Annotated in this window: 104 protein-coding genes and 6 pseudogenes (2 of these 110 only partly in view); 70 read left to right on the forward strand and 40 right to left on the reverse strand. The window is 61.8% G+C overall.

The genetic code is table 11. The features are described 5' to 3' along the window. Positions 1–422: the 3' portion of a hypothetical protein gene (locus VRB54_RS14360; RefSeq protein ID WP_338477731.1), read on the forward strand. Its footprint begins 19 nt before the window's first position; 422 of the gene's 441 nt are visible here — the last part of the coding sequence; the start codon falls outside the window, past its left edge; the stop codon is at positions 420–422. After that, positions 419–820 (forward strand): META domain-containing protein, encoded by a 402-nt coding sequence (locus VRB54_RS14365; protein WP_057007490.1) that lies wholly within the window; start codon positions 419–421, stop codon positions 818–820. The genes VRB54_RS14360 and VRB54_RS14365 overlap by 4 nt, the downstream gene beginning before the upstream one ends. Positions 821–953: 133 nt before the next feature. Here the strand turns inward: VRB54_RS14365 and VRB54_RS14370 are convergent, their stop codons facing one another. Then, positions 954–1,415, reverse strand: coding sequence for a TlpA disulfide reductase family protein (locus VRB54_RS14370; RefSeq protein WP_338477732.1), 462 nt, complete (start codon positions 1,413–1,415; stop codon positions 954–956). Between the two features lie 115 nt (positions 1,416–1,530). Between VRB54_RS14370 and arsC the strand changes: the two genes are divergently transcribed. Next, complete coding sequence (gene arsC, locus VRB54_RS14375; protein WP_209982789.1) at positions 1,531–1,884, forward strand: arsenate reductase (glutaredoxin); 354 nt, start codon at positions 1,531–1,533, stop codon at positions 1,882–1,884. Then, a complete protein-coding gene (wrbA, locus tag VRB54_RS14380) occupies positions 1,881–2,486 on the forward strand; it encodes an NAD(P)H:quinone oxidoreductase (protein ID WP_057007493.1) in 606 nt (201 codons plus the stop codon). Before arsC ends, wrbA begins: the two co-directional genes overlap by 4 nt. Before the next feature lie 81 nt (positions 2,487–2,567). Here wrbA and VRB54_RS14385 read toward each other — a convergent pair whose 3' ends face one another. Together VRB54_RS14385 and ttcA are read right to left on the reverse strand one after the other, a co-directional pair. Further along, positions 2,568–3,239: a DNA-3-methyladenine glycosylase I gene (locus tag VRB54_RS14385; RefSeq protein ID WP_057007494.1), complete on the reverse strand. Its 672-nt coding sequence runs from the start codon at positions 3,237–3,239 to the stop codon at positions 2,568–2,570. Between the two features lie 67 nt (positions 3,240–3,306). Next, entirely contained in the window at positions 3,307–4,131 is an 825-nt protein-coding gene (gene ttcA, locus VRB54_RS14390) for a tRNA 2-thiocytidine(32) synthetase TtcA (RefSeq protein WP_338477733.1), read from the reverse strand. Between the two features lie 178 nt (positions 4,132–4,309). Here ttcA and VRB54_RS14395 point away from each other — a divergent pair, with 178 nt between their 5' ends. From VRB54_RS14395 to VRB54_RS14425, 7 genes are all read left to right on the forward strand, one after another. Further along, a complete protein-coding gene (locus VRB54_RS14395; protein ID WP_057007496.1) occupies positions 4,310–4,804 on the forward strand; it encodes a SprT family zinc-dependent metalloprotease in 495 nt (164 codons plus the stop codon). A gap of 173 nt (positions 4,805–4,977) precedes the next feature. After that, positions 4,978–5,370, forward strand: coding sequence for a sulfurtransferase complex subunit TusD (gene tusD, locus VRB54_RS14400; protein WP_338477734.1), 393 nt, complete (start codon positions 4,978–4,980; stop codon positions 5,368–5,370). 1 nt (position 5,371) lies between these two features. Beyond that, complete coding sequence (gene tusC, locus VRB54_RS14405) at positions 5,372–5,722, forward strand: sulfurtransferase complex subunit TusC (RefSeq protein WP_338477735.1); 351 nt, start codon at positions 5,372–5,374, stop codon at positions 5,720–5,722. Beyond that, positions 5,722–6,000 carry a sulfurtransferase complex subunit TusB gene (gene tusB, locus VRB54_RS14410; RefSeq protein WP_338477736.1) on the forward strand — a complete coding sequence of 93 codons (279 nt, stop codon included), beginning with the start codon at positions 5,722–5,724 and terminating at the stop codon, positions 5,998–6,000. The genes tusC and tusB overlap by 1 nt, the downstream gene beginning before the upstream one ends. Further along, positions 5,997–6,332: a TusE/DsrC/DsvC family sulfur relay protein gene (locus VRB54_RS14415; RefSeq protein ID WP_338477737.1), complete on the forward strand. Its 336-nt coding sequence runs from the start codon at positions 5,997–5,999 to the stop codon at positions 6,330–6,332. Before tusB ends, VRB54_RS14415 begins: the two co-directional genes overlap by 4 nt. Further along, complete coding sequence (locus VRB54_RS14420) at positions 6,329–7,330, forward strand: glycosyl transferase family protein (RefSeq protein ID WP_338477738.1); 1,002 nt, start codon at positions 6,329–6,331, stop codon at positions 7,328–7,330. The genes VRB54_RS14415 and VRB54_RS14420 overlap by 4 nt, the downstream gene beginning before the upstream one ends. 88 nt (positions 7,331–7,418) lie before the next feature. Further along, positions 7,419–8,414 (forward strand): glutathione S-transferase family protein, encoded by a 996-nt coding sequence (locus VRB54_RS14425; protein ID WP_338477739.1) that lies wholly within the window; start codon positions 7,419–7,421, stop codon positions 8,412–8,414. 248 nt (positions 8,415–8,662) lie between these two features. Here the strand turns inward: VRB54_RS14425 and cysG are convergent, their stop codons facing one another. From cysG to VRB54_RS14455, 6 genes are read right to left on the reverse strand one after another with little or no spacing between them, the layout of a single operon-like run. Beyond that, entirely contained in the window at positions 8,663–10,057 is a 1,395-nt protein-coding gene (gene cysG / locus VRB54_RS14430; protein WP_338477740.1) for a siroheme synthase CysG, read from the reverse strand. Continuing rightward, positions 10,058–11,338, reverse strand: coding sequence for a serine--tRNA ligase (gene serS / locus VRB54_RS14435; protein WP_338477741.1), 1,281 nt, complete (start codon positions 11,336–11,338; stop codon positions 10,058–10,060). Positions 11,339–11,354: 16 nt separating this feature from the next. Further along, positions 11,355–11,729, reverse strand: a complete 375-nt coding sequence (crcB, locus tag VRB54_RS14440; RefSeq protein ID WP_135291974.1) for a fluoride efflux transporter CrcB — start codon at positions 11,727–11,729, stop codon at positions 11,355–11,357. Then, positions 11,729–13,051 carry a replication-associated recombination protein A gene (locus VRB54_RS14445; RefSeq protein ID WP_338477742.1) on the reverse strand — a complete coding sequence of 441 codons (1,323 nt, stop codon included), beginning with the start codon at positions 13,049–13,051 and terminating at the stop codon, positions 11,729–11,731. Before VRB54_RS14445 ends, crcB begins: the two co-directional genes overlap by 1 nt. A gap of 27 nt (positions 13,052–13,078) precedes the next feature. Then, positions 13,079–13,702: an outer membrane lipoprotein chaperone LolA gene (gene lolA / locus VRB54_RS14450; protein ID WP_057007506.1), complete on the reverse strand. Its 624-nt coding sequence runs from the start codon at positions 13,700–13,702 to the stop codon at positions 13,079–13,081. 54 nt (positions 13,703–13,756) lie between these two features. Beyond that, positions 13,757–16,162, reverse strand: coding sequence for a DNA translocase FtsK (locus VRB54_RS14455; protein WP_338477743.1), 2,406 nt, complete (start codon positions 16,160–16,162; stop codon positions 13,757–13,759). A 498-nt stretch (positions 16,163–16,660) separates the two neighbouring features. Between VRB54_RS14455 and aat the strand changes: the two genes are divergently transcribed. The 3 genes from aat (at position 16,661) to infA (ending at position 18,423) form a co-directional block, all read left to right on the forward strand. Further along, positions 16,661–17,341 carry a leucyl/phenylalanyl-tRNA--protein transferase gene (aat, locus tag VRB54_RS14460; protein ID WP_338477745.1) on the forward strand — a complete coding sequence of 227 codons (681 nt, stop codon included), beginning with the start codon at positions 16,661–16,663 and terminating at the stop codon, positions 17,339–17,341. Between the two features lie 55 nt (positions 17,342–17,396). Continuing rightward, complete coding sequence (locus tag VRB54_RS14465; protein WP_338477746.1) at positions 17,397–18,104, forward strand: arginyltransferase; 708 nt, start codon at positions 17,397–17,399, stop codon at positions 18,102–18,104. Between the two features lie 100 nt (positions 18,105–18,204). Then, a complete protein-coding gene (infA, locus tag VRB54_RS14470; RefSeq protein ID WP_002553999.1) occupies positions 18,205–18,423 on the forward strand; it encodes a translation initiation factor IF-1 in 219 nt (72 codons plus the stop codon). Between the two features lie 260 nt (positions 18,424–18,683). Here infA and clpA read toward each other — a convergent pair whose 3' ends face one another. Together clpA and clpS are read right to left on the reverse strand one after the other, a co-directional pair. Further along, complete coding sequence (gene clpA / locus VRB54_RS14475) at positions 18,684–20,954, reverse strand: ATP-dependent Clp protease ATP-binding subunit ClpA (RefSeq protein WP_057007510.1); 2,271 nt, start codon at positions 20,952–20,954, stop codon at positions 18,684–18,686. A gap of 29 nt (positions 20,955–20,983) precedes the next feature. Continuing rightward, complete coding sequence (gene clpS / locus VRB54_RS14480) at positions 20,984–21,352, reverse strand: ATP-dependent Clp protease adapter ClpS (protein WP_057007511.1); 369 nt, start codon at positions 21,350–21,352, stop codon at positions 20,984–20,986. Positions 21,353–21,653: 301 nt separating this feature from the next. Between clpS and VRB54_RS24650 the strand changes: the two genes are divergently transcribed. From VRB54_RS24650 to cspD, 3 genes are read left to right on the forward strand one after another with little or no spacing between them, the layout of a single operon-like run. Beyond that, complete coding sequence (locus VRB54_RS24650; RefSeq protein WP_422396060.1) at positions 21,654–21,956, forward strand: transposase; 303 nt, start codon at positions 21,654–21,656, stop codon at positions 21,954–21,956. 8 nt (positions 21,957–21,964) lie between these two features. Then, positions 21,965–22,789 carry an IS3 family transposase gene (locus VRB54_RS14485; RefSeq protein ID WP_422396109.1) on the forward strand — a complete coding sequence of 275 codons (825 nt, stop codon included), beginning with the start codon at positions 21,965–21,967 and terminating at the stop codon, positions 22,787–22,789. A gap of 47 nt (positions 22,790–22,836) precedes the next feature. Then, positions 22,837–23,127: a cold shock domain-containing protein CspD gene (cspD, locus tag VRB54_RS14490; RefSeq protein ID WP_338481112.1), complete on the forward strand. Its 291-nt coding sequence runs from the start codon at positions 22,837–22,839 to the stop codon at positions 23,125–23,127. A gap of 82 nt (positions 23,128–23,209) precedes the next feature. On the opposite strand, the gene icd is transcribed toward cspD, so the two are convergent. After that, positions 23,210–24,466 carry an NADP-dependent isocitrate dehydrogenase gene (gene icd, locus VRB54_RS14495; RefSeq protein WP_338477747.1) on the reverse strand — a complete coding sequence of 419 codons (1,257 nt, stop codon included), beginning with the start codon at positions 24,464–24,466 and terminating at the stop codon, positions 23,210–23,212. Between the two features lie 497 nt (positions 24,467–24,963). Between icd and VRB54_RS14500 the strand changes: the two genes are divergently transcribed. From VRB54_RS14500 to VRB54_RS14615, 24 genes are all read left to right on the forward strand, one after another. Beyond that, the gene (locus VRB54_RS14500) at positions 24,964–27,189 is read left to right on the forward strand and encodes an NADP-dependent isocitrate dehydrogenase (protein ID WP_338477748.1); all 2,226 of its coding nucleotides are present in this window, start codon (positions 24,964–24,966) and stop codon (positions 27,187–27,189) included. A 227-nt stretch (positions 27,190–27,416) separates the two neighbouring features. Further along, the gene (locus tag VRB54_RS14505; RefSeq protein ID WP_338477749.1) at positions 27,417–27,863 is read left to right on the forward strand and encodes an NUDIX hydrolase; all 447 of its coding nucleotides are present in this window, start codon (positions 27,417–27,419) and stop codon (positions 27,861–27,863) included. A 59-nt stretch (positions 27,864–27,922) separates the two neighbouring features. Continuing rightward, on the forward strand, positions 27,923–29,047 hold the full coding sequence (gene mnmA, locus VRB54_RS14510; RefSeq protein ID WP_322213950.1) for a tRNA 2-thiouridine(34) synthase MnmA: 1,125 nt from the start codon (positions 27,923–27,925) through the stop codon (positions 29,045–29,047). Continuing rightward, a complete protein-coding gene (hflD, locus tag VRB54_RS14515; RefSeq protein WP_338477750.1) occupies positions 29,044–29,667 on the forward strand; it encodes a high frequency lysogenization protein HflD in 624 nt (207 codons plus the stop codon). The genes mnmA and hflD overlap by 4 nt, the downstream gene beginning before the upstream one ends. A gap of 125 nt (positions 29,668–29,792) precedes the next feature. Next, positions 29,793–31,163 carry an adenylosuccinate lyase gene (gene purB, locus VRB54_RS14520; protein ID WP_057007517.1) on the forward strand — a complete coding sequence of 457 codons (1,371 nt, stop codon included), beginning with the start codon at positions 29,793–29,795 and terminating at the stop codon, positions 31,161–31,163. Between the two features lie 83 nt (positions 31,164–31,246). Beyond that, complete coding sequence (locus VRB54_RS14525; RefSeq protein ID WP_322213951.1) at positions 31,247–32,413, forward strand: cupin domain-containing protein; 1,167 nt, start codon at positions 31,247–31,249, stop codon at positions 32,411–32,413. Continuing rightward, positions 32,406–32,828 carry a GNAT family N-acetyltransferase gene (locus tag VRB54_RS14530; protein WP_338477751.1) on the forward strand — a complete coding sequence of 141 codons (423 nt, stop codon included), beginning with the start codon at positions 32,406–32,408 and terminating at the stop codon, positions 32,826–32,828. The genes VRB54_RS14525 and VRB54_RS14530 overlap by 8 nt, the downstream gene beginning before the upstream one ends. 221 nt (positions 32,829–33,049) lie before the next feature. Continuing rightward, positions 33,050–33,775 carry a secretin N-terminal domain-containing protein gene (locus VRB54_RS14535; protein ID WP_338477752.1) on the forward strand — a complete coding sequence of 242 codons (726 nt, stop codon included), beginning with the start codon at positions 33,050–33,052 and terminating at the stop codon, positions 33,773–33,775. A gap of 179 nt (positions 33,776–33,954) precedes the next feature. Beyond that, on the forward strand, positions 33,955–35,280 hold the full coding sequence (gene aceA, locus VRB54_RS14540; protein ID WP_338477753.1) for an isocitrate lyase: 1,326 nt from the start codon (positions 33,955–33,957) through the stop codon (positions 35,278–35,280). A gap of 537 nt (positions 35,281–35,817) precedes the next feature. Next, the gene (locus VRB54_RS14545; protein WP_015372409.1) at positions 35,818–36,231 is read left to right on the forward strand and encodes an NADH-quinone oxidoreductase subunit A; all 414 of its coding nucleotides are present in this window, start codon (positions 35,818–35,820) and stop codon (positions 36,229–36,231) included. Positions 36,232–36,241: 10 nt separating this feature from the next. Further along, positions 36,242–36,916 carry a NuoB/complex I 20 kDa subunit family protein gene (locus tag VRB54_RS14550; RefSeq protein WP_012724951.1) on the forward strand — a complete coding sequence of 225 codons (675 nt, stop codon included), beginning with the start codon at positions 36,242–36,244 and terminating at the stop codon, positions 36,914–36,916. 71 nt (positions 36,917–36,987) lie between these two features. Then, the gene (gene nuoC, locus VRB54_RS14555) at positions 36,988–38,772 is read left to right on the forward strand and encodes an NADH-quinone oxidoreductase subunit C/D (RefSeq protein ID WP_338477754.1); all 1,785 of its coding nucleotides are present in this window, start codon (positions 36,988–36,990) and stop codon (positions 38,770–38,772) included. 2 nt (positions 38,773–38,774) lie between these two features. Next, on the forward strand, positions 38,775–39,272 hold the full coding sequence (gene nuoE, locus VRB54_RS14560; RefSeq protein ID WP_003232080.1) for an NADH-quinone oxidoreductase subunit NuoE: 498 nt from the start codon (positions 38,775–38,777) through the stop codon (positions 39,270–39,272). Continuing rightward, the gene (nuoF, locus tag VRB54_RS14565; protein ID WP_003232078.1) at positions 39,269–40,627 is read left to right on the forward strand and encodes an NADH-quinone oxidoreductase subunit NuoF; all 1,359 of its coding nucleotides are present in this window, start codon (positions 39,269–39,271) and stop codon (positions 40,625–40,627) included. Before nuoE ends, nuoF begins: the two co-directional genes overlap by 4 nt. A gap of 135 nt (positions 40,628–40,762) precedes the next feature. After that, on the forward strand, positions 40,763–43,477 hold the full coding sequence (gene nuoG, locus VRB54_RS14570; protein ID WP_338477755.1) for an NADH-quinone oxidoreductase subunit NuoG: 2,715 nt from the start codon (positions 40,763–40,765) through the stop codon (positions 43,475–43,477). Beyond that, positions 43,474–44,481: an NADH-quinone oxidoreductase subunit NuoH gene (gene nuoH, locus VRB54_RS14575; RefSeq protein WP_012724954.1), complete on the forward strand. Its 1,008-nt coding sequence runs from the start codon at positions 43,474–43,476 to the stop codon at positions 44,479–44,481. Before nuoG ends, nuoH begins: the two co-directional genes overlap by 4 nt. Positions 44,482–44,492: 11 nt before the next feature. Continuing rightward, positions 44,493–45,041: an NADH-quinone oxidoreductase subunit NuoI gene (gene nuoI, locus VRB54_RS14580; RefSeq protein WP_003174725.1), complete on the forward strand. Its 549-nt coding sequence runs from the start codon at positions 44,493–44,495 to the stop codon at positions 45,039–45,041. 9 nt (positions 45,042–45,050) lie between these two features. Further along, positions 45,051–45,554: an NADH-quinone oxidoreductase subunit J gene (nuoJ, locus tag VRB54_RS14585; RefSeq protein ID WP_016974946.1), complete on the forward strand. Its 504-nt coding sequence runs from the start codon at positions 45,051–45,053 to the stop codon at positions 45,552–45,554. 2 nt (positions 45,555–45,556) lie between these two features. Next, positions 45,557–45,865, forward strand: coding sequence for an NADH-quinone oxidoreductase subunit NuoK (nuoK, locus tag VRB54_RS14590; RefSeq protein WP_003174727.1), 309 nt, complete (start codon positions 45,557–45,559; stop codon positions 45,863–45,865). Continuing rightward, positions 45,862–47,715, forward strand: coding sequence for an NADH-quinone oxidoreductase subunit L (nuoL, locus tag VRB54_RS14595; protein ID WP_338477756.1), 1,854 nt, complete (start codon positions 45,862–45,864; stop codon positions 47,713–47,715). The genes nuoK and nuoL overlap by 4 nt, the downstream gene beginning before the upstream one ends. A 48-nt stretch (positions 47,716–47,763) precedes the next feature. Beyond that, a complete protein-coding gene (gene nuoM / locus VRB54_RS14600) occupies positions 47,764–49,296 on the forward strand; it encodes an NADH-quinone oxidoreductase subunit M (protein ID WP_003232072.1) in 1,533 nt (510 codons plus the stop codon). Positions 49,297–49,303: 7 nt separating this feature from the next. Beyond that, on the forward strand, positions 49,304–50,767 hold the full coding sequence (nuoN, locus tag VRB54_RS14605) for an NADH-quinone oxidoreductase subunit NuoN (RefSeq protein ID WP_322213956.1): 1,464 nt from the start codon (positions 49,304–49,306) through the stop codon (positions 50,765–50,767). Between the two features lie 186 nt (positions 50,768–50,953). Beyond that, positions 50,954–51,268 (forward strand): transcriptional regulator, encoded by a 315-nt coding sequence (locus VRB54_RS14610; protein WP_338477757.1) that lies wholly within the window; start codon positions 50,954–50,956, stop codon positions 51,266–51,268. Between the two features lie 109 nt (positions 51,269–51,377). Continuing rightward, a complete protein-coding gene (locus VRB54_RS14615) occupies positions 51,378–51,614 on the forward strand; it encodes a DUF6555 family protein (RefSeq protein WP_209982862.1) in 237 nt (78 codons plus the stop codon). A 31-nt stretch (positions 51,615–51,645) separates the two neighbouring features. On the opposite strand, the gene VRB54_RS14620 is transcribed toward VRB54_RS14615, so the two are convergent. From VRB54_RS14620 to VRB54_RS14635, 4 genes are all read right to left on the reverse strand, one after another. Continuing rightward, entirely contained in the window at positions 51,646–51,840 is a 195-nt protein-coding gene (locus VRB54_RS14620; protein WP_338477758.1) for a DUF6021 family protein, read from the reverse strand. Positions 51,841–51,854: 14 nt separating this feature from the next. Then, positions 51,855–52,031 (reverse strand): hypothetical protein, encoded by a 177-nt coding sequence (locus VRB54_RS14625; RefSeq protein WP_209982864.1) that lies wholly within the window; start codon positions 52,029–52,031, stop codon positions 51,855–51,857. Positions 52,032–52,087: 56 nt separating this feature from the next. Next, a complete protein-coding gene (locus VRB54_RS14630) occupies positions 52,088–53,227 on the reverse strand; it encodes an MFS transporter (RefSeq protein ID WP_338477759.1) in 1,140 nt (379 codons plus the stop codon). Between the two features lie 246 nt (positions 53,228–53,473). Beyond that, positions 53,474–54,838, reverse strand: a complete 1,365-nt coding sequence (locus VRB54_RS14635) for an MFS transporter (RefSeq protein ID WP_338477760.1) — start codon at positions 54,836–54,838, stop codon at positions 53,474–53,476. Between the two features lie 299 nt (positions 54,839–55,137). Here VRB54_RS14635 and VRB54_RS14640 point away from each other — a divergent pair, with 299 nt between their 5' ends. Next, complete coding sequence (locus VRB54_RS14640; RefSeq protein ID WP_338477761.1) at positions 55,138–56,754, forward strand: NADP-dependent glyceraldehyde-3-phosphate dehydrogenase; 1,617 nt, start codon at positions 55,138–55,140, stop codon at positions 56,752–56,754. Between the two features lie 102 nt (positions 56,755–56,856). After that, on the forward strand, positions 56,857–57,918 hold the full coding sequence (locus VRB54_RS14645; protein WP_338477762.1) for an FUSC family protein: 1,062 nt from the start codon (positions 56,857–56,859) through the stop codon (positions 57,916–57,918). Between the two features lie 168 nt (positions 57,919–58,086). Here VRB54_RS14645 and VRB54_RS14650 read toward each other — a convergent pair whose 3' ends face one another. Beyond that, positions 58,087–58,839: a TetR/AcrR family transcriptional regulator gene (locus VRB54_RS14650; RefSeq protein WP_338477763.1), complete on the reverse strand. Its 753-nt coding sequence runs from the start codon at positions 58,837–58,839 to the stop codon at positions 58,087–58,089. A gap of 360 nt (positions 58,840–59,199) precedes the next feature. Here VRB54_RS14650 and VRB54_RS14655 point away from each other — a divergent pair, with 360 nt between their 5' ends. The 4 genes from VRB54_RS14655 to VRB54_RS14670 are packed head-to-tail and all read left to right on the forward strand — an operon-like array spanning position 59,200 to position 63,805. Next, positions 59,200–59,901 carry an ABC transporter ATP-binding protein gene (locus tag VRB54_RS14655; RefSeq protein WP_338477764.1) on the forward strand — a complete coding sequence of 234 codons (702 nt, stop codon included), beginning with the start codon at positions 59,200–59,202 and terminating at the stop codon, positions 59,899–59,901. Continuing rightward, on the forward strand, positions 59,898–61,097 hold the full coding sequence (locus VRB54_RS14660; protein ID WP_338477765.1) for an ABC transporter permease: 1,200 nt from the start codon (positions 59,898–59,900) through the stop codon (positions 61,095–61,097). The genes VRB54_RS14655 and VRB54_RS14660 overlap by 4 nt, the downstream gene beginning before the upstream one ends. Further along, a complete protein-coding gene (locus tag VRB54_RS14665; RefSeq protein WP_338477766.1) occupies positions 61,090–62,568 on the forward strand; it encodes a TolC family protein in 1,479 nt (492 codons plus the stop codon). Before VRB54_RS14660 ends, VRB54_RS14665 begins: the two co-directional genes overlap by 8 nt. Next, positions 62,558–63,805, forward strand: a complete 1,248-nt coding sequence (locus tag VRB54_RS14670; protein ID WP_338477767.1) for an efflux RND transporter periplasmic adaptor subunit — start codon at positions 62,558–62,560, stop codon at positions 63,803–63,805. Before VRB54_RS14665 ends, VRB54_RS14670 begins: the two co-directional genes overlap by 11 nt. A 245-nt stretch (positions 63,806–64,050) precedes the next feature. On the opposite strand, the gene VRB54_RS14675 is transcribed toward VRB54_RS14670, so the two are convergent. From VRB54_RS14675 to VRB54_RS14700, 6 genes are all read right to left on the reverse strand, one after another. Continuing rightward, positions 64,051–65,445, reverse strand: coding sequence for an FAD/NAD(P)-binding protein (locus VRB54_RS14675; RefSeq protein WP_338477769.1), 1,395 nt, complete (start codon positions 65,443–65,445; stop codon positions 64,051–64,053). Positions 65,446–65,457: 12 nt separating this feature from the next. Next, entirely contained in the window at positions 65,458–66,225 is a 768-nt protein-coding gene (locus VRB54_RS14680) for an ABC transporter ATP-binding protein (protein ID WP_338477770.1), read from the reverse strand. Between the two features lie 209 nt (positions 66,226–66,434). Next, positions 66,435–67,814, reverse strand: coding sequence for an LLM class flavin-dependent oxidoreductase (locus VRB54_RS14685; RefSeq protein WP_338477771.1), 1,380 nt, complete (start codon positions 67,812–67,814; stop codon positions 66,435–66,437). Then, positions 67,814–68,140 (reverse strand): acyl-CoA dehydrogenase, encoded by a 327-nt coding sequence (locus VRB54_RS14690; protein WP_338477772.1) that lies wholly within the window; start codon positions 68,138–68,140, stop codon positions 67,814–67,816. The genes VRB54_RS14685 and VRB54_RS14690 overlap by 1 nt, the downstream gene beginning before the upstream one ends. A gap of 12 nt (positions 68,141–68,152) precedes the next feature. Continuing rightward, the gene (locus VRB54_RS14695; RefSeq protein WP_338477773.1) at positions 68,153–69,349 is read right to left on the reverse strand and encodes an SfnB family sulfur acquisition oxidoreductase; all 1,197 of its coding nucleotides are present in this window, start codon (positions 69,347–69,349) and stop codon (positions 68,153–68,155) included. A 153-nt stretch (positions 69,350–69,502) separates the two neighbouring features. Continuing rightward, positions 69,503–70,066, reverse strand: a complete 564-nt coding sequence (locus VRB54_RS14700; RefSeq protein WP_338477774.1) for an XRE family transcriptional regulator — start codon at positions 70,064–70,066, stop codon at positions 69,503–69,505. A gap of 92 nt (positions 70,067–70,158) precedes the next feature. Here VRB54_RS14700 and VRB54_RS14705 point away from each other — a divergent pair, with 92 nt between their 5' ends. From VRB54_RS14705 to VRB54_RS14735, 7 genes are all read left to right on the forward strand, one after another. Then, positions 70,159–71,088, forward strand: a complete 930-nt coding sequence (locus tag VRB54_RS14705; RefSeq protein ID WP_338477775.1) for a DMT family transporter — start codon at positions 70,159–70,161, stop codon at positions 71,086–71,088. A 151-nt stretch (positions 71,089–71,239) separates the two neighbouring features. Then, the gene (locus VRB54_RS14710; protein WP_338477776.1) at positions 71,240–74,161 is read left to right on the forward strand and encodes a monovalent cation/H+ antiporter subunit A; all 2,922 of its coding nucleotides are present in this window, start codon (positions 71,240–71,242) and stop codon (positions 74,159–74,161) included. Continuing rightward, positions 74,161–74,505, forward strand: a complete 345-nt coding sequence (locus VRB54_RS14715) for a Na+/H+ antiporter subunit C (RefSeq protein ID WP_003192163.1) — start codon at positions 74,161–74,163, stop codon at positions 74,503–74,505. Before VRB54_RS14710 ends, VRB54_RS14715 begins: the two co-directional genes overlap by 1 nt. After that, positions 74,502–76,184: a monovalent cation/H+ antiporter subunit D gene (locus VRB54_RS14720; RefSeq protein WP_338477777.1), complete on the forward strand. Its 1,683-nt coding sequence runs from the start codon at positions 74,502–74,504 to the stop codon at positions 76,182–76,184. Before VRB54_RS14715 ends, VRB54_RS14720 begins: the two co-directional genes overlap by 4 nt. Beyond that, complete coding sequence (locus tag VRB54_RS14725) at positions 76,181–76,669, forward strand: Na+/H+ antiporter subunit E (RefSeq protein WP_338477778.1); 489 nt, start codon at positions 76,181–76,183, stop codon at positions 76,667–76,669. The genes VRB54_RS14720 and VRB54_RS14725 overlap by 4 nt, the downstream gene beginning before the upstream one ends. Next, positions 76,666–76,944, forward strand: a complete 279-nt coding sequence (locus VRB54_RS14730; RefSeq protein WP_010209507.1) for a K+/H+ antiporter subunit F — start codon at positions 76,666–76,668, stop codon at positions 76,942–76,944. The genes VRB54_RS14725 and VRB54_RS14730 overlap by 4 nt, the downstream gene beginning before the upstream one ends. After that, positions 76,941–77,279, forward strand: a complete 339-nt coding sequence (locus VRB54_RS14735; protein ID WP_338477779.1) for a Na+/H+ antiporter subunit G — start codon at positions 76,941–76,943, stop codon at positions 77,277–77,279. The genes VRB54_RS14730 and VRB54_RS14735 overlap by 4 nt, the downstream gene beginning before the upstream one ends. Positions 77,280–77,471: 192 nt before the next feature. Here VRB54_RS14735 and VRB54_RS14740 read toward each other — a convergent pair whose 3' ends face one another. From VRB54_RS14740 to VRB54_RS14750, 3 genes are all read right to left on the reverse strand, one after another. Continuing rightward, positions 77,472–78,527: a hypothetical protein gene (locus VRB54_RS14740; RefSeq protein WP_338477780.1), complete on the reverse strand. Its 1,056-nt coding sequence runs from the start codon at positions 78,525–78,527 to the stop codon at positions 77,472–77,474. Between the two features lie 301 nt (positions 78,528–78,828). Further along, the gene (gene cysS / locus VRB54_RS14745) at positions 78,829–80,211 is read right to left on the reverse strand and encodes a cysteine--tRNA ligase (protein WP_338477781.1); all 1,383 of its coding nucleotides are present in this window, start codon (positions 80,209–80,211) and stop codon (positions 78,829–78,831) included. An 18-nt stretch (positions 80,212–80,229) separates the two neighbouring features. After that, a complete protein-coding gene (locus tag VRB54_RS14750) occupies positions 80,230–81,930 on the reverse strand; it encodes a glutamine--tRNA ligase/YqeY domain fusion protein (protein ID WP_338477782.1) in 1,701 nt (566 codons plus the stop codon). Positions 81,931–82,190: 260 nt separating this feature from the next. Between VRB54_RS14750 and VRB54_RS14755 the strand changes: the two genes are divergently transcribed. Both VRB54_RS14755 and lpxH read left to right on the forward strand, forming a co-directional pair. Continuing rightward, a complete protein-coding gene (locus VRB54_RS14755; protein WP_003174772.1) occupies positions 82,191–82,694 on the forward strand; it encodes a peptidylprolyl isomerase in 504 nt (167 codons plus the stop codon). After that, complete coding sequence (lpxH, locus tag VRB54_RS14760) at positions 82,691–83,440, forward strand: UDP-2,3-diacylglucosamine diphosphatase (protein ID WP_338477783.1); 750 nt, start codon at positions 82,691–82,693, stop codon at positions 83,438–83,440. The genes VRB54_RS14755 and lpxH overlap by 4 nt, the downstream gene beginning before the upstream one ends. Before the next feature lie 134 nt (positions 83,441–83,574). Here lpxH and VRB54_RS14765 read toward each other — a convergent pair whose 3' ends face one another. The 11 genes and pseudogenes from VRB54_RS14765 to VRB54_RS14815 form a co-directional block, all read right to left on the reverse strand. Further along, the gene (locus tag VRB54_RS14765) at positions 83,575–83,706 is read right to left on the reverse strand and encodes a hypothetical protein (protein WP_338477784.1); all 132 of its coding nucleotides are present in this window, start codon (positions 83,704–83,706) and stop codon (positions 83,575–83,577) included. 163 nt (positions 83,707–83,869) lie between these two features. Continuing rightward, a pseudogene (locus tag VRB54_RS14770) lies at positions 83,870–83,965 on the reverse strand (hypothetical protein); the annotation flags it as partial. A gap of 199 nt (positions 83,966–84,164) precedes the next feature. Continuing rightward, a pseudogene (locus tag VRB54_RS14775) lies at positions 84,165–84,260 on the reverse strand (hypothetical protein); the annotation flags it as partial. A gap of 198 nt (positions 84,261–84,458) precedes the next feature. Then, positions 84,459–84,590, reverse strand: a complete 132-nt coding sequence (locus VRB54_RS14780; protein WP_338477785.1) for a hypothetical protein — start codon at positions 84,588–84,590, stop codon at positions 84,459–84,461. A gap of 163 nt (positions 84,591–84,753) precedes the next feature. After that, positions 84,754–86,283, reverse strand: a complete 1,530-nt coding sequence (locus VRB54_RS14785) for a DHA2 family efflux MFS transporter permease subunit (RefSeq protein WP_338477786.1) — start codon at positions 86,281–86,283, stop codon at positions 84,754–84,756. Then, positions 86,283–87,485 carry an efflux RND transporter periplasmic adaptor subunit gene (locus tag VRB54_RS14790; RefSeq protein WP_338477787.1) on the reverse strand — a complete coding sequence of 401 codons (1,203 nt, stop codon included), beginning with the start codon at positions 87,483–87,485 and terminating at the stop codon, positions 86,283–86,285. Before VRB54_RS14790 ends, VRB54_RS14785 begins: the two co-directional genes overlap by 1 nt. A 15-nt stretch (positions 87,486–87,500) precedes the next feature. Beyond that, positions 87,501–88,952, reverse strand: a complete 1,452-nt coding sequence (locus VRB54_RS14795; protein WP_338477788.1) for an efflux transporter outer membrane subunit — start codon at positions 88,950–88,952, stop codon at positions 87,501–87,503. Then, the gene (locus VRB54_RS14800; protein ID WP_338477789.1) at positions 88,949–89,422 is read right to left on the reverse strand and encodes a MarR family winged helix-turn-helix transcriptional regulator; all 474 of its coding nucleotides are present in this window, start codon (positions 89,420–89,422) and stop codon (positions 88,949–88,951) included. The genes VRB54_RS14795 and VRB54_RS14800 overlap by 4 nt, the downstream gene beginning before the upstream one ends. Before the next feature lie 237 nt (positions 89,423–89,659). After that, complete coding sequence (locus VRB54_RS14805; RefSeq protein ID WP_338477790.1) at positions 89,660–93,343, reverse strand: translocation/assembly module TamB domain-containing protein; 3,684 nt, start codon at positions 93,341–93,343, stop codon at positions 89,660–89,662. Continuing rightward, on the reverse strand, positions 93,343–95,070 hold the full coding sequence (locus VRB54_RS14810; protein WP_338477791.1) for an autotransporter assembly complex family protein: 1,728 nt from the start codon (positions 95,068–95,070) through the stop codon (positions 93,343–93,345). The genes VRB54_RS14805 and VRB54_RS14810 overlap by 1 nt, the downstream gene beginning before the upstream one ends. Positions 95,071–95,134: 64 nt before the next feature. Next, entirely contained in the window at positions 95,135–95,785 is a 651-nt protein-coding gene (locus VRB54_RS14815) for a GNAT family N-acetyltransferase (RefSeq protein WP_338477792.1), read from the reverse strand. A gap of 170 nt (positions 95,786–95,955) precedes the next feature. Here VRB54_RS14815 and xthA point away from each other — a divergent pair, with 170 nt between their 5' ends. The 5 genes and pseudogenes from xthA to VRB54_RS14840 all read left to right on the forward strand — a co-directional run bounded on the left by xthA (position 95,956) and on the right by VRB54_RS14840 (position 99,541). Beyond that, on the forward strand, positions 95,956–96,768 hold the full coding sequence (xthA, locus tag VRB54_RS14820) for an exodeoxyribonuclease III (protein WP_338477793.1): 813 nt from the start codon (positions 95,956–95,958) through the stop codon (positions 96,766–96,768). 214 nt (positions 96,769–96,982) lie between these two features. Beyond that, positions 96,983–97,138: pseudogene (locus tag VRB54_RS14825) on the forward strand (exodeoxyribonuclease III); the annotation flags it as partial. 213 nt (positions 97,139–97,351) lie between these two features. After that, positions 97,352–97,507: pseudogene (locus VRB54_RS14830) on the forward strand (exodeoxyribonuclease III); the annotation flags it as partial. Between the two features lie 213 nt (positions 97,508–97,720). Further along, positions 97,721–97,876 (forward strand): annotated as a pseudogene (locus VRB54_RS14835) (exodeoxyribonuclease III); the annotation flags it as partial. Positions 97,877–98,209: 333 nt separating this feature from the next. After that, positions 98,210–99,541 (forward strand): phosphate ABC transporter substrate-binding/OmpA family protein, encoded by a 1,332-nt coding sequence (locus VRB54_RS14840; protein ID WP_338477794.1) that lies wholly within the window; start codon positions 98,210–98,212, stop codon positions 99,539–99,541. A 121-nt stretch (positions 99,542–99,662) separates the two neighbouring features. Here the strand turns inward: VRB54_RS14840 and VRB54_RS14845 are convergent, their stop codons facing one another. Next, complete coding sequence (locus tag VRB54_RS14845; RefSeq protein ID WP_338477795.1) at positions 99,663–100,892, reverse strand: acyl-CoA dehydrogenase; 1,230 nt, start codon at positions 100,890–100,892, stop codon at positions 99,663–99,665. 151 nt (positions 100,893–101,043) lie between these two features. Here VRB54_RS14845 and VRB54_RS14850 point away from each other — a divergent pair, with 151 nt between their 5' ends. The 3 genes from VRB54_RS14850 to VRB54_RS14860 all read left to right on the forward strand — a co-directional run bounded on the left by VRB54_RS14850 (position 101,044) and on the right by VRB54_RS14860 (position 103,434). Continuing rightward, entirely contained in the window at positions 101,044–101,979 is a 936-nt protein-coding gene (locus VRB54_RS14850; protein ID WP_003238359.1) for a LysR family transcriptional regulator, read from the forward strand. Positions 101,980–102,125: 146 nt separating this feature from the next. Further along, complete coding sequence (locus tag VRB54_RS14855; protein WP_338477796.1) at positions 102,126–102,518, forward strand: MerR family DNA-binding transcriptional regulator; 393 nt, start codon at positions 102,126–102,128, stop codon at positions 102,516–102,518. Positions 102,519–102,534: 16 nt separating this feature from the next. After that, entirely contained in the window at positions 102,535–103,434 is a 900-nt protein-coding gene (locus VRB54_RS14860) for a hydroxymethylglutaryl-CoA lyase (RefSeq protein ID WP_338477797.1), read from the forward strand. Between the two features lie 659 nt (positions 103,435–104,093). Here VRB54_RS14860 and VRB54_RS14865 read toward each other — a convergent pair. Beyond that, positions 104,094–105,725: an AMP-binding protein gene (locus VRB54_RS14865; protein WP_338477798.1), complete on the reverse strand. Its 1,632-nt coding sequence runs from the start codon at positions 105,723–105,725 to the stop codon at positions 104,094–104,096. Positions 105,726–105,875: 150 nt separating this feature from the next. On the opposite strand from VRB54_RS14865, the gene VRB54_RS14870 reads away from it, so the two are divergent. Genes VRB54_RS14870 through VRB54_RS14885 form a run of 4 tightly spaced genes read left to right on the forward strand, consistent with a single transcriptional unit; the run spans position 105,876 to position 111,406 of the window. Next, positions 105,876–107,039 carry an isovaleryl-CoA dehydrogenase gene (locus VRB54_RS14870; protein ID WP_338477799.1) on the forward strand — a complete coding sequence of 388 codons (1,164 nt, stop codon included), beginning with the start codon at positions 105,876–105,878 and terminating at the stop codon, positions 107,037–107,039. An 11-nt stretch (positions 107,040–107,050) separates the two neighbouring features. Next, positions 107,051–108,658 (forward strand): carboxyl transferase domain-containing protein, encoded by a 1,608-nt coding sequence (locus VRB54_RS14875; protein ID WP_338477800.1) that lies wholly within the window; start codon positions 107,051–107,053, stop codon positions 108,656–108,658. 16 nt (positions 108,659–108,674) lie between these two features. After that, complete coding sequence (locus VRB54_RS14880) at positions 108,675–109,481, forward strand: gamma-carboxygeranoyl-CoA hydratase (protein ID WP_338477801.1); 807 nt, start codon at positions 108,675–108,677, stop codon at positions 109,479–109,481. Further along, entirely contained in the window at positions 109,478–111,406 is a 1,929-nt protein-coding gene (locus VRB54_RS14885) for an acetyl/propionyl/methylcrotonyl-CoA carboxylase subunit alpha (RefSeq protein ID WP_338477802.1), read from the forward strand. The genes VRB54_RS14880 and VRB54_RS14885 overlap by 4 nt, the downstream gene beginning before the upstream one ends. Here the strand turns inward: VRB54_RS14885 and VRB54_RS14890 are convergent. Next, complete coding sequence (locus VRB54_RS14890; RefSeq protein ID WP_338477803.1) at positions 111,403–112,038, reverse strand: XRE family transcriptional regulator; 636 nt, start codon at positions 112,036–112,038, stop codon at positions 111,403–111,405. The genes VRB54_RS14885 and VRB54_RS14890 overlap by 4 nt on opposite strands. 130 nt (positions 112,039–112,168) lie before the next feature. On the opposite strand from VRB54_RS14890, the gene VRB54_RS14895 reads away from it, so the two are divergent. Continuing rightward, a complete protein-coding gene (locus VRB54_RS14895; RefSeq protein ID WP_338477804.1) occupies positions 112,169–112,519 on the forward strand; it encodes a DUF6124 family protein in 351 nt (116 codons plus the stop codon). Between the two features lie 460 nt (positions 112,520–112,979). Beyond that, a pseudogene (locus VRB54_RS14900) lies at positions 112,980–113,694 on the forward strand (M14 family metallopeptidase) (it continues 436 nt past the right edge of the window).

Below are 113,694 nucleotides of genomic sequence, written 5' to 3' on the forward strand. Positions count from 1 at the left end.
GCTTCAGCTTGCTGAGCCCGCAACACACCCTGATCGAATGCCGCGCCCTGGTGCCGGGCCGTTACCAAGTGACCGGCAACGGCGGTTCGATCAAGCATGGCGACGTGCTGATCGTCACCCTGCGCGGCAGTAAAACCCTGTCGATGCGCCTGACTGTCGAAGGGGACGCACGCTACTCCATCCGCCCCGCCGGCCAGTGGGTCGCCATGGCCCACGGGCCGCAATTCGGCGAGCTGGAGATTCACACCTGGAAGGTCAATTGCGACAGCTGCGACAACGTGCTGGAGTTTGAATTTGCGGTGGAAACCAAGCTGACCAAAGCACCGCTGCAGCCAGCGGCCAACGCGCGCATAAAGGAGTTGGGCTGGGCCAGCAATGGCGACAAGCATCGCTGCCCGAAATGCCAGCAGGCCGCGCAATGAGAGGCTTGTTGCTCATCGCCCTGGCGGCCGGCCTGAGCGGTTGCGCCGGTCACGCAGTCAAGCTCAAGCAGGATCACAGCTATGTGGTGGAATGGATCGGTGAACGGCCGCTGATGGATGACGCAAACCTGACCGTCACCCTCGGCGCAGATGGTCGCGCCTACGGTAACGGTGGCTGCAACCACTGGTTTGCGCCCTACACCGTCAACGGCGACACCCTCAGCTTCGGCAAGATCGGCAGCACCCGCAAGCTCTGCGCCGAGGCCTTGATGGAGCAGGAACAGCGCTTCTTCCAGGCCCTGCAAAGCGTGCAACGCTGGGATATCTCGCCTACCGAACAGACCCGCTTCTGGCCGGCCGAAGGCAAACCGATTCGCCTGTGGCTCGAAGAAGGCTGACCGCAGAGTTGATGCAAACCCAATGTGGGAGGGGGCTTGCTCCCGATAGCGGTGTATCAGTCAACCGATGTATGGACTGACACTCTGCAATCGGGAGCAAGCCTCCTCCCCCAGTTGTTTTGGGGTATACCCTTTAGCCGCGTAAGGCCTTGAGCTTGGCCAGCACCCCTGCCGCCGTTTGCTCGCCCATTAACTGCTCGCGCACCTTGCCCTTGTCGTCAATGATGTAGGTCACCGGCAACGCCTCGCTGCGCGGGATATCAAAGAGCTCTTCGGGGTTCTGCGCCAATACGGTGAACTTGATCCCCAGTTTCTCGCTGGCGGCCTTGAGTTCCTCGCCCTGCACATTGTCGAAATTGACCCCGAACACGCCGATATTCTGGGCTTTCAACTGTTCGGATAACGCATTGAGCTCGGGGATTTCCGTGCGGCACGGGCCACACCATTCCGCCCAGTAGTTGACCACCAGCCACTGCTTGTCGAGGCGCTCCGCCGCCACCTTCTGGCCGTACTGGTCGACGCCATAGTCGTTGCCGCAGCCGCTGAGCAGCAGGGTTGTGATGATCGCCAATGCACCGATCAGTCGCCTTGTCATGGAGTAATCCTTCGCAAAAATGAACGTGGGCTGCGACCGGTTGCCTCTTACGGTTTAAGGACGGGCCGCCACGCGGGTAGAATACCCGCCACCTTACGCAAGATGCGACCCGCACATGACCGATCTGACGCTTTATCACAACCCGCGCTGCTCGAAATCCCGCGGTGCGCTCGAACTGCTTGAAGCCCGTGGTCTCGCTCCGACCGTGGTGCGCTACCTCGAAACCCCGCTGAACGCCGCGCAACTGACGGCGTTGCTCGGCAAGCTCGGTATCACTGCGCGCCAGCTGCTGCGCACCGGTGAAGACGAATACAAAACCCTCGACCTGGCCGACGCCACCTTGAGCGAAGCCCAGGTGATCGCTGCCATCGCCGCGCATCCAAAGTTGATGGAACGCCCGATCCTGGAAACCGCCGACAAGGCCGTCATTGGTCGCCCGCCCGAGAAGATACTGGAGATTTTGCCGTGAGTACGCCGTATGTGCTGGTGCTGTATTACAGCCGTAACGGCTCGGTAAGCGAGATGGCCCGGCAGATAGCCCGTGGCATCGAGCAAGGCGGGCTGGAAGCGCGCCTGCGCACGGTGCCGGCGATTTCCGCCGAGTGCGAAGCCGTGGCGCCGGGCATTCCGGAAGAAGGCGCGCTGTATGCGAGCCTGGATGACCTGAAGAACTGCTCGGCCCTGGCCCTGGGCAGCCCGACGCGCTTTGGCAACATGGCCGCGCCGCTCAAGTATTTTCTTGATGGCACCAGCAACCTGTGGCTTACCGGCGCCCTCGTCGGCAAGCCGGCCGGGGTGTTCACCTCCACCGCCAGCCTGCATGGCGGCCAGGAAACCACGTTGATGTCGATGCTGCTGCCGTTGCTGCACCACGGCATGCTGATCACCGGCCTGCCCTACAGCGAGCAGGCGCTGCTCGACACCCAGGGCGGCGGCACGCCCTATGGCGCCAGCCACCATGCTGGAGCGGACGGCAAGCGCCTGCTCGATCAACATGAAACTGCGCTGTGCCGCGCCCTGGGCCAGCGCCTGGCAAAAACCGCACGGCTGTTGGAAGGCCAACCAGGCTAAGGTCCTGCCACCCCGCTCCCACATTTTGCAATGCATGCCAAAAGTGGGAGCGGGCTTGCCCGCGAAGGGCTCACCTGAGTCTCAATGATTGACGGTGTAAGCCAGCATCATCGACAACTGACACATCGGCCGCCCGCTCTCGGCGTGCCACTGGTTGAACGCGCCCTGCACCGCCGCCAGATCCCGCAGGCTGGTGGGCGCCCTGTCGACGATTTTCTGCGCATTCAGCGCCGCCACCACATCATCACTGGGCACAAACGTGTCCTTGCCCACCATGCGCAAAAAGCGCGGCGCCGACAGCCCGCCCAACTGGTGGCCGTGCTTGCTCAGGTATTTCCATAACCCGACGATGTCGGTCACCGGCCAGTCGGCGACAAATGCGCCGAAGCTGCCCTTTTCCTGCTCGATGTCGAGGATCATCTGCGCGTTGCGCGGCACGCTCTTGAGTTTGCCCAGGTGGCGGATGATGCGCGTGTCCTGCATCAGCCGTTCCAGATGCTCGGCGCCCATCAACACGACTTTCTCCGGGTCGAAGCCGAAGAATACCTGCTCGAATGCCGGCCACTTGGCGTCCACCACGCTGTGCTTCAAGCCTGCGCGAAACACCCGTAACGCCAGGGTCGACAGGTAGCGGTCATCGCTGATCTTGCGCAACTGCGCGGCCGTTTTGGGCGTTGGCAGGTGGGCTTCCAGCTTGGCCGCCGAGCCGAAGCGGTTCAGACAATATTCGTTCAGCCACTTGTAATCGCGCATGCCCTCTCCCGGGGATTGAAATGAAAACGGCGCCCGTGAGCGCCGTCCTTCAGAGCGTTGCAGGGCCTCAGAGGTTCACTACATTGACGAAGCGCGAGGCGGCGCTCTCGTCGATACGCAGGCTGGTGAAGTCGAACAGGTTGCGGTCGGCCAACTGCGACGGGATCACGTTCTGCAGGCTGCGGAAGATACTCTCGGTACGCCCGGGGGTCTTGCGCTCCCAGTCCAGCAGCATCTCCTTGACCACCTGGCGCTGCAGGTTTTCCTGGGAGCCGCACAGGTTGCACGGGATGATCGGGAACTGCTTGAGGTCGGAGTAGGCCTGGATATCCTTCTCGTTGCAATACGCCAGCGGGCGGATCACCACGTTGCGCCCGTCATCGGCGCGCAGCTTGGGCGGCATGGCCTTGAGCGAGCCATTGAAGAACATATTGAGAAAGAAGGTTTCGACGATATCGTCGCGATGATGCCCCAGGGCCATCTTGGTCGCGCCAATCTCGTCGGCAAAGGTGTAGAGCGTGCCCCGGCGCAGGCGCGAGCACAGCGAGCAGGTGGTCTTGCCTTCGGGAATCAGTTCCTTGACCACCGAATAGGTGTCTTTCTCGACGATGTGGTACTCCACGCCCAATGCCTTGAGGTAGGCCGGCAGCACATATTCGGGAAACCCCGGCTGCTTCTGGTCCATGTTGACGGCAACGATGTCGAACTTGATCGGCGCGACCTTTTGCAGGTGCAGCAACACATCGAGCATCGTATAGCTGTCTTTGCCGCCGGAGAGGCAGACCATGACCTTGTCGCCGTCCTCGATCATGTTGAAATCGGCAACCGCCTCACCGGCCAGGCGACGCAGGCGTTTTTGCAGTTTGTTCTGGTTGACCGTAAGAGTGCCCATGGCGCTTGGATCCGCTGGAGGTGTGTGACGAAAAGCGCAGCATTTTACCGATAAGACCGGTGAAGTTCCAATGCGCCCGCTGAGCCTTCAACCCCTGGGCAATGACCATTCGGCGCCTGACAGATTCGGAAACACCCCGCTTTGCGGCATACTGGACCGCTCTGGAGATAGATACAGCATGTCCGAGCCACTCAATACCCGCGTCGAAGATTGTTTCCTGCAAGCCGAGTCCTTTTTCAAACGAAGCTTCAAACGCCCCCAGATCAGCCTCAAGCTGCGGGGCCAGAAAGCCGGTGTCGCGCATTTGCACGAAAACCTGCTGCGCTTCAATCCACAGCTGTACCGCGAAAACAGCCAGCACTTCCTGAAACAGACCGTGGCCCATGAGGTGGCGCATCTGATTGCCCACCAATTGTTTGGCGAGCGCATCCAGCCCCATGGCGAGGAATGGCAACTGATCATGCGCGGCGTTTATGAACTGCCGCCGGATCGCTGTCACACCTATGCGGTGAAGCGCCGCCAGGTCACTCGCTACATCTACCGATGCCCGTGTGCGGACAGCGACTTTGCGTTTTCCGCGCAACGCCATGGCATGGTGGCCCAGGGGCGCAGGTATCTGTGCCGGCGGTGTCGGCAGACGTTGGTGTTCAGCGGGGAAACCCGCGTGGAATAAGGGCCTCACCGAAAGCAAGCCCCCTCCCACATTTGGCTCGATGAACGCCGTTACATGTGGGAGCTGGCTTGCCTGCGATAGCGCTCGATCAATCACCGCACCGTTTTGATCACGGCGGGCTTTTTCGCAGCCGCCGCTTTATCATGAGCCCACGTTTGTTTACCGAGTGTTCCATGAAGTTCGCGATTGCACTGTATAGCGCCGCCCATGCGCCCTCCTCGCGCCGCGCCTTGCTGTTCGCCCAGGCGGTATTGGCCGGCGGGCACGACATTGTGCGGCTGTTCTTCTATCAGGATGGTGTGTACAGCGCGTCCAACAACATCGTTGCGCCGCAGGATGAGCAAGACATTGCGCGCCAGTGGCGTGAGTTTGTCAGCCTGCATCAGCTCGACGGCGTGGTGTGCATCGCCGCCGCCCTGCGCCGTGGCGTGCTTGACCGCGAAGAAGCCACCCGTTATCAGCGCAGCGCGGTGAATCTGGATGCGCCCTGGGCGCTGTCGGGCCTGGGGCAACTGCATGACGCCATCCAGGACGCCGACCGCCTGATCTGTTTTGGAGGGCCGTGACATGTCCAAATCCTTGTTGGTGATCAGCCGCCAGGCGCCGTGGTCCGGCCCGAGCGCGCGGGAGGCCCTGGATATCGTGCTGACCGGTGGCGCGTTCGACCTGCCGATCGGCCTGCTGTTCATGGACGACGGCGTGTTTCAGCTGGCCTCGGACCAGAACGCCAGGGCCGTGCAACAAAAGGATCTGAGCGCCAACCTGCAGGCGCTGGAGCTGTTCGGCATCGACGATGTTTTCGCCTGCAACCACAGCCTGGAAGTACGCGGACTGAATGCGCCAGCCAGCGCCCAAGGCCTGGGCAGCGACGCCATTGCCCAATTGATCGACCGTTACGACCAGGTGATAACCCTCTGATGTCGACTCTCCATGTGCTCTCCCACTCTCCGTTCACCGACAGCCGTCTCGACAGCTGCCTGCGCATCTGTGGCGCCGAGGACGCGATCCTGCTCTGCGGCGACGGCGCCTATGGCCTGCAAAACGCCGCCCTGCAAGGCAAGGGCGTGAAAGTCTTCGTGCTGGCCGAAGACAGCCAGGCGCGCAACCTGCCACTGCCCGACTGGGCCGACAGCGTTGACTACCCCGGCTTCGTGCAGCTATCCGTCGACTACGACAAGGTCAACACCTGGCTATGAACACCCTCACCGTAGGCGCGCGCCGCCTCGAACTGGACAAGGACGGCTACCTCGTCGACCTCAACGACTGGTGCGAGGACGTCGCCAGCGCCCTCGCCGCTGCCGAAGGCCTGGCATTGACCCCCGCGCACTGGGAAATCCTCGAGTTGCTGCGCGGCTTTTATGCCGAGTTTCAGTTGTCTCCGGCCACGCGCCCGCTGATCAAGTACACCGCCTTGAAGCTGGGCCCGGAAAAGGGCAATAGCCTGCACCTCAACAAACTGTTCAACGGCACTCCCGCCAAACTCGCCGCCAAGCTGGCGGGCCTGCCCAGGCCGACGAATTGCTTATGACCGACTTTGCCCCACTGACCCTCGCTACGCCCGAAGAGCACCCGTTTGCGCCGTTCGTGCGCATCCTCGGCAAAGGCAAGCGCGGTGCGCGCAACCTGACCCGCGCCGAAGCCCGCGAAGCCATGGGCATGCTGATCGACGAAAAGGTCGAGGACACCCAGCTCGGCGCTTTCCTGATGCTGCTGCGCCACAAGGAAGAAAGCCCGGAAGAACTCGCCGGCTTCACCGAAGCCGTGCGCGAGCGCCTGAACGCGCCAGCGTTGAACGTGGACATCGACTGGCCTACCTATGCCGGCAAAAAGCGCCACCTGCCGTGGTTCCTGCTGGCGGCCAAATGCCTGGCGCAGAACGGCGTGCGCATTCTGATGCACGGCGGCGGCGCACACACCGCCGGCCGGCTGTACACCGAGCAATTGCTTGAAACCCTGCAAATCCCCCTGTGCCGCACCTGGCAACAGGTCGAGGCGGCCTATGAACACGGCAACCTGGCGTTTATCCCGCTGGGCGATTGGGCGCCGCAGTTGCAACGCATGATCGACCTGCGCAACACCCTGGGCCTGCGTTCGCCGATCCACTCGCTGGCGCGCCTGCTCAACCCGCTGAAGGCCCGTTGCGGCCTGCAAAGCATTTTCCATCCGGGCTACCAGGGCGTGCACCGCGACGCCAGCGGCCTGCTGGGCGATAACGTGATCGTGGTGAAAGGCGACGGCGGCGAAATCGAGATCAACCCCGACACCCTCAGCCATTTGTACGGCACCACGGGTGGCCAGAGCTGGGACGAAGAGTGGCCTGCCCTCTCCGCCCAGCGCCACGTCAAACCGGCGAGCCTGGAGCCCGAGCATTTAAAGGCGCTGTGGCGTGGTGAGGTCGAGGACAGCTATCCGCAACTGGCGCTGATCGCAACCATGGCGCTGGCCCTGCGCGGCCTTGGCCAGCCACGGGAGCAGGCGTTCGAACTGGCCAGGCAATACTGGTTAGCACGGGACAAATCGATTTAATCGATCATTGTCGCCGGGTATTTGCGCTTTTAGTTCGAACTCACGCCTTTAGACTGGGCTCCAACGCTTATTAGCCAAGGAGCCAATCATGGGTTTGCTGATCGAGGGACACTGGAAAGACCAGTGGTACGAAAGTAGCGCAGATGGCGCGTTCCAACGCGAACAGGCACAACGTCGTAACTGGGTGACCGCCGACGGCGCGCCCGGCCCGAGCGGCGAAGGTGGCTTCAAGGCCGAAGCGGGTCGCTATCACCTCTACGTGTCACTGGCGTGCCCGTGGGCGCACCGCACCTTGATTCTGCGCACACTCAAGGGGCTGGAAAGCCTGATTGACGTGTCGGTGGTCAGTTGGTTGATGCTGGAAAACGGCTGGACCTTCGACAAGGCCCACGGCTCCACTGGCGACGCTCTGGATGATTTCCAGTTCATGCACCAGCGCTATACCGCCGACACCGCCGACTACACCGGGCGCGTCACCGTGCCGGTGCTGTGGGACAAAAAACTCAAGCGCATCGTGAGCAACGAATCGGCGGAGATCATCCGCATGTTCAACAGCGCGTTCAACGTGTTGACCGGCAACACCCTGGACTTCTACCCCGAGCCCCTGCGCCCGACCATCGACGCACTGAACGAGCGCATCTACCCGGCCGTCAACAACGGCGTGTATCGCGCAGGCTTTGCCACGTCGCAGCAGGCGTATGAAAATGCATTTGATGATGTGTTTGCCGAGCTGGACCAGCTGGAACAGCACCTGGGCACGCATCGCTACCTGGCCGGTGAGTACCTGACCGAGGCGGATGTGCGCTTGTTCACCACGCTGATTCGCTTTGATGCGGTGTATTACAGCCACTTCAAGTGCAACCTGCGCCGGATCGCCGATTATGCGAATTTGTCGAACTGGCTACGGGAGATGTATCAGTGGCCGAGGGTGGCCGAGACGGTGGATTTTGCGCATATCAAAGGGCATTACTATGCGAGCCACCGCACGATCAATCCGACCGGGATCGTGCCGAAGGGGCCGTTGCTGGAGTTTGATGGCGAGCATGACCGCAACAGGCTGACTGGCCAGGGCGTCCACGGCTGACTGCACAACTCTGGGAAGCGGGCCTGCCTTCAGTTAAGCGCAGACTCCCTGTGGCGAGCAGGCTTGTCCTGCGCTGGGCTGCGCAGCAGCCCCAAAACCAGGCGCTGAGCCGTATCAGGTACACCGCGTTTTGCAGGATGGGGGGCGCTTCGCACCCCAACGCGGGGCAAGCCCGCTCGCCACAATAAGCCCGCTCGCCACAATAGGCGGGTTTGCCACAAAAACGGGGTTGCCACAAGGAGGCGATGTCAGACCTGGGATTGGGCGCCTTCGAACCATTTGAGTTTTTCACGCAACACCACCACCTCACCCACGATCACCAGCGTCGGCGCATGTACTTCATGCTCCGCCACCATGCGCGGCAGGTCGGCCAGGGTGCCGGTGAATACACGCTGGTTGGCGGTCGTCCCCTGCTGGATCAACGCAGCCGGGGTGTCCGGCGCGCGGCCATGCTGGATCAGCTGCTCGCAGATGATCGGCAAACCAATCAAACCCATGTAAAACACCAGGGTCTGCGACGGGCCGACCAGGTCCCGCCAGGGCAGGTCCGAGGTGCCATTTTTCAAATGCCCGGTGATGAAACGCACCGATTGCGCATAGTCGCGGTGGGTCAGCGGAATCCCGGCATAGGCCGCGCAACCGCTGGCCGCGGTGATCCCCGGTACTACCTGGAACGGGATGCCATGGGCCGCCAGCTCTTCGATTTCTTCACCGCCACGTCCAAAGATGAACGGATCGCCACCCTTGAGGCGCAGCACGCGCTTGCCCTGCTTGGCCAGACTGACCAATTGCTGGTTGATCTGCTCCTGCGGCACGGCGTGTTCGGCGCGACGCTTGCCAACGTAGACACGCTCGGCATCGCGACGACACAGATCAAGAATCGCCGGTGCCACGAGGCGGTCATACAGCACCACATCGGCCTGCTGCATCAGGCGCAGCGCGCGGAAGGTCAGCAGGTCCGGATCGCCCGGGCCGGCGCCTACCAGATACACCTCGCCCGGCGCATAGGGCGGCGCACCGTTGACCTTTTCGATCAACAGGCGCTCGGCTTCAGCACCCTGCCCGGCCAACTGACGGTCGGCAATCGGGCCTTGAAACACCTCTTCCCAGAACGCGCGGCGTTGCTGCACATCCGGGTACAAACCTTTGACCTGAGCGCGAAAGCGTGCCGCCAGGCCGGCCAGTTGACCGTAAGTCGATGGAATCCAAGTTTCCAGCTTGGCGCGAATCAACCGCGCCAGCACCGGCGCATCGCCGCCGCTGGACACTGCGATCACCAGCGGCGAGCGGTCGACAATCGCCGGAAAAATCACGCTGCACAAGGCTGGCGCATCCACCACATTGACCGGCACGCAACGGCGCTTGGCATCACTGGACACCTGCGCGTTCAAAGGCTCGTCGTCGGTTGCCGCGATCACCAGCACGCAACCATCGAGGTCGGCCTCCTGATAACCGCGCAGCACTACCTCCCCGCCACTGCCCAGCACCAGTTCACACAACTGACCTTCGACCTGGGGAGCAACCACCTGCAGCAACGCACCGGCCTCGGCCAGCAGGCGGGATTTGCGCAAGGCAATTTCCCCACCGCCAACCACCAGTACACGGCTGCCGCGCAGGTTATGAAACAGCGGCAGAAATTCCATTTAACCGATGACCTCGACGCCCGCCATGTAAGGCTTGAGCACCTCGGGCACGCGGATCGAGCCGTCTGCCTGCTGGTAGTTTTCCAGCACGGCCACCAGGGTACGGCCAACGGCCAGGCCCGACCCGTTGAGGGTGTGTACCAGTTCCGGTTTGCCGGTTTCCGGGTTACGGAAACGCGCCTGCATGCGCCGCGCCTGGAAATCGCCGCAGTTGGAACACGACGAAATCTCGCGGTATTTGTCCTGGCTCGGCACCCACACTTCCAGGTCGTAGGTCTTCACGGCGCTGAAGCCCATGTCGCCGGTGCACAGCGCCAGCACGCGATAAGGCAACTCCAGCAGCTGCAGCACGCGTTCGGCGTTGGCGGTCAGGCCTTCAAGGGCTTCCATCGATTTGGCGGGTTCGACCACCTGCACCATTTCGACCTTGTCGAACTGGTGCTGGCGGATCATGCCGCGGGTATCACGACCCGAGGCACCGGCTTCGCTGCGAAAACACGGGCTGTGGGCGACGAATTTGAGCGGCAGCTGCCTGGCGTCGAGGATCTCGCCGGCGACGATGTTGGTCAGCGAGACCTCGGCGGTCGGGATCAGGTACAGGTCGGCTTCGCCATCGCGGCTGATCTTGAACAGGTCTTCTTCGAACTTGGGCAACTGGCTGGTGCCCATCAGCGCCGGCGCCTGCACCAGGTAAGGCGTGTAGGCTTCCTCGTAACCGTGCTCGGCGGTGTGCAGGTTGATCATGAACTGCGCCAGGGCGCGATGCATGCGCGCAATCGGGCCGCGCAGCAAGGCAAAGCGCGCGCCGGACATTTTGGCAGCGGTTTCGAAATCCAGGCCGCCGGTCAATTCGCCCAGAGCGACGTGGTCCTTGATCTGGAAATCAAACGCTTTGGGCGCGCCCCATCGGCGCACTTCGACGTTGCCGTCTTCGTCGGCGCCAATCGGCACTGACTCATGGGGAATGTTGGGGATGCCGAGCAGGATCGAATCCAGCTCGGACTGGATCCTGTCCAGCTCGACCTTGCCCTCGGACAGCTCGCTGCCCATGCGCTCGACGTCCGCCATCAACGGCGCGATGTCTTCGCCGCGCTGCTTGGCCTGGCCAATGGATTTGGAGCGCGCATTACGGTCAGCCTGCAGTGCTTCGGTGCGGGTCTGGACGGTCTTGCGCTGTTCTTCCAGCGCTTCGATGCGCGCAACATCCAAGGCAAAGCCACGGGATGCCAGGCGGTCCGCTACGTCCTGAAGGTTGCTACGTAACAGTTTGGAATCGAGCATGTCGGTCTCTCGTTTATCAAAGTTTGGTCAAGGACAGGCCGGCCCAGGTGGCGAGCAGCCCGCCGAACACGCTGATGCCCAGGTACCCGAAGGCGACCAGGGCCTGGCCGCTTTCCAGCAGGCGCAGCGTGTCCAGTGAAAAGGATGAAAAGGTCGTCAGACCGCCTACAAAGCCGACAATCAAGCCGGCGCGAATCTCAATCGGCACTTCCGGGCGCAACAGGAACCAGCCATACAACAGCCCGATAATCAGGCACCCCACCAGATTGACCGCCAGGGTCGCCGCGTAAAAATGCTTTGGCCAGTTGGCGCTCACCCACGTCCCGGTGGCGAAACGCAATAATGTACCAGCGATGCCGGCAGTGGACACGGCAAGAATCGTCTTGAGCACTACTTTCTCCGCTGCCTGGGACTGAGATGGTCGAGTTGAGCGAGGTGATTGAGCTTTTCGCCGATCTTCAGCTCCAGGTCACGGGGCACCGGCTGGTAGAGCGGCAACGGCTCAAGCTCATCGGGGAAATAATCTTCGCCGGCGGCGTAGGCGTCCGGCTCATCGTGGGCGTAGCGGTATTCATCGCCGTAGCCCAGCTGCTTCATCAGCTTGGTCGGCGCATTGCGCAGGTGCATCGGCACTTCGAGGGAGCCGTGTTCGGCCGCCGCGCGCAATGCCGATTTGAAGCCCATGTACACCGCATTGCTTTTTGGCGCGCAGGCGAGATAAGTGATGGCCTGGGCCACCGCCAGCTCGCCTTCCGGGCTGCCGAGGCGCTCCTGCACGTCCCAGGCGGCGAGGCACAGGCTCAGGGCGCGCGGGTCGGCGTTGCCGATGTCTTCGCTGGCCATGCGCACCACACGGCGCGCCAGGTACAACGGGTCGCAACCGCCATCGATCATGCGCGCAAACCAGTACAACGCGCCGTCCGGGTTGGAGCCGCGCACCGATTTGTGCAGCGCCGAAATCTGGTCGTAGAAGGCTTCGCCGCCCTTGTCGAAACGTCGACGCGTATCGCCCAACAGGCTTTGCAGGAGATCGACGCCAATCTCGCTGCCGTCTTCGGCCAGGTCCGAGGCGTTTTCCAGCAGGTTGAGAAAACGCCGGCCATCGCCATCGGCGGCGGTGAGCAGAATCTGAAAGCCTTCGTCGCTGACGCTCAACTGGCGCTTGCCCAGGCCCTTGTCTTCGCCCAGGGCGCGCTGCAGCAGCTTTTGCATGGCGGCGGCGTCCAGGCTCTTGAGCACATAGACCCGCGCCCGCGAGAGCAAGGCGTTGTTGAGTTCGAAAGAGGGGTTTTCGGTGGTGGCGCCGATAAAGATCAGCGTGCCGTCCTCGACGTAGGGCAGGAACGCATCCTGCTGCGACTTGTTGAAGCGATGCACTTCGTCGACGAACAGGATGGTGCGCTTGCCGTACTGGCCGGCCTGCTGCTTGGCGACTTCCACCGCCTGGCGGATTTCCTTGACCCCGGCGAGTACCGCCGAGACCGTTTCAAAGTGGGCGTCCGAGACTTTGGCCAGCAGCCGCGCCAGGGTGGTCTTGCCCACGCCGGGCGGGCCCCAGAAAATCATCGAGTGCAGTGCACCCTGCTCCAGGGCTTCGCGCAGGGGCTTGCCGCGCGCGAGCAGGTGTTCCTGACCGACATACTCATCCAGGTTGGTCGAGCGCAGGCGCGCGGCCAGGGGCTGGGCAATCGGATCACTTCGAAACAGGTCCATGGGCAGCGTTTGTAACCTCTGGGCAGTTTATTCCTGGATCACGTCGGCACCCTTGGGGATGTCGAACTTGAACCGGGACGCGGGCACCGGCGTATTGGCCTTGACCCCGGTGAACAGGATATCGGTGCGCTGGCCGACGCTGTCGATCAGGCGCATGTTGTTGATCACGCCATTGCCGAACGACAGTTGCAGGCTGTCAAACAACGTGTCTTTGGATTTGGGCTTGAGGGTGAACTCGATCACGTTGCTGGTTTGCTTGGAGGTGATGTCGAAGCTGTCGTTGATTTTCGACACATCACCGGACAGCAGCAGCGCCGGAGTCTGATTCAGGCGTGGGTCGAGCTTCTTGATGGTCGCCTGCTCCAAATCCGGGTCCCACAGCGTAACCTTCTGGCCGTCGGAGACGATGGTCTGCTCGGACTTGCCTTCGGTGTGCCAGTAGAACAGGCCGGGGCGCTGCACGGCCATCTCGCCGGCGGTTTCCTGCAAGCGGGTGCCGCCAGCGTCCAGGGTCAACTGGGAGAAGCGCGCGGTGAGGGTCTGGGATTTGTCCAGCAGGTTTTTCAGGCTGGCGACGGAGGCCGGGTCGGCGTGGGCCGAAACAGCAGTCAGGGCCAGGGCCGGCAACAACAGCATGCGGATAAGGCGCATGGGAGTCCTCATTGAGTAATCAGGGCGCGCCGCGTGCTGCCACGCGGCGCGAGGTCAGTCGCGCGCCTGCCCGGGGGCAATGACTTCGCGCGAGCCGTTGGTGTTCATTGCAGTGACGACGCCGGCGTTTTCCATCGATTCGATCATGCGCGCGGCGCGGTTGTAGCCGATCTTCAGCTTGCGCTGCACGGCGGAGATCGAGGCGCGACGGCTTTCCAGCACGAAGGCCACGGCCTCGTCGTAGAGCGCATCGGTTTCGGCATCATCGTCGCCGCCGCTGCCGCCGTCGAAGCCGCTGCCGGCCTCTTCCACACCGGCGAGGATGTCGTCGTTGTATTCCGGCGCACCGCGCAGTTTCCACGCCTCAACCACGCGGTGCACTTCGTCATCGGACACGAAGGCGCCGTGCACGCGGATCGGCAGGCTGGTGCCGGGCGGCATGTAGAGCATGTCGCCGTGGCCCAGCAACTGCTCGGCGCCGCCCTGGTCGATGATGGTCCGTGAGTCGATCTTGCTCGACACCTGGAACGCCATGCGCGTCGGAATGTTGGCCTTGATCAGGCCGGTGATCACGTCCACCGACGGGCGCTGGGTGGCGAGGATCAGGTGGATACCGGCGGCACGCGCCTTCTGCGCGATCCGCGCAATCAGTTCTTCGACCTTCTTGCCGACGATCATCATCATGTCGGCAAATTCGTCGACCACTACCACAATGGTCGGCAGCTTGGTCAACAGCGGCGCTTCGTCGTGAATGCTTTCGCGCTTGTACAGCGGATCGGCCAGCGGGGTGCCGGCGTCCTGGGCTTCCTTGACCTTGGCATTGAAGCCCGACAGGTTACGCACGCCCATCTTGGCCATCAGCTTGTAGCGCCGCTCCATCTCGGCCACGCTCCAGCGCAGGGCGTTGGCGGCGTCCTTCATGTCGGTGACCACCGGGCACAGCAGGTGCGGAATGCCTTCGTAGATCGACAGCTCGAGCATCTTCGGGTCGATCATGATCAGCTTGGCGTCGTCCGGGCCGGACTTGAACAGGATCGACAGAATCATCGCGTTCACGCCCACCGACTTACCGGAACCGGTGGTACCGGCCACCAGCAGGTGAGGCATTTTCGCCAGGTCCGTGATCACCGGCTTGCCACCGATGTCATGACCCAGGGCCAGGGTGACCGGCGATTTGAAGTTGTCGTATTCCGGGGTCGACAGCACCTCGGAGAAGCGCACGATCTGGCGGTCCTCGTTGGGAATCTCGATACCCACGGTGGTCTTGCCGGGGATCACTTCCACCACCCGCACGCTGGTCACGGCCAGGGAACGCGCCAGGTCTTTGGCCAGGTTGGAAATACGGCTGACCTTTACACCGGCGGCCGGCTGGATTTCGTAACGCGTGATCACCGGGCCCGGGTGGATCGAGTCCACCGAGACTTCGACGCCGAATTCCTTGAGCTTGATTTCCAGCAGGTGGCCGACCGCCGCCAGGGATTCCGGGGAATAGTTGAGTTGTTTCTTTTCGGCCGGGTCGAGAATCGAGATCGGCGGCAAGGTGCCTTCCACGGCGCTGTCGATGAACAACGGCGCCTGTTTCTCTTTCTGCACGCGATTGCTCGGCTCGGGAGCCTTTGTCGGTGCCGGGGCGATCACCGGCGGCACCTGCTTCTCGCGGTCCGACATGTGCTTGCTCAGGGCCTGCTCGCGCTCGATCAGGCGCTCCTTGACCTTGGCCTGCTCACGGCGGTCCGGCGTGGTCGGCGCGACCACCTCGTTGACGCGGGTGTCCACCTCGCGCAACTGCGCCACCATGCGCTTGCGCTCAACACGGGCCGACCACCAGCGGTTGGCGGCGCCCTGGAACAGCTCCAGCAGGTCGAGGGTGATCTTGCCGGTCACGTCCATCACCTTGAACCACGACAGGTCGGTGAACACCGTGAGGCCGAACAGGAACAGCGCGATGAACATCAGCGTGCTGCCCTGGATATTCAGGCTCTTGCGTGCCAGGTCGCCGAGGCTTTCGCCCAGCGCGCCGCCCGCGCCCGCTGGCAGGCCGGTGGGCGCATGAAAGTGAATATGCGCCAGCGCGGCGCCGGACAGCACGAGGAATACCAGACCGATCAGGCGCCAGGAGAACAGCCAGCCGCTCCACTGCCACGGCTCGTGACGCTGGCGGAAGATCTGCCAGGTCTTGATCGCCAGCAGCAACGGGAAGATATAGGCGAAGTAACCCAACACCATGAACAGGATATCGGCGCTATAGGAACCGGCAGGCCCGCCGAAGTTCTGCACGTCTTCGATCTTGCTGTTGTGGCTCCAGCCCGGATCGTCCTTGCCATAGGTAAGCAAGGCCATCATCAGGAACAGGCACAGGGCACCGATGGCGATCAGCGCACCTTCCTTGAGTCGGTAGTGCAGGTGCTGGCGCCAGGCCGGCACGACTGCTGCTTTGGGTGTTGCGGCGGATTTCTTCAAAACGGGTCTTTTCCTGCGCCTTTGGCGCGTCCATCTGTTGAATGACTGCACATGCTGCCCAATCCGAGCAGCTGAAAAATGAACGAATGTCGGTAAATCTACTGTTAACACAGGGCGTTGGACAGGCGAAACGACGATAACGCCACGATGGCCGCATTGTACGGGTTTGCGTGCGTGATGCCACACACTTGCCCCTCACCCGCCAGCCTGGACAATTGGCGTGTCATGGCCTGTTCAATTTGAGCATGCATTGCCTTAGCTGACAAAGGCTTATGCGTGGTTTTTATCATTCAAGGCAAGCTTGGCAAAGGGCCTGCACTGGCACGACCCGATTACGACCCCACCCCTTGCGCAGAGTTGCAGAAACACCCGTTTACGCTAATACCCGACAATGTGCCCTTGGCACTGGCCGTGCGCTGCCACGTCGACAATAATCATCGCTCAAGCGGCAGGCGTCATATCTGCCACTCCCCTCCCCTTCTGCAAAGCCTGGATGCCATGCTGACCTGGTTACAACGCGACAACCTGACTTTTCCGCCGCTGGCCAAAGCCATGCGTGAACCCAATGGTTTGCTGGCCGCCGGTGGCGACCTGTCGGCCGAACGGCTGATCCAGGCTTACCGCCACGGCTGTTTTCCCTGGTTCTCCGAGGGGCAGCCGATTCTCTGGTGGTCCCCGGACCCGCGCACGGTGATATTCCCCGACGAACTGCACGTGTCACGCAGCCTGGGCAAGTTGCTGCGCCAGCAGCGCTACAGTGTGACGTTCGATCAGGACTTCGCTGCGGTGATCCAGGCCTGCGCCGCGCCGCGCAGCTATGCCGACGGCACCTGGATCACCGAAGGCATCCAGAGCGCGTACCTGGCGCTGCATCAGAGAGGTTATGCGCATTCGGTAGAGGTATGGGACGAGGGTGAACTGGTAGGCGGACTTTACGGCCTGGCGATGGGCCAGTTGTTCTTTGGCGAATCCATGTTCAGCCGTGCCGACAATGCCTCGAAATTCGGCTTTGCCACTCTTACAAGGCAATTACAGGCCTGGGGGTTCGTGCTGATCGACTGCCAGATGCCCAACGATCACCTGCACAGCCTCGGCGCACGCGCCATCCCACGCAGTGAGTTTGCCGATTTCCTGTACAAACATCTGGATCAGCCCAACGCAGGCCCGTGGGTTTCCTAGGCGACATCCGCGCACCTGGCTTACACTTATTTCAAAGCTTATCCGAGGGTTGATCATGACCGAGCTGGCGCGCTTGAAGTTTTATGCCACTCAAGCCCACTCCTGCAGCTATCTGCCCGATGAGCAGGCCACCACGCTGTTCCTCGACCCCAGCCAGCCCATGGACGTGCATGTGTACGCCGACCTCTCGGAGATGGGGTTTCGGCGCAGCGGCGATCACCTGTACCGACCGCACTGCCAGCACTGCAATGCCTGTGTGCCGGCACGCATCCCGGTGGCGCAGTTTGTGCCGGACCGTAACCAGAAGCGCATTCTCAAGCGCAACGCCGACCTGACGGTGACGCCGGCCCTGCCCAGGTTCACCGAGGAATACTTCGACCTCTATCAGCGCTATATCGAACAGCGGCATGCCGACGGCGATATGTTCCCGCCCAGCCGCGACCAGTTTTCCACCTTTCTGGTGCGCGACCTGCCTTTTTCACGTTTTTACGAGTTTCGCCTGGAAGGTCGTCTGGTGGCCATCGCCGTCACCGACTTGCTGCCCAACGGCCTGTCGGCGGTCTACACCTTCTATGAGCCCAGGGAAGAGCGTCGCAGCCTCGGACGCTTTGCAATCCTGTGGCAGATTGGCGAGACGCTGCGCCAGGAACTGGAGGCGGTGTACCTTGGTTACTGGATCAAAAACTGCCAAAAGATGAACTACAAGACCCAATATCGGCCCATTGAGCTACTGATTAATCAAAGATGGGTCACGCTTAACTAGAACCCCTTGGCTTGAACACCCTTTTTCGGGCACAATGCACGCCGCTTTTGCCTGGCGCAGTTGCACCGGGCCATTCACTGGATACCGAGGGCTTTACTGCATGTCGAAAGAAGACAGCTTCGAAATGGAAGGCACTGTCGTCGACACCCTGCCCAACACCATGTTTCGTGTGGAGTTGGAAAATGGGCACGTCGTAACCGCGCATATCTCCGGCAAGATGCGCAAGAACTACATCCGTATTCTTACCGGTGACAAAGTGCGCGTCGAGCTGACGCCCTATGACTTGAGCAAAGGGCGCATCACTTACCGCGCTCGCTAAGCAAGTCAATACAAAACGCCCGGTTATGCCGGGCGTTTTTGTGTGTGCGTATTATTTATTTACCAACACCGCACATCGAATGTGGGAGGGGGCTTGCTCCCGATGGCGGTGTGTCAGCCACGTATCAAGTGACTGACACACCGCCATCGGGAGCAAGCCCCCTCCTACATTTTGATCTCCGCTGTCTTGAAAGTGGATTGTAGACAGCAAAAAGGCGCCTTTCGGCGCCTTTCGGCGCCTTTTGTATTGCTGTGGAGCGATCAGGCCATTTCTGCGGTGGTCTCGAACTCGAAGGTCAACTCGCCATCCTTCAAATCGATATGCACCACGCCGCCATGGTCGGCGAGTTCACCGAACAGGATCTCTTCGGCCAATGGCCGCTTGATCTTGTCCTGAATCAGACGCGCCATCGGGCGAGCGCCCATTGCCGCGTCGTAACCACCCTCGGCGATCCAGCTGCGCGCCGCTTCCGTTACGTCCAACTGCACGCGCTTGTCTTCCAGCTGCGCCTGAAGTTCGGTAAGGAACTTGTCCACCACGCTCTTGATAACCTCATGGCTAAGGCGACCAAACTGGATGATGGTGTCCAGACGGTTACGGAACTCCGGCGTAAAGCTCTTCTTGATCACTTCCATCGCATCGGAAGAGTGATCCTGATGACTGAAGCCAATCGAAGCCCGCGCGGCGGTTTCGGCACCGGCGTTGGTGGTCATGATCACGATCACATTGCGGAAGTCCGCCTTGCGCCCGTTGTTGTCGGTCAGGGTACCGTGGTCCATCACCTGCAACAGCAGGTTGAAGACTTCCGGGTGGGCCTTCTCGATTTCATCGAGCAGCAGAACGCAATGCGGTTGCTTGGTAATGGCCTCGGTCAACAGACCGCCCTGGTCGAAACCGACATAGCCCGGCGGTGCACCGATCAGGCGCGACACGGTGTGGCGCTCCATGTATTCGGACATGTCGAAGCGCACCAACTCGATACCCATGGCCTTGGCCAGTTGCCGCGCAGCTTCGGTCTTGCCGACGCCGGTAGGGCCTGCGAACAGGAACGAACCGACCGGCTTGTCCGGCGACTTGAGGCCCGCACGCGACAGCTTGATGGCCGTGGACAGCGAATCGATCGCCGCATCCTGGCCGAACACGGTGAGCTTGAGGTCACGCTCCAGGTTACGCAGCAGCTCCTTGTCGGAACTGGTGACGTGTTTTGGCGGAATCCGCGCGATCTTCGCCACGATGTCCTCGACCTGAGGCACATCGATGCGCTTCACACGTTTTTCGACCGGCTGCAGGCGCTGGTAGGCACCCGCCTCGTCGATCACATCGATGGCCTTGTCCGGCATATGGCGGTCATTGATGTAGCGTGATGCCAGCTCGGCCGCCGCGCGCAACGCCTCATCGGTGTACTCGATGCCATGGTGCGCTTCGAAGCGCCCCTTGAGCCCGCGCAGAATGCCGATGGTGTCTTCAACCGAAGGCTCGGAGACATCGACTTTCTGGAAGCGCCGTGCCAGAGCACGGTCTTTCTCGAAGATGCCGCGAAATTCCTGGAATGTCGTCGAACCGATGCAACGAATATCACCCGACGACAGTAATGGCTTGAGCAGGTTGGAAGCATCCATCACACCGCCGGACGCCGCACCGGCACCGATGATGGTGTGGATTTCGTCGATGAACAGAATGGCTTGCGGGCGTTTTTTCAGCTCGCCGAGCAGCGCCTTGAAACGCTTCTCGAAGTCACCACGGTACTTGGTGCCGGCAAGCAACGCGCCGAGATCAAGAGAGTAGACGACGCTGTTGGCCAGTAGATCCGGTACCTGGTTGTCGACGATGCGCTTGGCGAGGCCTTCGGCAATCGCCGTCTTGCCAACGCCGGCCTCACCCACCAGCAGCGGGTTGTTCTTGCGCCGACGTGCAAGGATCTGCGCCACGCGCTCGACTTCAAGCTCACGTCCTACCAGCGGATCGATCCGCCCCTGGCGCGCCAGCTCGTTGAGGTTGCTGGCGTAGGCATCCAGCGGGTTGCTTGAAGAAGAAGACTCACCGCCCTCGTCGTCCTGCATATCCTGCTCACCCTCGGAATGATCGCCATGCCCGGGCACCTTGGAGATACCGTGGGCGATGTAATTGACCACATCGATACGGGCCACGCTCTGCTGCTTGAGCAGGAACACGGCCTGGCTTTCCTGTTCACTGAAGATGGCCACAAGCACATTGGCGCCTGTGACTTCACGCTTGCCGGAGCTCTGAACGTGGAACACAGCACGCTGCAATACCCGCTGAAAGCCCAGGGTTGGCTGGGTTTCGCGGTCCTCGTCATGCACGGGGATCAGCGGCGTGGTGGAGTCGATAAACTCCTGCAGGTCATGCTTGAGTTTGTCGAGGTTGGCGCCGCACGCACGTAGAACGGTGGCGGCAGCTTCGTTATCCAAAAGTGCCAGCAGCAGGTGTTCGACGGTCATGAATTCATGACGCTTCGAACGAGCCTCCTTGAAGGCAAGATTGAGGGTGACTTCGAGCTCGCGGTTTAACATAGCTTCACCTCATACCCAAGTGGTCGGCGTTAACCGTCCTTCTCGATTTCACAGAGTAGCGGATGCTGGCTTTCCCTGGCGTACTGGTTGACCTGCATGGCCTTTGTCTCGGCGATGTCGCGGGTAAACACTCCACATACTGCCCGTCCTTCTGTGTGAACGGCCAGCATTACCTTGGTCGCCAACTCGCGGTTCAGGTTAAAAAACACCTCGAGCACTTCGACCACGAAATCCATCGGTGTGTAGTCATCATTGAACAAAACCACCTTGTACATCGGCGGCGCCTGTAAAGCAGGCTTGGCCTCCTGAACAGCAATGCCTGCAGAACCGTCGTCATCGTGTTGGTGATCCGGGCGATCCTGATTGAAGGTTAGTCGAATCTGGCTGATTGCATGCATGGAAAGAAAGGTTCGTCAGTGGTTCAATAACAGTGGTGGGGGCGGGCTGTCAGAATTTCAACTCCCGACGGCGGGTCGCCTTGACTATCGGCAAATCGGTGTTACAACCAATAGAACCCACAGTGGGTAAAAAAGGTCCGCGCAGTCAACCTTATTTATTCGGGTTAGGACGGATAAACTGGATGATACTCCAGTGATGGAGTCTGGTGCAGAGGGATATGGTATGTCTGTGAACTGGCCTAATGATTTTGGACACTTCAATCGGGCGCTATGATAGCGCCCAAATCTGAGGTGTTTGGATATGCGTAAATCTTATTCGAGTGAGTTCAAGCTCAAGGCTGCCAGCATGGTGTTGGATGAAGGTCAGCCGGTTACCGAAGTCTGTGCCAGCCTGAATATCGGCCCCACAGCCCTACGCCGCTGGATCGATCAAGTGCAAAAAGAACGCTTGGGCTCGACTCCGGTAGGGGCCAAGGCGATTACCGCTGATCAACGAGAAATCCAGAGGCTCAAAGCTCTGCTTAGAGAGAAAGACCTGGATATCGAAATCCTAAAAAAGGCCAGTGCTCTCCTGCTTTTGGACGCCAAAGATCATTCACGCTGATCGATGAGCTGGACGAGCAGTACGGCGTTAAAAGGTGTTGCCGGGTGTTTGGGGTCAACCGCAGTAGCTTCTACGCCTGGCGCCAGCGCCAAGGCAGAGCAAATCCCGAACGGGACAAGCTCAAAGCCGCGCTGGTCAGGCACCACAAGGCGTCCAGAGAGTCGGCCGGCGCACGTACTTTGTCCAAGGAGCTACAAGCCAAAGGGCATCGTATCGGACGTTACATGGCTCGCAGTTTGATGCGCGAAGCTGGCATCGCTAGTCGTCAGCGCAGGCGCCATAAGTACAAGTCGCCGGGCGTGGAGGCCTTGGTAGCGCCGCACATGCTCAAGCGGAAATTTGACGTGACGGCGGTTAATCAGGTGTGGTGTGGCGACGTGACTTACATCAAGGTCGGCAAGCGGTGGATGTACTTCGCAGCCATTTTGGATCTGTACGCTCGCAGGATCGTAGGCTGGTCGTTCTCGATGATTTCCGATGCCAACCTGACCTGCGAAGCACTAGGCATGGCAGTGGAGCTACGGGGCCATCCTCAGGATGTGTTGTTTCATTCTGACCAAGGTTGTCAGTACACCAGTCATAAATTCAGAAATTTGCTGCTGAAACATGGATTTAGGCAAAGCATGAGCCGTAAAGGCGAGTGCTGGGACAACGCTCCAATGGAGCGTTTCTTTGGCAGTTTGAAGTCGGAGTGGGTGCCTGAAACGGGTTACAAACTCGAACATGAGGCCCGAGCAGACGTGCAGCGCTATGTCTCGCGCTACAACATCAGCAGACCTCATAGCTACAACGACTACCGGTCGCCGGTCTCCAAGGAAAGGTTGGCGGCGTGAACCTTAATCAGTGTCCAAGATTACTTGACCAGTTCACTGGCGTCAAGATCAATGGCAAGGTCAAATGGTTCAACAATGCCAAAGGGTATGGATTCATTGTTCAAGATGGCAAGTCCGAGGACCTTTTTGCGCATTACTCGGCAATTAGCATGGAGGGGTACAAAACGCTGAAAGCGGGCCAACCGGTGTCTTTTGAGATCATTCAGGGACCCAAGGGTCTGCACGCCATCGCTATTTGTGCTGTTTGCGAACAAAGCCCGGAAAAAACCCATGACGAAACACACGAGAAAAAACACAACGCGCAGATTGCTCCGCAGGAAATAAAAGAACCGGCCTAGCCAGGTACTGAGCCGAGCGCTCTGCAAAATAAAACCGGCCACCCTGGATTGATCAGGATGGCCGGTTTTTTTCAACCTCGTTTTACATATGCGAAATCAACGCATCGCCAAAACCCGACGACGACACCAGCGTCGCCCCGTCCATCAGGCGCTCGAAGTCATACGTCACGGTCTTGGCCGAAATAGCCCCGTTAGTGCCTTTAATGATCAGGTCTGCTGCCTCTGTCCAGCCCATATGGCGCAGCATCATTTCTGCCGACAGAATCAGCGAGCCCGGGTTGACCTGGTCCTTGCCCGCGTACTTGGGCGCCGTTCCATGGGTAGCCTCGAACATGGCCACGGTATCGGAAAGGTTGGCGCCAGGCGCAATGCCGATACCTCCCACTTCCGCCGCCAGCGCATCGGACAGGTAGTCGCCGTTGAGGTTTAGCGTGGCGATCACGTCATATTCAGCCGGGCGCAGCAGGATCTGCTGGAGCATGGCGTCGGCAATGGCGTCCTTGACCACTACCTTCTTGCCGGTCTTGGGATTCTTGAACTGCATCCATGGGCCGCCGTCGAGCAGGGTCGCGCCAAATTCCTTCTCGGCAATGCCGTAGGCCCATTCCTTGAAGGCACCCTCGGTGAACTTCATGATGTTGCCTTTGTGCACGATGGTCAGCGATTCACGGTCATTGTCCACCACATACTGCAGGGCCTTGCGCGCCAGACGCTCGGTGCCCTCTTTAGATACGGGTTTGACGCCAATCCCGCAGTCCTGGTCGAAGCGGATCTTGGTGACGCCCATTTCCTCCTTGAGAAACTTGATCACCTTGATCGCTTCCGGCGAGCCGGCCTTCCATTCGATGCCGGCGTAAATGTCCTCGGAGTTTTCGCGGAAGATGGTCATGTCCACATCCCCTGGCTTTTTCACCGGGCTGGGTACACCTTCAAACCAACGTACCGGGCGCAGGCACACGTAGAGGTCCAGTTGCTGACGCAGGGCCACGTTCAGCGAACGGATCCCGCCACCCACTGGCGTGGTCAGCGGGCCCTTGATGGACACCACGTAATCCTTGACCGCATCGAGGGTTTCCTGGGGCAGCCAGGTGTCCTGATCGTAGACCTGAGTTGCCTTCTCGCCGGCATACACCTCCATCCAGGAGATTTTGCGCTTGCCACCGTAGGCCTTTTCAACCGCTGCATCGACCACCTTGATCATTACCGGGCTGATGTCGACGCCGATGCCATCACCTTCAATGTAAGGGATGATCGGGTGGTCAGGCACATTGAGCGAATGGTCTGCATTGACGGTGATTTTGTCGCCGACGGCCGGAACCTGAATCTTCTGGTATCCCATGCTGAACTCCATCTATGGATTAAACATCTGGCTGCGTTCGAGCCTACTCCAGATAAATGACACCTGACACCTGGCGCCCTGCTCATTTGCGTCGAAAACAGCATCATTTGTGGCCTACAAGCTTTATACCCATGGCAAAATCGCCAATCCTGAGCACATCGCGCAACCTCTGGCGCGCCCCGCCCGCCTGCGACCTTTAGACCAATGGACGACACACCTTTTGTGTGAAGGCTCTACGTCAGCATAGCGACCTATGTATAATGCCGCCGCTGACCCAAGAGTCACGACGGCTGACCGCTCTGGAACAGGTGCCTTCAGCTGCCGAGCCGGACTACTACAATAGTCCACCCGCTTGACGCTCGACTGATGCAACTCAACATCACCGCGAAGAAACCTCGACATTTCGCTCATGGATGACTTTGAACGAACGCGCTCAACCCAGGCGCATCTCGAGTTTCTGCGCACGCTTTCAGCAAATGAAGAGAGTTAATCCGAATATGCCCACCCGCTCGAAGATCATCTATACCTTCACCGACGAAGCCCCGGCCCTCGCCACCTATTCATTGCTGCCTATCGTAGAGGCCTTCACCGCTTCCGCTGATATTGCCGTGGAAACCCGCGATATTTCCCTCGCCGGGCGCATCCTCGCAAGCTTCCCCGAGCAACTGGGCGCCAAGGCTGTAGCGGACCACCTCGCCGAACTGGGCGACCTGGCCGTAACCCCTGAAGCCAACATCATCAAGCTGCCTAACATCAGCGCCTCGACCCCGCAGCTGCAAGCCGCGATCAAGGAACTGCAGGCCCAGGGCCATGCCCTGCCGGACTACCCGGAAACCGTAACCACCGACGCGGAAAAAGAAACCCGTGCGCGTTACGACAAGGTCAAGGGCAGCGCCGTGAACCCGGTACTGCGCGAAGGCAACTCCGACCGCCGCGCACCGCTGTCGGTCAAAAACTACGCGCGCAAGCACCCGCATAAAATGGGCGCCTGGGCAGCTGACTCCAAGTCCCACATCGCGCACATGAGCAATGGCGACTTCTACGGCAGCGAAAAATCCGTACAGATCGACGCCGCTGACGCAGTCAAGATCGAACTGGTCGCTCAGGACGGCACTTCCAGCGTCCTCAAAGAGAAGACCTCGGTACAGGCCGGCGAAATCATCGACACCGCCGTGCTGAGCAAAAACGCACTGCGCAGCTTCATCGCCGCGGAAATCGAAGACGCCAAGAAACAAGGCGTGCTGCTGTCGGTTCACCTCAAGGCCACCATGATGAAGGTCTCCGACCCGATCATGTTCGGCCAGATCGTTGCCGAGTTCTATAAGGACGCCCTGACCAAGCACGCCGCCGTGCTTGAGCAGATCGGCTTCAACCTGAACAACGGCATCGGCGACCTGTACGCACGCATCAAGGCCCTGCCGGCCGAGCAGCAAGCGCAGATCGAAGCGGATATCCAGGCGGTCTACGCCGCTCGCCCATCCCTGGCGATGGTCAACTCCGACAAGGGCATCACCAACCTGCACGTGCCGAGCGACGTGATCGTCGACGCCTCGATGCCGGCAATGATCCGTGACTCCGGCAAGATGTGGGGCACCGACGGCCAGTTGCACGACACCAAGGCCGTGATCCCGGATCGCTGCTACGCGACCATCTACCAGGCGGTCATCGAAGACTGCAAGGCTCATGGCGCCTTCGACCCGACTACCATGGGCAGCGTGCCGAACGTGGGCCTGATGGCCAAGAAAGCCGAAGAGTACGGCTCCCACGACAAGACGTTCCAGATCAAGGCTGACGGCGTTGTGCGCGTCACCGACAGCAAGGGCAACCTGCTGATGGAACAGACCGTCGAAGCCGGCGACATCTTCCGCATGTGCCAGACCAAGGACGCGCCGATTCAGGACTGGGTCAAGCTTGCCGTCAACCGTGCCCGCGCCAGCGACACCCCGGCCATCTTCTGGCTCGACCCACAGCGCGCACACGATAGCGTCGTGGTCGAGAAAGTTCAGGCCTACCTGAAAGACCACAACACTGAAGGCCTGGACATCCGCATCATGTCGCCGGTCGACGCGATGAAGTTCACCCTGGAACGCACCCGCAAGGGTCTGGACACCATCTCGGTGACCGGCAACGTCCTGCGCGACTACCTGACCGACCTGTTCCCGATCATGGAACTGGGCACCAGTGCCAAGATGCTGTCGATCGTGCCACTGATGAACGGCGGCGGCCTGTTCGAAACCGGCGCCGGCGGTTCGGCGCCCAAGCACGTGCAGCAACTGCTGGAAGAAAACTTCCTGCGCTGGGACTCCCTGGGCGAGTTCCTGGCCCTGGCCGCGTCCCTTGAACATCTGGGTGTGACGTACAACAACCCGAAAGCCCTGGTACTGTCCAAAACCCTGGACCAGGCCACCGGCCAGTTCCTGGACAACAACAAGTCGCCTTCGCGCAAAGTCGGCAACATCGACAACCGCGGCAGCCACTTCTACCTGGCGCTGTACTGGGCCCAGGCCCTGGCCGCCCAGACTGAAGATACCGCGCTGCAGGCGCAGTTCGGCGAACTGGCCAACACCCTGGCCGCGAACGAAGCAACCATCGTTGCCGAGCTCAACGCCGTACAGGGCAAGCCTGTGGACATCGGTGGCTACTACGCGCCGAACCCTGAGCTGACCAGCAAGGCCATGCGCCCGAGCAATACGCTCAATGCGGCGATTGCCAAGTTGAAGTAAGGCTGTAACGCAGCACCACGAACCCCGGCCGAGTGCCGGGGTTTGTGCTTCCACCGCTCAGCCACTGAAGAAACCCGATCAAACTGTGGGAGGGGGCTTGCTCCCGATGGCGGTGTGTCAGACTCTGACAGGTCGCTGAACCACCGCCATCGGGAGCAAGCCCCCTCCCACACTGGCTATGATTCTATCCAGGATCGCGCTGTATTCTGCAATAGAGAGATTTGCCCATGACCTGGCAACCCCACATCACCGTCGCCACCCTCGTCGAAGACAATGGCCGCTTCCTGATGGTCGAAGAACTCAAGGGCGGCCGCGCTGTGCTCAATCAGCCCGCCGGCCACCTAGACCCGAACGAAACCCTCACCGAAGCCGCCGTGCGCGAAACCCTCGAAGAAACCGGCTGGGATGTCGAAGCCACCGGCATCGTCGGCATTTACCTCTACACCGCACCGAGCAATGGCGTGACCTACCAGCGTGTATGCTTTATCGCCAAAGCGCTTAAGCACCACCCCGACTATCAACTCGACGACGGCATCCTGCGCGCCCGCTGGCTGTCCCGTGACGAATTGATCACCCTGCGCGCCGACTGGCGCAGCGAGCTGATCATCCGCTGTATCGATGATTATCTGGCCGGCCAGAGGCACAGTCTGGAATTGATCCGCCCTTCTCTTTAGCCTTAGCGGCTGCGGCCTGCTAGAATCGCGTCCTTTTTCAAGACACCCGTTGAAACCCTATGCGTGATCCAGCCCCTTCTGACACACAAAAGAAGCGCGTCATCGTCGGCATGTCCGGCGGCGTGGATTCTTCCGTTTCCGCCGTTCTGCTCATGGAGCAGGGTTATGAGGTGGAAGGCCTGTTCATGAAGAACTGGGAAGAAGACGATGGAACCGAATACTGCACCGCCATGGACGACCTGGCGGATGCCCAGGCTGTGTGCGACAAGATCGGCATCAAGCTGCACACCGCCAACTTCGCCGCCGAGTACTGGGACAATGTGTTCGAGCACTTCCTGGCCGAATACAAGGCCGGCCGCACGCCGAACCCGGACATCCTGTGCAACCGCGAAATCAAGTTCAAGGCGTTCCTCGACTACGCCCTGATGCTCGGCGCCGACCTGATCGCCACCGGGCACTACGTGCGCCGCCGCGATATCGATGGCCGCACCGAATTGCTCAAGGGCCTGGACCCGAACAAGGACCAGAGCTACTTCCTGCACGCCGTCGGCGGCGAACAGATCGCCAAGACACTGTTCCCGGTGGGCGAGCTGGAAAAACCCGAAGTGCGCAGAATCGCCGAGCAACACGGCCTGGCCACCGCCAAGAAGAAAGACTCCACCGGCATCTGCTTTATCGGTGAGCGCCGTTTCAGCGATTTTCTCAAGCAGTACCTGCCGGCGCAGCCGGGCGAGATCAAGACCCCTTCAGGCGAAGTGATCGGCCGCCACCACGGCCTGATGTACCACACCATCGGCCAGCGCCAGGGCCTGGGCATCGGCGGTTTGAAAGACGCCGGCGAAGAGCCGTGGTACGTGCTGGTCAAGGACCTGGAACACAACGTGCTGGTCGTCGGCCAGGGCAACGAGCACCCGCTGCTGTTCTCCGGCGCGCTGCTCGCTTCCGAGATCTACTGGGTCAACCCTGTAGACCTCAGCACGCCGCGCCGCCTGACCGCCAAGGTGCGCTATCGCCAGGGCGACCAGCCCTGCACCCTGGAAAAAACCGCCAACGGCTACCGCGCCACCTTCGACGACCCGCAACGCGCGGTCACGCCAGGCCAGTCCGTGGTGTTCTACGACGGCGAAATCTGCCTGGGCGGCGGCGTGATTGAAGTCGCGCAAGCCTGGAGCCACCCGGCATGAGCCCGACCCAAGAGCAATTGACGGCGCTCGGCGGCGTGTTCCTCGCGGCGGTGCTGGTGGACAAGATCGCCAGAACCGGCCAGGTCACCGAAGCCGGCCTGACCTGCATGCTCGGCAGCCTGCTGATCCGCGACCCCAAGGACACCCTGGAAGTCTACGGTGGCGACGATCTGGCGCTGCGTGAAGGCTACCGCGCACTGATCGGCGCCCTGGAGCGCGACCCCAGCACCCTGCAGCGCGAGCCGTTGCGTTACGCCCTGTCGATGCTCGGCCTGGAGCGTCAACTGGCCAAGCGCGACGACATGCTCGACACCATCGGCAAACGCCTGCCGCAGATCCAGTCCCAGGTTGAACACTTCGGCCCGGCCCACGAAAACGTGGTCGCAGCCTGCGGCGCGCTGTACCAGGACACCCTGAGCACCCTGCGCCAGCGCATCCAGGTGCACGGCGACATGCGCAACCTGCAGCAACCGAACAACGCTTCGAAGATCCGCGCCCTGCTGCTGGCCGGTATTCGTTCGGCGCGGTTGTGGCGTCAGTTGGGCGGCCATCGCTGGCAGTTGGTGATCAGCCGACGCAAATTGCTCAAAGAGCTTTACCCGTTGATGCGCAACGAATAAGTCGCCGCAACAGACTGTTTTCACGACGTTACGCGTAATACGCCGGTCAGTTGGCAACGGACCGGCGGATCTTTTCATGTATGATACGCGCCCCATTTCGTTGCCCGACTGTCCGAGAGCACCCCATGCAGCTTTCTTCGCTCACTGCGGTTTCCCCTGTTGACGGCCGCTACGCCGGCAAAACCCAGGCCCTGCGCCCTATTTTCAGCGAGTACGGCCTGATCCGTGCGCGCGTGCTGGTTGAAGTGCGCTGGCTCCAGCGCCTGGCCGCACACCCTGGCATCAGCGAAGTGCCGGCGTTCTCCGCCGAAGCCAACGCAGTGCTCAACACCCTGGCGGACAACTTCGCCCTGGAGCACGCCGAGCGTGTGAAAGAGATCGAGCGCACCACCAACCACGACGTCAAAGCCATCGAGTACCTGCTCAAGGAGCAGGCGGCCAAGCTGCCGGAACTGGCCCAGGTCAGCGAGTTCATCCACTTTGCCTGCACCAGCGAGGACATCAACAACCTGTCCCACGCCCTGATGCTGCGCGAAGGCCGCGATGACGTGATGCTGCCGCTGATGCGCCAGACTGCCGAGGCCATCCGTGAACTGGCCGTGCGTTTCGCTGCCGTGCCGATGCTGTCGCGCACCCACGGTCAGCCGGCGTCGCCGACCACCCTGGGTAAAGAGCTGGCCAACGTGGTGTACCGCCTGGAGCGCCAGATCGCTCAGGTGGCGGCCGTGCCGCTGCTGGGCAAGATCAACGGTGCCGTGGGCAACTACAACGCGCACCTGTCGGCCTACCCGGAAATCGACTGGGAAGAAAACGCCCGCGCCTTCATCGAAGACGAGCTGGGCCTGGGCTTCAACCCCTACACCACGCAGATCGAACCTCACGACTACATCGCCGAGCTGTTCGACGCCATTGCGCGCTTCAACACTATCCTGATCGACTTCGACCGTGATATCTGGGGCTACATCTCCCTGGGCTACTTCAAGCAGCGCACCATTGCCGGCGAAATCGGCTCCTCGACCATGCCGCACAAGGTCAACCCGATCGATTTCGAAAACTCCGAAGGCAACCTCGGCATCGCCAACGCACTGTTCCAGCACCTGGCCAGCAAGTTGCCGATCTCCCGCTGGCAGCGCGACCTGACCGACTCCACCGTACTGCGCAACCTCGGCGTGGGCTTTGCCCATAGCGTGATCGCGTACGAAGCCAGCCTCAAAGGCATCAGCAAGCTTGAGCTCAACGAGCAGAAAATCGCCGCTGACCTGGACGCCTGCTGGGAAGTGCTGGCCGAGCCGATCCAGACCGTGATGCGCCGCTACAACATCGAAAACCCCTACGAAAAGCTGAAAGAATTGACGCGCGGCAAGGGCATTAGCCCTGAAGCGCTGCAAACTTTCATCGACGGCCTGGACATGCCAGCCGCGGCCAAGGCCGAGCTGAAACTGCTGACGCCGGCCAACTACATCGGCAACGCTGTCGAGCAAGCCAAACGCATCTGACCATCGCAAGACCCTTGAGACGCCCGGCCGCGCCGGGCGTTTTCATTTCAGTCTTAAAAGTGCTTTTTTTCAATAGGTTACACATGAATCCTGATATCCCTCTTCAACTACTGGGCGGCATCACGGCACGGGAGTTCCTGCGCGACTACTGGCAGAAGAAACCCTTGTTGATCCGCCAGGCCATCCCTGATTTCGAAAGCCCGATCGACGCCGACGAACTGGCAGGCCTGGCGCTGGAAGAAGAAGTCGAATCGCGCCTGGTGATCGAGCATGGCGAGCGTCCGTGGGAACTGCGTCGCGGGCCGTTCGCCGAAGACGCTTTCAGCACCCTGCCCGAGCGCGAGTGGACGCTGCTGGTGCAGGCGGTCGACCAGTTCGTGCCGGAAGTGGCCGAGCTGCTGCAACAGTTCCGCTTCCTGCCGAGCTGGCGCATTGACGACGTGATGATCAGCTTCGCCGCACCGGGCGGCAGCGTGGGCCCGCACTTCGACAATTACGACGTGTTCCTGCTGCAGGCCCAGGGCAAGCGCAACTGGAAGATCGGCCAGATGTGCAACTCCGAGAGCCCGCTGCTGCAGCATGCCGACCTGCGCATCCTCGCCGACTTCGAAGAAAGCGCCGAATGGGTGCTGGAGCCGGGTGACATGCTCTACCTGCCGCCGCGCCTGGCCCATTTTGGCATCGCCGAAGACGACTGCATGACCTACTCGGTGGGTTTCCGCGCCCCAAGCGCCGCCGAAGTGCTGACCCACTTCACCGACTTCCTCAGCCAGTACCTGACCGACGAAGAGCGCTACACCGACGCCGATGCGCAGCCGGTCAGCGACCCACATCAGATCCAGAGCGACGCCCTCGACCGCCTCAAGAGCCTGCTGGCCGAGCACATGAGCGACGAGCGCATGCTGCTCACCTGGTTCGGCCAGTTCATGACCGAACCGCGCTACCCGGAACTGGTGGCCGGCGAAGAGCTGGGCGAAGACGACTTCATCGCCAGCCTGCAGGACGGCGCGATCCTGGTGCGCAACCCGAGCGCGCGCCTGGCATGGTCGGAAGTCGACGACGACGTGCTGCTGTTCGCCAGCGGCCAGAGCCGCTACCTGCCAGGCAAGCTGCGCGAGCTGTTGAAGCTGGTGTGCTCGGCCGATGCGCTGCACAGCGATAACCTCGGCCCATGGCTGGCCGACGAAGATGGCCGTGACCTGCTGTGCGAACTGGTCAAGCAGGGCAGCCTGGGGTTCGCCGATGAATAGGATTCACGTAAGTGTCGCGGACTGGCGAAAGGATATCGACGAGATTCGGCGCATTCGTGAAGCGGTATTTATCGCGGAACAATCGGTTCCACCAGAGCTGGAGTGGGATGCGGACGACGCGAGTGCCATGCACTTTCTGGCGTTTGAAGGCGACTTTCCCATAGGCACCGCGCGTCTGCTGCCCAGCGGCGAGATCGGCCGCGTGTCGGTACTCAAGGACTGGCGCGGGCTGAAAGTGGGCGACAAGCTGATGGAAACGGTGATCGGCGTGGCCGAGCAACGTGGGCAGACCCGGCAGTTCTTGAGTGCGCAGGTGTACGCAGCGCCGTTTTACGAGCGGTTGGGCTTCAAGATTGTCAGCGATGAGTTTCTGGAGGTCGGGATTCCGCACGTGGATATGGTGCGCGGGGACTGATCCAGGACCGCGTCGCGGCTATCGGGGGCAAGCCCCCTCCCACATTTTGACCGAGTACATCTTCAAGTGTGGGAGGGGGCCTGCCCCCGATGGCTGTTTCAGCAACACCACAAAATGCCCTGCCTTGTCAGGGCATTTTGCTGTCCGGGATTCAACTTGCGACCCGCCAGGCCGACAAACTGGCACTATCCAAGCTTGAACCAATCGCAGAGATCACGGACATGTCCCTACGCACCCTGCTCACCGCCCTCCTCCTGACCACGAGCGTGTCGGCCATGGCCGACACGGCCGTGGTCGACCTGAGCAACCGCACCAGCGCCGACCTGCTGCCCGTGGCGCAAAATTTCATTGGCAAGGACGGCACCGTCAGCGCCTATGGCAATCAGCTGATCGTCAATGCGCAACCGGACAAAATCGAGGGTTTGCGCGCCCTGCTCGCGCAGTTGGACACACCCGCCAAGCGCCTGCTGATCACCGTCGACACCAATGAAAACAACCAGCAAACCAATGGTCAGGTGATCAGCTACAGCACCGAGAGCCGTGAAGGCGGCATCCAGCAGATCCAGGCCAGCGAAGGCGTGCCCGCACTGATCCAGGTGGGTCAGAGCGTGCCGCTGACCAGCACTCAGCAGGACAGTTACGGTCGCCTGCAAAATCAGACCCAGTACCGCAATGTCACCCAGGGTTTCTATGTCACGGCCAGCGTCACCGGCGAGACCGTTCACCTGGCGATCAGTACCAACCGTGACCGCATGAGCCAGGAACGTCCCGATGTAGTGAACGTACAAAGTACTGACACAACCGTCAGCGGCCGCCTGGGCGAGTGGATTTCCCTGGCCGGCATCAACCGCGCGACTCAAGCCGACAAAGCCTCTACAACCCGCAGCTACTCTACTCAGGGCCGCGATGACCTGACTGTACGGGTCAAAGTCGACAGCCTGAACTGAGGCACCAAAAACTGACTGACAAGTCGCACAAAGGCAAATATGTAGTGCCTTTAAAAAAGCACTACAAAACATTTGACGCCCCAAAAAAGGCTGTGCATGATGGCCTCGCTCCCGCTAATACAGGGCCCTGGCAAGGGGCCCTTGAACCCTAACAAGACGCGACGACGAGGTTTATCTCCATGGCACTGACACGCGAACAGCAAATTGCAGCCCTCGAAAAAGACTGGGCTGAAAACCCACGCTGGAAAGGCGTGACCCGCGCTTATTCGGCTGCTGACGTCGTCCGCCTGCGCGGCTCGGTTCAACCTGAGCACACCTTTGCCAAACTCGGCGCCGAGAAGCTGTGGAACCTGGTCACCCAGGGCGCCAAGCCGTCCTTCCGCCCCGACAAGGATTTCGTCAACTGCATGGGCGCCCTCACCGGCGGCCAGGCTGTGCAGCAGGTAAAAGCCGGTATCCAGGCGATCTACCTGTCCGGCTGGCAAGTGGCGGCGGACAACAACTCCGCCGAATCCATGTACCCCGACCAGTCGCTGTACCCGGTGGACTCGGTGCCGACCGTGGTCAAGCGCATCAACAACTCGTTCCGCCGTGCCGACCAGATCCAGTGGAAAGCCGGCAAAGGCCCGGGCGACGAAGGTTACATCGACTACTTCGCCCCCATCGTGGCCGATGCCGAAGCCGGTTTCGGCGGCGTACTCAACGCCTACGAACTGATGAAAAGCATGATCGAGGCAGGCGCTGCCGGCGTGCACTTCGAAGACCAATTGGCCTCGGTGAAAAAATGCGGCCACATGGGCGGCAAGGTGCTGGTTCCGACCCAGGAGGCGGTACAGAAGCTGACCGCTGCGCGCCTGGTCGCCGACGTGGCCGGCACCCCGACCATTATCCTTGCCCGTACCGACGCCAACGCGGCTGACCTCTTGACGTCCGATTGCGATCCGTACGACCAGCCGTTCGTGACCGGCGAACGCACTCAGGAAGGTTTCTACAAGGTGCGCGCCGGCCTCGACCAGGCCATCGCCCGTGGCCTGGCCTATGCGCCGTACGCCGACCTGATCTGGTGCGAAACCGCCAAGCCGGATCTGGACGAAGCGCGTCGTTTCGCCGAAGCGATCAAGAAGGAATACCCGGACCAACTGCTGTCCTACAACTGCTCGCCGTCCTTCAACTGGAAGAAGAACCTGGACGACGCGACCATCGCCAAGTTCCAGCGCGAACTGTCGGCCATGGGCTACAAGCATCAGTTCATCACCCTGGCCGGCATTCACAACATGTGGCACAGCATGTTCAACCTGGCGCACGACTACGCCCGCAATGACATGACCGCCTACGTGAAGCTGCAGGAGCAGGAGTTCGCCGACGCTTCCAAGGGCTACACCTTCGTGGCGCACCAGCAGGAAGTGGGCACCGGCTACTTCGATGACATGACCACCGTGATCCAGGGCGGCACTTCGTCGGTGACTGCGCTGAAGGGTTCGACTGAAGAAGAGCAGTTCCACTAAGACCACAACGCCGCACAGCAAAAAGCCCCGACTGGTTCGGGGCTTTTTGCTGTGCGGCGTGGGGCTCAACTGTGGGAGGGAGCAAGCCCCCTCCCACACTGAATCCTGTGTCGATTGCGCAGGTTTTGCACAAAACATTGATCCAGAGCGGTATCTGCGCACACCGGATCGGTTAAAAAATCCGTTCCAGCAACTAACAGCATTCAACCAAGTAACAACAACTTCCCGCGCCACACGAGAACCATTCCCTTAAACCCCTCACAAACAATAGTCATTATCATTTGGCGCATAAAAACTTGGTTGTCGCGTCAACCGGGCGTAATTGATTCAAAGCCCGCTAATGCCCGCAGAGCAAGGGCTACAGCCCCACAAAGGTGCACTATGTGCTTCATCCACCGAATAATTTCGCCGCAGGAATTTTACTTGCCCGGTGTTTAGCCATAAAATCACCGAGATTGATTGCAGTGCGACATATCGTCACTGCATCGTTACTTTTTCGAGCTCAGAGACCTTTGCTCTCTGTTAAGGATTTCCAGCATGACCGAAGCGACAGGACTCATCGCCCACAACTGGGGCTTTGCCATTTTCCTCCTCGGTGTTGTGGGGCTTTGCGCCTTCATGCTCGGCGTCTCCAGCCTCCTCGGGTCAAAAGCCTGGGGGCGCAGCAAGAATGAACCGTTCGAATCCGGCATGCTGCCTACAGGTGGCGCCCGCTTGCGGCTCTCAGCCAAATTCTATCTGGTCGCGATGCTCTTCGTGATCTTCGATATCGAAGCCCTTTTTCTCTTTGCCTGGTCTGTGTCCGTCCGCGAAAGCGGCTGGACCGGATTCGTCGAAGCCCTCGTTTTCATAGCAATTCTGTTGGCAGGCCTTGTCTACCTATTTCGAGTGGGCGCCCTTGACTGGGCTCCGGAAGCTCGTCGCAAGCGGCAAGCGAAGCTGAAACAATGAGGCTTTGGCGATGCAATACAATCTCACCAGGATCGACCCGGATGCTCCTAACGATCAGTACCCCATCGGCGAACGGGAAACCGTCTCCGATCCGTTAGAAGATCAAGTCCACAAAAACATCTACATGGGCAAGCTCGAAGACGTGCTGAGTGGCGCGGTCAACTGGGGGCGTAAAAACTCCCTGTGGCCGTACAACTTCGGCCTTTCGTGCTGCTACGTGGAAATGACCACCGCCTTCACGGCGCCCCACGACATCGCGCGCTTTGGCGCCGAAGTTATTCGGGCATCGCCGCGCCAGGCGGACTTCATGGTTATCGCCGGTACCTGCTTTATCAAGATGGCGCCGATCATTCAGCGCCTCTACGAGCAAATGCTCGAGCCAAAGTGGGTTATCTCCATGGGTTCGTGCGCCAACTCCGGTGGCATGTACGACATCTACTCCGTGGTTCAGGGGGTGGACAAGTTCCTGCCCGTGGACGTCTACGTGCCTGGCTGCCCGCCCCGCCCTGAAGCTTTTCTGCAAGGCTTGATGCTGCTGCAGGAATCGATTGGCAAGGAGCGTCGCCCGCTTTCCTGGGTCGTCGGCGATCAAGGCGTGTACCGCGCCGAGATGCCGTCACAAAAGGAACAGCGCCGCGAACAGCGAATCGCAGTCACCAACCTGCGCAGCCCCGACGAAGTCTGATCCAGCCCGCTTCTTTTATAGAACGAACACCTGGCCTCATTCTTTACGTTGACCGAAAGCGATAAAAAACCATGACTACAGGCAGTGCTCTGTATATCCCGCCTTACAAGGCAGACGACCAGGATGTGGTCGTCGAACTCAATAACCGTTTTGGCCCTGACGCCTTCACCGCCCAGGCCACACGCACCGGCATGCCGGTGTTGTGGGTGGCGCGTGCACGGCTCGTCGAAGTCCTGAGCTTCCTGCGCAACCTGCCCAAGCCGTACGTCATGCTCTATGACCTGCATGGCGTGGACGAGCGTCTGCGTACCAAGCGCCAGGGGCTGCCCAGCGGCGCCGATTTCACCGTGTTCTACCACCTGATGTCGCTGGAACGTAACAGCGATGTGATGATCAAGGTTGCCCTCAGCGAAGGCGACCTGAGCGTGCCGACCGTCACCGGTATCTGGCCCAACGCAAGCTGGTACGAGCGCGAAGTCTGGGACATGTTCGGTATCGACTTCCCGGGCCACCCGCACCTCACGCGCATCATGATGCCGCCGACGTGGGAAGGTCACCCGCTGCGCAAGGACTACCCTGCGCGCGCCACCGAATTCGACCCGTTCAGCCTGACCCTGGCCAAGCAACAGCTCGAAGAAGAAGCTGCGCGCTTCCGCCCGGAAGACTGGGGCATGAAACGCTCCGGCACCAACGAGGACTACATGTTCCTCAACCTGGGCCCTAACCACCCTTCGGCTCACGGTGCCTTCCGCATCATCCTGCAACTGGACGGCGAAGAAATCGTCGACTGCGTGCCCGACATCGGCTACCACCACCGTGGTGCCGAAAAAATGGCCGAGCGTCAGTCCTGGCACAGCTTCATTCCGTACACCGACCGTATCGACTACCTCGGCGGCGTGATGAACAACCTGCCGTACGTGCTCTCGGTCGAGAAGCTCGCCGGTATCAAGGTGCCGGATCGCGTCGACACCATCCGCATCATGATGGCCGAGTTCTTCCGCATCACCAGCCACCTGCTGTTCCTGGGTACCTACATCCAGGACGTGGGCGCCATGACCCCGGTTTTCTTTACCTTCACCGACCGTCAACGCGCCTACAAGGTCATCGAAGCCGTCACCGGTTTCCGCCTGCACCCGGCCTGGTACCGCATCGGCGGCGTGGCGCATGACCTGCCCAACGGCTGGGAGCGTCTGGTCAAGGAATTCATCGACTGGATGCCCAAGCGTCTGGACGAGTACCAAAAGGCCGCGCTGGACAACAGCATCCTCAAGGGCCGCACCATCGGCGTTGCGCAGTACAACACCAAGGAAGCCCTGGAATGGGGCGTCACCGGTGCCGGCCTGCGTTCCACCGGCTGCGATTTCGACCTGCGCAAGGCGCGCCCGTATTCGGGCTACGAGAACTTCGAGTTCGAAGTGCCGCTGGCCGCCAATGGCGATGCCTACGACCGCTGCATCGTGCGCGTCGAAGAAATGCGTCAGAGCCTCAAGATCATCGAGCAATGCATGCGCAACATGCCGGCCGGCCCATACAAGGCGGATCACCCGCTGACGACGCCGCCGCCCAAAGAGCGCACGCTGCAGCACATCGAAACCCTGATCACGCACTTCCTGCAGGTTTCGTGGGGCCCGGTGATGCCGGCCAACGAATCCTTCCAGATGATCGAAGCGACCAAGGGTATCAACAGTTATTACCTGACGAGCGATGGCGGCACCATGAGCTACCGCACCCGGATTCGTACTCCAAGCTTCCCGCACTTGCAGCAGATCCCTTCGGTGATCAAAGGCGAGATGGTCGCGGACTTGATTGCGTACCTGGGTAGTATCGATTTCGTTATGGCCGACGTGGACCGCTAAGCATGAACAGCACGCTTATCCAGACAGACCGTTTCACCTTGAGTGAAACCGAGCGCTCGGCCATCGAGCACGAGCTGCATCACTACGAAGACCCGCGCGCGGCGTCGATCGAAGCCCTGAAGATCGTGCAGAAGGAACGTGGCTGGGTGCCGGACGGCGCCCTCTACGCCATCGGCGAGATCCTCGGCATCCCGGCCAGCGACGTTGAAGGCGTGGCCACGTTCTACAGCCAGATCTTCCGCCAGCCGGTGGGTCGCCACATCATTCGCGTGTGCGACAGCATGGTCTGCTACATCGGTGGCCACGAATCGGTGGTCAGCGAAATCCAGGCCAAACTGGGCATCGGCCTCGGCCAGACCACCGCAGACGGCCGCTTCACGCTGCTGCCGGTGTGCTGCCTGGGCAACTGCGACAAGGCGCCGGCGTTGATGATCGACGACGACACATTCGGTGACGTACAGCCTGCTGGCGTGACCCAATTGCTCGAGGGCTACCCATGACCCTGACCTCTTTCGGCCCGGCCAACCTGATCAAGCGCTCGGCCGAGACCCACCCGCTCACCTGGCGCCTGCGGGACGACGGCGAGCCGGTCTGGCTCGACGAGTACCAGACCAAGAACGGCTACGCTGCTGCACGCAAGGCCTTCGCCGACATGGCCCAGGACGACATCGTCCAGACCGTGAAAGACGCCGGCCTCAAGGGTCGCGGCGGCGCGGGCTTCCCCACGGGCGTGAAGTGGGGCCTGATGCCCAAGGACGAATCCATCAACATCCGTTACCTTTTGTGTAACGCGGATGAAATGGAGCCGAACACCTGGAAAGACCGCATGCTGATGGAGCAACTGCCCCATCTGCTGATCGAAGGCATGCTGATCAGCGCACGCGCGCTCAAGACCTACCGTGGCTACATCTTCCTGCGTGGCGAATACACCACCGCCGCCAAGCACCTCAACCGCGCCGTGGCAGAAGCCAAGGCAGCAGGCCTGCTGGGCAAGAACATCCTGGGTTCGGGTTTTGACTTCGAACTGTTCGTGCACACCGGCGCCGGGCGTTATATCTGCGGTGAAGAAACCGCACTGATCAACTCCCTCGAAGGGCGCCGCGCCAACCCGCGCTCCAAGCCGCCCTTTCCTGCCGCCGTGGGCGTGTGGGGCAAGCCGACCTGCGTGAACAACGTCGAAACCCTGTGCAACGTGCCGGCGATCATCGCCGACGGCGTGGACTGGTACAAATCGTTGGCCCGCGAAGGCAGCGAAGACATGGGCACCAAGCTCATGGGCTTCTCCGGCAAGGTCAAGAACCCTGGCCTGTGGGAGCTGCCATTTGGCGTCACCGCACGCGAGCTGTTCGAGGACTACGCCGGTGGCATGCGCGACGGCTACACCTTGAAAGCCTGGCAACCAGGTGGCGCGGGTACCGGCTTCCTGCTTCCTGAACACCTCGACGCACAAATGTATGCCGGCGGTATCGGCAAAGTCGGCACCCGGATGGGTACCGGCCTGGCGATGGCGGTGGACAACACCGTGAACATGGTTTCGTTGCTGCGCAACATGGAGCAGTTCTTTGCCCGTGAATCGTGCGGTTTCTGCACCCCATGCCGCGACGGTTTGCCGTGGAGCGTGAAGCTGCTGATGGCTCTGGAAAACGGTGAAGGCCGCGAGGGGGATATCGAAACCCTGCTCGGCCTGGTCGGCTTCCTCGGCCCAGGCAAGACCTTCTGTGCTCACGCACCGGGCGCCGTGGAGCCATTGGGCAGCGCAATCAAATACTTCCGCCCTGAATTCGAGGCCGGCATCGCGCCAACCCGCGCGGGCGAGCTGACTCAGGTGGTATCGCCGACCATGGTCGGCGCGTAACGCTTTAAAAGGCGAAGGGCCCGTGCCCTTCGCTTTCTCATGTGCTGACGCCTTGATGGCTGTGTAGATGCACATGAATAACAAGATTCCATTAGCCACGCCCGCTGACAACGGGCCAACGAAGAACTTTGAACCATGGCCACTATCCACGTAGACGGCAAAGCGCTCGAAGTCGATGGGGCGGACAACCTGTTACAGGCATGTCTGTCACTCGGCCTCGACATCCCGTATTTCTGCTGGCACCCCGCGCTCGGTAGCGTCGGTGCCTGTCGCCAGTGCGCGGTCAAGCAGTACACCGACGAGAACGACACCCGTGGTCGTATCGTCATGTCGTGCATGACCCCAGCCACCGACAACACCTGGATCTCCATCGAAGATGAAGAATCCAAGGCGTTCCGCGCCAGTGTCGTCGAATGGCTGATGACCAACCACCCCCACGACTGCCCGGTCTGTGAGGAAGGCGGTCACTGCCATCTGCAAGACATGACAGTGATGACCGGCCACAACGAGCGCCGTTATCGCTTCACCAAGCGCACCCACCAGAACCAGCAACTGGGCCCGTTCATCTCCCACGAAATGAACCGCTGCATCGCCTGCTATCGCTGCGTGCGTTTCTACAAAGACTACGCCGGCGGCACCGACCTGGGCGTATTCGGCGCCCACGACAACGTGTACTTCGGTCGCGTTGAAGACGGCGTTCTGGAAAGCGAGTTCTCCGGCAACCTCACCGAGGTCTGCCCGACCGGTGTGTTCACCGACAAGACCCACTCCGAGCGCTACAACCGCAAGTGGGACATGCAATTCGCGCCGAGCATCTGCCATGGCTGCTCCAGCGGTTGCAACATTTCCCCGGGCGAGCGCTACGGTGAACTGCGTCGCATCGAAAACCGCTTCAACGGTTCGGTCAACCAGTACTTCCTCTGCGACCGTGGCCGTTTTGGCTACGGCTATGTCAACCGCAAGGATCGCCCGCGCCAGCCATTGCTGGCCGATGGCACCCAACTGAGCCTGGACAGCGCGCTGGATAAAGCCGCCGACCTGCTGCGCGGCCGCAACATTGTCGGTATCGGTTCGCCACGCGCCAGCCTCGAAAGCAACTTTGCGTTGCGCGAACTGGTCGGCGCCGAGCACTTCTACAGCGGTATCGAAGCCGGCGAGCTGGAGCGCATCCGTCTGGTCCTGCAAGTGCTCAACGACAGCCCGCTGCCAGTGCCGAACATGCGCGACATCGAAGACCACGATGCGATCTTCGTGCTCGGTGAAGACCTGACCCAGACCGCTGCGCGCGTGGCCCTGTCCCTGCGCCAGTCGGTCAAGGGCAAGGCCGAAGACATGGCCGACGCCATGCGCGTGCAGCCGTGGCTCGACGCCGCCGTGAAAAACATCGGCCAGCACGCGCTGAACCCGCTGTTTATCGCCTCCCTGGCTGAAACCAAGCTCGACGACATCGCCGAAGAATGCGTGCACGCAGCACCGGACGACCTGGCCCGCATCGGTTTCGCCGTGGCCCACGCCCTCGACGCCAGCGCACCGGCCGTCGAAGGCCTGGACACTGAAGCCCTCGAGCTGGCCCAGCGCATCGCCGACGCCCTGCTGGCGGCCAAGCGTCCGTTGATCATTGCCGGTACCTCATTGGGTTCCAAGGCACTGATCGAGGCGGCTGCCAACATCGCCAAGGCCTTGAAGCTGCGCGACAAGAACGGCTCCATCAGCCTGGTAGTGCCGGAAGCCAACAGCCTTGGCCTGGCCATGCTCGGTGGCGAGTCCCTGGACGCCGGCCTGCAAGCGGTGATCGACGGCAACGCCGACGCCATCGTGGTGCTGGAAAACGACCTGTACACCCGTACCGACGCTGCCAAAGTTGACGCCGCGCTCAACGCCGCCAAGGTGCTGATCGTCGCCGACCACCAGCAGACCGCCACCAGCGAACGCGCGCATCTGGTACTGCCGGCCGCCACCTTCGCCGAAGGCGACGGTACGCTGGTCAGTCAGGAAGGCCGCGCACAGCGCTTCTTCCAGGTGTTCGATCCGAAGTACATGGACGCCAGCATCCTGGTTCACGAAGGCTGGCGCTGGCTGCATGCCCTGCGCGCGACCCTGCTGAACCAGCCGATCGACTGGACTCAGCTCGATCACGTCACCGCCGCCACCGCCGCCAGCGCGCCGCAGCTTGCGCGGATTGTCGATGCCGCACCGTCCGCCGCGTTCCGCATCAAGGGCATGAAACTGGCCCGCGAACCGCTGCGTTACTCCGGTCGTACCGCCATGCGCGCCGACATCAGCGTGCACGAACCGCGCACCCCGCAAGACCACGACACCGCGTTCGCCTTCTCCATGGAAGGCTACTCGGGTTCGGCCGAACCGCGTCAGCAGGTGCCGTTTGCCTGGTCGCCGGGCTGGAACTCGCCACAGGCCTGGAACAAGTTCCAGGACGAAGTGGGTGGTCACATCCGCGCGGGCGACCCGGGCACCCGCCTGATCGAAAGCACGGGTGATTCGCTGAACTGGTTCGCCGCCGTACCGCGTCCGTTCAACCCGGCGCCGGGCACCTGGCAGGTTGTGCCGTTTTTCCACCTGTTCGGCAGTGAAGAAAACTCTTCCAAGGCCGCTCCGGTGCAAGAGCGCATTCCAGACGCCTACGTGTCGCTGGCCAAGTCCGAAGCGGATCGCCTGGGCGTCAATGACGGTGCCCTGCTCAACCTGAACGTGGCCGGCCAGACCCTGCGTCTGCCGCTGCGCATCAACGATGAGTTGGGTGCCGGCCTGGTTGCATTGCCCAAAGGCCTTGCGGGTATCCCGCCGGCCATTTTCGGCAAAACCGTTGACGGTCTGCAGGAGGCAGCGCAATGACCTGGTTCACCCCTGAAGTGATCGACGTGATCATCTCGGTCGTCAAGGCCATCGTGATCCTGTTGGCCGTGGTCGTCGCGGGCGCCCTGCTCAGCTTCGTCGAACGTCGTCTGCTGGGCTGGTGGCAGGACCGTTACGGTCCGAACCGCGTTGGTCCGTTCGGCATGTTCCAGATCGCTGCCGACATGCTGAAGATGTTCTTCAAGGAAGACTGGACCCCGCCGTTCGCCGACAAGGTGATCTTCACCCTGGCGCCGGTAGTGGCCATGAGCGCCTTGCTGATCGCCTTCGCGGTCATCCCGATCACCCCGACCTGGGGCGTGGCGGACCTGAACATCGGCCTGCTGTTCTTCTTCGCCATGGCCGGTCTGTCGGTGTATGCGGTGCTGTTCGCCGGTTGGTCGAGCAACAACAAGTTCGCCCTGCTGGGCAGCTTGCGCGCCTCGGCCCAGACCGTGTCCTACGAAGTGTTCATGGGCCTGGCGCTGATGGGCATCGTGGTGCAGGTCGGCTCGTTCAACATGCGTGACATTGTCGAGTACCAGGCGCAGAACCTGTGGTTCATCATTCCGCAGTTCTTTGGCTTCTGTACCTTCTTCATTGCTGGCGTGGCCGTGACTCACCGTCACCCCTTCGACCAGCCGGAAGCGGAACAGGAACTGGCCGACGGTTACCACATTGAATATGCCGGCATGAAGTGGGGCATGTTCTTCGTCGGTGAGTACATCGGCATCATCCTGATCTCGGCCCTGCTGGTGACGCTGTTCTTCGGCGGCTGGCACGGTCCGTTCGGCATCCTGCCGCAGTTGGCGTTCTTCTGGTTCTTCCTCAAGACCGCGTTCTTCATCATGTTGTTTATCCTGCTGCGCGCTTCCATTCCGCGTCCACGATACGACCAGGTGATGGATTTCAGCTGGCGCTTCTGCCTGCCACTGACCCTGATCAATTTGCTGGTGACTGCTGCCGTTGTGTTGTTGAACACGCCAGCGGCCGCGGTTCAGTGAGGATTTGACCCATGTTCAAATATATTGGCGACATCGTTAAGGGTACCGGTACCCAGTTGCGAAGCCTGGTGATGGTGTTCGGTCACGGCTTTCGCAAACGCGACACCCTGCAATACCCGGAAGAAGCGGTGTACCTGCCGCCGCGCTATCGCGGCCGCATCGTGCTCACCCGCGACCCCGATGGCGAAGAGCGTTGCGTAGCCTGCAACCTGTGCGCCGTGGCGTGCCCGGTGGGTTGCATCTCCCTGCAGAAAGCTGAAACCGAAGACGGTCGCTGGTACCCGGACTTCTTCCGCATCAACTTCTCGCGCTGCATTTTCTGCGGCCTCTGCGAGGAAGCTTGCCCGACCACCGCGATCCAGCTCACGCCGGATTTCGAGATGGCCGAGTTCAAACGTCAGGACCTGGTGTACGAGAAAGAAGATCTGCTGATCTCTGGTCCCGGTAAAAACCCTGATTACAACTTCTATCGTGTTGCAGGTATGGCCGTTGCCGGTAAGCCCAAGGGCGCCGCACAAAACGAAGCCGAGCCGATCAACGTGAAGAGCTTGCTGCCTTAAGGAAGAAAGATGGAATTCGCTTTCTATTTCGCATCGGGTATCGCAGTTGTGTCCACGCTTCGCGTGATCACCAACACCAACCCTGTGCACGCCCTGCTCTACCTGATCATTTCGCTGATCGCCGTGGCCATGACCTTCTTCGCCCTCGGCGCGCCGTTTGCCGGTGTGCTGGAAGTGATCGCCTACGCCGGCGCCATCATGGTGCTGTTCGTGTTTGTGGTGATGATGCTCAACCTGGGGCCGGCCTCGGTCGCCCAGGAGCGCGTCTGGCTCAAGCCCGGCATCTGGCTCGGTCCGGTCATCCTCGCAGCCCTGCTGCTGGGTGAACTGCTGTATGTGCTGTTCGCTCACCAGAGCGGCCAGGCCATCGGCCACACCACCGTAGACGCCAAGGCCGTGGGCATCAGCCTGTTCGGCCCGTACCTGCTGGTGGTCGAACTGGCTTCGATGCTGCTGCTCGCCGCAGCCATCACGGCCTTCCACTTGGGCCGCAACGAAGCCAAGGAGCAATGACGATGCCTGCTATCCCTTTGGAGCATGGTCTGGCGGTCGCCGGCATCCTGTTCTGCCTTGGCCTGGTCGGCCTGATGGTGCGCCGTAACATTCTGTTCGTGTTGATGAGCCTGGAAATCATGATGAACGCTGCGGCACTGGCGTTCATCGTGGCGGGCGCACGTTGGGGCCAGCCGGATGGACAAGTCATGTTCATCCTGGTGATCAGCCTGGCAGCCGCCGAGGCCAGTATCGGCCTGGCGATCCTGCTGCAGCTGTACCGTCGCTTCCACACGCTTGATATCGACGCTGCCAGTGAGATGCGCGGATGAACATGATCTTTCTGACTTTCGTATTTCCCCTGATCGGTTTCCTGCTGCTGTCGTTCTCTCGCGGGCGCTGGTCGGAAAACCTCTCGGCCCTGATCGGCGTGGGCTCCATTGGCCTGTCGGCCATTGTGGCCGCCTACGTCATCTGGCAATTCAACGTGGCACCGCCGGAAGGCGGCCACTACACCCTCGTGCTGTGGCAGTGGATGTCGGTGGAGGGCTTCAAGCCCAATTTCGCCCTCTACGTCGACGGCCTGTCGATCACCATGCTCGGCGTGGTGGTGGGTGTGGGCTTTCTGATCCACCTGTTCGCGTCCTGGTACATGCGCGGTGAAGTGGGCTACTCGCGCTTCTTTGCCTACACCAACCTGTTTATCGCCAGCATGCTGTTCCTGGTATTGGGCGATAACCTGTTGTTCCTGTACTTCGGCTGGGAAGGCGTGGGCCTATGCTCGTACCTGTTGATCGGTTTCTACTACAGCAACCGCAACAACGGTAACGCGGCCCTCAAGGCGTTTATCGTCACCCGTATCGGCGACGTGTTCATGGCCATCGGTCTGTTCATCCTGTTCCAACAGGTGGGCACGCTGAATATCCAGGAATTGCTGGTGCTGGCACCGCAGAAATTCCAGGTCGGCGACTTCTGGATCACCCTGGCGACCCTGATGCTGCTGGGCGGCGCCGTGGGTAAATCCGCGCAACTGCCGTTGCAAACCTGGCTGGCGGATGCGATGGCCGGTCCTACCCCGGTTTCCGCACTGATTCACGCGGCAACCATGGTAACCGCCGGTGTCTACCTGATCGCGCGGACCCACGGTCTGTTCACCCTGGCGCCGGATATCCTGCATCTTGTGGGCATCGTCGGTGGCGTGACCCTGGTACTGGCCGGCTTCGCCGCGCTGGTGCAGACCGACATCAAGCGCATCCTCGCCTACTCGACCATGAGCCAGATCGGCTACATGTTCCTGGCCCTGGGCGTTGGCGCCTGGGACGCGGCGATCTTCCACCTGATGACCCACGCCTTCTTCAAGGCCCTGCTGTTCCTTGCCTCCGGTGCGGTGATCGTGGCCTGCCACCACGAGCAGAACATCTTCAAGATGGGCGGCCTGTGGAAGAAACTGCCGCTGGCCTATGCCAGCTTCATCGTCGGTGGTGCCGCACTCGCAGCCCTGCCGCTGGTGACTGCCGGTTTCTACTCCAAGGACGAAATCCTCTGGGAAGCCTTTGCCAGCGGTAACCAGAACTTGCTCTACGCAGGCCTGGTCGGTGCGTTCATGACCTCGCTGTACACCTTCCGCCTGATCTTCATCACCTTCCACGGTGAAGCCAAGACCGAAGCGCACGCGGGCCACGGCATCTCCCACTGGCTGCCATTGTCGGTGCTGATCATCCTGTCGACCTTCATCGGCGCCATGATCACCCCGCCACTGGCCGGTGTACTGCCGGAAAGCGCCGGCCATGCCGGTGGCGCCGCCAAGCACAGCCTGGAAATCGCCTCGGGCGCCATCGCCCTGGCCGGTATCCTGCTGGCGGCCCTGCTGTTCCTCGGCAAGCGCCGCTTCGTCACGGGCGTTGCCAACAGTGGCATCGGGCGCTTTCTGTCGGCCTGGTGGTTCGCCGCCTGGGGCTTCGACTGGATCTACGACAAACTGTTCGTCAAACCTTACCTTGCGATCAGCCACGTGCTGCGCAAAGACCCGCTCGACCAGACCATCGGTTTGATCCCGCGCGCCGCCAAGGCCGGTCACACCGCCCTGAGCCGCAGCGAGACCGGCCAACTGCGCTGGTATGCAGCGTCCATGGCCATCGGTGCCGTGCTGGTAATCGGCGCCATCGTGGTAGTGGCGGTCTGACATGAACCTTTTGAACTTTGCGAACCTGCGAAAGGAAACGAGCCCGTCATGATTCTGCCCTGGCTAATCCTGATCCCCTTTATCGGCGGCCTGCTCTGCTGGATGGGTGAACGCTTCGGCGCCACCCTGCCCCGCTGGATTGCGTTGCTGACCATGTCCCTGGAACTCGCGCTCGGCCTCTGGCTGTGGGCACACGGTGACTACTCATTCGCGCCGGCACCGGGCGTCGATCCCACCTTCGCGCTTGAGTTCAAGCACGTGTGGATCCAACGCTTCGGCATCAACGTGCATCTGGCCCTCGATGGCCTGTCGCTGTTGATGATCCTGCTGACCGGCCTGCTGGGCATCCTCTCGGTACTCTGCTCCTGGAAAGAGATCCAGCGTCACGTGGGCTTCTTCCACCTGAACCTGATGTGGATCCTGGGCGGCGTGGTCGGCGTGTTCCTCGCCCTCGACCTGTTCATGTTCTTTTTCTTCTGGGAAATGATGCTGGTGCCGATGTACTTCCTCATCGCGCTCTGGGGTCACAGTTCGTCGGACGGCAAGAAAACCCGGATCTACGCGGCGACCAAGTTCTTCATCTTCACTCAGGCTTCCGGCCTGATCATGTTGGTGGCGATCCTCGGTCTGGTACTGGTCAACTTCAACAGCACGGGCGTGATTACCTTCAACTACGCCGACCTGTTGAAGACCAAGATGTCCCTGACCACCGAGTACATCCTCATGCTGGGCTTCTTCATCGCGTTTGCGGTGAAGCTGCCGGTGGTGCCGTTCCACTCCTGGCTGCCGGACGCCCACGCCCAGGCGCCGACCGCCGGTTCCGTCGACCTCGCCGGTATCCTGTTGAAGACGGCGGCCTACGGCCTGCTGCGTTTCGCCCTGCCGCTGTTCCCGAATGCCTCGGCCGAGTTTGCGCCGATCGCCATGACCCTGGGTCTGATCGGGATCTTCTACGGTGCGTTCCTGGCTTTTGCGCAAACCGACATCAAGCGTCTGATTGCTTTCTCGTCCGTTTCCCACATGGGCTTCGTACTGATCGGCATCTACTCCGGCAGCCAATTGGCGCTGCAGGGCGCAGTGATCCAGATGCTGGCCCACGGTGTCTCGGCCGCCGCGCTGTTTATCCTCAGTGGCCAGTTGTACGAGCGCCTGCACACCCGTGACATGCGTGAAATGGGTGGCGTGTGGTCGCGCATCGCCTACCTGCCGGCAATCAGCCTGTTCTTCGCCGCCGCGTCCCTGGGCTTGCCGGGCACCGGTAACTTTATCGGCGAGTTCCTGATCCTGATGGGTGCCTTTGTGCAAACGCCGTGGATCAGCGCGATTGCTACCTCCGGCCTGGTGTTCGGTTCGGTCTACTCGCTGATCATGATCCACCGCGCCTACTTCGGCCCGGCCAAGTCCGACACCGTCCTGCAAGGGATGGATGCGCGCGAACTGATCATGGTGCTTGGCCTTGCGGTGCTGCTGATCTACATCGGCGTGTACCCGCAACCGTTCCTGGACACTTCTGCCGCAACGATGCATGGCGTGCAGCAGTGGTTCGGCACCGCCTTCTCTCAACTCGCTTCGGCCCGGTAAGAGCGCTATGGAATTCACGATCCAACACTTTATCGCGCTTGCGCCGCTGCTGATCACCAGCCTCACCATCGTGGTGGTGATGCTGGCGATCGCCTGGCGCCGCAATCATTCGCAAACGTTCCTGCTGTCCTGCGCCGGGTTGAACCTGGCCCTGCTGTCGATCATCCCGGCGCTCAAGGTCGCGCCACTGGCGGTCACGCCATTGATGATGGTCGATGACTTCGCGCTGCTGTACATCGCGCTGATCCTGGTCGCGACCCTGGCCTGCGTCACCCTCGCCCATGCCTACCTCGGCGAAGGCGGCACCGGCTACCCGGGCAACAAGGAAGAGCTGTACCTGCTGATCCTGCTGGCTGCGGCCGGCGGTATCGTGCTGGTCAGCGCGCAGCACCTGGCCGGTTTGTTCATCGGCCTGGAACTGCTGTCGATCCCGACTTACGGTCTGGTGGCCTACGCCTTCTTCAACAAGCGCTCCCTGGAAGCCGGCATCAAGTACATGGTGCTGTCGGCCGCCGGTTCCGCGTTCCTGTTGTTCGGTATGGCCCTGCTCTACGCCGAAGCCGGCAGCCTGAGCTTCACCGGCATCGGTCACGCCCTGGCCGCCACCAGCATGCCTGCGCCGATTGCCCAACTGGGCCTGGCGATGATGCTGATCGGCCTGGCGTTCAAGCTCTCCCTGGTGCCGTTCCACCTGTGGACCCCGGACGTGTACGAAGGCGCCCCGGCGCCGGTGGCCGCGTTCCTGGCGACCGCGTCGAAGGTGGCGGTGTTTGCGGTGATGGTGCGGCTGTTCCAGATCTCGCCTGCGGCCAACACCGGCGTGCTGAGCAACGTACTGACCGTGATCGCCATTGCGTCGATCCTGTTCGGTAACCTGCTGGCACTGACCCAGAACAACCTCAAGCGTCTGCTGGGTTACTCGTCCATCGCCCACTTCGGTTACCTGCTGATCGCCCTGGTGGCGAGCAACGGCCTGGCCGTGGAAGCCATCGGCGTGTACCTGGTCACCTACGTGATCACCAGCCTTGGCGCATTCGGTGTGATCACCCTGATGTCGTCCCCGTACAAGGGCCGTGATGCCGACGCACTGTACGAATACCGTGGCCTGTTCTGGCGCCGTCCGTACCTGACCGCCGTCCTCACCGTGATGATGTTGTCCCTGGCCGGCATCCCGCTGACGGCGGGCTTTATCGGCAAGTTCTACATCGTGGCTACCGGTGTGCAAGCGCACCAATGGTGGCTGGTTGCTTCCCTGGTACTGGGCAGCGCCATCGGCGTGTTCTACTACCTGCGCGTGATGGTCACCCTGTACCTGATCGAGCCGAACCTGCGCCGCGTGGACGCCGAGCTGCACTGGGAACAGAAGGCAGGCGGCGTGATGCTGCTGGCCATCGCCCTGCTCGCGTTCTTCCTGGGCGTGTACCCGCAACCGCTGCTCACCCTGGTGCAGCATGCGGTGCTGGGCGTTTGATCGCTTAGTCAGATGTGGTAAACAGAACGGCGCCTTCGGGCGCCGTTTTGCGTTTCTGAGAGTCAACGGCAAACCCGCTCACCTCAGGTTTTTCTTACTTGATAAAAGGGCTTACCTGACATCCCACGCTACTGAGTACAACGTAAGGTTGCCGTCTCATACGCAATCTACGTAGACCTCCAACTGATGAAACGTGAAATTTTTTCCGAACTGGTCGAAGGCTTCGACGCCCTGGCCGAAGAGCGCCAGGGCAAAGTCACCCTGCGTACCCACAAGGTTCAACTCACCCACCTGGCACCGCTTACCGCCGAAGAAGTGGTTGCCGTGCGCCAGCAACTCAACCTTTCGCGCTCGGTATTCGCCCTGTACTTGCGCACCAATATCCGCACGCTGGAAAACTGGGAACAAGGACGCGCCAAACCCAATGCCCAGGCCGTGACGCTGATCCGTCTGGTGGCACGCTTTCCGGAAACCGTGGCGCAATTGGCCGCATTGACTTGATGGGCTGCGCGTTTCTCTCGCGAAGCGGCTGGGCATCATGCACGTTGTCATTTTGAATGAACCTTTTAGAACAGCTTCCTATCCATTTATAACAAGACAGGGAGGCAACATGAGTACCGCAAAAATCTACACCATCCACTATCAACTGCACGGTAAGCCGAAATCCTTTGTCGTACGCGCCGAAGTCATGAACAACGCCGAAGCCTGGCACTGGGCGGCCGTTGATGCCGACATTGCACACGTCAGTCGTATTGGCCGCGTAGGCCATGAACAGGTGAAGAAAACCACGCGCCCCTGGGCGGAGAAATACGGCATCACCGAAGTCAGTTGGAACCCACCCAAATAAACAAAGCCCCGCACAATGGCGGGGCTCTTTTTTACTTTTTCAAATCGCCCAACGGATCGTAGGGCGGCTTTTTTTCCGACTGCTTTTTCTCGTCCAGCGGGGCGATGGCCGGGCCGATAGGGTCGACCTGCGGGTCCGACACATCGGGAGAGTCCGGGTCGAAACCCAGCTCATCCTTGCCGCTTGAATGCTCGCTTGAACTCGGGCCTTTCGGGGGGTTGCTCATGGTGACCTCCTCTCTTACAACGGGCGGGCTTTATCGTGAAGAGTGTCGAGGTTTTCCTCGACCTGCTTCACATCGTCGTCCGGCCGGTCCTGTGGGTCGTTGGGGCGCAACGCATCGTTGTCGCGCTCCTCTTCGCCGGGGGTGCGATGGGTATCGGGCGTACCCGGCGGTGGCTGCTTGTATTCGGGCATGGTGGCGTACCTGTAAAGGGCTTCACAGGTTTAGAGAAACCGCCTTCGGCCATCGTTCAACTTGTTTGCCCGCGTGCCTGGGTGCGCCAGCAGCACAACGCACTGATCGCAATCGCCGCGCCCGCCAGACCAAATACCAGCGACGCCGCGGCCACCGGCAATACCAGCCCCGCCAGCAACGGCCCGAGCCCCGCGCCGATATCGCGCCATACCGCGTTGGACGCCAGCGCCGACACCCGCATCGAACCCGGGTTGCGCTCGGTCACCAGGGTGGTCACCAGCGGCAATTGCAAAGCACGCAGCACCAGCACTGCCGCCGCGCCAGCAATCACCCACTCACTGCCGAACGCCCCCAGCGCCAGGGCGCTCATGAATGAAAACAGCAGCAGCATCGAGGTGGCACCGAACCGCTGCGCCGCGTGACCGCCCAGCGGACTCAGGAGCAATTCCGACAGGTACCGCAAGCCCATCAGGCCACCGGCAATCAGCACCGCGTCACCGCCCACGATCTTCTGCGCCTGGATCGACAGCCCGAAGATAAACAGGCCGTCCAGCGCCACGCCCTCGATAAACGACCACAACGCTACGCTGTCGGGCCAGTTGAAGCGTCGCCCCGGCGTGCTGTGCAGATCGTGCCCGGTACTGGGCAGGCCGCGCGCCAGCCATAGCCCCATGAGGCAGCACAGGGTAAGGATCAGGAAAATCGGGCGCGGCCCGGCCCACAAGGTCAGCAGCCCGCCCAGCGGCAAGGCCAGCATCGGCCCCAGGGCGATCAACGCGCGTGAACGCCCGGCGCGACGCGCGGCACCCTGCGGTTCGGCAGTGGCCAATACCTGGGTCGACAGATTCAACGCGGCATAAGACAGGCCCCACACCAGCCGCAGGCCGAGCAAGGCAGCAAAGCCGGACAGCACCGAGTTGCCCAGCGCACACAGCGCAGCGGCGCTGGCGGCGAGCATGCAGGTAAGGCGATCGCCGTTACGTGCATAGAAACTGAGCACATGCCGATAGCCGAAGATCCTCACCAGGCGGTTGGCCGCCAGCAACACGCCGGCCTGGGCCAAAGTGATGCCGAAGGCTTCGGACTCCATCGGCAGCAGCAGATAAAGCAACACGTCACTGGGCAGGCAGAACCCGAGGGTCAGCGCGGCGCGGCGAGAGGTGGTATCGGCGATACGGTGGGCCTGACTGGTCATAAAGCTGAAACATTCAGAATCAAGTCGTCACACTAGCCTTCACCCGCGCTGTTTTACAAGGGTCAGATCCGCTGCCGGTCAGTGAGTTTGCGCCCTGTGGCGAGCGGGCTTGCCCCGCGTTGGGGTGCGAAGCGCCCCCAGTGAAGGAGCGCGCGATGTACCTGATACGTCTCAGCGCCTGGTTTTGGGGCTGCTGCGCAGCCCAACGCAGGACAAGCCTGCTCGCCACGGGGAATGGCATTAGAGTCAGATTCGCTGTTGATACGGCAACAAACGCAGCCCGCTGGCCACACTGCCCACCAGCGCGAACGCACACCCCAGCCACAGCGCGTAGTGCGGGCCACTGCTCACCGACAGGTGAAAACACAGGGCCACCAACGAGGCGCCCAGTGTCTGCCCCAGCAGCCGCGAAATCGCCACGATGCCGCTGGCTCCGCCACTGCGGGCCAAGGGGGCGCTGGTCATCAGGGCCTTGAGATTGGGCGACTGGAAAAACCCGAAACCGGCGCCGCACAACGCCATGCGCCAGCCGATATCAAACGCCGAGGCCTCATTGCCCAGGGTCGCCAGCGCGCCCATGCCGAGGCTGAGCATCAGCAGGCCGATGCCGCACAACAGGCCCAGTGACACCCGATCCGCCAAACGCCCGGCCACCAGCGCCATCACCGCCACCACCGCTGGCCATGGCGTCATCAGAAACCCGGTCTCCACCTGGCTATGGCCCAACGCTGCCTGTAGCAGAAACGGCAGTGACACAAACGCCAGACCCTGGGCGCTGAACGCGCAAATGGCGGTAAGGGAGGACAAGGCAAATACCGGGCGCTTGAACAGGTCCACCGCCAGCATCGGCGCCGGGTGCCCGGCCTCGCGGCGCAGCAGCAGGGCACCGCACACCGCTGCCAACGCCACCAGCCCGATGGTCAATGCGCCCTGCGCCCCATGCACGGCGGCGCCCAGGCCCAGCACCAGCAACGCGAACAAACCGGCACACAGCAACGCTGCCAGGCGATCAAAGGCGTGCCCGCTGATCGGCAGCGTGGGCAGCGAGCGCAACCCCAGGCCCAGGGCCAGGAGCCCCAACGGCACATTGATCAGGTACAACCAGTGCCAACTGGCCACCGAGAGAATCGCCGACGCTGCCGTCGGCCCCAGCGTAAACGCCAGCCCCACCACCAGCGAGTTATAGCCCAGGCCCCGCCCGAGCATCTTCGAGGGGTAGATATGGCGCAGCAACGCGGTATTGACGCTCATCAACGCCGCCGCCCCCAGCCCCTGGGCCACACGCGCGGCGGTGAGGGTCAACAGCGAACCGGTCAGCCCGCACAACAGCGACGAGACGATAAACAGCAGCAGCCCGCCCAGGTACACGCGGCGATGCCCCAGCACATCGCTCAAGGACGCAAACGGCAGCACCGTTGCGATGATCGCCAGCTGGTAAGCGTTGACCACCCAGATCACCGAGGCCGAATCGGTGCCGATGCCTTCGGCCAGGGTCGGCAACGCCGTGTTGACGATGGCCGTGTCCAGCGTCGCCATGCCGATGCCCAGAGACAGCGCAATAACGGCCGGCAGGCGTTTATTGAGGGCAAGCCCATCGGCAACTGAAGACATGAACGCTCCGCGCGGGTGACAAGGGGCCTGTAGATTACGGGCAGCGCGGATTTTTTTCAGGCAACAATCGGCTGGCTGTCAAAATATTCATCCTGGGGGCGAACAAGGTTCAGTTAAACGCAGACTCCCTGTGGGAGCGGTGAGTCAGCAAACATTGATGTTTACTGACCCACTGCCATCGGGAGCAAGCCCCCTCCCACATTTGTACAGCGTTCGGCAAAGCTGCGCAGCCCTTGCCATCGAGCCGGTGGATGGGTGACTCTCTCGTCATGTTTGGCCACTATTTCCGGGGTAGCGACATGACCACCAGCAACCTGCTCGCCCAGCTGTTTCCCACCGCCTCCACCGACATTCCCGAACAATTTCGCCTGGCTGCGCCGATTGAACAGCGTGATTACCTGGTCGATGGCCGCTTGCAGGTATGGAGCGGCCCGCTGGCCCGCGTGCAAAGCCCGGTGCAGTTGGGTGATGAACGCGTGCACATCGGCAGCACGCCGTTGCTGGACGCCGACACCGCCCTTACCGCCCTCGACGCCGCCGTGCGCGCCTACGACCGTGGCCAGGGCGAGTGGCCAACGATGCGCGTGGCTGATCGTATCCAGCATGTCGAAGCGTTCCTGCGACGTATGCGCGAACAGCGCGACGCGGTGGTCAAGCTGCTGATGTGGGAGATCGGCAAGAACCTCAAGGACTCGCAGAAAGAGTTCGACCGCACCTGCGACTACATCACCGACACCATCAATGCCCTCAAGGAACTCGACCGTCGCTCCAGCCGCTTCGAGCTGGAACAGGACACCCTCGGCCAGATCCGCCGCGTGCCGCTGGGCGTCGCATTGTGCATGGGCCCTTACAACTATCCGCTGAACGAGACCTTCACCACGCTGATCCCGGCGCTGATCATGGGCAATACCGTGGTGTTCAAGCCCGCCAAGCTCGGCGTGCTGCTGATTCGTCCGTTGCTGGAGGCGTTTCGCGACAGCTTCCCGGCCGGCGTGATCAACGTGATCTACGGCAGCGGCCGCGAAACCGTGAGCGCGCTGATGGCCAGCGGCAAGATCGATATCTTTGCGTTTATCGGCACCAACAAGGCCGCCAGCGATTTGAAAAAGCTGCACCCCAAGCCGCACCGTCTGCGCGCCGCCCTGGGCCTGGATGCGAAGAACCCCGGCATCGTGCTGCCCGAGGTCGACCTGGACAATGCCGTCAGCGAAGCAGTTACCGGCGCCCTGTCGTTCAACGGCCAACGCTGCACCGCGCTGAAAATCCTGTTTGTGCATGAAACGGTGGTGGACAGCTTTATTGAAAAATTCAACACCCGACTGGCTACGCTCAAGCCTGGCATGCCCTGGGAAGACGGCGTATCGCTGACGCCGCTGCCGGAGGTGGGCAAGGTGGACTATCTCAACGCGCTGGTGGCCGATGCCGCGCAGCACGGCGCCAAGGTAGTGAACCCGAACGGCGGCGAAAGTCGCGGCTCGTTCTTCTACCCGGCCGTGCTGTACCCGGTGAACCCGCAGATGCGCGTGTATCACGAAGAGCAGTTCGGTCCGGTGGTGCCGATCGTGCCCTACCGTGACCTGGACAAGGTCATCGACTACGTGCTCGATTCCGACTTCGGCCAGCAATTGAGCCTGTTCGGCACCAACGCCGTGGAAGTCGGGCGGTTGGTAGACGTTTTCGCCAACCAGGTGGGCCGTATCAACATCAATGCCCAGTGCCAGCGCGGGCCGGACACTTTCCCGTTCAACGGGCGCAAGAACTCGGCCGAAGGCACGCTGTCTGTGCATGACGCCCTGCGCGTGTTCTCGATTCGCACCCTGGTGGCAACCAAGTTCCAGGAAAGCAACAAAGCGTTGGTCAGCGATATTCTGCGTAACCGGGATTCGAGTTTTCTGACCACCGATTACATCTTCTGACGAGTGTGGGAGCTGGTTTGCCTGCGGTGAGGCTATCTCAGGCAAGCCAGCGCCCACAGTGGATCGCATTTTGCCCTGATTATTGAGGTCACTTTACTACCGATGAATTTGCCCCTGTTTGCCCGGCGCCTTTTGCGCCCGTTGCTGGACCCCTACCGCCGCTATCGCCATGCCAAGCTGATCCACGCCGTGCGCGTGTCCATCGGCTTGCTGGCGACGATCCTGCTCACTACCGGGCTCAACCTGCCCCACGGCGAATGGGCGTCGGTGACCATGCTCATCGTCATCGGCGGCTTGCAGCACCACGGCAACATCGGCAAAAAGGCGGTGGAACGCGCCTACGGCACCTTGATCGGTGCCAGTGTCGGCTTGCTGCTGGTGGTGCAACAGGCCTACTTCGGCCTGCCGTTGTTGACCTACCTGCTGATGTCGGTGGTGTGCGGGTTCTTTTCCTATCACGCCATCGGCAAGGGCGGCTACATCGCGCTGCTGTCGGCAATCACGGTGTTTATCGTGGCCGGTCACGGCGACAATCCGATCTCGGACGGTTTGTGGCGCACCGTGGACATCCTGATCGGCATCGTGCTGGCGCTGGCGTTTTCGTTCGCCCTGCCGCTGTATGCGGTGTACTCCTGGCGCTACAACCTGGCCAGTGCGTTGCGCGATTGTGCGGCAATCTACAGCCGGATTATCGGCGGCCAGTCGGTGACCGACGATGAACACCTCAAGCTGCTCAACCGCCTGAACGCGGCGATGGTGCAACTGCGCTCGCTGATGCCGTCGGTGTCCAAGGAGGTGCGCATTTCCCTGACCGAACTGGACGCCATCCAACGGCATCTGCGCATGTGCATCAGCACCCTGGAGATTCTTGGCAATACCCGGCCAGACCCGCGTGATGAGCAGGCAATGGCGCGCATGCAGATGATGTTGAAGTCCGAGCACCGACAGATTCGCGTGCAACTGGTGGGAATGGCGCGGGCATTGAAGTCCGGTTTCAGCGAACGGCTGGATCGGCCTGTCGCGCACGCAATCGCGGAAAACGGACTGCAAGCGCCGGTACACAGTGCGCTGGATGGCTATCGGCTATTAACCTTGCAACTCGCGGGCAATGTGGATGAGATGCGCCAGCGGCTGGCAAGGACTTCGAGCCATTGGAGGATTTGAGGAATACCGCCTACCGCTAAAAGGATGAATCACGTATGAAACGCTTTTTCTTACATATTTTTCACGATTTATTCACACCCTGGGCCGTACTGTGAAGCCTCATCCGTTACAAATGCTGCACATTAAGAACCCGCCGCCCCAGCGGGTTTTTTTGCCTGCAATTTGAGCTCAGCGCGTCGCCCTCGTCACAGGCGCTGCAGCTTCTTCACGAATGGCGCGCTGGGTGTCCAACACTCTGGCAAGCGCAGTTTGTGCTTCGGGGCTTTGCTGCGGCACACGGATCGCGGCCGATACCAGGGTGATCAGCTTGGCCATCACCTCAGCATCGGTGGCCGGACGCCCCAGACTCATGGAGTTCATCAGCAGGCGCAACTCGGTACCAGCCATCACCCCGGAAATCGCCTTGAGCGCAAACTGCAGGCGCACGCCCAGTTCGTTACGCGGCAGGTCCGGCAGCGCCAGGGCAAAGGCTTCGAAGAAACGCTGGAACACTGGCTGGTAATGCACCTTGAGGTATTCCTGGATAAACGGCGACGTGTCGCTGTACACGCGACCGAGGAAGCGGATGAACGAGCGCCCTTCCCCGCTGCCCGGGTCGCTGCGCTCCAGGCCCATGGCCGGGGCAAACAGCACGCCGAGCAAGGTATCGCAGTCGAGCGGCCCGTCGGACTCGGCCTCACAGCGCGCGAGCAATTCCAGGCGCTGCTCGTTGAGCGGCTCCAGGCGCTGCATCAGCAGGGTCTTCATCAGGGAATCCTTGTCCCCGAAGTGATAGTTCACGGCGGCCAGGTTCACCTGGGCACGCTCGGTTATCTGCCGTAACAAGACCGCGTCGTACCCGTACTTGATGAAAAGTGCCTCTGTCGCATCCAGCAATCGAGTCTTGGTAATGTTTGGCGTGCTGATTTTCTTAGCGACCATAAAGGTTCCATGGCGGAAATATTGTTTTAAAAAATAATTTGATTTTTTATACCGGGGCTGTCCTTTGAAAGCAAGTACTGACAGGCTGCCATACGATCAAAAGCCACGGTCCACGGGCCTCCAAACGGTAGTTGAGGGCGCGCTCGGCGGTGGCGCCCGGTTGTCGGATAAATCTTTGCCAAGCGTAAAACCGCTCTACCCCAATGGCTGGCGAAGCGCTTGGAACGCGGTTACTATTCAAACAATATTTTAAAAACAAGAAACAAATCAGTCCGCGACACGCCTCACGCAGCCCTCGAAGTTATTTCAAAGTTTTTCCGAGAGGTGACGGCGGCGTCGAGACTACAGGCGTAGGCGACGATGACAGAGCACTTCGCGCAACCCCCATTGATCTCCCTGCAAGGCATCGGCAAGCGCTATCAACTGGCCGGGCAAGACCTGCCAATTCTCAATGACGTGTGCCTGTCCATCACGCGCGGCGACAGCTGCGGCATCCTCGGCGCCTCCGGCTCCGGCAAAAGCACCCTGCTCAATATCCTCGGCCTGCTGGATTTACCCAACGGCGGCCAGTATCGCTTTGCCGGCCACGACATCTTCAGCGCCACGCCGGATGAACTGGCGGCGATCCGCAACCAGCAGATCGGCTTTGTGTTCCAGAGTTTCAACCTGCTGCCACGCCTCAGCGCCCTGGACAACGTCGCGCTGCCCCTGAGTTATCGCGGCGTGTCGCGCCATGAATCGGTGATACAGGCGCTGCGCATGCTCGACCAGGTGGGCCTGGCCGAACGCGCGCACCATCACCCTGCCGACCTCTCCGGCGGCCAGCGTCAGCGCGTTGCCATTGCGCGGGCGCTGGTAGGCAACCCCTCGGTGATCCTCGCCGACGAACCCACCGGCAACCTCGACAGCAGTACCGCCCAGGACATCATGGACCTGCTGCTGACGCTCAACCGCGAGCAGCAGGTGACCCTGATCATCGTCACCCACGATGCGCAGATCGCCGAGCGCCTGCAGCGCAAGATCCTGGTGCGCAACGGCGTGGTGAACGAGGTCGGCCCATGAGCCTGCGCGTTGAACAGAGCCTGAGCCAGCTGCTGCATGAAGCGTTCGTCAGCCTGCGCACCCTGGGCAAACGCTCGATCCTCGCGTTGCTGGGCATTGTGATCGGCAGTTCGTCGGTGGTGGCGCTGATCAATATCGGCCACAACGCGGCAGTGGATGCCGCGATGATTTTCAAGGACATGGGCACCGACACCCTGATCGCGCAATTCCCGACCAAACGCAGCGGCAACCTGAGCATGCGCGCCCATCTCGACCTGGACGCCGTGCGCAGCGCCGTACCCGGCATCGCCCATATCGGCGCGCTCAGCCTCTTCAGCGGCCCCGTCGTGTTCAACGGCCGCACGGCGAATGCCAACCTGGTCGGCACCACACCGGGTATCCACGAGGCCATGCGCCTGGTGCTGCGCGAAGGACGCTTCCTGTCGCCCTTCGATGCCAATGAAACCTACGCGGTGATCGGCGACCAGGTGGCCCAGGCACTCGGCGCACCGGGTGATCCGCTCAGGCTGGGCGACCGTGTGCGCATCCACGACTACCTGTTTCTGATCGTGGGCATCCTGCACAACCAGCCCCGGGCGATGCTGATGCCGGTGCAGGCCAACGAGTCGCTGTTCATCCCCGCCGAGGGCATGCGCCGCATCTACGCCAACCCGCAGATCGGCAATGTGATCATCCGCGCCGCGCCCGGCCAGGACATGGAACGCATCGCCCGCGAAGCCGCCGCTGCGCTGCAACGTCAGTTGATCGACCACAACGTCGACATTACCGTGCCCCAGCAAATGATCGACGGCATGACCCGCCAGAGCCGCACCTTCGCCTATCTGCTGCTGGCCCTGGGCGCGATTTCGCTGGTGGGCGGCGGTGTCGGGGTGATGAACGTGATGTTGATGAACGTCTCGCAGCGGCGCCGCGAAATCGGCATTCGCATGGCGCTGGGCGCGCGCCAGCGGGATATTCGCAACCTGTTCCTGCTCGAAGCCGTCACCCTCACCGCTGTCGGCGCCGTCTGCGGCGCCGTGCTCGGCATGACGGCGGCGTGGCTGTATGCGTGGCTGTCGGGCTGGGTGTTTTCATTGGCGGTGGCGGCCCTGCCCCTGGGAGTGGGCAGCACGCTGCTGGTGGGCTTGTTCTTTGGCATTTACCCGGCGGTCTCGGCCTCCCGGTTGCAGCCGGTGGAGGCCTTGCGCGATGAGTAAATGGCTGTGGCTGCTGGCCCTGCTCAGCCTGCCCGGCATGGCCGCCGAGGTGGTGATCAAGCCGTCGGCACCGAGCACCACCCGCAGCGGCTACGACCGAGGCGTGTCGCTGAATGCCCAGGCCACCAGCCTGACCCTGGGCGACGCCGTGTACCTGGGCCTGCGCAACAACCCGGCGATTCGCAGCGCGTACCTGCAGCGGGTCGCGCAGAAGTTCGACCTGCGGGTGGCCGAAGACGTGTTCAAGCCCAAGCTCACCCTCAACAGCTATTACCGTGGCACCCGCGGCTCCCAGGACAGCGCGCGCAATGCCAACCTCGCACCGTCCACCAGCCTGCTCGGCGAATATGGCACGCGCCTGAGCATGGCCTGGACCCAGCAACTGAACAACGCCGACCGCGCCGGCCGTTACCGCAGCGACGGCCTGGACCTGGCCGTCATCCAGCCGCTGGCACGCGGCGCCGGCTGGGACGCCACCACCGCGCCGCTGCGTCTGTCGCGCCTGTCCGAACAGGCCAACCGCCTGAACCTCAAGGCCACGGTGGCGGGCACCATCAGCCAGATCATCGCCACCTACCGCGAATTGCTGCGCGCCCAGGAGCAACTGCTGATCGTGCAGGAAGCCCTCAAGCGCTCCAACACGTTGCTGGAGGTGAACAAAGCGCTGATCAGCGCCGGACGCATGGCCGAGTTTGAAATCGTGCAGACCGAAGCCGATATCGCCACCCAGCAACTGGGCGTCGAAGAAGCGCAGAACCAGCTCGACAGCAGCCGCCTGGCGTTGCTGCGCCTGCTCGCGCTGGACCTGTCCACGCCGATTCGCGCCAGCGAAGCCCTGGAGGCCAGGCCCATGGAGATCGACAAACGCCAAGCCTTCAACCTCGCGCAAACCCAGCAACCGGAATACCTTGCCGCCCTGCTCGGCAGTCAGCAGGCCGACCTCAACCTGGTGATCGCCAAGGACTCCGGGCGCTGGCAAGTGGACCTGGTGGCCGGCGCGAACCAGGTGCGCGACGCCTATGACAATGACAACGGGCGCAGCAACAATCGCAGCTGGGACAGCTATGCCGGCGTGCAGGTGCAGATCCCCATCGGCGACATCAGCACGCGCCAGGCCGAAGTGCGCGCGCGGGTGAATGTGGAAGATCAGGAGATCCGTATCACCGACGCCCGCCAGGAGCTCGAACGCTCGGTCAACGATGTGGTGCGCGACCTGGGCACCCGCTGGCGCCAGTATGAAATTTCGCGGCGCGCGGTGGAGCTGTCGCGGCGCAAGATCGAGATCGAGCGTGACAAACTCAGCGCCGGGCGCTCCACCAACTTTCAGGTGCTGAGTTTCGAGACCGACCTGCGCAACGCCGAGAACGCGCAGCTCAATGCGCTGATCGCTTACCTGAACGCCCAGACCCAGCTCGACCTGACGCTGGGCATGACCCTGGAAAGCTGGGAAATCGCCCTCAATGACTACTAATCAAAAACGCCTGCTGGGTGCTGTGTTGATCGTGCTGGCGGGCGCTGCCGGCCTGGTCCTGCGCTGCCCGGCGCAAACGCCGGGCAGCGCCGACGAGCAATGGCTGGCGGTGAAACCTGATCAGTTGGTGCACCAGATCGGCCTGGTGGGCAAGATCGAGCCCGACACCACCGTCACCCTCACGGCGCCGTTCGACGGCAATGTGCAGGCCAATCTGGTGGAGCAAGGCCAGCGCGTCGAAGCCGGCCAGGTGCTGTTGCGCATGGACCCGGCGACGCTGGAAGTGCAACTGCGCGACGCCCTCTCCGCCCAGCTCAAGGCGCGCCGTGCCGTGCAGGACATGCAGGACTGGGACAGCAGCGCCAATGTGAGTCGCGCCCGCCGCAGCCTGCGCACCGCCGAAATGACCGCCGACACCACCCGGCGCAGGCTCAGCGAAAGCGAAGACCTGTTCAAGCGCGGCATCATCCCGCGCAACGAACTGGACGACCTCAAGCAGCAGGCCCGGCAGCAACAACTGGACCTGGCGGCAGCGCGCGCCGAACTGCAACAGGCCCAGGACCAGGGCCGCGGCGAATACCGGCAGATCGCCGATATGGAGCTGACCAACGCCACGGTGAAATACGAAGCGCTGCAGCAGCTACTCGCTGGCAAGGAGGTCAAAGCGCCGTTCTCCGGCATTGTGGTGCCCGCGCCCGGCAATAATTCAGCGCAAGCGGGCGGCAATAACAATGCCCCGGTGCAGTCCGGCAGCAAGGTCAGCCAAGGCCAGGTGCTGTTCGGGCTGGCCAATATCGAGCGGCTGAAAATCGTCGCCAAGGTCTCCGAACTGGACATAAACCAGTTGCACCAGGGCCAGGCGGTGGAGGTACTGGGCGACGGTTTTGATGGCGAGCGGCTGAGCGGGACGGTGAGCGTGGTCAGCGGCCTGGCGATTGCCAGTGAGGGCCAGGGCAGCGCGCAATTTCCGGTGACCCTGGCGATCCCCACGCTCACCCCGCAGCAGTTGCAACGGGTGCGCCTGGGCATGAGTGCGCGCCTGACCATCGTGACCTACAACAATGCGCAGGCAATGGTGGTGCCGGGCCAGGCGATTGGGGCGGATATGACCGTAGAATATCGCGCGGCGATGGATCAGCCGGTGGAGCGAGTGAAAGTGACCACCGGGCAATCGACGCCGCAGGGCGTGGAAGTGTTCGGCCTCAAGCCCGGTTTCGTGAAAATCCCGAGACCTTGAAGTATTGACTGCACATGAGCCATTTCAGCCCCCCCATCCCTGTGGCGAGCGGGCTTGCCCCGCGTTGGGCTGCGAAGCAGCCCCCATTCAAGGAAAGCACGGTGTACCTGACCCCGCGCGGAGCCTGGTTTTGGGGCTGCTTCGCAGCCCAACGCGGGGCAAGCCCGCTCGCCACAACAGCCCGCTCGCCACAACAGCCCGCTCGTCAGAGGAAGCCCGTTTGCCCAGTAGGCCCGCTCGCACCCTTAGATCGTCGTCAGCTCCAGGGCCAAGGCCTTGGCCTGGAGCGCCACGTCGGTCACCGCTGTGCTTTCCCACCACATCCCGCGCAATGGTGGGCCCATGGCGAACAGTTGCGTGCTGGCCCGACCGTGGGCATCGAGCACCGCACCGGTCGCATCTGCCGCGATTCCCAACGCCAGCGGGCCGGGCTGGATCAGCCCGCGCTTGAGCAACTGTTGCGGCAGCGGCCGGGCTACGCGGCGCCAGTCGTATTCGATGCCGCTGGAGTTGATCAGCGCGGCGCCGCTCACCTGGGTAATGCCTTGCTCGCCGCGAAAACGCAGGCGAATGCTCACGCCGCTGGCCGCAGGCGCCAGGCCTTTGAACGATGCCGCGCGGATGCGCAATCGCCCCTGCGCCTGTAACCGCGCCACCAGTTCGGCACTCAGCGGCGGTGCACGGTGGTGATGGCTTTCCCACCACGGCCGCACATGCCGCACGAACTGACGCTTCTCGCCCTCGCTGGCCTGGCTCCATAGCCGGGCGATGTGCGCACGCACGGTGTCCAGCGGGGCCTGCCAATCGATGCCCTGCGCCAGCGCGATGCGGCACTGGCGGCGCAGCGCGCGCAATAATTGCCGGGGGCTGCGCAACGCAGGGTCGGCGCCCAAAAAGTCTTCCCAGGCCGGCGGTTGCCGGCGCACATGGGGCAGCAGGCCGTGGCGTGAAAACACCTCGATCGGCCCGCGATGCCCGGCCTGCTCGAGAGACACCACGGCGTCGACCATGGTCAGCCCGGAACCGATGATCAGCACACTTCCCTGCGGGTCGATCCGCGTCATCGCCTGCACGTCCCACGGGTCCACCGCCGCCGCGTTCACGCCGCTGGAGTCGGTCTGTGGCGTGCGCGCCGCCGGGAACATGCCAGTGGCCAGTACCGCATGGGCACCGCGCAATTGCTCGCCGTTATCCAGGGTCAACAGTGCAGCGCCCGCCTCGATCTGCAGGTCGACCGCTTCGGCGCGGACATGCTCGACGGTGGAGGTGGACTGCGCCCTGGCTTCGGCCAGGCGCTGCTGCACGTACAGGCCGAACAGCCCGCGTGGCGGGAACAATTCACTGACCGGCACGTGCTGCTGATCGGACTCCGGCCAGCCACCGGCGGCGATATGGTCGGTGAGCCACTGGGTCAGGTCATCGGCATTGTCCGGTTCGACGCTCATGCGCGCCGCGTTGCCGTTCAGCGTGTGACCCAGCTCGACCGCGCTGTAGGCCTCGCCGCGTCCCAGCTCGGCGCGCGGCTCGATCACCAGGATTTGGCGTGTGCCGGGCAGGCGCAACAATTGCACGGCCAGCATCGTGCCGCTCAGGCCGCCGCCGATGATCAGTACATCAGCGTTGCGGGTGGATTCAGTCATGCGGGTTCGCCCTTACTGTTTGCCCAGGTAAATATCGTGCAGGTCACCCCGCGCCAGCAGTTCAGCGGCACTGCCACTCAAGGCAACGCGCCCAGTATCCAGCACGTAGCCGTGGGACGCATAGCTGAGCGCAACGTTTATATTCTGCTCGGCGATCAAAAAACTCACCTGCTGCTCACGGTTGAGCTGGGCGATGATCGCGAAGATTTCCTGCACGATCATCGGCGCCAGGCCCATGGACGGCTCGTCGAGCAATACCAGCTCAGGCCGCGTCATCAACGCACGGCCAATCGCGACCATCTGCTGCTCACCCCCCGACGTGAGCCCGGCGCGGGTGTGGCGTTTGGTCTTGAGCCGTGGGAACCAGCTGTAGATGCGCTCCAGGTCCTGGGCCATGGCCTTGCGACTCAAGCGCCGCACAAAGCCGCCGCTGCGCAGGTTGTCTTCCACGGTCAACTGGCCGAATACGTGACGACCTTCGAGCACGTGCACCATGCCCCGGCGCACACGCAGGCTGGGGTCGATACCGGCAAGGTCCTGCCCGGCGTATTCGATCACGCCCCGGCTGACTTCGGCACGCTCGGCGCGCACCAGCCCCGAGATGGCCTTGAGCGTGGTGCTCTTGCCCGCGCCATTGGCGCCGAGCAAAGCCACGATGGCGCCTTTGGGCACGCTCAGCGACACCCCGGCCACGGCCAGGACCGCACCGTCGTAGATCACTTCAATGTCGTCGACCCTCAGCAGCGCCGGGTACGCGGGTTGTGTGGCAGGTTGGTTCATGGTGTTGATCTCCGCTGCAGGTTTGAGTCGGCCAGCGCCCCCCCGGCAGAGGGGGCTTCTGTGGCGAGCGGGCTTGCCCCGCGTTGGACTGCGCAGCAGTCCCGATAAAGGCGACTGCGGTGTCTCAGATACTCCGTGGACGCTGGTTTTGGGGCTGCTGCGCAGCCCAACGCAGGGCAAGCCTGCTCGCCACAACAAAAAGTCGGCGGTTACAGCGCGCTCGCCTTGAGGTCGCGGTAGCCGGCGCCGGGGTGGTTGGGCGCCAAACGGGCGCCGTCGCTGAACAGCTTTTCGCGCAGGGTGCCCTGGGCGTAGTCGGTCTTGTACACGCCGCGCTTCTGCAGCTCGGGCACCAGCAGGTCCACAGCGTCGATGAAGGTTTCGTGGGTCAGCGCGTAGGCCAGGTTGAAGCCGTCCACGTCGGTCTCTTCCACCCACTCCTGCAGCAGGTCAGCGACGGTTTGCGGGCCACCGACGAACAGCGGACCGAAGCCGCCGATGCCAACCCAATCGGCCAGCTCATTGGGTGTCCAGACCTTGTTCGGGTCGGCCGTGGAAAACGCTTCCACCGCCGACTGGATGGCGTTGGTGTGCACATGTTTGAGCGGTTCATCCGGCTGGAAGCGGCTGAAGTCGATGCCGGTCCAGCCGGAAATCAGCGCCATGGCGCCTTCGTAGCTGACATAGGACTTGTAGTCGTCGAACTTGGCTTTGGCCTTGGCATCGGTCTCGCCGACGATCACTGTCTGCAGGTTGAAGATCAGGATTTTGCTCGGGTCGCGCCCGGCCTCGGCGGCGCGGCGGCGGATATCGGCGACAGTCTTTTTCAGCAGCACCTTGGACGGTGCGGCGACAAATACGCACTCGGCCTGCTCGGCCGCGAACTGTTTGCCACGGCTGGAAGCGCCGGCCTGGTAGAGCACCGGCGTGCGCTGCGGCGACGGCTCGCACAGGTGAATGCCAGGCACCTGGAAGTGTTTGCCCACATGACGAATCTCGTGAATCTTGCTCGGGTCGCTGAAAATCCGCCGCTCACGGTCACGCAGCACTGCGCCTTCCTCCCAACTGCCTTCCCAGAGTTTGTAGCAGACCTCGAGGTATTCCTCGGCATAGTCGTAGCGCGCGTCATGTTCGGTCTGGGCTTGCTGGCCGAGGTTCTTGGCGCCGCTTTCCAGGTAAGACGTGACAATGTTCCAGCCGATGCGGCCCTTGGTCAGGTGGTCCAGCGTGGACAACCGGCGGGCGAACGGATACGGGTGCTCGAACGACAATGAGGCGGTCAGGCCGAACCCCAGGTGCTCAGTGACCAGCGCCATCGGTGCGATCAGCGACAACGGATCATTGACCGGCACCTGGGTGGCCTGGCGAATCGCCGCGTCGCCCGTGCCGTTGTACACGTCATAAATGCCCAGCACGTCGGCGATGAACAGGCCGTCGAACTTGCCGCGCTCAAGGATTTTCGCCAGGTCCGTCCAGTATTCCAGGTCCTTGTACTGCCACGAACGATCACGCGGATGCGCCCACAGGCCGGGAGACTGGTGGCCGACGCAGTTCATGTCGAAGGCGTTCAAGCGGATTTCACGGGCCATCAAAGCACTCCGTTGAGGTGATAGTTGCCAACGATCCGGTATTTGTGGCGCAGCGGGTCATTCAGGGTCGACGGCAGCGCGGTACGTTGGCCGGTCAGTTCGAATTCGGCGTTGCTCACGGCAATCAGGGCTTCGGCGGCAGCGATATGCGCCTCGGTGAGCGCCACCGGGCTGGGGTGGGTATCGACGCGTTCGAGCAGGGCCGCGGCCAGGTCGACGCGGATCTGCAAGTCGCCGAAGCGGCTGATCACATAGGGGTCGTCGCTGCGGGCGACGAAGCGCCGGGTGGTTTCCAGCAGTTGGCGGGCTTGGTTCAGGGCGGTCATGGGCGGGGTTCCTCAGTTCCAGGCGTGGCGCGCAGGTTTTACGCCGTTGAGCACGAAGTTGCCGATCAGGTGGTATTTCCAGCGAGCCGGGTCATGCAGGGTGTGGGTGCGCGCGTTGCGCCAGAAGCGGTCGAGGTTGTGTTTGCCGGTGACCGAGCGGGTGCCGGCCAGTTCGAACAGCTTGCTGCTGGCGAGCAACGCGGTTTCAGCCGACAGGACCTTGGCCTGGGCCACGATCAGCGACGCGTTGGCGACCGTGTCTTCGTTGGGTTCGGCGAGCGCCAGGTCGATCGCCCGGTCGGCCCGGGCGAGAATGGCTTCGGTGCCGTGCACACGCCATTGCAGGTCACCGATGCCGGCGATGGTGAAAGGGTCCTGCCAGCCGTGGTCCTGCTGGCTGTCGATCCACGGGCGAGCCTGGCGCGCGTGCAGCTTCGCCTGTTCCAGCGCACCGACGGCGATGCCGGTGTCGACGGCGGCCTGGATAATCTGTGAGATCGGGCCGTGGGCGGTCGGTCGGTCGAAGGCCTCATGCGCCGGGATGACCGCACTCAGGGGCACCGTCACGCCGTCGAGGGTCACGCCGCCGCTGGCCGTGGTGCGCTGACCGAAGCCGTCCCAGTTGTCGATCACGCTCAGGCCTGGCGCGTCGCGCTCAAGCAGCGCGATAAACGCCTGGCCGTGTTCGTTGTTGCCGACGGTGGGCACGATATGGGCGAACAGCGCGCCGGTGCAGTAGAACTTTTCGCCGTCGACCTGCGCGGTGTCGCCGTGGAAGCGAATCTGCGTGTCGAAAGTGCCGGCGTTCCTGCTCTTGGCTTCGGAGAACGCGTTGCCGAAGCGATAGCCCGCGAGGACCTTTTCAAAGTAATGGCGCTTTTGGGCTTCGCTGGCGGTTTGCTGCAGGATATCCACGATGCCCAGGTGGTTCTGCGGGATCTGGCCCAGGGACGGGTCAGCGACGGAGATCAATTTGATCACCTCGGCCACCGTCACATAGGACACACCGGCGCCGCCGTAGGCCTTGGGTACCGTGATGCCCCACAGGCCGCTCGCGGAAAACTCGTCGAGCTCGGCCACTGGCAGGCGACGCTCGCGGTCGCGCGCGCTGGCCTCGTCGGCAAAGCGTGCGGCAAGGCGAGTGGCGACCTCGATGGCTTCAGCGTCCGAGCGAATGAGGTGGGCAGGGTGTTGAGGGTGGGCTGACATGGGCCGACTCCAGGCTCCGATAGGTTATCGGAGTGATTGCAGGAGTCGTGCCTGAATGCATCACCAGCAAAATCAGGCTTTTGCCGCGGTATTCGGGGATTTTTACGAGGCTGAAACCAGCAAAGTGTCCAGCCACTGTTGCCGCACCAACAGTCAGATCACAACGTTGCGCACAAACCGCACGGCCACCTCACCATCATTGCGATAGTCGTGCACCTGGCGGCTGGCGAACATGTAGAACTCACCCGCGGAGACGCGCTTTTCTTCATCGCCCACCAGCAAGGTGAGGCAGCCTTCGAACACGAACAGTTGCACGCTCCAGCCGTCCGGGTCGAAACCGGGGGTGTAGCGATCACCGGGCGCCAGGTGCATCTCCCACAGTTCGACTTCGCGGCGCGCGGTGGCCTTGGCCAGCAACACGGCTTTACTGCCGGCAATCTCGCCGGCCCACACCAGCTCGTTGATGCGGCTGTGGTCGGGCGCACCAGGCGCCTGGATCAGGTCGCTGAAGGCCACGTCCAGCGCTTCGGCCACGCGATCGAGGGTGGACAGGCTGACGTTTTTCTCGCCGGCCTCGATGGCCACCAGCATGCGCCGGCTGACCCCGGACTTTTCCGAAAGCGCAGTCTGGCTGAGGTCGGCGGCGTGACGCAGGCGACGCACGTTCTGGCTGACGTGCTGCAGGACCGAGGCCCGGTGTGGATTTTCTTTGTGCACTATATTGCTCAATGGGTGGGTGTGCGCAGTATACTGCCCAGCGTGCGGCGCATTGTGCGGTCCGTGCCCTTCCCTTGCAAGACCGAGCCGCCATGACCAGCCCGAACTCCCCGTCGCGTTTCAACCGTTTCAGCAAAGCCGAATGCATCCTGGTAGTGATCACCATGATCTGGGGCGGCACCTTTTTGCTGGTGCAGCACGCCATGGCGGTCAGCGGGCCGATGTTCTTCGTGGGGCTGCGCTTTGCCGCCGCCGCCATTGTGGTGGGATTTTTTTCCGTGCGCACCTTGCGCGACCTGACCCTGTTCGAGCTGAAGGCCGGCGTGTTCATCGGCGTGGCAATCATGTTCGGCTACGGTTTGCAGACCATAGGCCTGCAGACCATCCTCAGCAGCCAGTCGGCGTTCATTACCGCCTTGTACGTGCCCTTCGTACCCTTGCTGCAATGGCTGGTGCTGGGCCGGCGCCCGGGGTTGATGCCGAGCATCGGCATCATGCTGGCGTTTGCCGGGTTGATGCTGCTGACTGGCCCGGCGGGCGCGTCGCTGAATTTCAGCGCAGGGGAAATCGCCACGTTGATCGGGGCGGTCGCGATTGCCGCCGAAATCATCCTGATCAGCGCCTTCGCAGGCCAGGTGGACGTGCGCCGGGTGACCGTGGTGCAACTGGCCACTGCATCGTTGCTGTCGTTTCTGATGGTGGTGCCGATGGGCGAGGCGCTGCCGGGATTCTCGTGGTTACTGCTGTTCAGTGCGGCAGGCCTGGGCCTGACCAGTGCGGTGATCCAGGTGGCGATGAACTGGGCGCAGCAGAGCGTTTCGCCAACACGGGCCACGCTGATCTACGCCGGTGAGCCGGTGTGGGCAGGCGTGGTCGGTCGGATTGCCGGGGAGCGCTTCCCGCCGATTGCGATGCTGGGGGCGGTATTGATCGTGGTGGCAGTGATCGTGAGCGAGTTGAAGACCAAGGGGCAAAAAGCCTTGGAACTTCAGGATGCGCTGGAAGAGGAACAACGGGGCTGAGGCCGGACGGTCCACATTGAACGGGGCGGTGTGAAATATTGCCAAATGAGATTATTCGACTGCTTTTGTAGGATCCTGCCACACCTTGGCGTTTGGTGATCGTTAAAGCGGCACGTATGATGCATCCCAAACTCCCGCAGATTAGAAGCCTATGTCCCTGATAGTTCTACTGCTTCTGCCATTCATTGGCAGCTGTCTGGCGGCCTTGCTGCCGCACAATGCACGTAATACCGAATCGCTGCTGGCGGGCCTTGTGGCCCTGGTCGGAACGGTTCAGGTTGCCCTGCTTTATCCTCAGATCGCCTACGGTGGCGTGATCCGCGAGGAATTCACGTGGCTGCCCAGCCTGGGCCTGAACTTCGTGTTGCGCATGGACGGCTTTGCCTGGCTGTTTTCGATGCTGGTGCTCGGCATCGGCACGTTGGTGTCACTGTATGCGCGCTACTACATGTCGCCGGATGATCCGGTGCCGCGCTTTTTTGCGTTTTTCCTGGCCTTCATGGGCGCCATGCTCGGGCTGGTGATCTCCGGCAACCTGATCCAGATCGTGTTTTTCTGGGAACTGACCAGCCTGTTCTCGTTCCTGCTGATCGGCTACTGGCACCACCGCGCCGATGCGCGACGCGGCGCCTACATGGCGTTGATGGTCACCGGTGCCGGCGGCCTGTGCCTGCTGGCCGGGGTGATGCTGCTGGGGCATATCGTCGGCAGCTACGACCTGGATCAGGTGCTGGCGGCGGGCGATCAGATTCGCGCGCACTCGCTGTACCCGGTGATGCTGGCCCTGGTGCTGGTGGGGGCGCTGAGCAAAAGTGCGCAGTTCCCTTTCCACTTCTGGCTGCCCCACGCAATGGCGGCGCCCACACCGGTTTCTGCTTACTTGCACTCGGCGACGATGGTGAAGGCCGGCGTGTTCCTGCTGGCCCGTCTGTGGCCGTCGCTGTCGGGCAGCGAAGAATGGTTCTGGATCGTCGGCGGTGCCGGCGCCATTACCCTGGTACTCGGCGCTTACTGCGCCATGTTTCAAAACGATCTCAAGGGCCTGCTGGCCTATTCCACCATCAGCCACCTCGGGCTGATCACCTTGCTGCTGGGTCTCAACAGCCCGCTGGCGGCGGTCGCCGCCGTCTTTCATATCCTCAACCACGCCACCTTCAAGGCTTCGCTGTTCATGGCGGCGGGCATCATCGACCACGAAAGTGGCACGCGGGATATCCGCAAGCTCAGCGGCCTGGTACGCCTGATTCCGTTTACCGCGACCCTGGCGATGGTGGCCAGTGCGTCCATGGCCGGCGTGCCGTTGCTTAACGGCTTTCTGTCCAAAGAGATGTTCTTCGCCGAAACCGTGTTTATCTCGTCCACCGAATGGGTGGAAATCGCCCTGCCGCTGATCGCGACCATTGCCGGCACCTTCAGTGTGGCCTACGCGTTGCGCTTTACCGTTGACGTGTTCTTCGGCCCGCCGGCGACCGACCTGCCCCACACGCCCCACGAGCCGCCGCGCTGGATGCGCGCGCCGGTCGAGCTGCTGGTGTTCACCTGCCTGCTGGTGGGGATCTTCCCGGCCCAGGTGGTCGGCCCGCTCCTCGCGGCGGCGGCGCTGCCGGTGGTGGGCGGCGTGTTGCCCGAGTACAGCCTGGCGATCTGGCACGGCTGGAACGCGCCGATGATCATGAGCCTGGTGGCGATGTCCGGCGGCGTGGTGCTGTACCTGATGCTGCGCAAGCAACTCAAGCGCGGGCGCTTCAAGTACCCGCCGCTGATCAGCTACTTCAACGGCAAGCGCGGCTTCGAGCGCAGCCTGGTGGTGATGATGCGCGGCGTGCGCAAAATCGAAAAACGCCTGAGCACCAAGCGCCTGCAGACCCAGCTGTTCCTGCTGGTGCTGGTGGCGGTGATCGGCGCCATGATCCCCATGCTGGGCAGCGGCCTCACCTGGGGCGACCGGCCGAAGATCCCTGGCTCGGTGGTGTTCGTGACCCTCTGGGTACTGGCCATCACCTGCGCCCTGGGTGCCGCCTGGCAAGCCAAGTACCACCGACTCGCGGCCCTGACCATGGTCAGCGTGTGCGGCCTGATGACCTGCATCACCTTCGTGTGGTTCTCGGCACCGGACCTAGCACTGACCCAACTGGTGGTCGAAGTGGTGACCACGGTGCTGATCCTGCTCGGCCTGCGTTGGTTGCCGAGACGGATCGAAGAGGTCTCGCCGCTGCCGAGCACGCTGCGCAAGGCGCGCATCCGCCGCCTGCGCGACTTCCTGCTGTCCAGCGCGGTGGGCGGCGGCATGGCGCTGCTGTCCTACGCGATGCTGACCCGTCAGACGCCCAACGATATCTCCTCGTTCTACCTGAGCCGTGCCCTGCCCGAAGGCGGCGGCAGCAATGTGGTGAACGTGATGCTGGTGGACTTCCGTGGCTTCGACACCCTGGGCGAAATTACCGTGCTCGGCGCCGTGGCGCTCACCGTGTACGCGCTGCTGCGACGCTTCCGCCCCTCGAAGGAAAGCATGCAACTGCCCACGCAACAGCGCCAGTTGGCGCCGGATGTGGCCACCGATCTGGTCAACCCGCGCCAGGCCAGCGACACCGCACTGGGCTTCATGATGGTGCCGGCGGTGCTGGTGCGCCTGCTGCTGCCGATTGCGATGGTGGTGTCGTTCTACCTGTTCATGCGTGGCCACAACCAGCCGGGCGGCGGCTTTGTCGCAGGCCTGGTGATGTCGGTGGCGTTTATCCTGCAATACATGGTGGCCGGCACCCAATGGGTGGAGGCGCAGATGAACCTGCGGCCAATGCGCTGGATGGGCTTCGGGCTGCTCTCGGTCACGCTCACGGGGCTGGGCGCGTTGTTTGCCGGTTACCCGTTCCTCACCACTCACACCTGGCATTTGAGCCTGCCGGTGCTGGGCGATATTCACGTCGCCAGCGCGCTGTTCTTCGATGTCGGCGTGTACGCCATGGTGGTCGGTTCGACCCTGTTGATGCTCACCGCCCTGGGTCACCAATCGGTACGCGCCCATAAACCAAGCAACCAGGCCAAAGTGGTTGCCGCAACACAAGGAGCCGCCTGATGGAAGAAGTCATTGCAATTGCCATTGGGGTGCTGGCGGCCTCGGGCGTCTGGTTGATCCTGCGGCCACGGACCTTCCAGGTGGTGATGGGCCTGTGCCTGCTGTCGTACGGGGTCAACCTGTTCATCTTCAGCATGGGCAGCCTGTTTATCGGCAAGGAGCCGATCATCAAGGACGGCGTGCCCCAGGACCTGCTCAACTACACCGACCCACTGCCCCAGGCGCTGGTACTCACGGCCATCGTGATCAGCTTCGCCATGACCGCGCTGTTCCTGGTGGTGTTGCTGGCGTCTCGGGGCCTGACCGGCACTGACCATGTCGACGGCCGGGAGCCCAAGGAATGAATTGGGTCAATCAACTGATCGTCGCACCAATTCTGCTGCCGTTGCTCACGGCGGGGCTGATGCTCATGCTGGGCGAGAAGCGCCGTCCGCTGAAGGCCAAGATCAACCTGCTGTCGAGCCTGCTCGGCGTCGGCGTGGCGGCTCTGCTGCTGTACTGGACGCAACAGGGTGGCCCGGGCTCCATTGGCGTGTACCTGCCGGGCAACTGGCAGGTGCCGTTCGGCATCGTGCTGGTGGTGGATCAACTGTCGGCGCTGATGCTGGTGCTGACCGGGATCATTGGCGTGAGCGCACTGATGTTCGCCATGGCCCGCTGGGACCGTGCTGGCACCAGTTTTCACGCGCTGTTCCAAATCCAGTTGATGGGCCTGTACGGCGCGTTTCTCACCGCCGACCTGTTCAACCTGTTCGTCTTCTTCGAAGTGCTGCTGGCCGCGTCCTACGGCCTGATGCTGCACGGCTCCGGCCGCGCGCGGGTGTCGTCGGGGCTGCATTACATTGCGATCAACCTGCTGGCCTCGTCGCTGTTTCTGATTGGCGCGGCGATGATCTACGGCGTGACCGGCACGTTGAACTTCGCCGACCTGGCGCTGAAAATCCCGCTGGTGCCGGAGGCTGACCGTGGCCTGTTGCACGCCGGTACCGCGATCCTCGCCACGGCGTTCCTGGCCAAGGCCGGCATGTGGCCGCTGAACTTCTGGCTGGCGCCGGCCTACTCTTCGGCCAGTGCACCGGTGGCGGCGATGTTCGCGATCATGACCAAGGTCGGCGTGTACACCGTGCTGCGCCTGTGGACCCTGCTGTTCTCCGGCCAGGCCGGTGCCTCGGCACTGTTCGGCGGCGACTGGCTGGTGTACGGCGGCATGACCACCATCGTCTGCGCGGCGCTGGCGATGCTGGCGGCACAACGACTGGAGCGCATGGCCAGCCTGAGCATTCTGGTGTCGGCCGGCATCCTGCTGTCGTCGGTGGGTTTTGCCCAGCCGAGCCTGACGGCCGGCGCGCTGTTCTATCTGGTGAGTTCCACCCTGGCCTTGAGTGCGCTGTTCCTGCTGGCGGAGCTGATCGAGCGCTCACGCTCGGCCAATGACCTGCCGCTGGATGAAGAAATCGACGCACTGCCCAAGGCCATGGAATCCTTGCACCCGCGCCCCGGCGTCAACCTCGATGACGAACAGAAAGCCGTGGTCGGCCAAGTGATTCCGTGGACCATGGCGTTCCTCGGCCTGAGCTTTGTCGCCTGTGCGCTGCTGATTATCGGCATGCCGCCGCTGTCCGGGTTTATCGGCAAACTCAGTCTGTTGAGTGCGCTGGTCAATCCGTTGGGCCTGGGCAATGCGATCAATGAGCCGATTCGCCCGGCGGCCTGGGGTCTGGTGGCCCTGTTGATCCTCTCGGGCCTGGCTTCGCTGATTGCCTTTGCGCGCCTGGGCACCCAGCGTTTCTGGACCCCGGAAGAACGCCCGTCGCCGCTGCTGCGTCGCTATGAGTGCGTGCCGATCTTCCTGCTGCTGGGCCTGTGCATCGCGCTGACCTTCAAGGCCGAGCCGTTGATGCGCTATACCCTGGCGACCGCCAAGAGCCTGAACAACCCGGAGAGCTACGTGATGGCGGTAATGGCCACGCGCCCGGTGCCGAGCCCCGAAGGCAAGGCCGCCGCCCTGGAGGTGCAACCATGAAGCGCTTGCTGCCTGCGCCGTGGCTGTCATTGGCACTGTGGGTGCTGTGGCTGGTGCTCAACCTGTCGGTGAGCCCCGGCAATCTGCTGCTCGGCGCGCTGCTGGGGTTTCTCGCCCCGCTGATGATGGCGCCGCTGCGACCGCAACCGATCAGCCTGCGCCGCCCCGGCGTGATCATCCGCCTGTTTTTCCTGGTGGGCCGCGACGTGATTGTGTCCAACCTGCAAGTGGCGTGGGGCGTGCTGGTGTGCGGCTCGCGTCCACCGCGCTCGCGCTTCGTCAGGATCCCCCTGGACCTGCGCAGCCCCAACGGCCTCGCTGCGCTGTCGATGATCACCACCGTGGTGCCCGGCACCATCTGGTCGGAACTGGCGCTGGACCGCAGCGTGCTGTTGTTGCACGTGTTCGACCTGGAGGACGAAGCGCTGTTTATCGAACACTTCAAGTCCACCTACGAACGCCCCCTGATGGAGATCTTCGAATGAGCGCCCTGCTCTCCAATGCGATCCTGCTCAGCCTGTTCCTGTTCTCGCTGGCCATGGTGCTGACCCTGATCCGCCTGTTCAAGGGCCCGTCGGCCCAGGACCGCGTTCTGGCGCTGGACTACCTGTACATCCTGGCGATGCTGATGATGCTGGTGCTGGGCATTCGTTATGCCAGTGACACCTACTTTGAAGCGGCGTTGCTGATTGCACTGTTCGGCTTCGTGGGCTCGTTCGCCCTGGCCAAATTCCTGCTGCGTGGGGAGGTGATTGAATGATGCCGATGTGGATGGAAATCGTGGTGGCGGTGCTATTGGTGTCGAGCAGTGTGTTTGCGCTGATCGGCGCGCTGGGGTTGTTGCGCATGAAGGACTTCTTCCAGCGCATGCACCCGCCGGCATTGGCCTCTACGTTGGGCGCATGGTGTGTGGCGTTGGCGTCGATTATCTATTTTTCACAGCTCAAGTCCGGGCCGGTGTTGCACGGCTGGCTGATTCCGATTTTGCTGTCGATCACGGTGCCGGTGACCACGCTGCTACTGGCGCGAACGGCCCTGTTCCGCAAACGCATGGCCGGCGATGACGTACCCGCCGAGGTCAGCAGCCGCCGCTGATCTGCAGGCGAACACAGTAAAAATGTGGGAGCGGGCTTGCCCGCGAATGCGCAGGGTCAGTCAACATCAATGTTTGCTGGGCCTACGTCTTCGCGGGCAAGCCCGCTCCCACAGTTGATATTCGTCGCTTTGAGTGAAGGTAGTGGACTCACTAAAAAGTGACCGGGGCGACTGACCGACCCCAGCGACCTCTCAAATCAGCGCCAATGCGTTAGCGTAAATATTGGCAGGAGGACGCCCGCCTTGCCTACCCCACACTTCCTCACGCCCATTGATCACCGCAAGCGCATGACCCACCCATTGACCATTAACCGGAACGCCGTGAGTCACAAGACCCAGTTGCCCACGCGCCAAGTCTTGAACACTGGTTTCTCGAATATGATCGCGTAGCCCCAAGCGCAGCAATCCATTCAGGTTTCGACCGAAGGGCTCACCATCATTGATGCTGTATAGCGCACTCTCGAAACCCTGCCCCGCATAACCGTCGTTGTTCTCCAGTTGCGCCCGTTTGGCGCTCACGGCATACAGAAAGTTGGCATCTGCCACCATCGAAGGATCATCACCACTGAATTCGGATCTGTATGTTGCCTGCGCCAGCTCAGTCCTGGACAAGTGATACCAGCGGTCATCCCGCATCTGTATGTTCCAGCCATCACCCGCTGCAGTTACCTGCTTGAAAATGTCGGCGGGTTTCTGGCCAAACTTCATCATCGCGATCTTTATTGATGCGACCGTGGCGCAATTGCTTTTATTGGGTCCCTGTTTGAAGCCGCTCCAGATATTACCGGGCTCATTGCCAACGCCAGGTCTTTTGCCAGGGTTACTCCTTGCGGTGTAGAAGTCATGGTGACTCGCCCGTTGAGCGGGGCCCTGCTGATCAAAACGCTGCGGGTTACGCAGTACAGGCCTGTGGAACATATGCCGATGCCCCATATCGCGGCCTGGTCCGGCCTTTGGAGAATCATTGGTATGGGACTGAACGTAGGCGTCCACTGTATGAATCAGCTTATTGACATTGTTCTTGAACGCCGCGTCACCGGTCCTCTCTCGAAACAACTTCAACCTGTCAATGACACCTGGCGCCATATGAAGCCTGGCTTCTGGCGTTAGACGAAGCCACTCGTTCAGCAGTTGCCTGACCGCAGCAACGTCCGCCTCGAACGCGGCAGGCCTGCCCTGCATGTGCAACTGACTTGACGCATAGCCTGCGTGCCCACCTACAAAACCCGTCACTGCTGGATTCAACATCTTCGGCTCTTCTCCACTCACTGATTGACAGGCCCGAAAGGCCCATTAGCTCAGTGGCAAGGCTGACGTTGCAGGTTCCATATTTCATACAGTCTCAAGAGGTTCTGCCTTGGGTCAGGACGATGAAAACAGCACAACCCATGTCAACCCCAAAGCGAACAGCAGGTGCCGACCCAGTTCGAGCACGGGCAAGCCATTTAGCCTTTGAGCTTGATGGCTCCAGCCCTGCGTGGCGCCAGGGATCAAAAAAACGCCCCGAACCAGTCGGGGCGTTTTTCATTCAGCGAGCGGCCACCAACCGTCAGTCAGCCAGCCGCCACGTCGTCCCGCCCTTCCCGTCTTCCAACACCACACCCATCGCGGTCAGTTGGTCACGGATACGGTCGGATTCCGCCCAGTCTTTGTTGGTACGAGCCGTCAGCCGCGCCTGGATCAGCGCATCCACTTGCGCTGCGTCCACTCGCCCTTCAGCACCGGCCTGCAGGAAGTCATCTGCTTGCATCTGCAGCACGCCGAGCACGCTCGCCAGTTCTTTCAGACGAGCCGCCAGGCCCGCCGCCGCATCGAGATCGCTCTCACGCAGGCGGTTGATCTCGCGCACCATCTCGAACAGCACCGCGCAGGCTTCCGGTGTACCGAAGTCGTCGTTCATCACTTCAGTAAACCGCGCCACGAACGCTTCACCGCCGGCCGGGGCCACGGCGGGCAAGCCTTTCAACGCGTGGTAGAACCGCTCCAGGGCGCCCTTGGCGTCCTTGAGGTTGTCTTCCGAATAGTTGATGGCGCTGCGGTAATGGCTGGACACCAGCAGGTAACGCACCACTTCCGGGTGGTACTTTTCCAGCACGTCGCGAATGGTGAAGAAGTTGTTCAAGGACTTGGACATCTTCTCGCCATTGATGCGGATCATGCCGCAGTGCATCCAGGCATTGGCGTAGGTCTTGCCGGTGGCGGCTTCGCTCTGGGCGATTTCGTTTTCGTGGTGCGGAAACTCCAGGTCGCTGCCACCGCCATGAATGTCGAAGGTTTCGCCCAGGCAGCAGGTGGACATCACCGAGCATTCGATGTGCCAGCCCGGACGCCCGGCGCCCCACGGCGACTCCCAGCTCGGCTCGCCGGGCTTGGTGGCTTTCCACAGCACGAAGTCGAGGGGGTCCTGCTTGGCCTCGTCGACTTCGATGCGCGCGCCGATGCGCAGGTCTTCGATCTTCTTGCGTGACAGCTTGCCGTAGCCCATGAACTTGGCCACGCGGTAGTACACGTCGCCATTGCCCGGGGCGTAGGCGTAACCCTTGTCGATCAGGGTCTGGATCATCGCGTGCATGCCGGCGATGTGGTCGGTGGCACGCGGCTCCATGTCCGGCTTGAGGATGTTGAGACGCGCCTCGTCCTCGTGCATCGCGGCGATCATGCGCGCGGTCAGCGCGTCGAACGACTCGCCGTTTTCCCTGGCGCGGTTGATGATCTTGTCGTCGATGTCGGTAATGTTGCGCACGTACGTCAAGTCATAGCCGCTGAAACGCAGCCAGCGGGTCACCAGGTCGAAGGCAACCATGCTGCGGCCGTGGCCGATGTGGCAGTAGTCGTATACGGTCATGCCGCACACGTACATGCGCACCTTGTTGCCATCCAGCGGCTTGAAGACTTCTTTAGTCTTGCTGAGAGTGTTGTAGATCGTTAGCACAACGGCTTCCTTAGAGAATCACTGGCCCCACGAATCACGCAAGGTCACGGTACGGTTGAATACCGGCTGACCAGGTTTGGAGTCCTTGATATCCGCGCAGAAGTAACCTTCGCGCTCGAACTGGAAACGGTCTTCCGGCTGTGCGTCGCCCAGGGATGGCTCGGCACGACAACCTGTGAGTACTTGCAGGGAATCGGGGTTGATGTTGTCGAGGAAACTCGCGCTGTCTTCGGCCTTCTCGGGGTTTGGCGAACGGAACAGGCGATCGTACAGACGCACTTCGCATTCGATGCTGGCCGCGGCCGGTACCCAGTGCACCACGCCCTTGACCTTGCGGCCTTCGGGGTTCTTGCCGAGGGTGTCCGGGTCGTAGGAGCAGCGCAGTTCGACGATGTTGCCATCGGCGTCCTTGATTGCCTCGTCGGCGCGGATCACGTAGCTGCCGCGCAGGCGCACTTCGCCGTTCGGCTCCAGGCGCTTGTAGCCTTTTGGCGGCTCTTCCATGAAGTCGTCACGGTCGATGTAGATTTCACGGGCGAACGGCAGCTTGCGCACGCCCAGCTCTTCTTTTTGCGGGTGACGCGGCAGCTCGAGGTTTTCGACCTGGCCTTCGGGGTAGTTGGTGATCACGACTTTCAACGGCCGCAGCACGCACATGGCGCGCGGCGCGTTGGCGTCGAGGTCGTGGCGGATGCTGAACTCGAGCATGCCGAAGTCGACCACTCCGTCGGAACGGTTGGTACCAACCATCTCGCAGAAATTGCGGATCGACGCCGGGGTGTAGCCGCGACGGCGGAAGCCCGACAGCGTGGACATGCGCGGGTCATCCCAACCGTGCACGTGCTTTTCATCCACCAATTGCTTGAGCTTGCGCTTGCTGGTGATGGTGTAGTTCAGGTTCAGGCGGCTGAACTCGTACTGACGCGGCTGCGCCGGCACCGGCAGATTGCTCAGGAACCATTCGTACAGCGGGCGATGGCTTTCGAACTCCAGGGTGCAGATGGAGTGGGTGATGCCTTCGATGGCGTCGGACTGGCCATGGGTGAAGTCGTAGTTGGGGTAGATGCACCACGTGTCACCGGTCTGGTGGTGATGGGCGTGGCGGATGCGGTACATGATCGGGTCGCGCAGGTTCATGTTCGGCGAGGCCATGTCGATCTTGGCGCGCAGCACGCGGGCGCCGTCCGGGAACTCGCCGGCGCGCATGCGGTTGAACCAGTCGAGGTTCTCTTCTACCGAACGGTCGCGGAACGGGCTGTTCTTGCCTGGCTCGGTCAGGGTGCCACGGTATTCCCTGGCCTGTTCCGGGCTCAGGTCGTCCACATAGGCCTTGCCGGCTTTGATCAGCTCGACGGCCCAGTCGAACAACTGGTCGAAATACTTGGACGCATAGCGCACTTCACCGGACCATTCGAAGCCCAGCCACTTGATGTCGCTTTCGATGGCGTCGATGTATTCCTGGTCTTCCTTGGCCGGGTTGGTGTCGTCGAAACGCAGGTGCGTGACACCGCCGAATTCCTGGGCCAGGCCGAAGTTCACGCAGATCGACTTGGCGTGACCGATGTGCAGGTAGCCGTTGGGCTCTGGCGGGAAGCGGGTGACGATCTGCGTGTGCTTGCCCGAATCGAGGTCCGCCTGGATGATCGGACGCAGGAAATTGACCGGGACGGCAGGTCCGGCCTTGGAATTCGAGGTAGGGTCGACAGTGGGCTTGCTCATAGGATCCTTGAACAGACAGGTTCGTGGCCGGGTGAGGCCAGATAAAACAAAGGGCTTATCATAGCCGAAGCGGTCAACCACCTGACAGGGCACGGCCGAAAACTGCTGCTTTAATTGCTGCTTTAATGACAGGCGCGGTAAAAAACCACCTCAAAATTCCTGCAAGGCACGCTAAACTGCGCGCCCTGGCCGTCGTTTGGCCAGACAGGTAAAGCGTTCAAACGCCCAAACCCACGAATTCCCTGAAAAGAGTAGTGAACATGACTCAAGTCAAACTGACCACCAACCACGGTGACATCGTCATCGAGCTGAACGCCGAGAAAGCGCCGATCACCGTCGCCAACTTCATCGAGTACGTAAAGGCCGGCCACTACGAAAACACGGTTTTCCACCGCGTCATCGGCAATTTCATGATCCAGGGCGGCGGTTTCGAGCCAGGCATGAAAGAGAAGAAAGACAAGCGTCCAAGCATCCAGAACGAAGCGGATAACGGCCTTTCCAACGACAAGTATACCGTCGCCATGGCCCGTACCATGGAGCCGCATTCGGCCTCCGCGCAGTTTTTCATCAACGTCGCCGACAACGCTTTCCTCAACCACAGCGGCAAGAACGTGCAGGGATGGGGTTACGCAGTGTTCGGCAAAGTCACCGAAGGCACTGACGTTGTCGACAAGATCAAAGGCGTGTCCACCACCTCCAAGGCCGGTCACCAGGACGTTCCAGCAGAAGACGTGATCGTCGAGAAAGCCGAGATCGTTGGGTGATATTGCTGATTTCAGATTTGCATCTGGAAGAGGATCGCCCGGACATTACCCGGGCGTTTCTGGATCTGCTCCACGGCCGCGCCCGTGGCGCCCAGGCGTTGTACATTCTGGGGGACTTCTTTGAAGCCTGGATTGGCGATGATGGGATGACGCCGTTCCAGCGCTCCATTGGCGAGGCGCTGCGCGAACTGAGCGACAGCGGCACCGCAATTTTTATCATGCACGGCAACCGCGATTTCCTGCTCGGCAAGGCGTTCTGCAAACTGGCAGGCGCCCGACTGCTCAAGGATCCGAGTGTCGTGCAGCTGTATGGCGAGCCCGTGCTGTTGATGCACGGCGACAGCCTCTGCACCCGCGACCTTGGCTATATGAAGCTGCGGCGCATTCTGCGTAACCCGCTCGTGCTGTTTGTCCTGCGCCACCTGCCCCTGCGCAGCCGCCACAAACTGGCGCGCAAACTGCGCAGTGAAAGCCGCGCGCAAACGCGCATGAAGGCCAACGACATTGTCGATGTCACCCCCGACGAAGTACCACAGGTAATGCAGCAATTTGGCGTGCGCACCCTGGTCCACGGCCACACGCACCGCCCGGCCATCCATAAGCTGCAGATTGGCGACCAGGCGGCCAGGCGCATTGTGCTGGGGGATTGGGACAGGCAGGGCTGGGCGTTGCAGGTGGATGAGCAAGGGTTTCAATTGGCGGCGTTTGATTTTGTGAACCCACAGCTGGCCCTGCCAGGTGCCTGACACAAGAACACAACAGATCAAATGTGGGAGGGGGCTTGCTCCCGATGGCGGTGGATCAGTCAGCCATTCCTTAGCTGACCCACTGCAATCGGGAGCAAGCCCCCTCCCACCTTTTGACCCGGTACATGCTCAAGTCAGTGCCCGGACGCCTGCGGCCCGGCCTTGGCGCCGAACGGCGGCTTGGCCAGCCACACCACCAACATCAACGCCACGAACAGCCAACCCATCAGCGGGTCCACGGCCACACGCACCGTCCGGCTATCCATAAGTTGCAGGTCGACGACCAGGTGCCTGACACAAGAACACAACAGATCAAATGTGGGAGGGGGCTTGCTCCCGATGGCGGTGGATCAGTCAGCCATTCTTTAGCTGACCCACTGCAATCGGGAGCAAGCCCCCTCCCACATTTTGACCCAGTACATGCTCAAGTCAGTGCCCGGAAGCCTGCGGCCCGGCCTTGGCGCCGAATGGCGGCTTGGCCAGCCACACCACCAACATCAACGCCACGAACAGCCAGCCCATCAGCGGGTCCACGGCCACACGCACCGTCCGGCTATCCATAAGTTGCAGGTCGACGACCAGGTGCCTGACACAAGAACACAACAGATCAAATGTGGGAGGGGGCTTGCTCCCGATGGCGGTGGATCAGTCAGCCACTCCTTAGCTGACCCACCGCAATCGGGAGCAAGCCCCCTCCCACCTTTTGACCCGGTACATGCTCAAGTCAGTGCCCGGACGCCTGCGGCCCGGCCTTGGCGCCGAACGGCGGCTTGGCCAGCCACACCACCAACATCAACGCCACGAACAGCCAGCCCATCAGCGGGTCCACGGCCACACGCACCGTCCGGCTATCCATAAGTTGCAGGTCGACGACCAGGTGCCTGACACAAGAACACAACAGATCAAATGTGGGAGGGGGCTTGCTCCCGATGGCGGTGGATCAGTCAGCCATTCTTTAGCTGACCCACTGCAATCGGGAGCAAGCCCCCTCCCACCTTTGACCCGGTACATGCTCAAGTCAGTGCCCGGACGCCTGCGGCCCGGCCTTGGCGCCGAACCGCGGCTTGGCCAGCCACACCACCAACATCAACGCCACGAACAGCCAGCCCATCAGCGGGTCCACGGCCACACGCACCGTCCGGCTATCCATAAGTTGCAGGTCGACGACCAGGTGCCTGACACAAGAACACAACAGATCAAATGTGGGAGGGGGCTTGCTCCCGATGGCGGTGGATCAGTCAGCCATTCTTTAGCTGACCCACTGCAATCGGGAGCAAGCCCCCTCCCACCTTTTGACCCGGTACATGCTCAAGTCAGTGCCCGGACGCCTGCGGCCCGGCCTTGGCGCCGAATGGCGGCTTGGCCAGCCACACCACCAACATCAACGCCACGAACAGCCAACCCATCAGCGTGAAGTAATCCACGGTGGACATCATGTACGCCTGGCTGGTCACTATCTGATCCAGTTGCGCATAGCCCTTCTGCCCTGCCCCGCCAAGCGCCTGCAACGCATCACGGGTGGTCGAGTCGTACGTGTTGATATTCTCGCTCAGGTAGGCATGGTGTTGGTCCGCCCGGCGAATCCAGATCCAGGTGGTGAGCGAGGCCGCGAAACTGCCGCCAAGGGTACGCAGGAAAGTCGCAAGCCCCGCGCCGTCGGCGATCTGACTCGGTGGCAGGTCGGACATCAGGATGGTCAGGGTCGGCATGAAGAACAGCGCCACGCCGATGCCCATGAACAATTGCACCAGCGCGATATGCGTGAAATCCACCTCGTTGGTGAAACCCGCACGCATGAAACAGCTTAGCCCCATCGCCAGAAACGACAGCGCTGCCAGCAGACGCAGGTCGAATTTGTTCGCGTATTTGCCCACGAACGGCGACATCAGTACCGGCAGGATCCCGATCGGCGCCACCGCCAGACCCGCCCAGGTGGCGGTGTAGCCCATCTGGGTTTGCAGCCACTGCGGCAGGATCAGGTTGATACCGAAGAAAGCGGCATAACCGCCGATCATCACAATGGTGCCAATCCGAAAGTTGCGGTAGGCGAACAGCCTCAGGTTAACCACAGGGTGCTTGTCGGTCATTTCCCAGATCACGAAAAACGCCAGCGCAACCGCCGAGATCACCGACCCGATGATGATGAAGTTGGATTCGAACCAGTCCAGGTTGTTGCCCTTGTCGAGGATGATCTGCAAGGCACCGACGCCAATGATCAAGCTCAGCAGACCGATGTAATCCATCGGCTGATAGCTGGTCTCCACCGGCCGCTTCTTCAACTGCGCACGTACCACGAGCACGGCAAAGATGCCCAGGGGCACGTTGATAAAAAAGATCCACGGCCAGCTGTAGCTGTCCGTGATCCAGCCGCCAAGAATAGGCCCGGCAATCGGCGCCACCACCGTCACCATCGCCAGTAACGCGAGGGCCATGCCCCGCCTGGCGGGTGGATAAACCGCAATCAGCAGGGTCTGGGTCATCGGGTACAACGGCCCCGCGACCAGTCCCTGCACCACACGAAACGCGATCAGCTCCGGCATCGAGGTGGAAATGCCACACATAAACGAGGCCAGCACAAACAGCATGGTCGCCCACAAAAACAGCTTTACCTCGCCAAAGCGCCGGCTCAACCAGCCGGTGAGCGGCAGGGCAATCGCGTTGCTCACCGCAAACGAGGTGATCACCCAGGTCCCCTGCTCCGAACTCACGCCAAGGTTGCCGGAGATGGTCGGCAGCGCCACGTTGGCGATGGTGGTGTCGAGCACCTGCATGAAGGTCGCCAGCGACAGGCCAATGGTGGCCATCAGCAGGCTGGGCGGCGTGAAGGAGGCGTTATTGCTCATCAGCGTTGCGCAGCCTTGGGGGCGGCGACGCTGTTGTCATGGATCAACTGACTGATCATGGCATCGGCTTCGGCCAGTTGGCGGTCATACACATTGGTGGTGAACGTCGCCTTTTGCGGCGCCTGCTGCGCGAGTACCGGGCCGCTCTTGTCGTGCAGGTCGACATTGACCACGGTGCTCAAGCCCACACGCAGCGGATGCTGGGCCAGCTCTTCGGCGTTGATATGGATGCGCACCGGCACCCGTTGCACGATCTTGATCCAGTTGCCGGTGGCGTTCTGTGCCGGCAGCAGGGCGAAAGCGCTGCCAGTGCCAGCGCCGAGGCTGTCGACGGTGCCGCTGTATTTGACGTCGCTGCCGTAGATATCCGACTCGATGTCCACTGGCTGGCCGATGCGCATGTCGCGCAGCTGGGTTTCCTTGAAGTTGGCGTCGATCCACAGCTGGTTCAGCGGGATCACCGCCATCAACGCGGAGCCGGGCTGCACGCGCTGGCCCAGTTGCACAGTGCGCTTGGCCACGTAGCCGGTGACCGGTGCGATCAAGGTGCTGCGCGCATTGCTCAGGTACGCCTGGCGCAGTTGCGCAGCGGCGGTCTGCACATCCGGGTGGGAGGAAATCACCGTGTCGTCCACCAGGGCATTGCTGGTCTTGAGCTGTTGCTCGAGGTTGGTCAGGGCATTTTTCGCAGCGGTCAGGCTGTCACGGGCGTGGGACAGTTCTTCCTGGGAAATCGCCCCACCCTGAGCCAGGGTCTTGCGACGGTTGTAATTGTCCTGGGCGGTTTGCACGTCAGCCTTCTGCGCGTTGACCTGGGCTTTCATGCCATCGACATTGCTGTACAAGCCGCGTACCTGGCGCACGGTGCGGGCGAGGTTGGCCTGGGCACTTTGCAAACCGACGGCGGCGTCGTTGGGGTCGAAGTTGATCAGCACCTGGCCTTCGTGGACCAGGTCGCCATCGTCGGCGCCGATGCTGACCACGGTGCCAGTGACCAGCGGGGTGATTTCCACCACGTTGCCGTTTACATAGGCGTCGTCGGTGCTTTCATTGAAGCGCCCGTAAAACTCATACCAGCCCCACACGCCCAGGGCGCCGAGGATGACGATCAGCGCCAGGCCGATCAGCATGATCCTGCGTTTGCGCGGGTTGCTGTCGGTTTTGGGTTGCTCTGTTGCGTTGCTGTTTTCGGCAGTGGCCATGACAAATACCTCACATTATTCCGTGCGTGCACCGGGGGTGGTCGACGCAACGTCTGCGGCGCTGTAGCCGCCACCCAGGGCCTGCATCAATTGAATCGACAGATCGATCTGCGCAGCCTTCAGGCTGGCCAGTTGGCGTTGGGCCTGGAGCAGTTGCTGCTCGATGCTCAGCACATCCAGGTAATTCCCGATGCCTGAGCTGTAGCGTTGCAGCCCGGTGTCGTAGGACTGCCGCGCGATGTCCGCCGCGTGTTGCTGGGCCTGGATCTGCCGCGCGGTATCACGCAGTTGCGCGAGCGTGCTGCCGATATCGCCCAAGGCCTGCACCAGAGTTTTGTTGTACTGGGCCACGGCCAGGTCGTAATCGGCATCGCGCGCATCGAGGTCGGCGCGCAGGCGGCCGCCGTCGAAGATCGGCAGCGAGATCGTGGGCGCAATGTTGAAGAAGCGGCTGGCCGAACCGAACATCGCATCGCCCAGCAACGACTCGGCTCCGGCGCTCGCGCTCAGGTTGAGGTTGGGGTAGAAGCGCGTCTTGCTGGCGGCAATGTCCTTGCTCGCAGCTTCGACGCGCCAGCGCGCGGCGATCAGGTCAGGACGACGACCAAGCAGCTCGGCAGGCAGCACCGAAGGCACGGCCACGGCGGCGGGTTGCAGCACTGCGGGACGGGCCAGTTCATTGCCACGATCCGGACCTTTGCCGAGTAACACCGCGAGGGCGATTCTGGCGCTCTGCAGCTGTTTTTCCGCGTCGATCAGTTGCGACTGGCTACTGGCCTCCAGGCTTTCGGTTTGCTGATACTGGTACTGGCTGTCGATCCCGGAGTTCAGGCGGCGCTGACTCAGGTCGAGCATCTGGCGGGTGCGCTTGAGGTCGTCATTGGCCAGGTCACGCACGATATGCGCCTGGCCCAGGTCGCTGTAGGCCTTGGCCACGTTGGCGGCCAGGGTCAGACGCGCGGCCTGCTGGTCGACTTCGGCGGCACGGGCCTGACCCAACGCGGCTTCCCAGGCAGCACGCTGGCCGCCCCACAGGTCGAAGGTGTAATTGAAGCTGGCGCCGATGTTGCGCACGGTCGAATAGGCATCGCCTTCGCCGCGCGGGTCCTGGTCCCGGGCCAGGCGCGAACGACTCACGCCGGCGCTGGCATCCACGGTAGGCAGGCGCGCAGCGTTGGCCGCATAGGCGGCCGCTTCGGCCTGATGGGCGCGGGCACTGGCAACCTGCATGTCCGGGCTGTTGCGCAGGGCTTCCTGAATCAGGCCGTCCAGTTGCGGGTCGCCGAGGCTCTTCCACCAGTCGGGCGCAGGCCAGGCCGCACTGGAGAGCGTCACCCCAGCGAGGGACTTGCCGGTTTGCAGGGTGTTGGCGTCGAGGCGCCGACCCTGGGTGTCGAGGCCGCTGTAGTTGGCGCAACCGGCCATGCTCATGGCCACCAGCACCAGGCATAACGCACGTGTGTTCATTCTGTACCTACCCGCTGGATGACGATGGCGTCACCCGCTGCAACGAGGATTTTCTTGAGGATTCTTTCCAGGGTCTGCAGTTCGCCGGGCTCCAGGGCGCCGGCCAGCTCGTTCATCGACTGCGCGCCGATGTGCGGCAGCATGTCCGCCAGGCGCTGGCCGTCTTCGGTGAGCACCAGCCGCACCTGGCGCCGGTCCTGCTCGGAACGCTGGCGCGCCAGCAGGCCCTTTTGTTCTAGACGGTCGAGCATGCGGGTCATCGAGCCGCTGTCCAGCGACAGGTTGCGGCACAGCTCGGCCGGGGTGTCGACGTCGAACTGGGCAATGATGATCAACACCTTGAACTGCGCGGCAGTGACGCCGTGGGGTTCCATATGGGTGTCGATGATGCGGTCCTTGAGCAACGCCGCCCGTCCCAGCAACAAGCCGAGATGACAGTGGCGAAAACTGTCAGGGGTGAAATGGGTCATCGGAAGTCACCTTATTACTGCCTAGGCAGCGAATGTGTGACGAGATGTTACTGCTTAGGCAGCGAATGTCAAATGGAATTATTAGCTTGCTTGGTATCTAGCCGATATATGGCTGAAATGCCATCAACCATGAAAGGGGGTTTGCGTCCGATGGCGGTGTGTCAGCCACAGATAAGCTGACTGATACACCGCTATCGGAAGCAAGCCCCCTCCCACAGTTTCTGATTGAGTAAAGACCTAGAAATCGCGTTTGTAGAAGATGTCCAGCGAGCTGGCCACGCCGGTCGCCACTTCCAGGTAAACCTTTTTGCTCAGCAGGTAGCGCAAGGCGATGGTATTGGCCGGTTCGAACACGCCTACCCCGTAACGCAGGCTCAGCTTCTCGTTGATCTTGCCGCTGGCAACCACGGCAGTCTTGTTGCCGGCGCCCTGGGTATCGAGGTCGAAATCCTGGATGCCCAGCTTGTTGGCAATGTCGGTGGTGACCCCGGAGCTGCCCATCAAGCCCAGGCCCAGCGCCGCTTCGGCGAGCATGTTGTTGTCTTCACCGTTGTTGGTACGCGAACGCCCCAGCACCAGATACGACAGCGCATCCTCCTGGGCCATGGCCGGCTCGGAGAAGATCTGCGTGGTGGGCTGCTCGGCGCTGCCGCTCAGGCGAATACCGGCCGTCACCGTTCGCGAGGCTTCGGTGGTGACGCGCACCGCTTCGATATCCAGGAACGGTTGGTCCAGGGGCCCGGCGAACAACAATCGCGCACGCCGCACATTGAGGCGTTGCCCGTAAGCGCGGTAGCGACCGTCGTTGAGCCACAGCTCGCCGCGGGTGTCCATGTTGTCGCCGATATGCACATGGCCCTGCACCTTGGCGGTGAGACCAAAGCCTGCGAAGTTGAGCTTGTCTTCACCGACCTCCACATCGATATCCATGGCCATTGCCATCGGCGCCTTGCCCTCTTCAGTCTGGCTGCCGACGATCACCGTGTCATCGGAGACCTTGACCGTGGACGGCGGCAACTCACGCACGGTGATGTCGCCACGCGGGATGCGGACCTTGCCGGCAACCGCCAGCTTGTCGTTCTTGAGGCTGATCTTCAGGTCGGGCGCCACTTCCAGCACGGCGTAAGGCTCGACCGTCACCGGCAACTGCGAACCCGTGAGGCTGAGATCGACCGCCAGCGCCTGGCCCCAGTCGACCTGTCCCTTGAGGCTGCCCTGCCCAGCCTTGCCACTGCGCCAGCCGCCGTTGAGTTGCACACTTTCGCCAGCGATCAGCGCTTGCACGTTGAGGTCCTGGAGGCTGAGGGGCAGCTCCGGCCCGGAGATTTCGCCGCCCACCAGATTGACGCTGCCGTTGACCAGGGGCGCAAGCAAACCGCCGGAAATGCGCCCGGTGCCGTTGAGCTTGCCGGTGAGCGCTTCCACCATCGGCACAAATGGCCGCGCCACCGCCAGGTCCAGGCCGGTGAGGCTGAAGTTGCCGGTGATCGGCTTGTTGGCGGGCAATGGATTGATCTGTGCCTGCAACAACAGCTCGCCCAGTTTGCCGCCACGGAAATTCAGTTGGGTGTCGATGCGCTTGGGATTGAGGGTGGTTTCCAGCTTGAGGGTGTCATAGGGAAAATCCAGCCACTGGGCCTTGTCCTTGACACGCAGGGTGCCGCCACTGGCGTCCACCGAGACCACGCCCTTCGGGCCGCTCTCTGGAAGATCGAGCTGCACGTCGGCGTTGAGCCTGCCCTGCCAGGCAAAGTCCTTGGGCAAAAATGCCGCCAGGCTGTCGATCGGGAATTGCTTGAGGTGGTAGCGCAACTTGGGCTCGGGCATCAGGCGCTGGTCTTCACCGCACAGGCTCGCGCCGCCGGAGACCCAGCAATGGGCGGCGAACGTCAGCTTGCCATCCGCCAGACGCTCGATCCGGGCCGGGGCCTGCAGCCGCCAGTCCTGGCCACCGGCTTGCACGTCGCCGCTGGCCAGACGCCCGCGCCAGTTGCCTTTGTCGAGGTTGCCGTCCAGCGCGAGCGCCAGCTTGACCAGCGGGCCGGCGATGTCCAACTGGACTTTCTGGTTCTTGATATCGCCCTGGGCACTGGCGGTGAGCGTGCCGACCTGAGTCTCGCCGCTTTGAATGCCACTGCCCTTGAGGTCGATCTTCGCGCGCTGGGCTTTATCCAGGGTGGCGTCGAGGCTCAGGTTTTGCAGCTGATTGTCGGCAAACGCCAGTTGTTGGCCCTTGAGGCCAAGCTTGCCTTGCGGCGCCTTCAAGGTGCCAGCCACGTCGAGCCGGCCGTTGACCTGGCCGCGCAGTTGCGGCCACAACTGGGCCAGGCGCGCCAGCTTGATGTCGATCTGGCCGGCCAAACGCTGTTGCAGGCTGCCGCTGCCGTTGATGCGGTTGTCGCCCAGGCGCAGATCCAGGTTGGCGAGGGTCCATTGCTCGCCCGCGCCTTCGGCCCTGGCGACGAACACGGCGGTTTGCCCGCGCAGTTGACCTTTGAGGTTGAGGTCGACGTCGAGCTTGAGTTGATCGTTCCTGAACTCGCCCTTGCTGCGCAATGGCCCGGCCAGGGTGCCAGGCAATTCCGCCACCCAGTACGCGGGGTTCAGCGCCGATAGCTCCAGCGCCGTGTCCCAGGCGATACCCTCGGCGAACTGCAGATTCAGATGGCCTGCGGCCTTGCCCTGGCCTGCGGTGACTTTCAGCTCGGGCAGGAACACCTGCCTGAGATCGCCACTGAACGGCGTGACCACCGTGAACTTGCCCGCCGGGCCGTCGAGATCGGCCTTGAGGTTGCCCAGGTAGTTGCCGTCTTTATAGGAGATTTCGCCGTTGAAGGTGTGCAAGGTGACCTGCGGCTCGTCAATCAGCGGGTAAAGGCGATGCCAGGGGAAGTCGAGCCAGTCGATTTTGGCGTCCGCGCTGAAGCCTTGCTGCCAATCCAGGTTGGCGCTGAGTTTGAGGTTCTGTTTGTCGCCGGCGTTCAGATCAAGGCCGGCGATCTGCGCGCCCCTGGCGTCGACCCTGCCTTGCAGCAGAAGATCCAGCGGGCCTTTTTCCGCAGGCAATACGGCTTTGCCAAGCAATTGGTAACCGCTTTTCAGGTCGCCGCTGGCAGTGACATCCAGTTGATTGAGTTGCAGGGTATCGGGCAGATCAGCGCTGGGCTTGAAGCTGTCCGCGGTGATGCGCACCTGTGCCGGCAGGTTCTCTTCCAGCGGTTGCAGCTCGCCGGTGAGCCTGGCCGGCAGGTAACCGCTGCTGTCGGCATCAAGCTTGAGGGTTTTGAGCAGATCGCCTTCGACCCTCAACGCCACCGTCCACGGCGCGCCACCGGGCGCGTACGGCAGGCTGAGGTTGCCGGTGGCGTTTAATGGCCAGTCGCCGACAGGTTGCAGCAGGCCTGCGAGGTCGAGCACCAGGCCATCGCGTTCCAGGTGCACCGAGTCGATACGCATGCCTGCGGCGGTCCAGTGCGCCGCCAACTGCAGGCCTTTGAGTTGCTCGCTGCCGTTGAACAGCAGGCTGCCGACGCGCACCTCACCGAGTTGGATCGCCAAGGGCAGCTTCAGATCCGGCAACGCGATGGGCTCGCTGCTCGCTTCGCCGCTCGGCGCAAATTGCAGGTTGACCTGCTCCACATCCAACTGATCGATGCACAGTGTCATGCGCAAAAGACAGGCCGGAGACCAGGTCAGCGTCGGCGCATCCAGCTCGACGCGGCTGGAGCCCTGCTGCCACAGCAGATGATCGGCGCTCCACTGCCCGCCCAACCGGCCCTGAAAATTCTCCACGCTCAACCCAGGTACCTGGCCCAGCACCCAGCGGCTGCCGGCCTGCGTACCCAGCACCGTCCACAGCGCCAGCAACAACAAGGCGAGAACAGCGATCAACGCCAGCCCCGCGATTTTCAAACCACGCATCACAGCTCAGGCCCCATGGAAAAGTGCAGTCGGATGCCGCCCGGGTCTTCCAGGGCATGGGCCAGGTCGAGACGGATCGGGCCTACCGGAGACACCCAGCGTACGCCGACGCCGACACCGGTTTTAAGGCTAGGCATGTCCAGGGTATTGAACGAGTTGCCCTGGTCGATGAAGGTTGCGATTCGCCATTTTTCGGCGATTGAATATTGGTACTCGGCGCTCAGGGCCACCATGTAGCGGCCACCGATACGGTCGCCACGGTCGTTCTCCGGCGACAGGGTCTGGTACTCGTAACCCCGCACGCTCTGGTCGCCACCGGCGAAGAAACGCAAGGACGGCGGCACGGACTGGTAGCCGTTGGTGGCACTGCCGCCGAACTGCGCACGACCGAGGAAACGGTGGTTGTCCCACAGAGTGGTCAAGCCCTTGATCGTCGCGGTGCCGTAAAGCAGGTTGGTGTCCGAGCCCAGGCCTTCCTTGGCGACCTTGGCATCGAAGGCCAGGCGATAACCGTTATGCGGGTCGATGCGGTTGTCACTGCGCAAATAGGAATAGTTGATACCCGGCATCACCAGGTTGCTCAGGCCCGAGTCATTGCCCAGGCGGTATTCTTCACGCTGGTATTTGAGCGAGATCACACGCGTCCAGCCGCTGGGCAATTTACTGTGCCACTCGGGGCCGACGGTGAGCAATTTACTCAGGGCGTCGGTGTTGGCGATTTCTTCATTCTGGTAGCCGCCGGCGAAGCGAAGCTTGTCGGTGAGCGGCGGATCGAGCGGCACGTCGTACCACAAGCCAACGTTCTGCCGTGGCGCCGACAGTTCTGCCTCCCAGCCATAGCTGTGCCCCTGGGGGTTGACCCAATGGCGCGTCCAGTTGGCCTTGCCGCGCGGGCCGACGTCGGTGGAGTAGCCAAGGCCCAGGCCCATGGTGCGTGGCTTGCGGGTTTCCAGTTGCACGGCCACCGGGATCACGTCGTCTTTGGCGCCGGCAGGGGTCGCGTCCACCCGCACACCTTCGAAGAAGCCGCTGGCTTGCAGGTTCTGGTTGAGTTCGGCGATGAGCTCGGAGTCGTACGGCGTGCCACTCTTGAACGGCACCATGCGTTGCAGCAGGTCTTCGTCGAACGGCGTATCGCCGGTAAAGCTGACTTTGCCCATGCTGTAGCGCGGGCCGCTGTCATACACCAGGTCGATATCGGCCACGCCCGCCTTCGGGTCCACCGAGAGGGTCTGACTGGTAAAGCGACCGCTGAAAAAACCATAGCGCGAGGCCTGGTTCTGAATCAGGCGCTTGGCGTCTTCGTAATGACCGTGATTGAGCACCGCGCCGGACTTGAGGTCGTCGCTGACGGGCAGGCGAAAGGCCTTGAGGTTCGCGGCCTGGCCGTCGACCCGAATGGTCACGTTGCGCAAATGCACCGGCTCGCCGGGGTCGATGGTGAGGATCAGGCGCGGGTTTTTGCCGCCCTTCACGTCACTGGCGATCTGCGATTGATAGAAGCCCAACGCCTGGGCGGCTTTACGCGCCTGCTCTTCGGCACCGCGACTGAACCGCAGCAAGGCTTCTTCATCACGATCGCCAACCCCGCCGATATAGCCTTCGATGTTGGCTTTCAACGCGTCGTTTGAGGGCTTGATCCGCACGTCCAATTCGCTCTGCGCCCATGCGCCACAGCTTGTGAACAGCAGGACCAGGCTGCTGGTAAATCTTCCTGGAAGCTTCATAGGCGCGGATGCTACATGAGCGAGAGGGAGTCTTTGAACCCGGATTTTTCTGAAAAAATCTGTCTCAAATCGTTGCAGCCCGCAAAGACTGGGGGTTGGCATGAAAAAACACATGCTCCAGGACGGGTCCTACGGCAACTTCGCCGATTTCCTCGTAGCCCTGGCGTTCGAGGAACGCCAGGTAGCGTGAATTACCGGTATCGAGCACCACGCCCGAGGAATGCGGGTCGTCGGCGCACCAGTTGTGTACCGCTTCAAGCAACTGCTCCCCATAGTGCTGGCCCTGGAATTGCGGGTGAACGCCCAGCAGCGGTAATACATGCACCGAATCGGTGGGCAGGCACGCCAGCACCGCGTGGTGGTAATCCAGATAACGCCGGGTGCCGCGCACGCCGGTGCTCAGCCACATGCGAATTTGCCAGGCCCAGCTCTCGGTGATACCCAGGCGTCGTTGCGGCGGCGCGATCAGGGCAATGCCGATCATCTTGTCGTCAACGAACAGCCCGATGGCCGGGAGTTTCTGGAAGAAATGTTGCTTGACCAGCTCACGCACCGTTGCGCGCACCCGCAGTTCATAGCCGGGGCGCTGCGCTTCGAAGATGTAGGCGAAGGTCGGCTCTTGGCGATAAGCCTGGTACAGCAGCGCGCGGGCCTCGCGGGAATAGCCGCTGTTGAGCACGCGAATTTCGGCAGTGGCGGTTGAAGTGTCAAGCATGCAGTCAATCTCCCTGGGCGCCACTCGAAAGGCGGCGTTCATAGGGTTACGAACCTGCGGCGCAGCAGTCGTTCCAAGACATTGGCAACGCAGATGCCCTGCCGCCACGCTGGCCCCGGCCGGACTTGTCGGCTAGCATCGCCCTTTTTGCCAGACTGGACCTGCCGACCATGAAAATCGTCTCCTTCAATATCAACGGGCTGCGTGCCCGCCCTCATCAGTTGGCGGCGCTGATCGACAAACACCAACCCGACGTCATCGGTCTGCAGGAAACCAAGGTTCACGATGACCAGTTTCCCCTGGCCGAGGTGCAGGCGCTGGGCTACCACGTGTACTACCACGGTCAGAAAGGTCATTACGGCGTAGCCCTGCTGTCGCGCAAGGAGGCCTTGAGCGTGCACAAGGGCTTCGACAGTGATGAAGAGGACGCCCAGCGCCGTTTCATCTGGGGCACGTTCGCCGATGAAAACGGCCACCCGGTCACGGTCATGAACGGCTATTTCCCCCAGGGCGAAAGCCGTGACCACCCGACCAAGTTCCGCGCCAAGCAGCGCTTTTATGAAGACTTGCAGCAGTTGCTGGAAAGCCGGTTCAGCAACGAGCAGCCGCTGGTGGTGATGGGCGACGTGAATATCTCCCCGCAGGACTGCGACATCGGCATCGGCGCCGACAATGCCAAGCGCTGGCTGAAAACCGGCAAGTGCAGCTTCCTGCCAGAAGAACGCGAATGGATGGCCCGCCTGAAGAACTGGGGCCTGGTGGACAGTTTCCGGCATCTCTACCCCGACGTGACCGACCGCTTCAGCTGGTTCGACTACCGCAGCCGCGGGTTTGAGGACGAGCCCAAGCGCGGGCTGAGGATTGACGTGATCATGGCGTCCAACGGGCTGCTGCCAAGGGTCAAGGACGCCGGCGTGGACTACGACTTGCGTGGATTGGAAAAGCCGTCGGACCATGCGCCGATCTGGCTCGAATTGAGCTGAAGCCCAGACTGTCTTTGACTTCGCGCTGTCACGCAGCAAACTGGAACCTCTGTGGCGAGCGGGCTTGCCCCGCGTTGGGGTGCGAAGCGCCCCCAATTGAAGAAACGCGGTGTACCTGATACTGCGCAGAGCATGGTTTTGGGGCTGCTGCGCAGCCCAACGCGGGACAAGCCCGCTCGCCACAGGGATGTTGTTGCTGAAAGAACTCATTCACGGGTTTGAGGACGAGCCCAAGCGCGGGCTGCGGATTGACGTGATCATGGCGTCCAATGGGCTGCTGCCAAGGGTCAAGGACGCCGGCGTGGACTACGACTTGCGTGGATTGGAAAAGCCGTCGGACCATGCGCCGATCTGGCTCGAATTGAGCTGAACCCCTGACTGTCTTCGACCTGGCGCTGTCACGCAGCAAACTGGAACCTCTGTGGCGAGCGGGCTTGCCCCGCGTTGGGGTGCGAAGCGCCCCCAATTGAAGAAACGCGGTGTACCTGATACTGCGCAGAGCAGGGTTTGGGGCTGCTGTGCAGCCCAACGCGGGACAAGCCCGCTCGCCACAGGGATGTTGTTGCTGAAAGAACTCATTCACGGGTTTGAGGACGAGCCCAAGCGCGGGCTGCGGATTGACGTGATCATGGCGTCCAACGGGCTGCTGCCAAGGGTCAAGGATGCCGGCGTGGACTACGACCTGCGTGGATTGGAGAAGCCGTCGGACCATGCACCGATCTGGCTCGAATTGAGCTGAACCCCTGACTGTCTTCGACCTGGCGCTGTCACGCAGCAAACTGGAACCTCTGTGGCGAGCGGGCTTGCCCCGCGTTGGGGTGCGAAGCGCCCCCAATTGAAGAAACGCGGTGTACCTGATACCGCGCAGAGCAGGGTTTGGGGCTGCTGTGCAGCCCAACGCGGGACAAGCCCGCTCGCCACAGGGATGTTGTTGCTGAAAGAACTCATTCACGGGTTTGAGGACGAGCCCAAGCGCGGGCTGAGGATTGACGTGATCATGGCGTCCAACGGGCTGCTGCCAAGGGTCAAGGATGCCGGCGTGGACTACGACCTGCGTGGATTGGAGAAACCGTCGGACCATGCGCCGATCTGGCTCGAATTGAGCTGAACCCCTGACTGTCTTCGACCTGGCGCTGTCACGCAGCAAACTGGAACCTCTGTGGCGAGCGGGCTTGCCCCGCGTTGGGGTGCGAAGCGCCCCCAATTGAAGAAACGCGGTGTACCTGATACCGCGCAGAGCAGGGTTTGGGGCTGCTGTGCAGCCCAACGCGGGACAAGCCCGCTCGCCACAGGGGTGTTGTTGCTGAAAAGAACTCACTTGATAAGCGCGGGCTTGCCCCTCCCACGCTCTTTCCTGGCGCAGCTTGACGGGGCGCGTCTCGGTCATATTTCTGCAAACTCTCTGACTTAATCTCGTCGCACTCTCTTTGAAGGTGCCGGCATGATGCTGCGCGTTCTGTTTCTTTTGACCCTTTTTCCTCTGGTTGCCGTGTCGGCTCAACTGCCTGTACCCGAGCACGGCCCTGCCTTGCGCATTCAGGGTTCCAACACCATCGGCGCAGCGCTGGGCCCGGCTTTGGTGACGGGCTTGCTGGAGCACGAGGGCGTGCAACGGGTGCACATCGAACCGGGCGATGGGCCAAACGAGCAGCGCGTGGTCGGCAAGACGCGCCAGGGCAGGAACGTGACCATCGAGGTGGCAGCCCATGGCTCCAGCACCGGCTTTGCCGCGCTGAAAAAAGCCAGCGCAGACCTCGCAGCGGCGTCTCGCCCGATCAAGGACAGCGAGCTGGTAGACCTTGAGCCACTGGGCGACCTGAAAAGCCCCGAAGCCGAACAGGTGATCGCCATCGATGGCCTGGCCATCATCGTTAACCCGCTCAACCCGCTGAACACCCTCGACACCGAACAACTGGCGCAGCTCTTCAACGGCGAGGTCAGCACCTGGGAGGACCTGGGTGGCGTCGGCGGGCCTGTTCATCTGTATGCGCGGGATGACCAGTCCGGCACCTACGACACGTTCAAGGAACTGGTGCTGAACCGGCGCGGCAAACCGCTGGCTTCAAGCGCGCGGCGTTTCGAGTCCAGCGAAGCATTGTCCGATGCAGTCAGCCGCGATCCCCAGGGCATCGGCTTTATCGGCCTGCCCTACATACGCCAGGTCAAGGCGGTGGCGATTGCCGATGGCGATTCACAACCGATGTTGCCGCTCAACAGCCTGATCGCCACCGAAGATTACCCGCTGTCGCGGCGCCTGTTCTTTTACCTGCCGCCGACGAGCCACAACCCTTGGGCCAGGGCGCTGGTGGACTTTGCCCAGAGCAGCCAGGGCCAGGCAATCGTCGCGGCCAACGGCTTTATTGCCCAGCAGGTGCAGGCCATTGGCGTGCAACCGCGTGCGTCGATGCCGGCGGACTATCAAGCGATTGCCCGCGATGCCCAGCGCTTGAGCGTGAATTTTCGCTTCGAGGAAGGCAGCGCCAGCCTGGACACCAAGGCACGTCAGGATGTGCTGCGGGTGGTGGCCTATCTGAAAAACCACGGCAAGCTCGACAAGCAGGTGACGCTGGTGGGGTTTGGCGATGCCAAGAATGATCCGCAGCGCGCGGCGTTGCTGTCGAAATTGCGGGCGATGGCGGTGCGCAGGGAACTGGTCAAGAGCGGCGTCTTGCTGCGCGACATTCGCGGGTTTGGCGCGCAGATGCCGGTGGCGGCGAATACGGCGGATGAGGGGCGGATCAAGAATCGGCGGGTGGAGGTCTGGGTGTACTGAGGCTGGAGTTTGGGGTTCTCAGGACGGGCCTCATCGGGAGCAGGCCCCCTCCCACATTTGCACTGTATTCACAATTCAAAATGTGGGAGCGGGCTTGCCCGCGATTGCAGGCGACGCGGTGTTACTGCCCGCCGCGCATCATCTCCCTGGGCACATACTTGCCAATCTCGAACTTGCCGATCGCCGCGCGATGCACTTCATCCGGGCCATCGGCCAGGCGCAGGGTGCGTTGCATGGCATACATGTAGGCCAACGGGAAATCGTTGGAGACGCCGGCACCGCCGTGCATCTGGATCGCGCGGTCGATCACCTTCAGGGCCACATTCGGCGCGACCACCTTGATTTGCGCGATCTCGCTTTTCGCCACTTTATTGCCCACGGTGTCCATCATGTAGGCGGCCTTCAGGGTCAGCAGGCGCGCCATATCGATTTCCATGCGTGAGTCGGCGATCTTGTCGATGTTACCGCCCAAACGTGCCAACGGCTTGCCGAATGCGGTGCGGCTGACCGAGCGTTTGCACATCAACTCCAGCGCACGTTCGGCCATGCCCACCGAGCGCATGCAATGGTGGATGCGGCCGGGGCCGAGGCGCCCCTGGGCGATCTCGAAGCCACGGCCTTCGCCGAGCAGGACGTTTTCGCAGGGCACGCGTACGTTGTCGAACAGCACTTCGGCGTGACCATGGGGCGCGTCGTCGTAGCCGAACACCGGCAGCGGGCGGAGGATTTTCACACCGGGTGTGTCCACCGGCACCAGGATCATCGAATGCTGCTGGTGACGCGGCGCGTCCGGGTTGCTCAGGCCCATGAAGATGAGGATCTTGCAGCGCGGGTCACAGGCGCCGGAGGTCCACCATTTTTTGCCGTTGATGACCCACTCATCGCCTTGGCGCTCGGCACGGGCGGCCATGTTGGTGGCATCGGACGAGGCCACGTCCGGCTCGGTCATGGCAAAGGCCGAACGGATCTCGCCGCGCAGCAGCGGTTCGAGCCAGCGCTGTTTCTGTTCTTCGTTGGCATAGCGCACCAGCACTTCCATGTTGCCGGTGTCGGGGGCCGAGCAATTGAACGGCTCCGGCCCCAGCAGCGAGCGGCCCATGATTTCGGCCAGCGGCGCGTATTCCAGATTGGTGAGGCCGGCGCCAAGTTCGGACTCGGGCAGGAACAGGTTCCACAGGCCTTCGGCTTTGGCGCGGGCCTTGAGTTCTTCCATGATGGCGGTGGGCTGCCAGCGGTCGCCTTCGCTGACTTGGCGTTCGAACACCGGCTCGGCCGGGTAGACGTAAGCGTCCATGAACGCAGTGACGCGTTCACGCAGTTCCTGAACCTTGGGCGAATAGGCGAAATCCATGGGCAGCTCCCTTCTCTGAGAGGTTGTTTAGGTCATGAATTCGATGCTAGAACAGCGCTGATAATTTACCTAGCCTATTCTCGGCGTGTATTAACATTCATCACCGATATATGATCAGCCTATCGGCACCTAACAATAAGAGCGCAACGCAATGAATCTGAGCAAGGTCGACCTGAACCTCTTCATCGTCTTTGATGCGATCTACACCGAAGCCAACCTGACTCGCGCCGGGCAGATCGTCGGCATTACGCAGCCGGCAGTGTCCAACGCGCTGGCCCGCCTGCGCGAGACCTTCAACGACCCGCTGTTCGTGCGCACCGCCCAGGGCATGGTGCCTACGCCCATGGCGCAGAACATCATCGGCCCGGTGCGCAACGCGCTGTCGTTACTGCGGGTGTCGGTGCAGGAAAGCCGGATTTTCAATCCTCAGCAGGCGGCCAAGACCTATCGCATCAGTATGACCGACCTCACCGAGGCGGTGATTCTGCCGCTGCTGTTCCAACGCCTGCGCCGGCTGGCGCCCACGGTGGTCATCGAAAGTTTCCTGTCCAAGCGCCGCGAGACCACCAAGGAACTGGCGGCCGGGCGTCTGGATTTTGCCGTGGACGCACCGCTCAACACCGACCCGCAGGTGCGTCACGTCAAGCTGATGGAAGACCGCTACGTGTGCGCCATGCGCAAGGGCCATCCGCTGGCGGGCAAGGACAAGCTCAGCCTGGATGACTACCTGTCGCTGACCCACATTCATATCTCCAGCCGCCGCAACGGCCTGGGCCATGTCGACCTGGCCCTGGGCAAGATGGGCATCCAGCGCAAGATCGCGCTGCGTTCCCAGCATTACCTGATGGCCTCGCAGGTGCTGCAGCAGACCGACATGGTCATGACCGTGCCCGAGCGTTTCGCCCGTCGCCACGAACTGCACTGGGTCAACCTGCCGGTTAACGACGTGCCGCCCGTGGAAACCCATTTGTACTGGCATGAAAGCACCGACCAGGACCCGGCCAACCGTTGGATGCGTGAACAGATGATCGAGCTGTGCCAACAGGTGACGGCCCATGAGAAGAAGCTCGATGGCAAGCAGGCTTGATCTTTACTGGGCGGGCTTGCCGGGCTTGCCGGGGTTGCAGTGGTGGCAAGCCCGCTCGCCACGGCAATATGAAAGCCATGGGATGTTATTGACGTTTACGTCAACCAGACATTAGCTTAGCGTCAAGCCATTCGCCGAGCGCCGCCATGAGCACCACCTACAGCATCTCCGACCTCGCCCGCGAGCTCGACATCACCACCCGCGCCATTCGATTTTATGAAGAGCAAGGCCTGCTGGCCCCCGAGCGTCGGGGCCAGGAGCGTATCTACTCGGCGCGCGACAAGGTCAGCCTCAAGCTGATTCTGCGCGGCAAGCGCATCGGTTTCTCCCTGGTCGAGTGCCGTGAGCTGATCGAACTCTACGACCCCACCAGCGGCAACCATATCCAGCTCAACAGCATGCTGAGCAAGATCGCCGAGCGACGTGAACAACTGGAACAGCAACTGCTGGACATCGAACAAATGAAGCTGGAACTGGACACCGCCGAAGAACGCTGCACTCAAGCCCTGGCCCATACCATGAGCCAGTCTGGCCATTGAACAGAAGGTAACCCTCATGTCCCTCCCCTCCCACGTACGCCTGGTTGAAGTCGGCCCGCGCGACGGTTTGCAGAACGAAGCCCAGCCCATCGCCGTGGCGGACAAGGTCCGTCTGGTGGACGCCTTGAGCGACGCCGGGCTGGGCTATATAGAAGTAGGCAGCTTTGTGTCGCCCAAATGGGTGCCGCAGATGTCAGGCTCCGCCGAGGTGTTTGCGCAGATCCGGCGCAAGCCCGGCGTGATCTACGGCGCGCTGGCGCCCAACCTGCGCGGCTTTGAAGATGCACTGGCGGCGGGCGTCAAGGAGGTCGCGGTGTTTGCGGCTGCGTCCGAGGCGTTCTCGCAGCGCAACATCAACTGCTCGATCAGCGAAAGCCTGGAGCGCTTCGCACCGATCATGAGCGCAGCCCGGCAGCACGGTGTCAGCGTGCGCGGCTACGTGTCCTGTGTGCTGGGATGCCCTTACGAAGGTGACGTCGCGCCGGAACAGGTCGCTGCGGTGGCCCGCGAGCTGTACGCCATGGGCTGTTATGAGGTGTCCCTGGGCGACACCATCGGCACCGGCACGGCGGGCGACACGCGGCGATTGTTCGAGGTGGTTGGCGCCCAAGTGCCAAGGGAGAAGCTTGCCGGACACTTCCACGACACTTACGGCCAGGCGATCGCGAATATCTACGCCAGCCTGCTGGAAGGCATTCAGGTGTTCGACAGCTCTATCGCGGGCCTTGGTGGCTGCCCATATGCCAAGGGCGCCAGCGGTAACGTCGCCACCGAGGACGTGGTGTACCTGCTCGACGGGCTGGGCATCCACACCGGTATCGACCTCTCGCGCCTGATTGAAGCGGGCCGGCAGATCAGCCAAGTGCTGGGGCGCGCCAGTGGGTCGCGGGTGGCGAAGGTGCGTAGCGCCAGTTGAGTAGCAAGGCTGTGACAATGTGTTACCTGGCGCCTACACAGCGGGTAACGCGGGAACATAATTGGCCGCCTTTGCGCAGAGGCAATCGCAGCACAAAAATTAAGACATTGATTTTAAAGGATTTTAAAAAGTTGGCATGGCTCCTGCTATCTCTATGGCATAACAAGAATAAAAAGCACCAAGCCTAATAAAAACAAGACGTAACGACTCTGACATAACAAAAACAACACGGCAGAGACGCAGCTAACAGATTTTTTTGGAAGCACTTCAGCGCTCAAAAAAATACGTTTGCTCTTGACCCCGGATGGGGGTCACCCAAAACAGCGGTAAAGGGCTACGGCTGCCAAAAACAACAACAGGCCGCCCCTCAATAATAAAAAAGAGCACGCAACGACACATTGAAAGGGACCTTCGGGTCCCTTTTGTCGTTTCTGCCCATAAAGGTTGGAGGCTCCACTTTGCGCTGTCGCACAGCAAACAGAAAAACCTGTGGCGAGCGGGCTTGCCCCGCGTTGGGGTGCGAAGCAGCCCCAAAACCAGGCTCTGTGTAGTGTCAGATATACCGAGCTCTACTTGATTGGGGGCTGCTTCGCAGCCCAACGCGGGGCAAGCCCGCTCGCCACAACAAGCCTGCTTCCACGAGGGATTTTGCGTGGCGGTCAGGACTGCGTTCGCAGCTCTTGAAGCGAGATCTCGCGCATGCGGAATTTCTGCACCTTGCCCGTTACCGTCATCGGAAACTCATCCACGAATTTGAAGTGCCTGGGCGTCTTGAAATGGGCGATGCGGCCCTTGCACCAGGTGTGCAGCTCAAGCGCGTCGACAGCATGGCCAGGATGGCATTTGATCCAGGCGACGATTTCTTCGCCGTAGCGCTCGTCGGGAATGCCGATGACCTGCACGTCGGCCACCGCCGGGTGAGTGAAGAAAAATTCCTCCAGCTCGCGCGGGTACACGTTCTCGCCGCCACGAATGATCATGTCCTTGTTGCGCCCGGCAATGCACACGTAACCGTGCGGGTCCATGGTCGCAAGGTCGCCGGTGTGCAGCCAGCCCGCCGCGTCGATCGTTTGGCGGGTGCCCTCGGGGTTGTTCCAGTAGCCGAGCATCACGCTGTAGCCACGGGTGCACAGTTCGCCGATCTTGCCACGTGCCACGGTGTTACCGGCGGTGTCGATGATTATGTTTTCCAGGTGCGGCTGGGTGCGCCCGACGGTGGTGACGCGTCGCTCCAGGTCGTCATCCGGGCCGGTCTGCAACGACACCGGGCTGGTTTCGGTCATGCCGTAGGCAATCTGCACTTCGCCCATGTGCAGCTCGCTGATGACCCGGCGCATCACTTCGATGGGACAGGTGGCGCCGGCCATGATCCCGGTGCGCAGGCTGGTGAGGTCCAGCTCGCCGCGCGGATGATCGAGCATGGCAATGAACATCGTCGGCACGCCGTACAGGCCCGTGGCGCGCTCCTCGGCGACGGCGGTCAGGGTGAGCAACGGATCGAAGCCATCATTGGGGTAGATCATGGTGGTGCCATGGGTGATGCAGCCCAGGTTACCCATCACCATGCCGAAGCAGTGGTACAGCGGCACCGGGATCACCAGGCGATCCTGCGCGGTGAGGCCCAGGCTTTCGCCGACCATGTAGCCGTTGTTGAGAATATTGTGGTGACTGAGGGTGGCGCCCTTGGGGAAGCCGGTGGTGCCGGAGGTATACTGGATGTTCACGGGTTGATCGAAGTGCAGGCTGGCCTGGCGCTGCTGCAATTGTTCATGAGGAATGTCCGCCCCCATGCTCGCCAGTTGTGCCCAGGGCACGAACCCCTCGGGCGGGCTGGGGTCAAGGCTGACGATGGCACGCAGGTCGGGCGCGAGCGCCTGCAGCATGGCGTGGTAATCGGACGTCTTGAACGCGCCTGCGCACACCAGCCATTGGCAGCCGGATTGCCTGAGCACGTAGTCCAGTTCGCTGCTGCGATAGGCCGGGTTGATGTTGACCAGGATCACCCCGAGCTTGGCGCTGGCGATCTGGGTGATGCACCACTCGGCGCAGTTGGGCGCCCAGATACCGAGGCGGTCGCCAGCTTGCATGCCCAGAGCCAGGAAAGCGCGGGCGTGCAGGTCGACCGTTTCAGCCAGTTGCCTCCAGGTGAAGCGGCGCCGCTGATGGCGTACCACCAGCGCCTCGCCCTCAGGATAGCGTGCGGCAGTCTGATCGAAGGCCTGGCCGATGGTCATCGCCAGCAGCGCCTTGTCCTGGGCGCCACGGCTGTAGCTCTGGTTCGGTTGATCCATCAGCATCCCCTGTTGTGTTTTTTGTAGGTTGACGTAAACGTAAACTACGATTGACAGCGCCTTAACGCAAGCTTACGTTAACGTAAAGGTCACGGCCCTCCCAGGCACTCGACCCACACAACAACAAAGCTCACAGTAAGGTGCCTGTCCATGAGTTACCCGTCTCTGAACTTCGCCCTCGGCGAAACCATCGACATGCTGCGCGACCAGGTGCAGTCCTTCGTGGCCAAGGAAATCGCGCCACGCGCCGCGCAGATCGACATCGACAACCTGTTCCCCGCCGACCTGTGGCGCAAGTTCGGTGACATGGGCCTGCTCGGCATCACCGTGTCGGAAGAATACGGCGGCGCCGGCCTGGGTTACCTGGCCCATGTAGTGAGCATGGAAGAGATCAGCCGCGGCTCGGCCTCGGTGGCGCTGTCCTACGGTGCGCACTCCAATCTGTGCGTCAACCAGATCAACCGCAACGGCAATCATGAACAGAAGCTCAAGTACCTGCCCAAACTGATCAGCGGCGAGCACATCGGTGCCCTCGCCATGAGCGAGCCCAACGCCGGCTCCGATGTGGTCTCGATGAAACTGCGCGCCGACAAACGCGGCGACTGCTACGTGCTCAATGGCAGCAAGACCTGGATCACTAACGGCCCCGATGCCAGCACCTACGTGATCTACGCCAAGACCGACCTGGAAAGGGGCGCCCACGGCATCACAGCATTCATCGTCGAGCGCGACTGGAAAGGCTTCAGCCGCAGCAACAAATTCGACAAGCTGGGCATGCGCGGCTCCAACACCTGCGAGCTGTTTTTCGACGACGTCGAAGTGCCCGTAGAAAACATCCTCGGCATCCTCAACGGCGGCGTGAAAGTGCTGATGAGCGGGCTGGACTACGAACGCGTGGTGCTGGTCGGCGGGCCCACCGGGATCATGCAGGCCTGCATGGACCTGATCGTGCCCTACATCCACGACCGCAAGCAGTTCGGCCAGAGCATCGGCGAATTCCAGCTGATCCAGGGCAAGGTCGCCGACATGTACACCCAGCTCAACGCCAGCCGCGCCTACCTCTACGCCGTGGCGCAGGCCTGCGAGCGCGGCGAGACCACGCGCAAGGACGCCGCCGGGGTGATCCTCTATAGCGCCGAGCGCGCCACGCAGATGGCACTCGACGCGATCCAGATTCTGGGCGGCAATGGTTACATCAACGAATTCCCCGCCGGGCGCCTGCTGCGTGATGCCAAGCTGTATGAAATCGGCGCGGGCACCAGTGAGATTCGGCGCATGTTGATCGGTCGCGAACTGTTCAACGAAACCCGCTGAAGGAGCGCGCCATGGCCACCTTGCACACCCAACTCAACCCACGCTCGGCGGAATTTTCCGCCAACAACGCGGCTATGCGTCAGCAGGTCGACGCCCTGCATGCCCTCCTCGCCCAGGTGCAACAAGGGGGCGGCTTCAAGGCCCAGGAGCGGCATACCTCGCGCGGCAAACTGCTGCCGCGCGAACGCATCAATCGTCTGCTCGATCCGGGCTCGCCGTTCCTCGAACTCAGCCAACTGGCCGCCCATCAGGTGTATGGCGAAGACGTGCCGGCCGCCGGGGTGATTGCCGGGATTGGCCGCGTCGAGGGCGTGGAATGCATGATTGTCGCCAACGATGCCACGGTCAAAGGCGGCTCCTACTACCCGCTGACGGTAAAAAAACACCTGCGCGCGCAGACCATCGCCGAGCAGAACCGCCTGCCGTGCATCTACCTGGTGGACTCCGGCGGCGCCAACCTGCCGCGCCAGGATGAGGTGTTCCCGGACCGCGAGCACTTCGGGCGGATCTTCTTCAACCAGGCCAACATGAGCGCCCAGGGCATCCCGCAGATCGCCGTGGTGATGGGCTCGTGCACCGCCGGCGGTGCCTATGTGCCGGCCATGGCCGACGAGGCGATCATGGTGCGCCAGCAGGCCACGATCTTCCTGGCTGGCCCGCCGTTGGTCAAAGCGGCGACCGGCGAAGTGGTCAGCGCCGAGGACCTGGGCGGCGCCGATGTACACTGCAAAATCTCCGGCGTGGCCGACCACTACGCCGACAGCGACGAACACGCCCTGGCCCTGGCCCGCCGCAGCGTGGCCAACCTCAACTGGCGCAAGCTGGGCGAGTTGCGCCAGCGCCCGCCGGTAGCGCCGCTGTACAGCGCAGAAGAACTCTACGGGGTGATCCCGGCCGAGGCCAAGCAACCATTCGATGTGCGCGAGGTGATCGCGCGGCTGGTGGATGCGTCGGTATTCGATGAATTCAAGGCGCTGTTTGGTACAACGCTGGTTTGCGGCTTCGCGCACTTGCACGGTTACCCGATTGCGATCCTCGCCAACAACGGCATCCTGTTCGCTGAAGCCGCGCAAAAAGGTGCGCACTTTATCGAGCTGGCCTGCCAGCGCGGAATTCCCCTGCTGTTCCTGCAGAACATCACCGGCTTCATGGTCGGGCAGAAGTATGAAGCCGGCGGCATCGCCAAGCACGGCGCCAAGCTGGTCACGGCGGTGGCCTGCGCCAGGGTGCCGAAATTTACCGTGATCATCGGCGGCAGCTTCGGGGCCGGCAACTACGGCATGTGCGGGCGCGCCTATGACCCGCGTTTTTTATGGATGTGGCCCAACGCGCGCATCGGCGTGATGGGTGCCGAGCAGGCGGCCGGTGTGCTGGTGCAGGTCAAGCGCGAACAGGCCGAACGCGCCGGCACTGCCTTCAGCGCCGAGGATGAAGCCGCGATCAAGCAGCCGATCCTCGACCAGTATGAAACCCAGGGCCATCCCTATTACTCCAGCGCCCGCCTGTGGGACGACGGCGTCATCGACCCGGTGCAGACCCGCGAGGTACTCGCCCTGGCACTGTCCGCCGCACTGAACGCCCCCATCGAGCCGAGCCGCTTCGGCGTGTTCCGCATGTAAATGGAGCTTGTCCCCCATGAACGATTTCAACACCCTCGAACTGATCACCGATAGCCGTGGCTTTGCCACGTTATGGCTCAGTCGTGAAGCCAAGAACAACGCGTTCAACGCCGAGATGATCCGCGAATTGATCCTCGCCCTGGACCATGTGCAGAGCGACCCTTCCCTGCGCTTTCTGGTGGTGCGCGGACGCGGCAGGCACTTCAGCGCAGGGGCTGACCTGGCCTGGATGCAGCAGTCGGCCGAGCTGGACTACCACACCAACCTGGACGACGCGCGCGAACTGGCGGAGCTGATGTACAACCTGGCCAAGCTGAAAATCCCCACCCTGGCCGTGGTGCAAGGCGCCGCCTATGGGGGGGCGCTGGGTTTGATCAGTTGCTGCGACATGGCAATCGGCGCCGATGATGCGCAGTTCTGCCTGTCGGAAGTGCGCATCGGTCTGGCACCGGCGGTGATCAGCCCGTTCGTGGTGCAGGCCATCGGCGAGCGCGCGGCCCGCCGCTATGCTCTGACGGCCGAGCGATTTGGCGGCCAGCGTGCGCGGGAAATCGGCCTGCTGGCGGAGAGTTATCCGGTCGACACGCTGGAGCAGCAAGTGGACGCATGGGTGAGCAACCTGCTGCAGAACAGCCCGGCCGCCATGCGCGCCAGCAAGGACCTGCTGCGTGAAGTGGGCCACGGCGCCCTCACGCCAGCCCTGCGGCGCTATTGCGAAAACGCCATCGCGCGTATTCGCGTCAGCGCCGAAGGCCAGGAAGGCTTGCGTGCATTCCTGCAAAAACGCGCGCCTGTATGGCAGTCCCGGGAGCCACGCCCATGAGACCACTTACCACCCTGCTGGTCGCCAACCGTGGCGAAATTGCCTGCCGGATCATGCGCACCGCCAAAGCGATGGGGCTGACCACCGTGGCCGTGCACAGCGCCATCGACCGCGATGCACGGCACAGTCGCGAGGCGGACATTCGCGTCGACCTGGGCGGCAGCAAGGCCGCCGACAGTTACCTGCAAATCGACAAGATCATCGCCGCCGCCAAGGCCAGTGGCGCCCAGGCGATTCATCCGGGCTATGGCTTTCTCTCGGAAAACGCAGCGTTTGCCCGCGCCATCGAGGCTGCCGGCCTGATCTTCCTCGGCCCGCCCGCCTCGGCCATTGATGCCATGGGCAGCAAGTCGGCGGCCAAGACGTTGATGGAAACCGCCGGGGTGCCATTGGTACCGGGTTATCACGGCAAGGCCCAGGACCTGGACACCTTTCGCGACGCCTGCGCGCGCATCGGCTATCCCGTGCTGCTGAAAGCGACTGCCGGCGGCGGCGGCAAGGGCATGAAGGTGGTCGAAGACGTCAGCCAGTTGGCCGAAGCCCTGGCTTCAGCCCAGCGTGAGGCAGTGTCCTCGTTCGGCAACGGGCAGATGCTGGTGGAGAAATACCTGCTCAAGCCGCGTCATGTGGAAATCCAGGTGTTCGCCGATGGGCACGGCCACTGCCTGTACCTCAATGAGCGCGATTGCTCGATCCAGCGGCGTCATCAAAAGGTGGTGGAAGAAGCCCCGGCGCCGGGGCTGAGTGTTGAACAGCGCAAGGCCATGGGCGAAGCGGCAGTGCGCGCGGCGCAGGCGATTGGTTATGTGGGCGCGGGCACGGTGGAATTTTTGCTGGATGCACGTGGCGAATTTTTCTTCATGGAGATGAATACCCGGCTGCAGGTGGAGCATCCGGTGACCGAAGCGATTACCGGCCTTGATCTGGTGGCCTGGCAGATTCGCGTGGCCCAGGGCGAGGCCCTGCCGATCACTCAGGCGCAAGTGCCGTTGAGTGGCCACGCGATTGAGGTGCGGCTGTATGCCGAGGATCCGACCCATGATTTTCTGCCTGCCACCGGGCACCTGGCGCTGTACCGCGAGTGCGAGCCGGGCCCTGGACGTCGCGTGGACAGCGGCGTGGAGCAAGGTGACAGGGTCTCGCCGTTCTACGATCCGATGCTGGGCAAGCTGATTGCCTGGGGCGAGGACCGCGAACAGGCGCGCCTGCGTCTGCTGGCCATGCTCGACGAGTTCGCTGTGGGTGGGCTCAAGACCAATCTGGGTTTTCTGCGACGCATCATCGGCCATCCGGCGTTTGCGACGGCCGAACTCGATACCGGGTTCATTCCGCGTTATCAGGCGCAGTTGCTGCCGGCGGAGGGGGCGTTGAGCGACGGGTTCTGGCAGGCGGCAGGTTCGGCTTTCATGCAGAGTCTGCCGCGCGGTGAAGGGCCTTGGGCGGATACCCGGGGCTTTCGCGCGGGGCTGCCGCCGCAGGTTTCGCTGCACTTGAGCTGCAATGGGCAGGATCGGATGATGACATTGGCTGCCGGCGCTGCGCACAAGATGCACGGTGAGCAGTTGCTGATCGACGATCAGGGCATACGCCGCGCGCATCTGGCGGTGCGTCATGAAAGCACCTTATACCTGCGCTGGGACGGCGAGATGCAGGCGGTCAGCCTGTTTGACCCGATTGCGGCGGTCGAGGCAGGCCAATCGCAACAGGGCGGTCTCACTGCGCCCATGAACGGCAGCATCGTGCGGGTGCTGGTGGAGGTTGGTCAGCACGTCGAAGCCGGCACGCAACTGGTGGTGCTCGAAGCAATGAAAATGGAACACAGCATTCGCGCGCCCCAGGCCGGAATGGTCAAGGCGCTGTTTTGCCAAGAGGGCGAGATGGTGGCTGAAGGCAGTGCACTGGTGGAGCTGGAAATGGCCGACTAGAACCTCGCGGTGGCTTGCACGACAACACCGAGGATGCGGCAATCGTCGGTGAACAGCAGCTTCGGGTAAGTGGGATTGAGCGGCACCAGGTACAACTGGCCGCTTTCTTCCTGCAATTGGCGAAAGGTGGCCCGGGGGCTGTCGTCCCATTGCGCAACGACCAGCTTGCCGGGAACGGCGTCGATGGAAGGGTCGACCAGGATCAGCATGCCTGCGCTGACGCTGAGCCCTGTGGGGGCGGTCATGGCGTCGCCGGTTACGGGGAGCCAGAAGGCTTCGCCGCCCGCGTGATAGTCCGTGAGTTCAAAGCGCTCGGGGCCGTAGGGTGCACGTTCTTCGCGCACTTCACACAGCCCGCTCCAGTCGCTGACCGGATAGCGGAAATACGGGTTGTAGTGGTGTTCCAGTGGTCGCTCTTCATCGACCCGCTCACGAATCTCCAGCGCCACCTCCAGAGAGCCCAGCCCCAGTTCCGCCAGCACCCGGTTCATGTCTGCAAGACTGGGCACCCGGCGTTTGTTGAGCCAATGGCCCACACCGCCCTGGGACATGCCCAGGCGTTCGGCCAGTTCATCCTGGGTGACTTTGCGGTCTTTCATGTTGGCCCGGACCAAGGCTATCCATTTATCCATGGTGCGTGACAATACGTTGCGTATTTTTCAGGGCAATAAACAGTTTGTAGTAATCCACGAAACGACATAAATACGATACGTACTATTATCAATCTCAAGGATTTCGCCCCCCATCAGAGTATCGCCGACGATGACGACCACCCCGTTTCTGCCGCTCGAAACACCTTCCACTGACGAAGCACTCGACATGCACACCAGCGGCGCCGCCCAACGTGCATTGGACTATTACTTGAAAGCGGATATGTCCGACTCCAGGGCAGACGACACCTTCTTTCACATCAAACCCGGCATCAGCCACGAAGAAGCCCTGGTGCACGCCTCCGACCTGCTGCGCAGTGCGGCCGCCACGGCTTACGAATCTGCGAGCAACCATCAGGGCAATCAGCGCGACCTGGCGTTTTCAGTGGTGTATCTGATCGATATGGCGAAGGCGATGGTGGAGCGATCGTTGCTGCGGCCGCAGGCCCAGGCAAACGTGTGAGGACGCGAAGCAAAAATATTTCTATCTCGTGGATAAAAACATTTGACTTGCAAATGATAATGATTATTATTGGGCTCAGCTGATCGCGAGATCAGTCGATAGACCAAGAGACCTTAGGTCGGACTCTTGGAATATCTCCTCATCAGGCTAATCACGGTTTTTGACCCGGCTCTTTGGCCGGGTCTTTTTTTTGCCAGTTTCCCTGGCGTGGCTTCAGGCTAATGAAGACTGTGTGTTGCTTGATGGCGCGCATGGTAGCAAAAGACCATTGCCCAATGAAAGCCGCCCAACCGCTCTGGACGGGATCTTCGAGAAACAGCGCCTGAGAATCAATCTCACCGCTTTAAAGCTGCCGCCGGATCAAGAAGTATGGCCCCTCCCCTGCAACAATTTTGCATCAAGATTTTGCCCGACCTCTGTGTAATATAGCCGCCACAACTCATATTCAGGCAACCAGACTATGACCGTGGCCTTGACCTCCATCAAGATCAGCACCGACTTCGACAGCGGCAACATCCAGGTCCTGGATGCCAGCGATGCCTATCAGTTGCTGCTGGCGATCAAACCCGATACCCGCAGCCAGCACTTCCAGTGGTTCCACTTCAAAGCCGAAGGCATGCACGTGGGCCACACCCACACCTTTCGCCTGAGCAACGCGAGCTATTCCTCGTATAAAAATGCATGGAGCGGCTACAACGCCGTGGCCTCGTACGATCACGTCAACTGGTTCCGCGTACCCACGCGCTTTGACGGCGAGACGCTGCACATCAGCCTCCAAACCCGCGAGAAACATGCCTGGTTCGCCTACTTCGAACCCTACAGCCGTGAGCGCCACGATTGGCTGATCGACCAGGCCCTGAAACACGCCGGTACCCAACTGCTGGCCACCGGTAAAAGTGTCGAAGGCCGCAATATCCAGTTGCTGCGGCGCGGCAAAGGCAGCGAAGGCCGGCTCAAAGTGTGGATCATTGCGCAGCAACACCCGGGCGAGCACATGGCGCAATGGTTCATGGAAGGGGTTATTGAACGTCTGCAACGCGATGGCGATACCGAGCTGAAGAAGCTGCTGGCGGTCGCCGACCTGTACCTGGTGCCCAACATGAACCCCGATGGCGCCTTCCACGGCCACCTGCGCACAAACGCCATGGGCCAGGACCTCAACCGCGCCTGGCAGA

Origin of the sequence: Pseudomonas trivialis (assembly GCF_036864995.1) — a bacterium.
GTDB classification, from domain to species: Bacteria; Pseudomonadota; Gammaproteobacteria; order Pseudomonadales; family Pseudomonadaceae; genus Aquipseudomonas; species Aquipseudomonas trivialis.

Coding starts and splice junctions, on each gene's coding strand:
- VRB54_RS14365 (WP_057007490.1), top strand. CDS start 419: ATGAGAGGCTTGTTGCTCATCGCCCTGGCGGCCGGCCTGAGCGGTTGC.
- VRB54_RS14370 (WP_338477732.1), bottom strand. CDS start 1,415: ATGACAAGGCGACTGATCGGTGCATTGGCGATCATCACAACCCTGCTG.
- arsC (WP_209982789.1), top strand. CDS start 1,531: ATGACCGATCTGACGCTTTATCACAACCCGCGCTGCTCGAAATCCCGC.
- VRB54_RS14385 (WP_057007494.1), bottom strand. CDS start 3,239: ATGCGCGATTACAAGTGGCTGAACGAATATTGTCTGAACCGCTTCGGC.
- ttcA (WP_338477733.1), bottom strand. CDS start 4,131: ATGGGCACTCTTACGGTCAACCAGAACAAACTGCAAAAACGCCTGCGT.
- VRB54_RS14395 (WP_057007496.1), top strand. CDS start 4,310: ATGTCCGAGCCACTCAATACCCGCGTCGAAGATTGTTTCCTGCAAGCC.
- tusD (WP_338477734.1), top strand. CDS start 4,978: ATGAAGTTCGCGATTGCACTGTATAGCGCCGCCCATGCGCCCTCCTCG.
- tusC (WP_338477735.1), top strand. CDS start 5,372: ATGTCCAAATCCTTGTTGGTGATCAGCCGCCAGGCGCCGTGGTCCGGC.
- tusB (WP_338477736.1), top strand. CDS start 5,722: ATGTCGACTCTCCATGTGCTCTCCCACTCTCCGTTCACCGACAGCCGT.
- VRB54_RS14415 (WP_338477737.1), top strand. CDS start 5,997: ATGAACACCCTCACCGTAGGCGCGCGCCGCCTCGAACTGGACAAGGAC.
- VRB54_RS14420 (WP_338477738.1), top strand. CDS start 6,329: ATGACCGACTTTGCCCCACTGACCCTCGCTACGCCCGAAGAGCACCCG.
- VRB54_RS14425 (WP_338477739.1), top strand. CDS start 7,419: ATGGGTTTGCTGATCGAGGGACACTGGAAAGACCAGTGGTACGAAAGT.
- cysG (WP_338477740.1), bottom strand. CDS start 10,057: ATGGAATTTCTGCCGCTGTTTCATAACCTGCGCGGCAGCCGTGTACTG.
- serS (WP_338477741.1), bottom strand. CDS start 11,338: ATGCTCGATTCCAAACTGTTACGTAGCAACCTTCAGGACGTAGCGGAC.
- VRB54_RS14445 (WP_338477742.1), bottom strand. CDS start 13,051: ATGGACCTGTTTCGAAGTGATCCGATTGCCCAGCCCCTGGCCGCGCGC.
- lolA (WP_057007506.1), bottom strand. CDS start 13,702: ATGCGCCTTATCCGCATGCTGTTGTTGCCGGCCCTGGCCCTGACTGCT.
- aat (WP_338477745.1), top strand. CDS start 16,661: ATGCTGACCTGGTTACAACGCGACAACCTGACTTTTCCGCCGCTGGCC.
- VRB54_RS14465 (WP_338477746.1), top strand. CDS start 17,397: ATGACCGAGCTGGCGCGCTTGAAGTTTTATGCCACTCAAGCCCACTCC.
- infA (WP_002553999.1), top strand. CDS start 18,205: ATGTCGAAAGAAGACAGCTTCGAAATGGAAGGCACTGTCGTCGACACC.
- clpA (WP_057007510.1), bottom strand. CDS start 20,954: ATGTTAAACCGCGAGCTCGAAGTCACCCTCAATCTTGCCTTCAAGGAG.
- clpS (WP_057007511.1), bottom strand. CDS start 21,352: ATGCATGCAATCAGCCAGATTCGACTAACCTTCAATCAGGATCGCCCG.
- VRB54_RS24650 (WP_422396060.1), top strand. CDS start 21,654: ATGCGTAAATCTTATTCGAGTGAGTTCAAGCTCAAGGCTGCCAGCATG.
- icd (WP_338477747.1), bottom strand. CDS start 24,466: ATGGGATACCAGAAGATTCAGGTTCCGGCCGTCGGCGACAAAATCACC.
- VRB54_RS14500 (WP_338477748.1), top strand. CDS start 24,964: ATGCCCACCCGCTCGAAGATCATCTATACCTTCACCGACGAAGCCCCG.
- VRB54_RS14505 (WP_338477749.1), top strand. CDS start 27,417: ATGACCTGGCAACCCCACATCACCGTCGCCACCCTCGTCGAAGACAAT.
- mnmA (WP_322213950.1), top strand. CDS start 27,923: ATGCGTGATCCAGCCCCTTCTGACACACAAAAGAAGCGCGTCATCGTC.
- hflD (WP_338477750.1), top strand. CDS start 29,044: ATGAGCCCGACCCAAGAGCAATTGACGGCGCTCGGCGGCGTGTTCCTC.
- purB (WP_057007517.1), top strand. CDS start 29,793: ATGCAGCTTTCTTCGCTCACTGCGGTTTCCCCTGTTGACGGCCGCTAC.
- VRB54_RS14525 (WP_322213951.1), top strand. CDS start 31,247: ATGAATCCTGATATCCCTCTTCAACTACTGGGCGGCATCACGGCACGG.
- VRB54_RS14530 (WP_338477751.1), top strand. CDS start 32,406: ATGAATAGGATTCACGTAAGTGTCGCGGACTGGCGAAAGGATATCGAC.
- VRB54_RS14535 (WP_338477752.1), top strand. CDS start 33,050: ATGTCCCTACGCACCCTGCTCACCGCCCTCCTCCTGACCACGAGCGTG.
- aceA (WP_338477753.1), top strand. CDS start 33,955: ATGGCACTGACACGCGAACAGCAAATTGCAGCCCTCGAAAAAGACTGG.
- VRB54_RS14545 (WP_015372409.1), top strand. CDS start 35,818: ATGACCGAAGCGACAGGACTCATCGCCCACAACTGGGGCTTTGCCATT.
- VRB54_RS14550 (WP_012724951.1), top strand. CDS start 36,242: ATGCAATACAATCTCACCAGGATCGACCCGGATGCTCCTAACGATCAG.
- nuoC (WP_338477754.1), top strand. CDS start 36,988: ATGACTACAGGCAGTGCTCTGTATATCCCGCCTTACAAGGCAGACGAC.
- nuoE (WP_003232080.1), top strand. CDS start 38,775: ATGAACAGCACGCTTATCCAGACAGACCGTTTCACCTTGAGTGAAACC.
- nuoF (WP_003232078.1), top strand. CDS start 39,269: ATGACCCTGACCTCTTTCGGCCCGGCCAACCTGATCAAGCGCTCGGCC.
- nuoG (WP_338477755.1), top strand. CDS start 40,763: ATGGCCACTATCCACGTAGACGGCAAAGCGCTCGAAGTCGATGGGGCG.
- nuoH (WP_012724954.1), top strand. CDS start 43,474: ATGACCTGGTTCACCCCTGAAGTGATCGACGTGATCATCTCGGTCGTC.
- nuoI (WP_003174725.1), top strand. CDS start 44,493: ATGTTCAAATATATTGGCGACATCGTTAAGGGTACCGGTACCCAGTTG.
- nuoJ (WP_016974946.1), top strand. CDS start 45,051: ATGGAATTCGCTTTCTATTTCGCATCGGGTATCGCAGTTGTGTCCACG.
- nuoK (WP_003174727.1), top strand. CDS start 45,557: ATGCCTGCTATCCCTTTGGAGCATGGTCTGGCGGTCGCCGGCATCCTG.
- nuoL (WP_338477756.1), top strand. CDS start 45,862: ATGAACATGATCTTTCTGACTTTCGTATTTCCCCTGATCGGTTTCCTG.
- nuoM (WP_003232072.1), top strand. CDS start 47,764: ATGATTCTGCCCTGGCTAATCCTGATCCCCTTTATCGGCGGCCTGCTC.
- nuoN (WP_322213956.1), top strand. CDS start 49,304: ATGGAATTCACGATCCAACACTTTATCGCGCTTGCGCCGCTGCTGATC.
- VRB54_RS14610 (WP_338477757.1), top strand. CDS start 50,954: ATGAAACGTGAAATTTTTTCCGAACTGGTCGAAGGCTTCGACGCCCTG.
- VRB54_RS14615 (WP_209982862.1), top strand. CDS start 51,378: ATGAGTACCGCAAAAATCTACACCATCCACTATCAACTGCACGGTAAG.
- VRB54_RS14620 (WP_338477758.1), bottom strand. CDS start 51,840: ATGAGCAACCCCCCGAAAGGCCCGAGTTCAAGCGAGCATTCAAGCGGC.
- VRB54_RS14625 (WP_209982864.1), bottom strand. CDS start 52,031: ATGCCCGAATACAAGCAGCCACCGCCGGGTACGCCCGATACCCATCGC.
- VRB54_RS14630 (WP_338477759.1), bottom strand. CDS start 53,227: ATGACCAGTCAGGCCCACCGTATCGCCGATACCACCTCTCGCCGCGCC.
- VRB54_RS14635 (WP_338477760.1), bottom strand. CDS start 54,838: ATGTCTTCAGTTGCCGATGGGCTTGCCCTCAATAAACGCCTGCCGGCC.
- VRB54_RS14640 (WP_338477761.1), top strand. CDS start 55,138: ATGACCACCAGCAACCTGCTCGCCCAGCTGTTTCCCACCGCCTCCACC.
- VRB54_RS14645 (WP_338477762.1), top strand. CDS start 56,857: ATGAATTTGCCCCTGTTTGCCCGGCGCCTTTTGCGCCCGTTGCTGGAC.
- VRB54_RS14650 (WP_338477763.1), bottom strand. CDS start 58,839: ATGGTCGCTAAGAAAATCAGCACGCCAAACATTACCAAGACTCGATTG.
- VRB54_RS14655 (WP_338477764.1), top strand. CDS start 59,200: ATGACAGAGCACTTCGCGCAACCCCCATTGATCTCCCTGCAAGGCATC.
- VRB54_RS14660 (WP_338477765.1), top strand. CDS start 59,898: ATGAGCCTGCGCGTTGAACAGAGCCTGAGCCAGCTGCTGCATGAAGCG.
- VRB54_RS14665 (WP_338477766.1), top strand. CDS start 61,090: ATGAGTAAATGGCTGTGGCTGCTGGCCCTGCTCAGCCTGCCCGGCATG.
- VRB54_RS14670 (WP_338477767.1), top strand. CDS start 62,558: ATGACTACTAATCAAAAACGCCTGCTGGGTGCTGTGTTGATCGTGCTG.
- VRB54_RS14675 (WP_338477769.1), bottom strand. CDS start 65,445: ATGACTGAATCCACCCGCAACGCTGATGTACTGATCATCGGCGGCGGC.
- VRB54_RS14680 (WP_338477770.1), bottom strand. CDS start 66,225: ATGAACCAACCTGCCACACAACCCGCGTACCCGGCGCTGCTGAGGGTC.
- VRB54_RS14685 (WP_338477771.1), bottom strand. CDS start 67,814: ATGGCCCGTGAAATCCGCTTGAACGCCTTCGACATGAACTGCGTCGGC.
- VRB54_RS14690 (WP_338477772.1), bottom strand. CDS start 68,140: ATGACCGCCCTGAACCAAGCCCGCCAACTGCTGGAAACCACCCGGCGC.
- VRB54_RS14695 (WP_338477773.1), bottom strand. CDS start 69,349: ATGTCAGCCCACCCTCAACACCCTGCCCACCTCATTCGCTCGGACGCT.
- VRB54_RS14705 (WP_338477775.1), top strand. CDS start 70,159: ATGACCAGCCCGAACTCCCCGTCGCGTTTCAACCGTTTCAGCAAAGCC.
- VRB54_RS14710 (WP_338477776.1), top strand. CDS start 71,240: ATGTCCCTGATAGTTCTACTGCTTCTGCCATTCATTGGCAGCTGTCTG.
- VRB54_RS14715 (WP_003192163.1), top strand. CDS start 74,161: ATGGAAGAAGTCATTGCAATTGCCATTGGGGTGCTGGCGGCCTCGGGC.
- VRB54_RS14720 (WP_338477777.1), top strand. CDS start 74,502: ATGAATTGGGTCAATCAACTGATCGTCGCACCAATTCTGCTGCCGTTG.
- VRB54_RS14725 (WP_338477778.1), top strand. CDS start 76,181: ATGAAGCGCTTGCTGCCTGCGCCGTGGCTGTCATTGGCACTGTGGGTG.
- VRB54_RS14730 (WP_010209507.1), top strand. CDS start 76,666: ATGAGCGCCCTGCTCTCCAATGCGATCCTGCTCAGCCTGTTCCTGTTC.
- VRB54_RS14735 (WP_338477779.1), top strand. CDS start 76,941: ATGATGCCGATGTGGATGGAAATCGTGGTGGCGGTGCTATTGGTGTCG.
- VRB54_RS14740 (WP_338477780.1), bottom strand. CDS start 78,527: ATGTTGAATCCAGCAGTGACGGGTTTTGTAGGTGGGCACGCAGGCTAT.
- VRB54_RS14750 (WP_338477782.1), bottom strand. CDS start 81,930: ATGAGCAAGCCCACTGTCGACCCTACCTCGAATTCCAAGGCCGGACCT.
- VRB54_RS14755 (WP_003174772.1), top strand. CDS start 82,191: ATGACTCAAGTCAAACTGACCACCAACCACGGTGACATCGTCATCGAG.
- VRB54_RS14765 (WP_338477784.1), bottom strand. CDS start 83,706: ATGGATAGCCGGACGGTGCGTGTGGCCGTGGACCCGCTGATGGGTTGG.
- VRB54_RS14780 (WP_338477785.1), bottom strand. CDS start 84,590: ATGGATAGCCGGACGGTGCGTGTGGCCGTGGACCCGCTGATGGGCTGG.
- VRB54_RS14785 (WP_338477786.1), bottom strand. CDS start 86,283: ATGAGCAATAACGCCTCCTTCACGCCGCCCAGCCTGCTGATGGCCACC.
- VRB54_RS14790 (WP_338477787.1), bottom strand. CDS start 87,485: ATGGCCACTGCCGAAAACAGCAACGCAACAGAGCAACCCAAAACCGAC.
- VRB54_RS14795 (WP_338477788.1), bottom strand. CDS start 88,952: ATGAACACACGTGCGTTATGCCTGGTGCTGGTGGCCATGAGCATGGCC.
- VRB54_RS14800 (WP_338477789.1), bottom strand. CDS start 89,422: ATGACCCATTTCACCCCTGACAGTTTTCGCCACTGTCATCTCGGCTTG.
- VRB54_RS14805 (WP_338477790.1), bottom strand. CDS start 93,343: ATGCGTGGTTTGAAAATCGCGGGGCTGGCGTTGATCGCTGTTCTCGCC.
- VRB54_RS14810 (WP_338477791.1), bottom strand. CDS start 95,070: ATGAAGCTTCCAGGAAGATTTACCAGCAGCCTGGTCCTGCTGTTCACA.
- VRB54_RS14815 (WP_338477792.1), bottom strand. CDS start 95,785: ATGCTTGACACTTCAACCGCCACTGCCGAAATTCGCGTGCTCAACAGC.
- xthA (WP_338477793.1), top strand. CDS start 95,956: ATGAAAATCGTCTCCTTCAATATCAACGGGCTGCGTGCCCGCCCTCAT.
- VRB54_RS14840 (WP_338477794.1), top strand. CDS start 98,210: ATGATGCTGCGCGTTCTGTTTCTTTTGACCCTTTTTCCTCTGGTTGCC.
- VRB54_RS14845 (WP_338477795.1), bottom strand. CDS start 100,892: ATGGATTTCGCCTATTCGCCCAAGGTTCAGGAACTGCGTGAACGCGTC.
- VRB54_RS14850 (WP_003238359.1), top strand. CDS start 101,044: ATGAATCTGAGCAAGGTCGACCTGAACCTCTTCATCGTCTTTGATGCG.
- VRB54_RS14855 (WP_338477796.1), top strand. CDS start 102,126: ATGAGCACCACCTACAGCATCTCCGACCTCGCCCGCGAGCTCGACATC.
- VRB54_RS14860 (WP_338477797.1), top strand. CDS start 102,535: ATGTCCCTCCCCTCCCACGTACGCCTGGTTGAAGTCGGCCCGCGCGAC.
- VRB54_RS14865 (WP_338477798.1), bottom strand. CDS start 105,725: ATGGATCAACCGAACCAGAGCTACAGCCGTGGCGCCCAGGACAAGGCG.
- VRB54_RS14870 (WP_338477799.1), top strand. CDS start 105,876: ATGAGTTACCCGTCTCTGAACTTCGCCCTCGGCGAAACCATCGACATG.
- VRB54_RS14875 (WP_338477800.1), top strand. CDS start 107,051: ATGGCCACCTTGCACACCCAACTCAACCCACGCTCGGCGGAATTTTCC.
- VRB54_RS14880 (WP_338477801.1), top strand. CDS start 108,675: ATGAACGATTTCAACACCCTCGAACTGATCACCGATAGCCGTGGCTTT.
- VRB54_RS14885 (WP_338477802.1), top strand. CDS start 109,478: ATGAGACCACTTACCACCCTGCTGGTCGCCAACCGTGGCGAAATTGCC.
- VRB54_RS14890 (WP_338477803.1), bottom strand. CDS start 112,038: ATGGATAAATGGATAGCCTTGGTCCGGGCCAACATGAAAGACCGCAAA.
- VRB54_RS14895 (WP_338477804.1), top strand. CDS start 112,169: ATGACGACCACCCCGTTTCTGCCGCTCGAAACACCTTCCACTGACGAA.